Below are 114,248 nucleotides of genomic sequence, written 5' to 3'. Positions count from 1 at the left end.
GCCATCCGGCATGGCGTGGCGCCATCGGGCCGGCCGCTGCTGGTGATGCCCAGCGAGGATTACAACCGGCTGTCCAACGAAGACTTCGGCGCGCTGGTGGCCTATGTCCAGAGCCTGCCGCCCGGCCCGGGCCGGCCCGGCGAGGTGCACTTGCCATGGTTCATCCGGGGCATGTATGGCGCCGGCGTGATCAAGGACGCCGCCGAGAAGATCGACCACAGCCTGCCGCCCGCCGCGCCGGTGGTGGCCGCCGTGAACGCGCAGTACGGCGCGTACGTGGCCAATTCGTGCAAGGGCTGCCACGGGGCGGAACTGCGCGGCGGCCATATCCCCGGCGCGCCGCCCGACTGGCCGCCCGCCGCCAACCTGCAGCCGGGCGGGGCGATCAAGCACTACCCCGCGGCCGAGCAGTTCGTGGCGATGATGCGCACCGGCAAGCGGCCCGACGGCACCGACGTCAGCCGCGTGATGCCGTTCACCGCCTTCGCCAAAATGAACGACACCGACCTGCAGGCGCTATATCTGTTCCTGAGCCAGAAATAATCCCGGTTATGGTGCTCACAGCATGATGTGAGCGGGACTGCGCAAGCTTTTCATATTTCTACTATGCTCCACGGGTTCGCCGGGTGGCCAGGGATCGTTTTTGCCATTGGCCTGGCGTGACGCGCGAATAACCGACTGGGCCAAGCACCCAAGGAGCATCCCCAAATGACGACCCTCACCCTCAACGGCAAGACCGTGGAGGTGGACGCCGATCCGTCCACGCCACTGTTGTGGGCCCTGCGCGACAACCTCGGCATGACCGGCACCAAGTTCGGTTGTGGCATGGCCGCGTGCGGCGCCTGCACCGTCCATATCAACGGCCAGGCCACGCGCAGCTGCGTGATGCCGATCTCGGCCACGGCCGGCAGCAAGATCAGCACGATTGAAAGCATGGGCGACGACCCGGTCGGCAAGGCCGTGCTGGCGGCATGGCTCAAGCACGACGTGGCCCAGTGCGGCTACTGCCAGAACGGCCAGGTGATGAGCGCCGTGGGTCTGCTGCGCAGCAAGCCGAGGCCCACCGATGCCGACATCGATCAGGCCATGGCCGGCAACGTCTGCCGCTGCGGCACCTATCAACGGATTCGCGCGGCGATCAAGGACGCCTCGCGCGCCATCGCCGTCAAGGCATAAGGGGCTGCCATGCGTATTCGAGGTATCGAGGCCCTGGCGGGCGGCAGCGGCGCGCCCGCTGCGCAACCGGAAGCGGCAGCCACGCTGTCGCGGCGCAGCTTTCTGAAGATGTCGGGCCTGGCGGGCAGCGGGTTTGCGCTCGGCATCGTCGGCGTGGATGCCGCGCTGGCCCAGCAGGCGCCGGCCAAGCCGGTGGCGCCGCCGCAGGCATTCCTGACGATCGCGCCGGACAACACGGTGACCATCGCCGTGAACCGGCTGGAATTCGGCCAGGGCGTGCATACGGCGCTGCCGATGGCGCTGGCCGAGGAACTGGACGTCGACTGGAAGAACGTGCGTGCCATCCTGGCCCCGGCCGGCGATGCGTACAAGGATCCGATGTTCGGTATCCAGATGACCGGCGGCTCGACGGCGCTGAACCACTCGTTCGAGCAGTACCGCGAACTGGGCGCGCGGGCACGGGCCATGCTGATCGGCGCCGCCGCGCAGAAGTGGGAGGTCGATCCGGCCAGCTGCACCGCGTCGATGGGCGTGGTCACGTCGGGCAACAACCGCGCCACTTACGGCGAACTGGCGCAGGCGGCCATGGGCCTGCCGGTGCCGGCCCAGGTCAGGCTCAAGGACCCGGCGCAGTTCCGCATCGTCGGCAAGCCCACGCCGCGCCTGGACGCCGCATCTAAGCTGCACGGCGACCCGGTGTTCGGCATGGACGTCCGGCTCAAGGACATGATGGTGGCCGTGGTGGCTCACCCGCCGCGCTTTGGCGGCAAGGTCAAGTCGTTCAACGCAGACCGCGCACGCAAGATCAAGGGCGTGGCCGATGTGATGCTGGTGAACACCGATCGCGGCGGTTCGGGCGTGGCGGTGGTGGCCGACGGCTACTGGCCGGCCAAGACCGCGCGCGACGCGCTGGACATCGTCTGGGAAGACGCCGGATCGACGGTCAGCACCGCCGCGCTTTTCGACCAGTTCAGCAAGCTGGCCGCGCAGCCGGGCATCGTGGCCAGGCCGCTCGAAGGCGGCAATATCGACACGGCGCTGTCGGGCGCGGCCAAGGTCATCGACGCCGAGTATCGCGTGCCTTACCTGGCCCACGCGCCGATGGAGCCGCTGAACTGCACGCTGCAGCCCGAGGTGGCCGGCAACAAGGTGACCGCCGTGAAGGTGTGGGTGGGCTCGCAGTTCCAGACCATCGACCAGGGCGCCATCGCGCGCACGCTGCAACTGTCGCCGGAAAAGGTCACGCTGAACACGATGATGGCCGGCGGTGGCTTCGGCCGCCGCGCCGTGCCGACGTCGGATTACCTCGTGGAATCGGCCAACGTGCTGCGCGCCTGGGTGGCCAATGGCCATACCGAGCCCATCAAGGTGATGTGGAGCCGCGAGGACGACATCAAGGGCGGCTACTACCGTCCGCTGCACGTCCATCGCGCCCGTATCGGCGTGGACGCCCAGGGCAAGGTCGTTGGCTGGCAGCACACCATCGTCGGCCAGTCGATCATCACGGGCACGCCGTTCGAGCCGATGATGGTCAAGAACGGCGTCGACGCCACGATGACCGAAGGCATCGTCGAGAACGACTACGACCTGCCGCTGCAGGTGCACGTGCATCATCCGAAGGTGGATGTGCCGGTGCTGTGGTGGCGCTCGGTGGGCAACACCCATACGGCATTCGTCAAGGAAACGCTGGCCGACGAAATGGCCACGGCCGCGAAGCAGGACCCCGTGGCCTGGCGCCTGGCGCGTCTGGACGAAAAGAAGCACGCGCGCCATCGCGCCGCGCTGCAGCTGGCCGTGGACAAGTCCGGCTACGGCAAGAAAAAGCTGCCGAAGGGACATGCCTGGGGCGTGTCCGTGCACGAGTCGTTCGGCTCGGTGGTGGCGTATATCGTCGACGTATCGGTGGTGAAGGGCGAGCCGCGCGTGCATCGCGTGACGGCCGGCGTGCATGCGAACCGCGTGGTCAATCCGCTGACCGCCGAGGCGCAGGTCCAGGGCGGCTGCGTGTTCGGGCTGTCGATGATCAAGCCGGGCTTTGCCATCGAGATGGAAAACGGCATGGTCAAGAACAGCAACTTCCCCGACTATCCGCCGCCGCGCATGCCTGACGCGCCGGTGGTGGACGTGTTCTTCGTGCCGTCGAACGACAACCCGACCGGCCTCGGCGAACCGGGCACGCCCGGCATTGCCCCTGCCGTGGCCAACGCGCTGTTCCGCCTCACGGGCAAGCGCCAGCGTCAGTTGCCGTTCGTGACGGCCTGATGGCGGTTGGCTGCTGAAGGCCCGCTTCCCTCTCCCGCGACGCGGGAGAGGGAGCAAAACCGGCGCTGCTCACCGCCTCACCGCCTCACCGCCGCTCCCCATCCTCCGCATTGCGCCACGCCTGCACGAACTTGCGCAGGTCGCCGGCCGACGCGTCGGTGATCGCCACGTAGCGCATGCCGCCGGCCGTCCAGCTTTCCAGCTGGTATCCCTGCCGGACCCGTTCTCCCACCCCGGCGCCTGTGCCCGGCAGCACGAAGACGTCCACCGGATGCTGGCGGCGCTGATAGACCAGCACGGCCACGCGCTGCCCGTCGACAAAGTCCACCCGGCCACCGACCAGCGGAAAACCGGCCGAAGCCAGGTCGCGTACATCGGGCGCGTAGTCGATGCGGCCGTTGAACCACGGCTTGACCGTGTGCTGGTCGGTCGAGACCACGTCGCTGGCCCGGTTCGAGATCAGTCCGCGCACATGGCTGGCGACGATGCTGCTGGCCAGCAGGTCGTCCGGCGACGGCCCGGTGTTGTACTGAAACAGGCTCAGGCCCACGGCGGCTGCCGTCACGGCGGCCAGCGCGGCATTGACGGGGGGCGACCATGCGAACCAGCGGCGCCAGCCGGCCGGTGCGTCGGATGAAGGATCGGCGAGCGCGCTCTCGGCGGGTTCGGGCAGGGCGTCGAGAATGCGGGCGCGCAGTTCGGCCGGGGCGCGGTGATAGGTGGCACCGCGCCGCGTGGCACGATGCAGCGCCTGCAGGTGGCTCAGCGCCTCCACGCAGCCGTCGCAGTCTTCGAGATGCCGTTCCAGTCGGACGCTGTCGGCCGCGCCCACCTCGCCGTCGGCGGTGGCCTGCAGCAGGTGGCGGGCTTCATTGCAATCCATGGCGCCGGTCTCCTGCGGGGGGAATGGGGTCGTCGGGGTTCAGGCCGGTGGCGGCCGGCAAGCCGGTGGCCGCCTGCTGCGGCGTGCCGTCGCGCAGCGCCACCACGGCGGCGGCGAGCATGCGGCGGCCGCGCGCCAGCCGTGACATCACGGTGCCTACCGGAATGTCGGCAATGCGCGCGATGTCGCGATAGTGCAGTTCCTCCAGTTCGCGTAACACCAGCACCTCCCGAAACGCCACCGGCAGCCGCTCCAGCGCCGCGTGGACCAGCCGCACGTCTTCGTCGCGCAGCAGCCACTGCTCCGGATCGCCGGGCGCGCCGTGCCAGTCGGGCAGGTCGGCATCGAGCAGCGATTCGTCGTAGCCCGTTTCCGCAGCCGCGCGCCGCTTCTGCCAGGTGGTGAACCACGTGTTGCGCACGATGGCCAGCAGCCAGGGCCGGGCCTGGTCGCCCCGGAAGCCGCCGAACAGCCGGAACGCGCGCAGGAAGGCCTCCTGCACCACGTCGTCGGCATCGCCCGCATTGCCACACAGCCAGCGGGCGAGGTTGTACGCGGCATCCAGGTGCGGCAGCACCAGCGTGTCGAATCTGCGGCGCGTGTTGGCGGCGTCCAAGTCAGTCCTCAAGGGGCGGATCGGCAGGGCACTGCGGCATGGGGCGTCTCCCGTGTATTACCGGCGCTGGGCCGATTCTATTCCCGCCGGCCGACGCGCGCCAACGGGGTAGACCCGCAGGGAATAATCGCCGGGCCGCCCCGGTATGACAGTCACCATCCACCCAAACGGAGACGGTCATGAATGGAAACTGGAGCCGGCGCGACATCCTGCGCCTGGCAGGTGCGGCCGGCGGCGCCGTGTTCGCATCGGCCCTGCCGGGCTGGGCAGCCGGGCGCGATGACGACTTCGTGTTCGTCCAGCTGTCCGATGCGCACTGGGGGTTCGAGGGGCCGCCCAATCCCGATGCGCGCGGCACGTTGCCCAAGGCCGTGGCGGCGGTCAACGCATTGCCGCAGCCGCCCGATTTCGTGATGTTCACGGGCGACCTGACCCACACGACCGACGATCCGTCCGAGCGCCGCCGCCGCATGCGCGAATTCCGCGACATCATCGCCCCGCTGCGCGCCGGGGCCGTCTACCTGATGCCGGGCGAGCACGATGCCAGCCTGGACAACGGCGCGGCCTACCAGGAGCTGTTCGGGCCCACGCACTACACGTTCGACCACAAGGGCCTGCACGCGATCGTGCTGGACAACGTGTCAGACCCGGCCGGGCAGGTGGGCGAGGCCCAGCTTGCGTGGCTGGCCGCCGACCTCGCGAAGCAGCCGCGCGACGCGCGTATCGTGCTCTTCACGCACCGGCCGCTGTTCGACCTCTATCCGCAATGGGACTGGGCCACGCGCGACGGCGCCAAGGTAATCGACCAGCTGATGCCGTACCGGAACGTGACGGTGTTTTACGGGCACATCCACCAGGAACATCACCGCATGACCGGGCATATCGCGCACCATGCGGCGCGCTCGCTGATGTTCCCGCTGCCGGTGGCGGGATCGCAGCCACGCCGCCTGCCGGTGCCTTGGGACGCCGCGCATCCGTACCAGGGTCTTGGCTGGCGCGAGGTGAACGCCACGGCGTCGCCGGGCAAGGATGCATTCAAGCTGGCCGAGCAGCCGGTGATCGGGAGGGCGTGATGACGAACCATCCGACCGATCCGGCCGATCGCCCCGTGGTCGCGGGCCGGCGCCGGATGCTGGCACAGGTCATGGGCCTGATGCTGGCCGCCGCCGTCGTGCCGGTGATGGGCGGGGCCGCCGCGCCGCGCGTGATTCCGATGCGCGCGCGGCGCTTCGTGTTCATCCCCGACAAGTTGACGCTCAAGCCCGGCGAGACCGTGGTGCTGGCGGTGACCGCCGAGGACGTCGTCATGGGCTTCTCTGCACCGGATTTCTCGGTCCGTGCCGACCTGCCGCCGGGCAAAGCGGTGGAGGTCAGGCTGACCGCACCGAAGGCGCGCGGCACCTACACCTTCCTGTGCGACATCTTCTGCGGCTCGGGCCACGAGACCATGAGCGGCACGATCAGCGTGGCGTAGCGCAGCCATACACGCGAAGGGGAAGGGAAGCCATCCGGGGCGGCGCCGCCCAGGCCGATATCCACCGCCCGATGCCTGCCGTAGCCGTGCCGACCACCACCCCCGGCGGCACGGGCGGGATGGCGCGGGCGCGGGAGCCGGTACAGCCCCCGGGCGGCCACCAGCACGACGACGATGGCCAGCGCCACGGCCGGCGGCGAGGCTAGACAATCGCGGACATGGGTTCGACATCCATCACTTGACTCGACAAGGATAGTTCGCGCACCTTACCGGCGACATGCGGGGATACGCCGGGCCTATTCCTGTTTATTTCAGCGTACGATGCCAGCGCAGTCGTGCATCATCGGGCTTGCGGCCAACTTCTCTCAGGCAGACCACCATGGAAACCCAGGAAAGCACCCTGACCCTCGCATTGCTGACGGTGCCGGCCCGCGCGGCCATCTGCCGTGCCTTGCTGGAAGCCGACGAAGATTGCCTGCCCGCCATTGCGCTGGCCGAGGTGTCCGGCGTGACACTGCGCCGCGCCGCCCACCATTTCCAGGAGATGGTCCAGGCCGAGGTGCTGGCCCTGGTCATCCGCGACCACCAGGTCTGCTATTCGCTCAAGGCCCGCCGCGCGGTGCGTGAGGCGCTGGAATTCGTCGATCGCAGCGGCCTGAACTGACTGTGCCGTTTCAGGCGCTTTTTTAAGGCGCCGGTCAACTGGCCGGCGTGGTTCGCCGTTCATTCAGGGCGACCGGCCTTTGCCGGGTGCGCCTTGCATCAGGAATCCACCGTGAAATTCTCGAACCGGATCGTGACGCTGCCGCTGTGGGCGATCCTGTATTTCGTCTTTGGCTACGCGTCGCACAAGATCAACGGGCCGTTCTCGGCCACCGGCTATATCTGGCTGCCGGCCGGCGTGACCGTGGCCGCCTTCATGCTGGCGCCCGCCCGCCGCTGGGTGGAACTGGGGCTGGCGTTCCTGGCCGCGCAGATGCTGCTGGGCGTGGTGGAAGGACGCGAGGCGTTCCGCATGCTGCTGTTCTCGCTGGACGAGATCGGCTTTGCGGCGCTGGCCGTGGCACTGGTCCACATGATGCGGTTCTCGCTCGAAGGACTGGCCTTCCTGCGCGGCGTGCTGGTGGCCGCGGTGGTCAGCAGCGTGGGCGGCGCGGTGTTCGGGGCGGGCTGGTTCTGGCTGTTCCTGGACGTGCCGTTCTGGGCTACGGCCAAGGTCTGGGCCGCCGCCGACTTCGTGGGTGTGCTGATCGTCACGCCGGTGTTCGCGGGCTGGGCGCGCTTCAGCGCGGCCCGTTCCGGCGGCCGGCGCCGGGGCGAATTCCTGGCCGGCATCGCCGCGCTGCTGGCCGTGCTGGTGACCGCCGCAGTCGTGTTCGACGGCACCCGCATCGTGCAGCTGTCGTTGGACGTGGCCTATGCGCTGACCTATATCCCGCTGTTCTTCGTGGCGATCGCGGCGCTGCTGCTGGGCGGGCGGGGCGGATCGGTGGCGGTGGCGCTGCTGTCGGCGCTGGTACTGGTCAACACCGCCCAGGGAGATGGCCCGTTCGCCGACACGGCGGTCTACCACGGCAATTCGCTGCTGGTGGCCCAGCTCTACCTGGCCGTGGCCGCGCTGCTCACGCTGCTGATCAGCACGCTGCGCACCGCCCGCGAGCAGCTGCACGAGGCCGCGGCGAGCCGCCAGAACGACGTGGAGCTGGCCCTGGCCGCCAGCGGGCAACTGGTCTACAACCTCGACCCGCATAGCGGCCGGCTGCGCTGGAGCGGCAGTGTCGAACAGGCGTTTGGCGTGGTCGAGCCGGCCTTCTCCACGCTGGACGACGTGCTGGCCTGCGTGCATCCCGACGACCGTGCCGAGGTGCGCCGGCGCTGGCTGCGCGAAAGCGATGGCGAGGTGCGCGGCGATCTGACGTTCCGGCTGCTGCTGCCGGTGGGCGCCACCACCACGGTGGTGGACATGAGCGGCCCGCTGCTGGACGGCGACGACTCCGTGGCGCTGATCGCCGGAGCCTGGCGCATCGTCGCCAGCCACGATACCGAGGGGCGGCGGGCGGCATGACGACCGAACAGGCGCCGCGCGTCGGGGCCTTGCTGATCCACGGCCTGGGCGGCACCCAGTACGACCTCGGACCGATGCACAAGGTGCTGCGGCGCGGCGGCATGGAAACCCACGCCGTCACGCTGCCCGGCCACGGCGGTACGCCCGAGGACCTGCTGCACGTGCGGGCCGAGCAGTGGATCGAGTCGGTCACGCAGGCTTACGACACGCTGGTGGACCAGTACGACACGTTCCACGTGATCGGCATGTGCATGGGCGCGCTGCTGGCGGTGGCGCTGGCCGAACGGCGCCAGCACAGCAAGGGCAAGCTCGTGGCGCTGTCCGCGCCGGTCTATATCGACGGCTGGTCAACCCCGCCGTACCGCTGGCTGCGGCACGTGGTCTACCACCTGCCCGTGCTGCCGGGCCGCATCAAGGTCGAGGAAAACGAGCCGTTCGGCATCAAGAACGATCTGGTGCGCGCCATCGTCAAGGCCAAGTTCGAGCGCGGCGACAACTTCCACTATCGCTGGGTGCCGCTGACCTGCATCCGCCAGGTGGATCGCCTGCGGCGCTGGGTGCTCGATGGCGCACGGCGCGTGCGCTGTCCGACGCTGGTGGTGCATGCGCGCGAGGACGAACTGACGTCGGTGCGCTCGGCCGACTTCCTGCTGGCGAACGTGCCGCAGGTGCAAGGTGTGGTGGTCGAGAACAGCTACCACATGATCTGCGTGGACAACGACCGCGAGCAGGTGATGGCCAGCGTGGCCGGATTCCTCGGGCTGGATGCCGCCGCGGGGCGCGTGCGGACGCGCCGCGCCGTGGAGGCGCCGATGGCCGTAGAGGCCGTGCAGGCGCTGGTGCAGGATTACCTGGCCGCGCTGACCTCGCGCCATTTCGAGGCGATCTATCCGCAGCTCGATCCGGCCATCGTCTGGCGGCATGTGGGCGATCACCCGCTGGCGGGCGAGTATGGCGACCGCGATGCCGTGATCGGCCTGTTCCAGCGTCTGGCGCAACTGGCCGGCGACACGATCCGCATCGACGTGGCGGGCGCGCCGCGCATCGACGGGCAGACCGTGGAGGTGGATATCGGCGTGTCCTATCTGTTCGACGGCACGCCGATGCAGGGCCATGGCACCCAGACGCTGCAGCTGCGCAATGGCCGCATCGCCGCCGTCGAATACCGCTCGGCGATGGCGGTCGTCGGCCCGGCGGCGCTGGCCGGCCAGGGGGTCTGAACCCGCCGGCCGGCGCCCGTCAGAACACGCGGCCCAGCTGCAGGTAGATGTTCCAGACGCCCGCCGGGGCCGCCGCGAAGCCGAAGTAGAGCGGCCCGATCACACTGTTTCCCCCGATGAACGCGCTGGCGCTGGACTTGTACGGGCCGCTGCCGAAGTTGCGTCGTCGTAGCCAGACATCGCCGATTTCGAGGCTGGTGCCGAAGACCGTGCTGCGCAGCCCGGGCAGCGTGAACTCACGCAGTTCGTTCAGATAGGTCAGCCGCCCATACAGCAGGTAGTTGCCCGAGAACTGGTCCGGCGCATAGGCGGACAGCCGCTGGAAGCCGCCCAGCGTGAAGCCCAGGCCGCCGCTGACGCTGTTGTTCGAGCGGTGGTCGTTGTACGTCATGGCACCTTCGGCGGCGAGGTTCAGCGTGTGGCGGCCGTAGCTGCCGGCCCACAGCGCCTTGGCGTGGACGTCGTCGAAGCTGTTGTCGGCGCCGCCGAACGACAGCTGGTTGACCGCGTACAGGTAATAGCCCTTGCGCGGGAAGAGCGGGTCGTCGAGCTGGTCGATGGTCAACTGGGCGCGCACCACCGGCTGGCGCACCCGGGCACTGAACCGGCCGTTGGGCGCGCCGGCCAGCAGGTAGTCGGAGTCATAGCGCACCTGCTGATAGTTCGCGCCGAGGCGGAACTCGCCCAGGCGGCCAATCGGCAGGCCGAAGTCGATGCCGGCCTGGGCGGTGTCCACGCGCACGGCGGTCAGCGGCGTGGCATTGCGCTTGTCGCCGTTGTCCGGATAGATGTCCACGTGCTTGCGGGCATATTCCAGATAGGGCGCGATATAGAAGCCCAGCCGGTCGAATACGGGCTGGCGCAGTTCGGTATGCCATTTCGCCTGGTTGCTGCCCAGCACGATGTCGTTGCGCCATTCGAGCCCGCCCTGCGTGAGCCACGGGTAGCGGTGGCCGAGCTGCAGGTTGAAGGCGCCCTTGCCGTCGAACGTGGTGGACAGGCCGAAGCCGAACAGCAGGAACTGCGGGCCCCATGACTTTTCGTGCGCATCGACCTTGAGCACCGAGCGGCCATTCTCGGTCACCAGTTCCTGCGTCACGCTCTCGAAATCGCCACTGGTCGACAACTGGGTCAGGTCGTGGTTGACGGCGGCCGTGTCGTAGCGGTCGCCCTCGCGCACACGCAGGTACCGGCGCACGTACGACGCTGGAATGCGGCCCGAGGTGTGGACCTCGATCGCGTCGACACGGCGGAGTTCCGCGGTGGCAACGTGCGTGGCTCGCGACGCGATGTACTGGTCCCAGGCCTCGCGCGGCAGGGCCAGCCCGGCCAGCCGGGGCGCAATGGCGCCGGCTGCGGCATAGCCCAGCCCGATACCGTCGCCGGCGTGCGAGAAATCGGTGAAGGACAGCTTGCCCAGATCGGGCTCCAGGAGCACGTCGCGCGGGCCCAGCAGCGCCTTTTGCGCTGCCACGTTCTGGTTGGTCAGGATCGTCACCATCTGCTGGGTGACGGCCGCGGGGGAGTCCAGCGTGGCCGGATCGTCCAGCGGCGTGGCCACGTTGACGGCGATCACGATGTCGGCGCCCATGTCGCGCGCCATCTGTACCGGCAGGTTGCTGACCAGCCCGCCATCGACCAGCGTGCGCCCGTCCACCGCGAACGGCGCGAACAGGCCGGGCACGGCGGCGCTGGCGCGGATCGCGCGGGGCAGTGAGCCGTGGTCCAGCACCACGGGCGCGCCGGTGCCAAGATCGGTGGCGATCGTGCGGAACGGCACGGGCAGGGTATTGAAGTCGATGTCGCCGGGCCAGGCCGACGTCCAGTCCTGCAGCAGCGTCAGCAGCTTGTTGCCCTGCACCAGGCCAATCGGCAGCTTGACGCCATCCTTGCCAAGCCCCGCCGAAATGCCGATCGGATACTGGAAGCTGTCCTCCCGGAGCGTCTGCGGCAGTTGCGCGCGCTCGTTGCGGTCGAACACGATGTCGCTGAGGTTGACCCGGGACAGCCGGGTTTCCAGCTCGTCGGCGCCGATGCCGCTCGCGTACAGCCCGCCGACCACGGCCCCCATGCTGGTCGCGGCAATGCAATCCACGGGAACATGCATCCGCTCCAGCGCCTTGAGCACCCCGATATGGGCGTAGCCGCGCGCGCCGCCGCCGGACAGCACCAGGCCGATGCGCGGCCGGGCCGCCGGGACGCCATTGGCGCCATCGAGCCCATTGGCCGGGTCGGCGCCGCATGCCGCATGGACGTGCTGCCAGGACAACAAACCGACCAGGAACAGACCGAACAGGACAGCCCACCCCGGCGGGGCGCGGTGCGGCGCAATGGGTTGGCGAAACATGACGGTCAATTCGGTAAGGGCGGACAACGGTGGAGAACCCGTCTGCCAACGTCGCAGCGGGACTTTTCGTGGACATTGTCAGGGGATGCGGCCAGAAAGTGGCGATCTGGCGCCGAGAGAGGAAAAAAACCACCGGGTACGGGAAAACCCCCATTCAGCCCGCGTCTTGAAAACGAAATACCCCGTCCCTATAATTAGCACTCGCTGGGGGAGAGTGCTAACAGCCAGTTGGCGCCCGCCCCTGCGGTATACCCAAAAACCTGATGGCCGTTGCCAACCCGGTGCCGTGCACCCCTGATAACGGCTGTTTTGTGAATTAAAACTCACTTTTTTTGTATTTAGGAGTCCGTATGAACCTGCGTCCTCTGCACGACCGTGTGATCGTGAAGCGTCTGGACAATGAAACGAAGACCGCTTCCGGCATCGTGATTCCCGACAATGCAGCCGAAAAGCCGGATCAAGGCGAAGTGCTCGCCATTGGCCCGGGCAAGAAGGATGACAAGGGCAACAACATTGCCCTCGACGTGAAGGTGGGCGACCGCGTGCTGTTCGGCAAGTATGCCGGCCAGGGCGTGAAGGTGGATGGCCAGGAGCTGCTGGTCATGCGCGAAGAAGACATCATGGCTGTCGTCAACAAGTAATCGACGCCCGTCCTTCCAGACACACCCAGATTCCTGACCGCTCAGCCCGATGCGCGGGGCGGTCTTCCCAGATTCGGAGATTCAGAACATGGCAGCAAAAGACGTAGTGTTCGGCGACGCCGCACGTGCCAAGATGGTTGAAGGCGTGAACATTCTCGCCAACGCAGTGAAGGTGACGCTCGGCCCGAAGGGCCGTAACGTGGTGCTGGAGCGCAGCTTCGGCGGCCCGACGGTGACCAAGGACGGCGTGTCCGTGGCCAAGGAAATCGAGCTGAAGGACAAGCTGCAGAACATGGGCGCCCAGATGGTCAAGGAAGTGGCTTCCAAGACCAGCGACAACGCCGGTGACGGTACCACCACCGCTACGGTTCTGGCCCAGTCGATCGTCCGCGAAGGCATGAAGTTCGTCGCCGCCGGCATGAACCCGATGGACCTGAAGCGCGGCATCGACAAGGCCGTCGGTTCGGCCGTGGAAGAGCTGAAGAAGCTGAGCAAGCCGACCACGACCAGCAAGGAAATCGCCCAGGTTGGCGCGATCTCGGCCAACAGCGACGCCTCGATCGGCGAGCGCATCGCCGAAGCCATGGACAAGGTCGGCAAGGAAGGCGTGATCACGGTTGAAGACGGCAAGTCGCTGGCCGACGAGCTGGAAGTCGTGGAAGGCATGCAGTTCGACCGCGGCTACCTGTCGCCGTACTTCATCAACAACCCGGAAAAGCAGGTTGTTCAGCTGGACAACCCGTTCGTTCTGCTGTTCGACAAGAAGGTTTCGAACATCCGTGACCTGCTGCCGGTGCTGGAGCAAGTGGCCAAGGCTGGCCGCCCGCTGCTGATCATCGCCGAAGACGTGGAAGGCGAAGCCCTGGCCACGCTGGTGGTGAACAACATCCGTGGCATCCTGAAGACCGCCGCCGTGAAGGCTCCGGGCTTCGGCGACCGCCGCAAGGCCATGCTGGAAGACATCGCCATCCTGACGGGCGGCACGGTGATCGCCGAGGAAATCGGTCTGACGCTGGAAAAGGCCACGCTGCAGGACCTGGGCCAGGCCAAGCGCATCGAGATCGGCAAGGAAAACACCATCATCATCGACGGCGCCGGTGACGCAGCTGCGATCGAAGGCCGCGTGAAGCAGATCCGCGCCCAGATCGAAGAAGCGACTTCGGACTACGACCGCGAGAAGCTGCAAGAGCGCGTGGCCAAGCTGGCCGGCGGTGTTGCCGTGATCAAGGTTGGCGCTGCCACCGAAGTCGAAATGAAGGAAAAGAAGGCCCGCGTGGAAGATGCACTGCACGCTACCCGCGCTGCCGTGGAAGAAGGTATCGTCCCCGGCGGTGGTGTGGCCCTGCTGCGCGCCCGGGCTGCCATCTCGGCTCTGCAAGGCGACAACCCCGACCAGAACGCCGGTATCAAGATCGTGCTGCGCGCCATGGAAGAGCCGCTGCGCCAGATCGTGCTGAACGCTGGTGAAGAAGCTTCGGTCGTGGTGGCCAAGGTTATCGAAGGCAAGGGTAACTACGGTTACAACGCCGCTTCGGGCGAGTACGGCGACCTGGTGGAAATGGGCGTGCTGGACCCGACCAAGGTGACCCGCACCGCGCTGCAGAACGCTGCTTCGGTGGCTTCGCTGATGCTGACGACCGACTGCGCTGTTGCCGAAACGCCGAAGGAAGAGTCGGCTCCGGCAATGCCGGGCGGCATGGGCGGCATGGGCGGCATGGACGGCATGATGTAAATCACGCCGGACTGCCGGGCCAGACGGCCTGACTGTCAAAAAAAACCCCCGAGGGCTCGCGCCCTCGGGGGTTTTTGTTTGTGGAGCCGTCAGTGAGCGCGGGCTGCAATCGCGTGCGCAGCGTCTTGCCGCTGACGTAAGGACGAAAGCAATTCCGCCTTCAGCCATTGCATTGCTGTGCCGGTCGATACGGCAGCGTGCCGTTGCCACACGCCGGCGCGCGCAATGCCGGCGTTGGGAAGTAGGGGAGCCGCGGCAAGTGCGAGCAGCACCCGCCGGCGTGAGCGGTTCGCTTTTGTCGTGGGTGTCACGGGCTGGGCTGTATCCATGATCAGACGGCTCCGGGTCGCAGGCGGATGGAATCGATCAGCCTGTCCCATAACTCCAGGGCTTCCTCGTCGCTGGAGAATGATTCGTTATTGGTTTTGTAGACGCTTTCGATGACGTCGAGCTCGGCATTCAGCTGCGGCTCCGCGAGCGAATGCGCTTTGCCGGAGGCTTCCCATTTGAAGGCGTAGAGCCGCTTTCCCTTCTCCGTCCCCGCGATGAGGATCTCGTCGGCCTCGATGGGGCCAACGGGCCGCCCACGGTTGCGCAGTTGATGCATCCCGGCAATGGACCCTAGCAAGCTGGTCAGCAAGCCGCCGGCCCGCTTGCGCAGGCTGGGCTCTACGCGATATTGAGCGAAGGCCGACACCTGGATCCATGCGTCGGGCTTGTTGGGGAGCTTGATGGTCAGGGACCAGCTTTCGCGGTTGAATCGGGTGTCTTCCAATATGATGCTGCTCGCCACGAAGCCTTTTCGCCGGGGCACCGATGCGCCATCCACCGGCCGCAATTTGTCGGCAATCTCCGCGCAAAGCTTCAGTTGCGAGTCGCGACGGTCGTTCGACACTTTCCTGAGATAGGCTACTGTCCGGCCGCCAATGCGGAAGTATGAGTCGAATTGGTACATGATCGTGCCGCCCGGCCGATTCCATGACACCAGTGTGACGCCCCGATTGGTTATATGGTCCACTCGCTGAACGAACAGACTGCCGTATTGCTCGTGTGGAGCAGCACGCAGGGCCTGCTCACGCTGGTTGATCATGGCGTCATACGCCATGTCTGTGCGGATGTCGTTGCGGAAAACTAGAGGGTCGGTGTTGTACCTCCATTGAGGCACGAGGGTTGCATCTTCCGGCACGTCCACGAGGTGTCGGCCGATGGGCACGGTTCTCCAGCTTGGGGTCATGCGGACTCCTGTTCGAGCAACGGATACCATTGGGCGTCCTGAGAGATCTTGATGATTGCGTAGAGGGTGGCGTATAACGCTCGTTCATCCTTATAGCTATCCTGGTGGTCATAGCCGAACGCGCGATTCTTTTTGCCGGGATTGCCGTGCCGGTCGATACGGCAGCGTGCCGTTGCCACACGCCGGCCTGCGCAATGCCGGCGTTGGGAAGCAGGGGAGCCGAGGCAAGTGCGAGCAGCACCCGCCGGCGTGAGCGGTTCGCTTTTGTCGTGGGTGTCACGGGCTGGGCTGTATCCATGATCAGACGGCTCCGGGTCGCAGGCGGATGGAATCGATCAGCCTGTCCCATAACTCCAGGGCTTCCTCGTCGCTGGAGAATGATTCGTTATTGGTTTTGTAGACGCTCTCGATGACGTCGAGCTCGGCATTCAGCTGTGGCTCCGCGAGCGAATGCGCTTTGCCGGAGGCTTCCCATTTGAAGGCGTATAGCCGCTTTCCCTTCTCCGTCCCCGCGATGAGGATCTCGTCGGCCTCGATGGGGCCAACGGGCCGCGCACGGTTGCGCAGTTGATGCATCCCGGCAATGGAGCCTAGCAAGCTGGTCAGCAAGCCGCCGGCCCGCTTGCGCAGGCTGGGCTCTACGCGATATTGAGCGAAGGCCGACACCTGGATCCATGCGTCGGGCTTGTTGGGGAGCTTGATGGTCAGGGACCAGCTTTCGCGGTTGAATCGGGTGTCTTCCAATATGACGCTGCCCGCCACGAAGCCTTTTCGCCGGGGCACCGACGCGCCATCCACCGGCCGCAACCTATCGGCAATCTCCGCGCAAAGCTTCAGCTGAGAGTCGCGACGGTCGTTCGACACTCTCATCAGATACGACAATGTCCGGCCCCCAATGCGGAAGTATGAGTCGAACTGGTACATGATCGTGCCGCCCGGACGATTCCAGGAAACCAATGTCACGCCGCGATGGGCCGAGTGGTCCACTCGTTGAACGAACAGACTGCCGTATTGCTCGTGTGGGGCAGCACGCAGGGCCTGCTCACGTTGGTGGATCATGGCGTCATACGCCACATCTGTACGAATGTCGTCGCGAAATGCGAGTGGGTTGTTATTGAATCTCCACTGAGGAACAATCACGGCATTGTCGGGCACATCTACCAAATGACGGCCGATGGCCATAGTCGTCGAGCTGCTCATGCGGACTCCTGTTCAAACGTCGGATACGAGTCGGCACAATGAGTCGAGATCGAAGTGGACGGTGTAGTGCCCGTCCTGCGTCAGGTAGGCATACTTGTATTGGCCCGGCGTGGTAACGCGACCGCTCAGCGTGCCGGCGATGCGCGGCCATTTGGCTTCGTCGACCGGCAGGCGGAAGCGCCGGTCCGACGGAATCGCCTGATAGGTATTCCGATAAGCCTGATCGCGGGTGCCCGTGTGGATGACTTCGGTGATGACCTGGCCGTTCGGCGCATCCGGCAGGGTCGTATCCATGCGCAGGATGCGCGCCGGGCGCAACGCCAGCACGTTGCTTTCGCCCTGATAGACGACCTGCCCGGCGATGGCCGCCTCGTGGCGCAGCAACGCCTCCCACTTCGCGCCGGCCATATCCAGATGATGCGTGCCATGGATGTATGGCTCGCCATAAGTCGTCCGATCCTTGTATGCGATGTTGGCGTCGGCCATGAGCCGCTCGTAGGCGTGGGCCGGGTTGTAGTCCGATGCCAGGACCGATCTGGCGACGGTTTTCGTATTGGTACGCATCGAAAAGACGGCTTCGGTGCCTGACTCCAGCCCTGCCGTCTCGCGATAGGGCACCCGCAGTTCGGGCTGATAGATGTAATGGTCGATGTCGTCACCGAACACCACAATTTCGCCAAATTTCCCCGGCGCGAAGTAGCAATACATGCCTTCCTGCTCCATCAGCAGGCGCACGTAATCCCAGTCGGACATCTGGTACTGCAGGCGGAACTTGTGCTCGGGATACTCGCGCCGTAGCCGAAAAGCGAACTGATGGCCTTCGAGTTCGTGGCTGCGCAGGATCGCCTCGATGATCTGCGGCGCGGTCTTGTGCTGATAGACGCGGCTGCGTGGTGTCAGCCGCAGGCGTGTCACCGGCGGTTCCACGACCATCTCGTAGCCATGGAAGTCGCGCGTCTGGCGAGTCTTCGAGAACGCCGGAATCCAGCCGGCAAAACGGCGCGGCTCGCTGCCATCGCAGGGGTCGATGACGAAGGTCGCCGGACGATTCAGGTAGTCGGCACGGTCGAGTTCCAGCGGATGGGTCAGCTGGACGGTGACCCGGTAAGGCTTGCCGAGTGTCTCGACGGCCTTGAACGAGACCACCGACAGTGCGATGGCGGTGGGGGCGGCGGGGACTTCGAGGCGGTAGGTGGGCCGCCCTGCATTCTGGAGAAACCACTGCCCGCCGGATACCAGAGCGTCTTTGTCGATCATCGGTTTACGCCACGCGCTGTTTGCTGTGCGTGGCACGCTACACCGACTTATTGCCGAGCGCGTCAACGAATCGGCAGCGAACTAATCCGACGCAACCTGTCGTCACAATCGCCGCGTTGCGATTGACAATTGTGCGTGCTGAACGAGACCTGTGATCGGGCCGCCGTATAGGCAGGGCCGGCGAATTTGTCGCTCAGAAAAGCCCGGAGCCGCCTCAGACTTCGACGACCTTGGCCCAGTCGAACATGGCGTTCTCGGGTACGCCGGTTCTGCGCGAGATATAGCCGCGCGGGTTGCAGACCACGCGCGTGTCGTCGATCCAGTAATCGAAGCTGGTGTGCGTGTGGCCGTGGATCCAGAGATCGGCCTGGGCCACGAGGTCGGGACGCCGTGAGATAAAGCCGGCGGAGACGATGTCGTGGGCGTAGCGCGCATCGAGGCTGCCGAGGTCGGGGCCGTGGTGGGTGACCACGACGGTCTTCCCGTCGAAGGGCTGCGCCAGCGTGTCGGCCAGCCAGGCCGTGGCCGCCTGGTGGCGCGCCAGGGCGTCGGCCGGCGTGTACGGGCGGAGCAGGCCGTCGTCGCCAGCGGTGGCGATCAGCCGGTGGTCGACCATCACCTTGGCGCAGGCGGCCATGGCCTCGTCGATGCGGTTCTCGCCGTACAGCGCATAGTCGGTCCACCACGTGGTGCCGATTATCCTCACCGGGCCGCCCGGGGCGTCCGAAAATTCCGCCACCGCGCCATTGAGCAGCGTTACATTGCCGGACGCGGCGGCGCCTTCGGCCATCTGTCGGTCCACGGGATCGAACGCGCTTTCGTAGTATTCGTGGTTGCCGGGGACATACAGCACGGGGCCCGCGAACGTACGGGCGGCCCAGTCGATACCGTCGCGGCCGTTGGCGATGTCGCCGGCCAGGATCGTCAGATCCGCACTGCAGCCGGGGACATCCTCCGGCATGTGGTGTTCGATGTGGAGATCACTCAGGATGCGGATTTTCATGGGGCTGCCCCCCGTATCTGCATACGGGCGCGAATTGGTCTGCAAGCATTCTTAAGAAGACTTGCGCATCGGTCAAGCTGCGCGGTTGCCTTGGCGGCGCGTTGGCGGCGCGCCAAGCAGAAAAGCCCGGACTCGTCCGGGCAAGACTGTCTTCCTGGTATTGCACCAGGGGAGGACAGCCGGGGGAACCGCTATGACAATGCGCCGCTTGATGTGGCGTTAGTTGCCGCCCGCCATGGTGGGCAGCAGAACCCGGTAGATCTGGATGAACGCCGGCCCCAGCAGGACCAGCAGCAGCGTGGGGAAAATCGTGAAGATCAGCGGGAACAGCAGCTTCAGCGCGATCTTCGCGGCCTGTTCCTCGGCACGCATGCGGCGCTTGGTCCGCAGCATGTCGGACAGCACCCGCAGGGACTCGCCCAGGCTGGTGCCGAAGCGGTCGGCCTGGATCAGCATCGATGCGAACTTGTCGACATCTTCCACGCCGGTGCGCAGCGACAGATTGCCGAGCGCCTTCTCCTTCGAGAATCCGGAGCGCAGTTCCAGCAGCATCAGCTGCAGCTCATCGGCAAGCACGGGGCAACGCAGCGCCAGTTCGTCGGCCACGCGCATCAGCGCGGCGTCGAGCCCCAGGCCGGCTTCCACGCAGACGGTCAGCAGGTCGATGACGTCCGGGAATTCCTCGAACACCGTCCGCTGGCGCGTGGCGACCTTGCGCGACAGCAGGATGTTCGGAATGTAGTAGCCGATGGCCGCCAGCACCGCGAGCATCGCGAACATTGCGCTTTCCTGCTGGAATGCCGGGGTGCTGGCCGTTGCCACCAGTCCAAGCATCGGCAGCGCCACCGCCAGCAGCGTCTTGGCCGCGAAGTACAGCGGGGCGGCATTCGCGTTGCGCCAGCCGGCGTTCATGAACCGGACGCGCAGCTGCGAACTTTCCCAGCCCTCCTTGGGCAGCGACAGCCGCGAGACAGGCTGGGCCCATCGGACGATGGTCTCGATCAGGGCCTGATGTTGCCCGGCGTCGCCGGTGAAGCCGCCGGTCTCGCTGGCAATCTGCTCCATCCGGCCGCGCACCCGGTCGGGCGAAAACGCGTAGAGCACGCCGAATACGGTGCCGAACGCTGCGACGAAGATCAGCGCCAGCACGATCCACTGATCTATCCGAAACCCCTGCATGATGTCTTGCATGACCAAACTCCCCCTCAGGTTGACCGTCGAAGCCTGCCTGTTGTTATCCGACTCATACCCGGATGCGGATGATCTTGCGCATCCACACCACACCGAAGATCATCGACGTGATGGCGCCGCCAATCATTCGCCATCCAAGCGGGTCTTCCCAGAGCACCTTCATGAAGTCGGGGTTGACGACGAGGATCATGCCGGCCGTGCCGAACGGCAGCAGGCCAAGAATCCAGGCGGAGAGCCGGCCCTCCGCCGACAACACCCGAATCTTGTCGAAGAGCTTGAGCCGCTCGCGCACCATCGTCGCGATGGTGTCGAGGATCTCCGCCAGGTTGCCGCCGCTCTCGCGCTGGATCAGCACGGCGATGACAAAGTAGCGGAGGTCGGCCACCGGCACCCGGATGGCGAGGTTCGTCATGGCCTCGTCAAGCGCAACACCGTAGTTGATCTCTTCGAACGTGGTGCGGAACTCGGGGCCCAGCGGCGCCTTGATTTCCTGTCCGACCATGCCCAGCGCACCGGAAAACGAGTGGCCGGCGCGCAGCGCCCGACTGATCATGTCCACCGCGTCGGGCAGCTGCAGTTCCAGCTGCTTGAGTCGCCTGGCGCGTTGCCGCATGACATGCAGGAAGGGCAGGATCCACGCGAACGCCGCGCCGCCGAGCATGACGGACATTGGCACCGGCACGACGGGAATCAGGGCCACCGTGCAGAGCACCACCAGTCCGCAGTAGCCGAGCAACTGCGCCACCGACCATGAACTGCCGGACTGTTCCAGCCAGCGGTCCAGCGCGCCGATGCGCGGCACGTTCATCAGCCAGCGTTGCATGCGCGGCGAATCGCTGAGCAGCCGCTTCTTGAGAATCGACAGGCGCTCGGCGCTGACATGGCCGCCGGCCGACAGCGCCCGCAGGCGCGCCTCGATGCGCCTGGCCGCGGGGCCGTGGGCGTTGTTCCACCATAGATAGATGGCTTCGACACCGAGCACCACGGCGACGAACAGCAGGATGCCGAAGGCATAGAAGATCGTGCTCATGTGTTACCCCCCGGGGATGTTGACGTTGGCGCGTGCGCGGGCTCAGACCTCGAAGCGGCGCGCGGGATCGTAGATTTCGTCCGGCAGGCCGACGCCGAATACACGCAGCCGCTCGGCGAACTTCGGATACACGCCGGTGGCCTTGAAGTGGCCCCGGACCGTGCCATCCTCGGCCACGCCGGTGCGCTGGAAGTTGAAGATCTCCTGCGTGTTGATGATGTCGCCTTCCATGCCGGTGATTTCCTGGATGCTGATGATCTTGCGCCTGCCGTCTGTCATGCGCGCGGCCTGGACGACGACGGTAATCGCGGAGGCGATCTGTTGCCGCATGGCCTTGGCGGGCATCGTCAGGCCGGCCATGCTGACCATGTTCTCGAGCCGGGTCAGTGCGTCGCGCGGCGTATTGGCGTGGATGGTGGTCAGCGAACCCTCGTGGCCGGTGTTCATCGCGTTGAGCATGTCCAGCGCCTCGCCGCCACGGATTTCGCCGAGGATGATGCGGTCGGGCCGCATCCGCAGCGCGTTGCGCACCAGGGCGCGCTGCGTGATCTCGCCCTTGCCCTCGATGTTGGGCGGCCGGGTTTCCAGCCGCAGCACATGGGGCTGGCGCAGCTGCAGCTCGGCGGCATCCTCGATGGTCACCACGCGCTCGTCTTCGGGGATGAAGCCGGACAGGATGTTCAGCAGCGTGGTCTTGCCGCTGCCCGTGCCGCCCGAGACCAGCACGTTCACCTTCGCGTGCGCCAGCGCCTGCAGCAACTGGGCCATCGGTTGCGTCAGGCTTTTCAGCGCCACCAGGTCAGCCACCTGCAGCGGATTCACCGAGAACCGGCGAATCGACAGCAGCGGCCCGTCGATGGCGGAGGGCGGGATGATGGCGTTGACGCGGGAGCCGTCCGGCAGCCGGGCATCCACCATGGGGCTGGTCTCGTCGATCCGGCGGCCCACGCGCGACACGATCTTCTCGATCACTTTCATCAGATGGGCGTCGTCATAGAACACCACGTTCGTCAGTTCGAGCTTGCCGCGCCGCTCCACATACGTCTGCCGCGCGGTATTGACCAGGATGTCGGACACGGTGGGGTCGTTCAGCAGCGGCTCCAGCGGGCCGAAGCCGAACATTTCGTCGTAGATCTCCACGGTCAGCTGGCGACGCTCGTTGTCGTTGAGCAGCACCTTCTGTTCCTCGATGATGAGGTTCACCAGTGTGGAAATCTCCTGACGCACCTGCTCCTGCGGAAAGTGCGCCAGGCGCTCCAGTTCCACGCGGTCGAGCACGGTCTCGTGGACATCGCGCTTGAGCGCGTGGTATCCGGGTGAGTTCGTGTTGGCGGCGACGCCGAAATGGATCGCGGCATGGCCGTTGGCCGTGAAGGGCGTCCCGGCATTGGCGAGCTGTTCGCGGATTGACATGATGGGCTCCTGGCTTGGCGGGTTCGGTTCCGGGGGATCGGCGGATCAGTCTGACTGGGGCCGGCGGCTTCAGGTGCTGCGGGCGCGCAGCATCAGCTTGCGCAGGGGCGACACGCTTTCCTGCCGGCTGCGGCGCTCGGCCTCCTGGCTGGGAGCCAGCTGCATGGCCATCGACTGCAGTGCGCGCGCAATGCTGCTGCGCTTGCTCAGCTTGGCCACCGGCTCGCCGTGGCTGACGGCCTCGTCCACGGTCGCGGGGTCGTCCGGCAGGGTGAACGCTACCTTCATGCCGAAGATCTCTTCCATCGTGGCGCGCGGCACTTCGTTCTTGCGGCCCGTGCGGTTCAGTACCACCCGGATCTTGTCGTCGGGGTAGTGCAGCGCGCGCAGGATGTCGAGCAGCCGCCGGCTGGGGCGGCCGAAAGCGATGCTGGGTTCGGTCACCACGCAGATCCGGTCGCTGTGGTCCAGCATGCTGATCGACAGCGGATCGATGCTCTGGCCCACGTCGAAGATCACATAGTCGTAGTTTGGCTGCATGACCGACAGGATCCACTCCAGCTTTTCCTTCTGGATCTGGCTGGCCCGCACCGGGTCCGCGGCGCCCGCGAGCATGTCGAAGCCGTCGCCGACGCGCACGAGGCAGGCCTCCAGGAACGCCGCGTCCATGCGGTCGATCTGGCTGCAGATTTCCGACAGCGTGCTAGGCGGCGCCTTGTCGGTCACGATGTAGGTGAGATCGCCGAAGTGCCGGTTCAGGTCCACCACCAGCACGCGCTTGCCAAAGTGGCGGGACAGCGCATCGCCCAGGTTCGCGGCGATGAAGCTGGTGCCTGCGCCGCCCTTGCAGGAGATCATCGACACCACCTGGGCCACTTCCTGCGACCGCGGCACGTGCGTGGCTTCGACGCGTTTCAGGGCTTCGGCCAGCTGGCTCTTGTCCAGCGGCCAGGAAAGCACATCGCGCACGCCGGCGCGCATGGCCTGGATCAGCACGCTGGAATCGTGCGATTGCGTGATCAGGATGCACGGCAGGTCGGGATGCTGCTGGCGCAGGGTCTCCACCGCGAACATCTGGGCGGGCCCGATATCGGGCAGCTCCAGGATCAGCAGGTCCGCCATGCGCAGCCGGCTCGCCTGCAGCGGCAGGCGGGCCAACCCTTCCTGCATCGACATGGTCTGGAAGTTGCCGGCGTTGGCCGTGAGCCGGTTGACCTCAGCCAGCCGTTCGGCGTCGTCGGATGCGATCAGGATCTTGAGCATGGTGTCCTCGCGATGTTCGGGTCGGATGGAGCGAATGGGTGTCTGGGCGTCAGCTGCAAACCGACCCGCCGGTCGATGTCTGCATGCTTTCGCGTGTCATGGTCGTGGTGAACGCCGGCATGCCGATACGCAGGCGCATCACCGGGATCACCGTGGCAATCGTCACGTTGGTCACGCTGACGGTCACGGACTGGCAGCTGGCGCGCGCGGTGGCCGGATCGCTGTCGCAGCCCGTGGGCGAGTAGGCCACGCTGATGTTCGAGTTCTGCAGCAATGGCAGCATGTTCTCCATCTTTGTCTTGATGATGCCGGCGTTCGAGTCGCAGACCACGGCCGACCGGGCGGCCAGGCGCGTGACCTCGGCGGCGGTGTTCCAGTAGAAGAGCACACGCGAGAATTCGATGATGCCGATCAGCAGCGTGAAGAACACGCCCGCGATCAGCGCGAACTCCACCGCGGCAACGCCGCGCTGCCGGGCAAACCTGAGGGGGTGGGCACGATGTTTCATAGCACTTGCCTCATGACGGTGGTGATGTCGCCGAACTTCATCCCGGAAAGGTTGATGAACGACTGCAGCGGCGAGTAGGCGAAGCCGCTGATCCGGACGGCCACCAGGTTCACGGTGCCGGCCTGCGTGCCGGTGCCCGCAGGGTTGTCGTACGTAGCGACGTTGCTGAAGGCTTGTCCCGGGCACCCGGTGCCATCGACGCGGTCGCAGATGACGACCATCGCCGTGGTCAGCCCCGGCGCCAGCGGCTGGCCGGAGCAGCCGGTGTTCCCATAGGCGGCCAGGCACTTGGTCGCCGCCGTGGGGTACGTGACGTCGTCCGGCGAGAATTGCGACAGATACCGGGCCGCCGAGCGCGTGGCCTTGGTCAGCGTGTCGTACTGATAGACCGCGCGTCCGAATTCGGCGACGCCGCAGGCCATCAGCACCATCGGCACGAGCAGGATGCCGAACTCGACGGCGGCCACGCCGCGCTGGCGCCTGCGGGTGTGGGGTCGGGAGTGTGTCAGCCGTTTCATGATCGGCTCCTATTGCACCAGCACGGGAACGAGCGGACCGACGCCGGTACTGGCGCCTGGCATGCCCTGCGTGGCACAGGGACTGCCCGGCAAGCTAGAGTCGCCGCGATACTCCAGGTGTACCGTGTCGTTGGCGCCGCCCTTTTGCATCGGGTCGAGCATCAGCAGGCAGGCCCAGCCCGTCACCGGAACCTGATGCGTGCCCGGCGTGCTGAGCGAAGAGCAGTCGACGACCGGGGCCAGCACCAGGCGCCGGTCGGCACCGCTCTGATAGGTGGCGGCGCTTGCCGTGTTGCCTTGCGTGGTCAGCCCTGCGGCCGAGTCGCCCTGGTACGGCTTGTACGCCCTGCGGGCGGTCAGGAAGTTCGACTGCGGGACACCTGTGGTGTTGGACGACGCGCCGTTGTAGGCATTGCTTTTTGCCGTCCACGACGTCGGCGTATAGGCGAAGCCCGTGAAGTCCGTCACGCCCACGGTGCTGCCCTTGACGATGCCGAAGCGGCTGTTCCATTCGTCGGCGATCGACGCCTTGTTGCCGGTCGTGCCGATCATGGCACCCGTCGCCGGCAGGTTGCATTGCCCGGCCCCTTTGAGCTGGTTGGCCAGGTCCTTGGCGTTGCTGCCGCCGCTCAGATCCGCCCAGCCGAAGTTACCGCCTCCGTAGGACAGGTCCTGCACATCCGATGTGCCGGCCTTGGTTGTCAGCCATTGCCCGATCGTGTATCCGCCGGGCACCGGCGGCGTAGCCGTGTCGGCCCGGCAGACGAACACCGGAATCGCGCAGGTGGTCTGCGCCGAGGTGGTGGTGGCCACGGCAAACGCGGCGACCGTGCTCGGACCGATGTTCGTGCCGGGCAGGGCGTTGAGCACCTGCGCGAACCAGTTGGCGATGCCGGCGCGCGAGACTTCGCACTTCACGTACTTGATGGTGTTGAGCGGGTACGTGACCGAGTTCTTGTCGAGGAAGGGGTTCGCCAGCGAATCGGTAAAGGTCACCGCCTCGGTCGACGTGATGCCCGGCTGCTGTTCCAGCTTGCCCTGGAACAGCACCAGGTTGCGGGCCCCGGCCGTGAAGCCCGCGGCCTCCGACACCGTGAGCGGGGTGGCGCCGGTCAGGTCGCGCGCCGCGGCCAGCGCGCACGAGTCTGCCCGGTTCTGCAGTTCGCTCTTGCTCACGTACAGCTTGCCCAGATCGAGTGCCAGGCCGATGAAGCCGACCAGCACCGCGATCATGAGGCCGACGATGATGGCAACGGCGCCGCGCTGCCGCGCATGGATGCGAGGCAGAGACTTGCCGCGAGGCCTGGTTCTGGACATGATGGCACCCTCCCGGAAAGCGTTGCGTTTGCCTCAGCGTTGGCCGCCGCCCATGCCGACGCCGCCGTAGCCGCCGCCCGAGCCGAAGTCGATGCCGAACACGCTGGGCGAGCTGCCGGCGCCCTGCTGCGTCCGCATCAGCGAGCGGTCGAAATTGCGCATGGCGGCCACGGCCGTCTTGCCGTCCGTGCCTTCGACGGTGGGCAGTCCGGCCGGTGCATCGGGGTTGATGATCTGCTGCTGCTTGATGGCGGCCAGCGCCTCGCCCCGGTGATGGTCCCAAACGGGGGTCGAAGTCATGCAGGCCGACAGCCCGATGCAGGTGAGGGTGCCGAGCACCAGCGTGGCGGCGCTGCGTGAAAGCTTGCGTGTCTTGTTCATGATCGTTCTCCTGGTGGCGCGGCGGATCAGTTGCTGCCCGTGGTGCCGGGGCCGGTGGCCGTCGCAGCCCGGGCCTGGGCCAGGCGCTGCGCGGTGGCTTCGATGCGCGCGACGCGCGCGCTGTGGTCCTCGACCGTGACGGTCGGTGCGGTGCCGGTCGCGGGCGCCCGGGGTGGCCGTGATCCGGCTGCAGCCACGGGTGCGACCGGGGACGCGCGGCCCGACGGCGCCGGTTCGTCCAGCACCTTGCCGACCGGGACCGTCGGGACCGACGTGCCCGGGGTGGTCTCGGTGCGCGGTGCCGAAGGGGCGGGTGCCGGGGCCGTGGCCGGTGCGGCGGGTTGCGAAGGGGCCGGGGCGGGCTGCTGCGGCGGCTTGCCACGGCCTTCCATGTTGCCCATGAAGTAGAGCGACAGCGGGTCGGGCGTGGTGAAGCCGTCGGTCGGCAGCGGGTAGTTCTGGTTCGCCATCGGCTTGACCAGGCGCGGCGTGATGATGAACACCAGCTCGGTCAGGTCCTGCTGGAACTGCGTGCTGCGGAACAGCGTGCCAAGCACCGGCACTTCGCCCGCGCCGGGCAGGGCCTTCAACGCGCCACGCGCGCTGTCCTGCAGCAGGCCGCCGATCGCGAAGCTCTCGCCATCGCGCATCTGCACGGTGGTGGATGCGCGCCGCGTCGTGATGAGCGGCAGGATGGTCTGGCCGGTCAGGGTGCTGCCGCTGACCGTGGCGCCCGTGGGCGACAGTTCCGACACTTCCGGCGACACCTTCAGGTGGATCCGGCCGTTGGCCAGTACCGTGGGCGTGAACTTGAGCCCGACGCCGTATTCCTCTTCCTGCAGCGTGATGGTCGATGCGCCGCCCAGCGCGTTGCTCTGCGCCACGGGGATGTAGATCTTGCCGCCCGCCAGGAAGCTGGCTTCCTGGCCGCTGATGGTGACCAGGTTCGGCTCGGCCAGCACCTTCACGAGGCTGTCGTTCTTCTGCGCGTCGATGGCCAGGTCGAACGGCCTGTTGTTGGCCTTGCTGCCGAAGAAGCCGGCCGCAGCGCCCGTGAGCAGGTTGGTGAGCACGCCGCCGGTCCACGATCCGAAGCCGCCCTGGATGTTGACGGCCGATCCCAGCTGGTTCAGCAGCGTCTTGGAGACCTCGGCAACCTTCACTTCAAGCATCACCTGCTGCGGGGTATCCACCGACATCATGTTGAGCACGCCGCCCTTTTTGGTATTGGCGCCGTCGCCCTGGGCCGCGTTGGCATAGGCCTGGGCGATGTCCATGGCCTGCAGGGCCGCCTGCGAGCTGGACACGCTGCCGGTCAGCACCAGGTTGTCGGCGGCGGTCATGACGCGGATGCCCGATTCACCGGGCAGCAGCTGCGCCAGCGATGTCTGCAGACCGTTCGAGTCCGCGTTGACCACCACGTTGATGATGCTGCAGGCGCCGCTGCGGCCCTGCACGATCATGTTGGTGGTGCCCACGGTGCGACCCAGCACATAGAGCGTTTGCGGAGACACCATCGTGGCCTGCACGACGTTCGGGTTGCCCAGCGTGCGGTTGCGAACCGGCTCGGGCAGCGGAATCAGCTGCGACTTGCCCACCGGCACGATCACGCTCGATTCATTGCGGATCGCGCCGGAGCAGTTCGGCCCCCGGGCGTCGGCCGCGACCGACGGCGCGGCCGGAACCGGCGTCATGCTGATGGTCATCTGCACGGGGCCGCCCGTTGCCGGTACCTTGACCCCGGGTGCCGCGGCTGCCGCCGGCGTGGTGGCCTTGGCGACGTTGCCGGCATCGACGGCGACCTGGGCCGCGGAGGCCAGCGGTGTGCAGAGGATGGCTGCCAGCACGACCAGGCGTGTGCCGCGTGCTGCTTCGGATGTCTTCTCGTTCATTTTGGGTCTCCCCCCGGAGATGGATTCGGATGGATGCGTTGAGCGTCTCGTTAGTCACCGTTCATGTTCAGAAGCACTCAAGGCTGCCCTGGACACCTGCCAGCACCCCGACGCAGTTGCCCGGGCGTGCCGGCGCGGCCACGATGGTGCGGGTCTTGACCACGGTGCGCGGTGCGGCGGCCGGCGCGGCGGCCGGAGCCGGCGCGGGCGGATCGGTCCGGCCCAGCAGCGTGTGCTTGGTGGCGCCGCCGGTGTTGATGTCGGCCACGTCCATCTGGTTGCGCAGCACCAGCGACAGCGTGCCCACGCTGCGTGCCACGTCGAGCTTTTCGGCCTGGTCGGGGGTGACCTCCAGCGTCACGGCGTTGACCACCTTCGGCTGCGTGTCGTCGCGGCTCACCTGCTGGGCCACGGCCAGCACCAGGATCTTCTCGAGCACGATCTTCGAGATATTGCCGTTCTGGGCGCTCTTGGCTTCCTCGTTCGTGTTGACGATCACGTCGACGTAGTTGCCGGGCAGCGCGAAGCCGGCCACGCCCACCACGTCGTTGACCCGAACCGTGATGGCGCGCTTGCCGTCGTTGATGACCGCCGACAGGCCGCCCTTGGTGCCGATCGGCGCGAGCTTGGCGTCGAGGATGGGCTCGCCGCGCTGCAGGCTGGTACGTACCACGCGCCCATCGAGGGCCTTGAGGTCCTCGAATGCGCCCGGCGGCACGCTGGCAGCCGGCCAGCTCACGAGCTTGAGCTGGCTGCCATTGAGCGGCTGCCCAAGGTCCAGGTCGTTGGCAGCCACCACCACCTGCCTGATCGAACTCGACGACTGCTGGAGCAGCCATCGGGATGCGGATACCACCGCTGCCGCGCCGGCGACCAGCGCAACCAGCAGCATCAGGATTGCTCGCGTGTTCTTCATGATGACTCTCCCCTACGTATGGACGTGCTTCCTGGTTGGGCTGGTTCAGCCCGCCGCACGATGGCCGACTGGCCAGCGGTGTTCGCTGGTGACGGGTGACGACACTTCCGGCCTGGCACGCAGGCCGTAGTAGCTCTGCCAGGCCCGGCAAAGCCCCTCCGCGGTTACGTGCGGGGCATCGTCGTGGTAGCGCAAATGCGACGCCACGAGCCGCAGCAGGTCGCGCGGAATGCAGGCCAGCAACGGGATGTCGCTGGAGAAGTGCAGGCTCTCCAGCAGGAAATCGAAGGCCGGTTCGGGCCAGGCGAGGCCCAGGTCGGCGGCCGTGCGCAGGCAGACCTCGCGATAGTCGTCGACCGACAGCGGCCCGACGTAGAGCTTGCTGCCCAGCCGGCGCAGGAACGCGTCGTCGCTGAGCTGGCTCGGTTCCAGGTTCGTGGAAAACACCGGCCATACGTCGAAGGGCACCGAGAACCGCACGCCGCTGTGCAGCGTGAACATGTCGATGCCGCGATCGAGCGGCACGATCCAGCGGTTCAGCAGCTGTTCCACACCCACCATCTGGCGGCCCAGGTCGTCCACGATGTAGATGCCGTTGTTGGCCTTCATGTGCGGCGGCGCCTGGTAGAAGCCCGAGGCGCTGTCGTAGCGCAGGTCCAGCATCGACAGCGTCAGCTCGCCGCCGGTCAGCACCACGGGCCGATGGCAGACCACCCAGCGGCGGTCCATGGCGCGGTGGGAACCCGGTGTGTCGCCGGCGGCAACCGGCGTATGCACCAGCGGGTCCAGCACCTGGATGATCTCGCCCGCCACCGTGATCGCGTGGGGCACGGGCACGGCGCCGGGCAGCAGCGCGCCAAGGCGCTGCGCCAGGTAGGTCTTGCCGCTGCCCGGCGGGCCGTAGATCATCAGCGCCCGTGCGGTGTTCAGGGCCATGCCGATCGATTCGAGCAGCGCGCCCGGCACCACCAGGTCCTGGAAGGCGCGGGCCACGTCGGTCCTGGTCACCGACGTATGGTGGATCGAGTGCAGGGCGATGGCATCGATGTAGGCCTGCAGCGTGACCGGCGCGGCGCCCGTGTAGCTGCAGCGCGCGGTGGTCTCGGCGGCGCGGGCGTAGCCGGCGTCTGTGAGGCGGAATCGCACGTCGATGTCGCTGGCGCCACGATGCGCCACCTCGAGCAGCCGTTCGCGCACGCCCAGCGCCGCGACCTCGTTCACCACCGAAGCGGGCAGCCTGAGCGTATCCATCAGGATGGCCAGCGAGACGCTGCGGTGCAGGTAGGCAGCCTTCAGCAGCAGGCCCAGCAGCAGCGACACCTCCAGCCCGGTATCTGCGATGGTACGCGGCGGCACGGCCCAGGCGGGTGGCGGCGCCTGATCGATCTGGGCGTGCCGGACCACCGAGGCGAGTGCCTCGGGGAGTTGTGTCGCCTGGTCTTCGTGGTGTTCTGACATTGCCATTCCCCTTGAGTGTTGGTCTGCAATTCCGTTGCGTTGCGTGGCGCCGCCCGGTGGCATCGATTGGCCCGTCATGTCCGGGCGAACAGCATGGTCAGCGTGCCGGCGGCGATTGCCACGCCGTAGGGCAGCGAGCCCACCGACGGGCCCGCCTGGCCGGTGAGCGCGATGCCGCCGAGGTTGCGCAGCAACTGCCGGCCCTTGCCGGTCGCGAGCACCAGCATCAGCGCCCAGGCGCCGCCGATCACGAAACAGGCCAGCGCGATCCATGCGGCAAGACTGGCGCCCAGCCAGGCGCCCACGGCGGCCATCAGCTTGACGTCGCCCGCAGCCATGCCGCGGAGCAGATATACGGGCAGGAAGATGCCGAATCCGGTCAGCCAGCCGAGCGCCCATGCGGAGATTCCCGCAGCCGGCCCGTGCACCATCATCTGGACGGGCAGCGCCAACAGCCATGCGCCGAACGTCAGCCAGTTCGGGATGCGGCGGCGCTGCAGGTCCGTGGCGGCGGCAGTCAGTACCACCGCGATGGCGATGGGGCCGACAAAGGGCGAGAGCGATGGGATCGTGGACATGGCGGACTCGGTTCGTCTGGGTTGGCGTGGCCGTTTCAGGGCATCTCCGCTGCAATGAATTCGTAGAGCGTCTTGACGTTGCCGCCCAGGACGCTCACGGCACCTATGATCACCATCGCGATCAATGCGCCCAGCAATGCGTATTCGATTGCCGTCACACCGCGTGTATCGCGCCGGAAGGTCCGGGTCCGGCAGAAGATTCGAATGCCGCGCATGGTGGTCTCCTCACAGGGGCCGTTGTCCGTTGACGGTTCGGTCAGGTCAGCTCCGAGCCGATGAAGCTGAAGACGGCGCTCAGGTTCGTGCCGACGATCTGCACGGTGGCGATGATCACCACAGCGATGAGCGCGGCGATCAGGCCGTACTCGATGGCGGTGACACCGTCGTCGTTGCGAACAAAGGCATTCAGGCTGGCGATGGGGTTGCGCATGGTCTCTCCTGGATGGGGGGCGGTGATCTCTGGCGTCGCAGGTTCCGCAGCGTGGGGCACGCACGCGCCACGCCGCGGAACCTGCGGTCCGTCAGGCCAGCTCGGCGCCGATGTAGCTGAACACGCCGGACAGGTTGGTGCCGACGGTCTTCACCGTGGCGATGATCACCACCGCGATGAGTGCGGCAATCAGCCCATATTCGATGGCGGTCACGCCGTCGTCGTCACGGACAAAACGCTTCAGGTTTTGGGTCAGTCGTTGCATGGCAAGCTCCTTCTGTTGTGGAACAAACGCTTCGGTGGGAATTACGTAAGGACAATCGGAAACTCAGATACCGACACGGCAACAGCGCGGCGGCGCGCAGATGGCGCAGCAGTGGAATGGCCACCGGCCGGCGCCTGTGCCGGGGCCCTGCGGGCTGCGTGCCTGCAGACGGCGTTCGGCGGAGGCATGGATACACCGTGCCGCATGTTGTGCGTGGCTGGCGCGTGCCATGCAGCGGAAGGGCACGCTGCCGCCGCCGCGGGCGGAGACGGTGCGACCCTGTGCCCGGTGCAATCTCACGAGCGGACCGATAGCTGGCATGGTGTGGCTCCCCGAATCGTTGTTGTCGTCTGCCTGCAATCACAGTCCTCGCGGGCAGTGCGGCAGTCCGGTGAATCGGTGCCGCATGCCAGGCATAGGCAAACCGCAGGCCAGCCTCGGCCAGATCCTTATGCCGCAAGGCTTTGCGGGCAGGTGTGTCCGTCGGCGGGCGAGGCGATGCGCGCTGCAGCGCCGTTTCGGGCCTTCGTCGTTGCCGGCCGGAAACGCTGGCAGGCGATTTTTTTTGGATGAGGCCGCGCAGGGTTGAGTGCGGTCCGACCGGCTTTCCGGTGTCACGTGGTTGCGGGGCGGCCGCGTTCATCCGAAAGCATGAGGCGGACGAGGCCGATGGCCGGCCCTGGTCACGCAGTTGGATGACAACCGCCGGGGTGGATCCATGCGGCGCATGGCATGGCCCGTCTGATGGATGAACCGCCCGGCGCCGGGGGCGACGTTTCCGAATGGAATCATCCACGGCGCCGTCGTGTGCCGGCCAACGCGCGCGCCGGCTGTTCGCGTGGGCCGCAAACGCTTGCGCGGCGCCATTTCCGGTCAGGAACCCAGCCGTGATTCAGAACGGAAACGTTGTCGGCGGCCAGCGGGTTTCACGCGGCCTCCAGGCCGTTTTTGCCGCCTGGCGCGGCTTGCGCAAACGTCCTCGCATGACAAGACTTAGGCAACGCCAGGCATTGCCGAGGTTCATGGAACGGCGACAAACGGCCTGCAGGACAACAACGGAACGGGGCAAGTCATGAATCAGGAAGCGGTCCGGACAGACACCGGGAAGCATGGCCAGCACGCCGGGCGCGCATGGCTGGATCTGGACCGGGCGCGCGCCTACAGCGCGGCGGTGCTGGTCCTGTTCGTCCTGCTGATGGTGACCTGGGCCTGGTACAGCCGTGGCTTCACCGACAGCCATGTCAGCCGGCCCGGCATCGACTTTGCCGTGTTCTGGAGCGCGTCGTACCTGGCACTGAGCGAAGGCGCGGTGCATGCCTACGACGTGGCCAGGCACCTCGATGTGATGGCGGCCTACGGGCCGCTCGGCGCCGACAGCACGGCCGTGCTGCCCTGGCTGTATCCGCCCACGTTCCTGCTCGTCGTGCTGCCGCTGGCGGCACTGCCACTGGCGTTCAGCTATGTGCTGTTCGTGCTGGCAGGCGCCTGCGCCTACCTGCGGGCGATCGCGGGGCTGGTGGGCGCCGGATCACTGCTGCGGCGCGGCCTGTGGCTGCCGGTGCTGGCGTCGCCGGCCGTCCTGATTTCCGTCATCCTGGGCCAGAACTCGCTGCTGACGGCGTCGCTGATCGGCGGGGCGGTGTGCCTGGTGGGCAGGCGTCCGGTGCTTGCCGGCGTGCTGATCGGGCTGCTGGCCATCAAGCCCCAGCTGGCGCTGCTGGTGCCGGTGGCGCTGATCGCGGGGCGCCATTTCCGGACGCTGGCGAGCGCAGCGGCCACGGCCGCGATCTTCGCGGCTGTCAGCGTGGCCATATGCGGCTGGGAAACCATCCCGGCCTTCCTGCGCAGCATCGCGTGGGCCCGCGCCAATCTCGTGGAAGGCACGCCCGAGGGCTGGTACGGCATGCCGTCCGTTCTGGCGGCCGCGCAGCTGGCCGGATTGGGCACTTCAGCGGCCTATGCGGTGCAGGGTCTGGCTGCCGCGGCGGCGGCGGCATCCGTGGCCTATGTCTGGTCCCGCACGCGGGAGGTGCCGCTCTGCGTGGCGGTACTGGCCGCCGGCGCGTTGCTGGCCACGCCGTACGTTCGCCACTACGAACTGACATGGATGGGGCTTGCCGCGGCGGGTCTGGTCGGTGACGGCATCCGCCACGGGCTGGGCGGCCGCGAGCGCGCGCTGCTGCTGGTGGTGTGGTGGCTGCCTGTCTTCGAAAATCTGAATCCCAAGCTCGGCATGCCGCAGATCGGCCCGGTCGTATCGGCATTGCTGGTGCTGGTGGCGGTGCGCCGGGTCATGGCTCGCACCGCTTCCGCGCCGGTTCCGGCGCCTGTGGGGACCTGACATGGCCACGGTACACGCCGCCGCCCACCGCAGCGGGGCCGCTGCGTCGCCGGCGCATTGGCTCGACCAGCGGCGCCTGCGCCTCTACGCAAGCGTGGCGCTGGGGTGCTACGCGCTGTATTTCGGCATCTGGCTGCTTCGCGCCTGCGTGCTGAAGCGCCCTGGCGTGTTTGCGCCGGGCGGCGACTTCGTGGTGTTCTGGAGTGCGGCAAAGCTGGCACTGTCCAGCGGGGCGGCCGCACCGTACGACTTCGGCGCGCTGCGGCAGATGGAGCTGTCCGCCGTGCCCGGCCTTGCCATTGGCGACGGGGTGCTGCCGTGGCTGTATCCGCCCGCATCGCTGTGGTTCGTGCTGCCGTTCGGGCTGCTGCCCTATGGGCTGGCCACCTTTGTCTTTCTGGCGGGGGGCGTGGCCTGGTACGCATGGGCCATGCACCGCACGCTGCCCTGGCGTGATGCGCGTCTGGCGGCGGTGGCGTTTCCGGGCATCGTCGTCGTGCTGGCTACCGGACAGAACGCACTGTGGCTGGCAGGCTGCACTGGACTCGCGCTGACCTGCCTGCAACGGCGTCCGGTGCTCGCGGGCGTGCTGCTGGGCGTGGTGGCGATGAAGCCGCAGCTTGCGCTGATGTTTCCGGTAGCGCTGCTTTGTGCGCGCGCCTGGCGTGCGCTGGGCGCCATGGTTGCCACGACGCTGGTGCTGACGCTGATGTCGCTGCTCGCGTTCGGCACCGAGCCGTTCGCCGCGTTCCTGCGCAACGCCGCCATGGCGCGCGCATCGGTGGAGCAGGGCGCCGCGCTGTTGGCCCGCATGCCCACGGTGTTTGCGGCGGTGAAGCTGATCAGTGGCGGCGTGCTGCTGCCCTATGCCGTCCACGGCGTGGTGGCGGCGGCTGCGCTGGCATCGGTCATGTACGCGTGGACCGGGACCTGCAGCTTTGCACTGCGCGCGGCGGTGCTTGTCGCCGGCGGGCTGCTGCTGCCTGCCTACCTGTACGACTACGACCTGGTGTTTCTCGGGCTGGCCATTGCGTGGCTTGGCGTGCATGGACATCGGGCGGGCTGGCTGCGTGGCGAGCGGGAACTGCTGGCCGTGCTGTGGCTGATGCCACTGTGGACCCGCGTGACCGATGCGGAGATCGGATTCCAGCCGCTGCCGCTTGGGCTGATGCTTGCCCTGGGCCTCGGCGTGTGGCGAATCCGGATGGAAAGGATGGGGGGCATCGCCTGATGCCGGGAGACGTGGCGCGCGACCAGACGCGCCGGGAGGAAAGAGATCATGGCTGACTATGACGAAAACCAGCTCTTGTCGCTGGTGGTGCCGTTCTACAACGAGGGTGACGCCTTGCAGGCATTCTTCGCGCGCGTGGTGCCGGTGCTGGAATCGGTGCCGCGGACGCGCTTCGAGATTGTCTGCGTCAACGACGGGAGCAGCGACGACACGCTGGCGCGGCTGATCGCGGTATCGCGACGCGATGCACGTGTCCGCGTGATCGATCTGACGCGCAACTTCGGCAAGGAGGCGGCGCTGACCGCCGGCATCGACGAGGCGTTTGGCGACGCGGTGATCCCGATCGACGCCGACCTGCAGGACCCGCCCGAGCTGATTCCCGCGCTGGTCGAGAAATGGCGCGACGGTGCCGAGGTGGTGCTGGCGCAACGCGCCAGCCGCGCCAGCGATACCTTCCTGAAGCGCGTGACCGCCACCGCCTACTACCGCGTGCACAACTGGCTGTCGGACCTCAAGATTCCCGAGAACGTCGGCGACTTCAGGCTGATGGACCGCTCGGTGGTCAACGCGCTGAAGCAGCTGCCCGAGCGGCACCGGTTCATGAAGGGCCTGTTCGCCTGGGTGGGCTTCACCACGGCGATCGTGCAGTACGAGCGGGCCCCGCGCAGCGCTGGCGAGTCCAAGTTTTCCGGCTGGCGGCTCTGGAACCTGGCGCTGGAAGGGATCACCAGTTTCAGCACGCTGCCGCTGCGCAGCTGGACCTACGTCGGCTCGTTCGTCGCCATGATCGCGTTCTGCTACGGCTCGTTCATCGTGGCCCGGACGATTGTCCTCGGTGTCGATGTGCCCGGCTATGCGTCGGTGCTCTCGCTGCTGCTGTTCTTCGGCGGGCTGCAGCTGATCGGGCTGGGCGTGCTGGGCGAGTACATCGGCCGCATCTACGATGAATCGAAGGCGCGCCCGATCTACCTGGTCAAGCGCCGCTATCAGGACCGCCGGCCGCAAGGGCGCTTCGGCAGCGGCGGCCGGGTGATCTCGATCGCGGCGGGCGGCAAGCGGCAGTAGGTTTTCCGGGGTTTTTTCCGGGGGGGCGCCGCCCGGTCCGCTCAGGATCGGGCGGCGTTGCTTTGATGCCGCGCCACGATCAGCGCAAGCAGGCCGGCCAGCACGAAGGGAGTGAACTGCGGCATGACATCGATCACCAGCGGGCTCATCGCCTGCGCCGGGACCAGCCACGTGATCGCCAGCAGCAGGCGCTCCCACGCACGGCTGCCATGCCGGACCATGTCCACGCACAGGAGCGCCAGCGGTATCGCCAGCCAGGCCAGATCGTAGTGGATCAGATAGGGCTGGACGATCAGGGTGCCCACCACCAATGCCGACGCCCCCAGCGCAGGCCGCGCCCGGCCACACCACATCCACACGCATGCGGCCACCGCGCACAGCGCCACGGTGGCATGTACGGCGTAGGCCAGCGGCACGTCGATGCCGGCCACACGCAACATGCCGAAGATCGTCGGCGCGAGACGCAGGATGCCGCTGTTGACCGCCACCGCCTCGCGGAACATCGCCATGCTGCGGAAGAACGCCGGATAGACGTCCACGCCGAAGGCAGCGATAGTCAGGCCGACGAACAGCGCCGTACAGCCCGCCGCCGCCGCAAACGCCACCCAGCGCCGCTCGCAAAGCAGCATCAGCGGAAACAGCACGCCGAGTTGCGGCTTGGCGCACAGCAGCGCGATGCAGGCGCCAGCGGCAATGGGGTGGCGGCGCAGCAGCCAGAGCGCCCCGCCGGCGGCCACGGCGGTGAACAGCGAGTTCTGGCCCGGGATCAGCGCCCCCCACACGCCGGGGAAGGCCAGTGCCGGCACGAACCAGTAGCGGTGTATCCCGCCAATCACGGTACGCAGGTAGCCGAGGTACACCGCGATGCCGGCCAGCGAGAACAGCACCAGCGCCAGCCCGAACGGCAGCAGGGCCAGCGGATAGATCAGCAGCAGGAACGTCGGCGGATAGGCAAACGGGCCGAAGGTGTTCGGCAGCAGCGAGCGCTCGGCGGCGCGCAGCAGCTCCCAGTCATAGGCTGCCGGTGCGCCATGCAGGTGCCCGAGCGAAGCCGCGCACCAGTACACCACGAAGTCCCATCCCATCCCCGGCACGGTCGGGTTGGCGATGATCGCGTGGCTGTACCACCATGCGCCGGTCACGATGCACTCCAGGACCAGCAAGGTGGCTGCATAGAGGCAGATCCGTCCGGGCGTCAGCCAGCGGGCGGGTTGCGCGCCGTCGTGTGTCGCGGGCGTGGGAATGTCGGTGGCCGCTGGCATGGGGGCTCCTCTTGATGGGCCGGTCCGGCCGGATGGAAGTGAGGGCCGGCCCGGCTAGCGATACGTCCAGGCCCGGTGCAATACGAAGGTGACGGCCGGGACCACCGACAGGATCATGGCGAGGCCGGCCCAGTAGCCGAGCCCCAGCGCCTGCGCGCCGGCCGATATGGCAAGCGTCAGGCCCAGGCCCAGCAGCGATACGATCAGAAAGCGCGCGTAGCTGTCGCGCGAGGGCGTGGCGCCGAAGCTCCACAGCGTGTTGAGCAGGTACGACGCGATATTGGCAACCACGAATGCCACGCCGTTGGCGCTGACCTGCGATGCATGCAGCAGGTAGATCAGCGGCGTAGCCACCGCCACGTGAATGCCCGTGGCGATGACGCCGGACACGCCGAAGCGAACCAGCCGCGCGAAGGTGTCCCGCGACGGCATGCGCTGCCAGATCGTCGGTCTGACCGTCGTCTGGCCTGGCGCACCGCCGTCGCGGAGGCGCGATGGAGACTGGGCGTGCTGCATGGTCGAACTCCGTATCGGCTGCCGGCTACCGAATGCCGGCTGATCCGCTGATCTGTTCAGTTCTGGACGCAGACCAGTCCCACGTTGCCCTTGCGCACCTGCAGCTTGTAGTCGCGCATGAGCCGGAACAGCGTGACGCGCGAGATGCCAAGCTCGGCCGCCACGTCGATCAGGCGCTCGTGGTGCCGCTGCAGGGCTTCGATGATCGCGTTCTGCTCGGCTGTTTCCCGAATCGCCGCCAGCGTGGGCGGTTTGGTCTCCACGGGTGCGCCCAGTTCGAGATCCGACGGCTGGATCACGCCGTTCTCGCACATGGCGGCGGCCAGACGAATGCGGTTCAGCAGTTCGCGCACATTGCCGGGCCAGGAGTGGGCTGTGATGGCGCGCAATGCCAGCGGCGAAAAGCCGCGGATATGCTCGGGCGAATCCTTGCGCACGGCCTCCAAGATGTGCTCGGCCAGCAGCAGCACATCGGATCCGCGTTCGCGCAGCGGCGGTTGCTTGACGCGCAGCACGCACAGGCGGTGATACAGGTCGCCACGGAACCGCTCGGCCGCCACGGCCGCTTCAAGGTCGACGTGCGTGGCCGAGATGACCCGGACATCGACCGCCACCGATTCCGTGCCGCCCAGCCGTTCGATGCGCCCGGTTTCCAGGAAGCGCAGCAGGCTGGTCTGGCTTTCGAGTGGCATGTCGCCGATTTCGTCCAGGAACAGCGTGCCGCCTTGCGCCATCTCGATCCGGCCCGGCTTGCGCTTGGTGGCGCCGGTGAAGGCGCCGCGCTCGTAGCCGAACAGTTCGGACATCAGCAGGGTGGGCGGGATGGCCGCGCAGTTGACCGCCACGAACGGCTGGCTGGCACGGCGCGACGCACGGTGGATGGCCTGTGCCGCGAGTTCCTTGCCGGTGCCGGACTCGCCCGAGATCAGCACCGGCGTGTCCCACCTGGACACCTTATCGATGCTGCGGTACAGCGCCTGCATGGCGTTGCATTCGCCGATGATGCCGTGCGGACGCGCCTCGGGCACTGCCGGCTGCTCGCGCCCCGGCCGCAGGGCCGCCATGCCGACCGCGTGACCGAGCGCGCGGCTCAGATCGGCCGTGTTGAACGGTGCCGTGTAGTAGTCGATGAAGTACAGCGTCAGCAGCTTGCGCGTGGTGTCGGTCAGTGCGTCAGCGCTGCTGATCGCGCCGATCCAGCCGATGTGGCGCGCGGCCAGCCACGGCTCCATCAACTCGATTTCGGCGTCGCCGAAGCCGCTGTGGAAATCGAACAGCCCCGCCGAGAACGGTCCGTCAAGCGGCAGACCGGCCAGATCCTCGAGGCTGTTGGCAAATACCAGCTTCCATCCCTGTCCGGACAGAAAGCGGCACAACGACGCATCGTGATGCCTGGACAGATACAGCAACGGGCGGTTGACGTAATAGCTCATGATTTCCCCCAGCATTTTTTGTTTTTTCCAACTGCCGTGGCGACGAGTCAAATACGGACTCCACCACCTGGCTTGCGGGAGAAAAGGAAACGTTGAATCGCTGGAGGCACGCCCATCCGGCGCGGTGGCGCCTGATCGAGCATAGCGGCGGTAATGCGTGACCCATGCCGCTGCTTCGTGATGAGTATCCCCCGGTTCCGGCTATGAATTCGCCGATTCCCGTTTTCCCGCAAACTTCCCGGCCGGCCCGCCGGATACACTGCTCACCCCATTCGGCCGCATGCAACAGAAGAAAAAACCCTGGGCATATATGTCGTGGCGGCAATCCGGCTCGTTGCCCCGGATGCCGCCACGCGGATTGGATCTGCACATTGCTGCATCAGTCCATCACTGGTTGCGGGTTTGGCTCGCCTGGGAACGCTCCAACTCCGCAAGACCGACCCGTCCCTGGAATCAGCCCTTTGATGGCAATATAGTCACCCATCGTCATCATGTGTTAAGTCTTTGATTTATATCGTGTTTTTTTCTTGACTGAAATTTCCGGACGCGTGAGGAAGCAAAAGTGTTCCATTTATGAAACTCGGCCCCCGGCTGGCCGGGGTGGAAGGGCCCTCATTTTCCGGGGGCACCCCTCATGAGTGACAAAATCGCCCTCTCGCTATTGCATCATTCGCCCCACCGAAGTTGGGGTGTGGAATGTTTTCGGCACTTCCCGAGAGGCGGATCGTGGATGACATTTCTGTGGAAGGATGTCTCTCCTTTGATACTTTGACTGGGCGGCACCCGTGCGGCGCGTTTTAGACCTGTGCGGTTGCCTTAATGAAGGCTAAAGAAACCGCGCGGGGGTTGAAAATCATTATCGATATCAAGCCTCCGCAGGAGAGGACGCCGCGGTTCCCGTCGGTCATTTGGTCGATTTTCGGCGTTCGGCCTCGCCTGTACGGATGAGTTTGGATGGGATTTGCACTCGCCTTCCAACCTTTGCGCCAAATGGTTGCAAACGTGAAACAAGCGGTCAGGCGTTATGCGCAGTCTGTTTCACTGCTGTAGTTCCTCAGCAGGCGCAATCCCCGCAATCTGCTCCTTGAGCCACGCGTGAAAGCGATGGATGGCCTTTTCGCGCGGATTGCCTTCGCGCCAGGTCACCCAGTAATGCAGGCTGGACGGAATACGCGTGGTGCCGATCTGCACCAGTTGGCCGCTCGCCAGGTAGTCGTGCGCCAGTTGCGCGCGGGCCGTGGCCACGCCCAGGCCGGCCACGGCCGATTGCAGCATCAGCCCGGCGTCCTGAAAGATCGGGCCGCGCTCGGGTTCCTCGGGTGGCAGCCCGGCCATCAGCAGCCAGTCGCGCCACGGCCGCAGCGCAAATCGCAGCATCGGCAACCGGGGCAGGTCGGCCACGGTAAAGCCGGGATACCTGGCCAGCAAGGCCGGGCTGGCCACGGCAATCACATGGTCTTCAATGAGGTTGTGGCACTCGAAGCCGGGCAGGTCCACGCGCTGGTGCCAGATGCCGACATCCACCGAATACGGGTCGGGTGGGGAAATTTCCGCATGCAGGCGCAGGTGCAGATCCAGTTCTGGCGCCTGCGCATGGAGGCTGGGCAACCGCCGGATCAGCCACGCGTTGGCGAGGTCGGCCATGACGCTGACCTGCAGCCGGACCACGGGCGGGGCCGCCACGTCGCTGGCTTCGCGCAGCGCCACTTCCAGCTGGTCCAGTGCGCCGCGCACCTGTTCGGCCAGCCGGGCGCCGGCGCTGGTCGGCGTCATTGTCAGCCCGGTGCGCCGGAACAGCTTGGTGCCAAGGTTGTTTTCCAGGGCGCGGATGTGATGGCTGATGGCACTGTGCGTCAGCGCCAGTTCTTCGGCGGCACGCGAGAAGCTGCGGTGCCGGGCGGCGGCTTCCAGCGCGCGCAGCGCCTGGAGCGGGGGCAGGTGAGGGGGGCGACTGTTGACCATGGCAGGGCGGGATGTCGTCAAATTCTACTCACAATTGCCGCGGGTATCTTTCGCTGGTCTTGCACCACGCTGGTGATCACAATGCAGGGCATGAACACTTCCACCGCCCATTCCACGCAACCGGCTGCCGCGGCGGCGCAGCCGAAACATGCCTCGCCGGCGCGCTGGCGTGTCATGGCGTTCTTTTCGCTCGGATTTCTGGTGTCGTACATCTTCCGTGGCGTGAACCTCGGTTTCGCGCCGTTCCTGACGCGCGAGCTGGGACTGACCGCCGGCGACCTGGGTTTGCTGACCAGTTTCTACTTCCTTGGCTTCGCCTGCGCGCAATTGCCCGCCGGCATCCTGCTGGACCGTTTCGGCCCGCGCCGCACCGAGGCCGCGCTGCTGATGCTGGCGGTGGCCGGATCGCTGGTGTTTGCCTGGGCGCCGGGCATGGTCGGCCTGGCCGTGGGCCGCGCGATGATCGGCGTAGGGGTGTCGGTGTGCCTGGGCGCCGCCATCCAGGCGCTGTCGATGTGGTTTCCGCTCTCGCGCATGCCGCTGCTGAACGGGCTGGTGATGGCCATTGGCGGCCTGGGCGCCGTGGTGGTGGGCGCCCCGCTGTCGTGGCTGCTGTCATGGACGGACTGGCGCACGCTCAGTGCCGGCCTGGCGGCGATTTCGTTCGGCATGGCCGTCGTGCTCTGGTTCGGCGTGCCCGACGTCAAGCGCGTGGGCAAGGAGAGCTTTGCCGAGCAGCTGCGCGGTACACGGACGATCCTGAGCAGCGAACGTTTCTGGCGCGTGGTGCCGCTGACCCTGCTGAACCAGGGCATCTTCCTGGCCGTGCAGACGTTGTGGGTCAGCGCCTATATGCGCGATGTGCAGGGCCTGACCGCGGGCGCGGGCGCGCGGCTGGTGTCCGTGATCGGTATCGCGATGATGGCCGGCTGCGTGGGCGCGGGCTGGGCGGCCCGCCATCTGGAACGGCGCGGCATCAGCCTCTATGCCTTCGCCGGTTTCGGCATGATCGGATTTATCGTGATCCAGCTGCTGCTGATGGCCCGCCTGCCGTTCATCCCGCTTGCCGTGCTGTGGGGCGCCTATGGCGTGTTCGGCTCCAGCGGCATCCTGACCTATGCGTTGCTGGCCAGGCGCTTCCCCGATGCGCTGATCGGCCGCGCCACCACGGCCATGACGCTGACCGTGTTCCTGGCCACGTTCGTGTTCCAGGTGGGCATCGGCTTCGTGCTCGATTTCTTCCCGGCCACGGGCGGCCACTATCCGGCAGCGGCCCATTTGTGGGTCTGGGCCGGGCTGGTGGCGGTCCAGGTGCTGGCGGCGATCTGGTATCTGATGGAGACGCAGCCCTAGGGCGCGGCCCGGCACTGGCGGCGCGCGGTCACAGAACGATGGGCCGGTCGTCGAGTTCGTTGGGGTTGCGCCCGCCGTGGGTGGGAAAATGCGTGGTCAGCAGCGCGTGGATCTGCGCGATGGCGTCGAGCACGGGCTTGACCGACAGGTCGCTGGCCAGCCCCTGCGCCAGCTGCGCGCAGATCTGTTGCCATTGCCTGGACGTGACGCAGGCGTCGATGCCGCGATCGGCGAGCAGTTCCACGGCATGATCGGCCAGATTGATATACAGCAGCACCCCCGTATGGTCCTCGGTATTCCAGACCTCCAGCGCGCCGAATAGCGCCCGCGCGCGTTCGCGTGCCGAGGTGCCGCGCCACGCCAGTGCCAGCGGCAGACTGGCTTCGATCACGACGCGCACCTCGCCACGATGATGCTGCTCGCCCTTGTGTACGGCCACCTGGAGCTGATGGCGCGCTTCGTCGGGAAAGGCCTTGCGGGCCGTGCCGGGGCCGGTGCCCAGATGGCGCAGCGCGCGCCTGAGCGACCGCCTGGAGGCGGGGTGCGACGCCTGGGGTTTGTGCATCGGATCTTCGTTACCCACGATTAGCCACCGTTATCCGCCGTTACCAGTTGCCGGACGCGCCGCCGCCATCGAAGCCGCCGCCACCGCCGCCGCCAAAGCCACCGCCCCCGCCGCCCCCGCCGCCAAAGCCGCCGCCGCCGCTACCCCAGTGGCGTCCGATCTCGTAGCCGGTCATGCCGCCCAGCCCGCCAGCCGTGCCGGTTGGCCAGCCGCGGCGGCCCGTCACCACATATGGGCTGCCGCCGCGCCGCAGCATGGCCGACAGGAAGAAGAACACGATGATCGCCAGCGGAAACAGCACCGGCAGCCAGTCGCCGATATCGACATTGCCCTGCGGCTTGCGGCGGTCCGGCGCGGCCAGGCCTTCCTTGTCGATGGCGGCCTGGATGGCCGAGATGCCGGCGGCCAGCCCGCCATAAAAATCGTTCTGGCGGAAATGCGGCGCCATCACGTCGCGCAGGATGCGCCCGGACATGGCATCGGTCAGCGACCCCTGCACGCCGCGCCCTGCCTCGATGCGCATCTTGCGCAGGCCGGGCGGATTGTCCTTGGCGACGATCACGATCACGCCGTCGTCGATTCCCTTGCGGCCCGCGCGCCACGCTTCCGCCACGCGGATGCTGTAGGCGTCGATCGTCTCGGGGTCGGTGGTGGGCAGCATCAGCACGAAGATCTGGCTGCCGCGCTGCTGCTCGTACTCGGCCAGCACGTTTTCCAGCGCGTTGCGCTGGTCGGCGCTCAGGGTGCCGGTCAGGTCGGTCACGCGCGCGTTCAGCGGCGGAACGGCCACGAAGCCGTCGGCGGCCCGGGCCGGTGCCGCCAGCACGATGGCCAGCATCCATGCCAGGAACGAGAGCGTGACCAGTCTTCGCATGATGCCCTTCCGGGTTTCGCGTTTCAGTGCCGGGCGCTCAGAACTTCACGGCCGGCGGGGTGGAAATGGCTTTCTCGTTTTCCACGGTGAACGATGGCTTGACCGGGTACTTGAAGATCATCGCCGTCACGTTGGTCGGAAAGCTGCGCGCCAGCACGTTGTAGTCCTGCACGGCGGCGATATATCGCTGCCGGGCCACGGTGATGCGGTTCTCGGTACCTTCCAGTTGGCTCTGCAGGTCGCGGAACGACGCGTCGGCCTTCAGGTTCGGATAGTTCTCGGACACCGCCAGCAGCCGTGACAGCGCGTTGGTCAGCTGGCCCTGCGCCTGCTGGAAGCGGGCAAACGCTTCGGGGTCGTTCAGCGTTTCGGGCGTGACCTGGATGCTGGTGGCCTGCGCGCGGGCCTTGGTCACGGCCTCGAGCGTCTCGCGCTCGTGGCTGGCGTAGCCCTTCACGGTGGCCACCAGATTCGGAATCAGGTCGGCGCGCCGCTGGTACTGGTTGACCACTTCGCCCCAGGCGGCCTTGACGGCCTCGTCCTTCTTCTGGAAATCGTTGTAGCCGCAGGCGGAAAGCAGGCTGGCCAGCAGGCCGAGCAGCAGCCAGCGGAACAGGGCGGGGGTGGTGGCAGGGGCGGTGGCGGTGCGCATCAAGGGACTCCTCGATCTCCGGAATGGCAATTCTGCAGTGTAGCGCAGCGTTGTCATGCCGCCGGGCAAAGTACGTGCCGCTTGACGACGGTCGATGCCGGCCGGTAGATTGCATGCCCATGCCGCGCGCCAACCGCCTTTCCTTTGTCCTGTCCGTACCCGTCCTGGGCGCGATGGGCCAGGCCGCGCGCGCCAAAGCCAAAAAACAGTCGCTCGTCTGACCGGAGCGCGCTGTTCCGTCAGATGGGCGACGGAACAGCACCCACCGGCTGAGAGGGCGGACCCGCCTGGTTTTCATCCCCTTGCCGCAAGTCCTGCCTCGTCGCGCATCGACGGTTTCCTGAACCGGTCGATCCGGAGTGTATGGATGCAAGCCACGCAAACTTCCTTCCAGGGCATCTGGCTGCCGCTGGTGACCCCCTTTATCGACCATGCCGTCGATCATGCCGCACTGCGCCGCCTGGTGATGCACTACCGTGCCACCGGGCTGGCCGGGTTCGTGGTCTGCGGCAGCACGGGCGAGGCAGCCGCGCTCGACGCGTCCGAGCAACTGGCCGTGCTCGATACCGTGCTGGAAGCGGCCGCCGGCCTGCCGGTGGTGATGGGGCTGGCCGGCAACCACATGGGGCATGCCATGGCGCGGCTGGAGCGGCTCAATAGCTGTCCGCTGGCCGGGGTGCTGGCGCCCGCGCCTTACTACATCCGCCCGTCCCAGGCGGGGTTGCGCGACTGGTTCATTCGGCTGGCCGATGCCGCCCGGGCACCGCTGGTGCTCTATGACATTCCCTATCGCACTGGCGCCACGCTGACGCTGGATACCCTGCTGGCACTGGCTGACCACGACAATATCGTCGCCATCAAGGATTGCGGCGGCAATGCGCAGACCACCCAGGCGCTGATCGCGGACGGCAGGCTGTCGGTGCTGGCGGGGGAGGATCACCAGCTGCTGGGCACGCTGGCGTTGGGCGGGAGCGGGGCGATCATCGCCTCGGCGCATTTCCGGCCCGAACTGTTCGTGGAGATCTGGCGCGCGGTGCAAGCAGGACGTCTTGCCGACGCGCGCCGCCTGTTCCATGCACTGATGCCGCTGGTGCAGGCGCTGTTCACCGAGCCTAATCCGGGACCGGCCAAGGCGCTGCTGGCCCGGCTTGGATGGATGCGCGACGAACTGCGCGCGCCGATGACCGGGGCATCGCCAGAACTGGCGAACCAGCTCGCGGCGCTGCACGGCAGGATTTCTGGTTGACGGTCTGCTCCCCGCTTCCGCGAGGCGGGAGCGGGGCTGTGGGAGAAGGCGGGCGTATCAAGCCCCGCCGCGCCGGATCCAACCGGCAGCCCCTTTCCGGTCGGGGTTGTCAGCCCGCCTTGAACGCCTTTTCGGCGGCCTTGATCGTTGCGTCGAGGATGGCGTCGTCGTGCTTTGCCGAGACAAAGCCGGCCTCGAAGGCCGACGGCGCGAGGTACACGCCTTCGGCCAGCATGGCGTGGAAGAAGCGGTTGAAGCGGCCCACGTCGGCCTGGGTGACCTCCGCGAAGCTGGCCGGTACGGCGTTGGTGAAGTAAAGGCCGAACATGCCGCCGATGGCATCGGACGAGAACGGCACGCCGGCCGCGCGGGCGGCGGCGGTCAGGCCGTCGGTCAGCTTGCGCGTCTGCGCGGCCAGGCGGTCGTAGAAGCCCGGTGCCTGGATCAGCTTCAGCGTGGCCAGGCCCGCGGCCACGGCCAGCGGGTTGCCCGACAGCGTGCCGGCCTGGTAGACGCCGCCCAGCGGGGCCAGCCTGGCCATGATGTCGCGCCGGCCGCCAAACGCCGCTGCCGGCATGCCGCCGCCGATGACCTTGCCCAGGCAGGTCATGTCCGGGGTGATGCCGTAGTGCGACTGCGCGCCGCCCAGCGCCACACGGAAGCCAGTCATCACTTCGTCAAAGATCAGCACGCTGCCGTGTTCGCTGCACAGGTTGCGCATCGAATTCAGGAAGGCCTCGCTGGCGCGCACCAGGTTCATGTTGCCGGCCACGGGCTCGACGATGACCGCCGCAATCTCGCCCTTGTGGCGCGCGAACGCTTCTTCGAGCTGGGTCACGTTGTTGTACTCGAGCACCATCGTATGGCGCGTCACGTCGGCGGGCACGCCGGCCGACGACGGCGCGTTCTGCGTGGTATCGGCAAACGTGAGCAGGCCCGAACCGGCCTTGACCAGCAGGCTGTCGGCGTGACCGTGGTAGCAGCCCTCGAACTTGATGATCAGGTCGCGGCCCGTGAAGCCGCGCGCCAGGCGCAGCGCGCTCATGGTGGCCTCGGTGCCCGACGACACCAGCCGCACCTGCTCGATCGACGGCACGAGCTTGCAGATTTCCTCGGCCATCACGATCTCGGCCTCGGTGGGGGCGCCGAACGAGAAGCTCTGCACGGCGGTTTCCTGCACGGCGCGCACCACGTCCGGGTGCGCGTGACCGACGATCATCGGACCCCAGGAGCCGATGTAGTCGATGTACTGCTGGCCGTCGGCATCCCACATGTACGCGCCCTCGGCACGGGTGATGAAGCGCGGCGTGCCGCCGACGGAACGGAAGGCGCGCACGGGCGAGTTGACGCCGCCGGGAATGGTCTGCTGGGCGCGGTCGAAGAGCTGCTGGTTACGGGACATGGGAATCTGGCCAAAAGAGAAGACTCGGGTAAGACAGGCGTCCGGCCGGGGGGCGGCTTGCTCGTGCCTGCGGCGGTCTGCCCGAAATGCGGGCAATCCTGGCCGAAAGGGTGCCGTTCAGGCGGCATCTGCACGTCAAATTGCACGAACGCAGCGATATTGGGCCGATTGCGCCGGCCCATGGGTGGCGTCATCGGCGCCGATTGGGTACCATCATGCGCTGGATTTTAATGGAGAGTGGCAAGAGCCTGCATATGGAATACAAGACTTGGATGTGCCTGATTTGTGGCTGGATCTATGACGAGGCCACCGGCGCGCCGGAAGACGGCATCGCCCCGGGTACCAAATGGGAGGACGTGCCCATCAACTGGACCTGCCCGGAATGCGGAGCACGCAAGGAAGATTTCGAGATGGTGGCCATCTGAGGCCTGTCGTCCGGAAATGGCCGTGCGTCGCGCCAAAGCGACAGAACGGCCCGTGACGCCGGGGTGTCCGGATTGACGGCCCCCCCACGAGTTGTCACACTCTGCGGCAAAACTGAACATCCGTCCGGCCGCGCCGCCACTGGCAGGCTGAAGACGGGGTGCCGCGGCACAAGAGCATTGCAGTAACGGGCAGGCGCGGACAAGAAGCGCGCCGCCACCGGCCGGGTTGCCGGGTATTTTTTTGACTGGGAATTGGAAAATCGGGGGCCGCCGGCCAGCCATTCATGGCGCCGTGCGGAAGTTCTCAAGTGAATGCCTACGCCTGTTGTGTCATGCAGGACGTGGGTCGCGGGAACAAGATGCGGGTCACTCAAACAGAACAAGACACGTCTGTCGATGGGGTCAACGCCGGCGGCACCGCCGGTGCCAGCGAGGCATCCACAGCGCGCAAGGCCGCTGTGAAAGTGCTCGTGATCGACGACTCCAGCACCATCCGCCGGACGGCGGAGATCTTTCTGACGCAGGCAGGCTTCCAGGTCATGCTGGCCGAGGACGGCTTCGAGGCGCTCGCCAAGGTGGGCGACCTGCATCCGGACGTCATCTTCTGCGACATCCTCATGCCGCGGCTCGACGGCTACCAGACCTGCTCCCTGATCAAGAAAAGCCCACGCTTCCACGCCATCCCCGTGATCATGCTGTCGTCCCGCGACGGCGTGTTCGACCGCTCGCGCGGCAAGCTCGTCGGCGCGCACAACCATCTGGCCAAGCCGTTTTCCCGCGAAGCCCTGCTGCAGGCAGTGCAGGCCTGCCTGGCGGGCTGCGTGCCGGAAGAGGGTGCGGCCGTGGCGGCATGACGCATGCCGCCCGAAGTATCCAGGAATGAAACAATGACCATCAGCAAAATCCTTATCGTCGACGATTCGCCCACCGAAGCCCTGTTCATGTCCGACCTGCTCGGCAAGAAGGGTTTCAAGGTCTCAGTGGCCGGCAACAGCGAACAGGCCATGACGCGCCTCGAGGCGGAAACCTTCGACCTGATCCTGATGGATGTGGTGATGCCTGGCCAGAACGGCTACCAGGCCACCCGCGCGATCAAGCGCGACGACCGTTTCAAGGACATCCCCGTCATCATGTGCACCAGCAAGGGCCTGGAGACGGACCGCATCTGGGGCATTCGCCAGGGCGCGTCCGACTACATCGTCAAGCCGGTGGACGGCGAGGAACTGCTTTCGAAGATCGCCGCGCTGGCGCACTGAGCGCCGCGGCAGCCTAGGGGCCGGAGTGGGCGCGGGTGTCCTGTCAGGGACGCCGGCGGCGCCCGCGCACGGCCATGACAACCGGTCTCACCACTGGTTTCCAGGATTCACTGGTATCCGATCATGAACGCGCCGCGCCAAGACATCCGAACCCGCCAGACTCGCCAGACCCGCCTGCATGACTATCAGGCCATGCTGGCGCGGCGCCTGCGCGAGGCGCGCAACCTGCCCGCCGTCGACAGCTACCTGGGCGTGCTGGTGGGCCAGCGCAACTGGCTGCTGCCGCTGATGGACACCGGCGAGGTGCTGGAAATGCGCGCGCCGGCCGCCGTGCCGCTGACGCAGCCGTGGTATCGCGGCCTGGTCAACGCGCGGGGCAACCTGCTGGGCGTGATCGATTTCGGCATGTTCTGCGGCGACGGTCCGACCCCGGTGCAGCCGGGCAGCAAGATCGTGGTGCTGTCGCGCCACGTCGAACGTGCCTGCGGCATCATCGCCACGCGCGTGGTTGGGCTGCGGCACGCGGTGGACCTGACACCGGCCGGTGGCGCCGAGCCCGAGGCCTGGCGCGGTGCCGCCTTCGCGGACCGGGACGGGCGCGACTGGCAGGTGCTGGACATCCGCCAGTTGCTGGATGCCCCGGCATTCCTGCAGGCTGGCCGCGATGCGGCCTGAAGCCTGACGTCTGAGCACAAGAACCAAACAGAAAACGAACGAACAGAGGGGTTGCCATGGGAATCAAGAAGATCAGCCTGGGCCGTCGCACCGCTACCGCCGGTGCCGCTGCCGACGCGGCGGCGCCGCGCGCATCGGTATTCGCCAAGGCCGGCACGGGCAAGGGTGGCGCGGGCCGGACGCCGGTGGAAATGATGTCGGGCTGGCTGACGCGCATGCCGTTCTCTTCCCAGCAACGGTTGCTGACCGGCGGCGTGGTGGCGTCGCTGCTGGCGCTGCTGGCATCGGTCTATCTTGATAACCGCCAGGCCAACAACGGCGCGGCGCAGATCGAGATCGCCGGTAACATGCTGATGCACTCGCAGCGTCTGGGTAAAGCGGTGCCGGTGGCGCTGCTCGGTAACGCGCAGGCGTTCACGCAGCTGCGCCAGTCCAAGGAGCAGCTGACCGCCGACTTGCTGGCGCTGCAGAACGGCAGCGACGAAAAGCACGTGCGCGCCACGTCCGGCCCGGCCGAGCCGCTGCTCGAAAAGGCATTCGGATCATGGAAGCGATCGGAAAAGAGCGCGGCCGACGTGCTGGCCCAGCAGCCCATCCTGACGACGATCGGTCAGACGCTGCAGATCTTCAACGCGTCGAACCCGGAACTGCTCGAAGCGGCCGAACAGGTGGCCGCCATCAAGCTGCAGGCTGGATCGAACACGCGCGAGGTGGCCGCTTCCGCGCAGCTGGTGATGCTGACGCAGCGCCTGGGTAAGAACCTGAACGAATTCCTCTCGGGCGAAGGCGTCAACCCCGAAACCGCGTTCCTGCTGGGCAAGGACACCAACACCTTCCGCGAAACGCTGGACGGCCTGACCAACGGCTCCGAAGCCCTGCGCCTGGCGCCGGCCACCGACGCCGAGACGCGCAACTACCTGCAGCAGCTGTCGCAGCGTTTCGAGGCGGTGCAGAAGACCACCCAGACCATCCTGCAGAACCTGCCGGGCCTGATCGCCGCCAAGCGCGCGCAGCAGCAGATCTTCAACGACAACGAGGCGCTGCGCGGCGAGCTGGCCGAACTGCAGACGGCATACGCCGAAGGGGCGCGGTTCCGCCCGTGGACGTTTGGCGCGATGGTGATATCGGCCGTGGCCACGCTGCTGTGCCTGGCCGGGCTGGCGGCGCTGTACCTGCGCGATTCGCGCGTGCGTGCGCTGGAAGCCGAAGCGCGCGAGCGCGAGGCCGAAGCGCGCCGCCTGGAGGAAAAGCGCAACAACGACGCCACCCAGAAGGCCATTCTGCAGTTGATGAACGAGCTGCAGGACATCGCTGACGGCGACCTGACGCGCCAGGCCACCGTGACCGAGGACATCACCGGCGCCATCGCCGACTCGGTGAACTATACGGTGGAAGAACTGAAAGAGTTGGTGGGCCGCGTGCAGCAGACCGCCGGGCAGGTGCAGCACGCTTCGTCGCAGGTGCAGGACACCTCCGTACAGCTGGCGGCCACCACCGAAGAGCAGTCGCGCCAGATCCGCCAGACCGGCGAGTCGGTGGTGGAGATGGCGGACCGCATCACGCAGGTATCGCGCGGCGCGGCCGAATCCGCCAACGTGGCGCGTGCGTCGCTGTCGGCTGCCGAACAGGGCCAGCAGGCGGTGCAGAACGCCATCGCGGGCATGAACGACATTCGCGACCAGATTCAGGAAACCTCGAAGCGGATCAAGCGCCTGGGCGAATCGTCGCAGGAGATCGGTGAAATCGTCGAGCTGATCTCGGACATTACCGAACAGACCAACGTGCTGGCACTGAACGCCGCCATCCAGGCGGCTTCGGCAGGTGAAGCCGGGCGCGGCTTCTCGGTGGTGGCGGAAGAAGTGCAGCGCCTGGCCGAACGCTCGGGCGAGGCAACCAAGCAGATTGGCGCGCTGATCCGCACGATTCAGACCGACACGCAGGACGCCGTGCACGCCATGGAGCAGAGCACGGCGGGCGTGGTGGAAGGGGCGCGGCTGTCGGACAATGCCGGCGCCGCCCTGGTGGAGATCGGCCGCGTGTCGCGCCAGCTGGCCGAGCTGATCGAGCAGATCGCGCAGACCACGTCGCACGAGGCGGGCCTGGCCACCAACGTGGCCCATCACATCGAAGGCATCCTGCAGGTCACCGCGCAAACGACGGCGGGCACGCGCCACACCGCCGCGTCGGTGCGTCAGCTGACCGCGCTGACCGAAGAGCTGCGTAACTCGGTGTCGCGATTCAAGATCGCCTGACGCCCGCCCGTACGTTGACGGCCGCACCGGAACTGGTCATGTCCCTGAATTCCATCCTCACCAGCGACGAGGCCGCCACGGCCGCGCCGCAATCGCATGCCACGCCGGATACGGCCGCAGCCGGGGTTCCGGCTGCCCCGCAGCGCGACCTCTCGGTGCTGGCCTGGCTCGCGCCAAGCCTGCGTACCGCGCTGGACGACGCCGCGACCGAGCTGGGCCACTATGTCGACGAAATCCGGCAAACGCCGGAAGCACTGGGCGCCCGGGACACCACATCGCTGCGCCTGGCCGGACAGCACCTGCACCAGGCTGCCGGCGCCGTGCATATCGTTGGCCTGCGCGGGGTGGATGCCTATTGCCAGGCGCTGCGCCGCCTGCTGGAAGCGGTCGATGCCGGCACGGTGGCCGCCGACGCCGCCATGCTGGCGGTGTTCCGCACCGGCGTGCAGGCACTGGCCGAATACGTCGACGACCTGATGGCGGGCGACGCGGAAGACCCGCTGCGCCTGTTCCAGCCCTATGCCGCCGCGCTCTCGATGATGAAGGACGAGCGCGTGCATCCGGCCGACCTGTGGCTGGACGAGCTGCAGATGCTGCCCGGCATCGTGCTGCCCACCCGCTCGGCGTCCGCCGTGACCCGCGCGCGCCAGCGTTTCGAGGCCGCGTTGCTGAAGGCGCTGCGCCTGCCCACGCCGTGCACCGAAACGTCGCTGCTGCGCGAGGCCTGGCTGCCGCTGCAGTCGGCGCTGGACGACGTGCGCAACCACGAGCAGGACGCGCGCCGCACCACCGACACGCCCGATCGCGGCATCTGGCACACGCTGGCCATGGTGTTCCGCGCGCTGGCCCACGGCCTGCTGCCGACCGATCTGCTGGCCAAGCGTTTTGCCGCCCGTACCCACCTGCTGGTGCGCCAGTACCTGCAGGGCCAGGTGCGCGTGCCGCAGGCGCTGCTTAACGACGCCGTCTTCCTGCTCGTCAGCACCGGCCTGACCCCGGACGGCCCCGAGGACACCACGCCGCCCGTGGTGCAGGCCGCCGTGCAGGTGCTGCGCGTCGATATCGCGCGCAGCCTGCAGGCGTACCGGGTAGACCCGGCGCACGTGGTGGCGCGGGCCGATTACCGGCAACGCTACTACGGCTGGCTCGATCCGATCGATACGCGCAACCTGCAGCACGCGGCCACCGCGATCGAGCGGGCCGCCGCCGACGACCAGTCGGGATGGGAGCTTGCGCTGGCGTCGCTGGCCGAGGCCGCCATGCCCCTGGCACAGCCGGCGCTGCAGCAGTGCCTGACCGCAGCCGCCGCCTACGCGGGCCAACGGCCGGCGGGCGATGCGCTGGGCCGGGGCGGCGTGGCGCTGTTCCTGTCGCGGGCGCTGGCCATGCCCTGGCGCGTCCACGGCAAATCCGGCCACGCATCGGCCGCCGAGTTCGCCATGCGCTGCGAGACGCTGACCGCCTGCCTGGCCGATGCCGATGCGGCAGCGCCCGCGTGGCTGGCCGAACTGGTGCAGTCCGCTGGTGCCCAGGCGCAGCGCACCGAAGCCGTGGCGCAGGTGCGTGCCCAGCTGGACAGCGGCGAATCGTGGCTCGATACCTATGACCGCAATGCGGCGCGCGCCGATGGGGGCAATGCCCTGGACGACGCCGCGCACGCCTTTGGCGCGCTGCTGGCCTCGATCGAACGCATCCACGGCAGTGCCGCGCTGCCCGAGGGCATCAACGACGAGACCGAAGCCGCGCTGGCGTCGGTGCGCTCGGTGCTGCAGCGCCTAGGCGTGCTGCGTGAAACCACCGACCACGCCGCGCGTATCGATCAGTTGTCGGATATCGCCGCCGAACTGGGCACGGTCCATGCGTTTGCCGACCTGCTCGAATTCGGCCGCAAACAGAACGATGCCGCCAGCGACGATCCGTTCGCGCTGCGCACGCAACGCCAGGACGCCGCCCCGCAAGGCGCGCTGGGCGCGGCGCGCAGTGCAGCGATGGATGCCATTCGGGTGGCCGCCACCGCCGATTCTCCCGAGATCCAGCGGCTGCGTGCCGCGCTGCAGGCGGTAGCCGATCAGGCTGCCATCGACGACGACGCCGCGCTGCGCCGCCAGGCCAGCGAGGCCACGACGCAGCTGCACGCCTGGCTGGCCGGCAGCGAATCGGCGGCCGAGCGCATGGTGGTGGCTCTGGCCGACCCATTGCCAGCCGCCGTCGCGCCGGTGACGGCTGCGCCCGCCGCCGCGTCGATGCCGTCCGATGCGGCCGCGATCGACGCCGAACTGCTGGAAATCTTCCTGTCCGAAGCCGAAGAGGTGCTGGGCAATATCGCCACCGACCTGGCTGGCGGCCTGGACGCCCTGCGCGATACCGACGTGCTGAGCCGTCTGCGCCGCGCCTTCCATACGCTCAAGGGATCGAGCCGCATGGTTGGCCTGAACCGCTATGGCGAAGCGGCCTGGGCCGTCGAACAGGTGATGAACCTGTGGATCGCCGAGGCGCGCGAGCCGGTGCCCGAACTGCCTGCCTTGCTGCAACAGGCGCAAGACCTGCTGCGCGAATGGGCGCTGGCCCTGCTTGAGGATCCGTCGACGCTGCGCGAGATCGATCCGCTGGTGGATGCCGCGCAGGCGCTGCGCGAGCCGGGCGGCATGGCATCGGGCGAGGCCGATGGCGGCCAGATCGATTCGCTCGATGCGCTGCTGGCGCAGGCGTCCGCGCCGCTGGTACCGGTGAACAGCCGGTTGTCTTCCGCCGAACCGGCAGACCTGCCGGCCCCCGTCGATCTTGCCGGGTCCGCTGCCGCCGACCCGCTAGATGCCGCCGACCCGCTGGATGCCGCCGGGGCCGCGCCGGCCGACGACAACGTGCTGCCGTTCCGGCTGTCCGGCGGGCTGGCCGACGAGGACGAGGGCTACAAGGTCATTGGTCCGGTTCGCATCGGCCTGGCGCTGTACAACGTCTACCTGCAGGAGGCCGACGACCTGCTGCGCCAGTTCGCCACGGACCTGTCCGAGTGGCGGCACGAAAATCATCCGTGTCCGAGCGAGCTGGCCATGCGCGTGGCGCACACGCTGCAGGGCAGCGCGTCGACGGTCGGCCTGGAGCCGGTGCGCGAGATTGCCGAGGCGCTCGAACATCTGCTGTTGCTGCTGGGCCGTCATCCGGTGGTCATGCACCCGGCGGACTTCCGCCTGCTGGACATGGCCGTGGAGCGCCTGCGCGCGATGCTGCACCAGTTTGCCGCCGGCATCTGGCCCGATGCCGATGCCTCGCTGTGCCGCGACCTGAACGATTTTGGCGAGCGCGCGCTGGTACGTCCGCGCGCCGCGCTGCCGGCCGCCCAGTCCACCGGACAGGAAGGCTCGGTGTCGCAACTGTTCGGTCAGAATTCGACGACGTCCCAGCCGCTGCCCGAGATCGACGCCGACGCAAAGGCGCCCGTGGCGGAACTGCCGCCCGTGAAGCTGACGCCGATCACGTCGCTGCCGCCGGTGTCGGTGCCGACGGGCCCGGTGCTGACACCCGTCACCCCGGTGCAGGACGCCGTGGTGATTTCGCTGCCGACCGCGCCGCGTCATGATTCGATCGCCGTGGCGCACGTCACGCCGCATTCGCCCGACGCGCCCGATACGCCCGATACGCTGCCCGAGGACACCTCGACCGATGCCTCGGCGCTGGACCCGGCCCTGGTCGAGATCTTCCTGGAAGAAGCCCATGGCGCGCTGCCCGATCTCGGTAAGCTGGTGCGCACGTGGGAAGCCTCGCCCGACGATGCGCAGCACGGCGGCCTGATCCTGCGCGGCCTGCACACGCTGAAGGGCAGTGCGCGGATGGCCGGGGCCATGGCGCTGGGCCAGGCGGCGCACGAAATGGAAACGCTGCTCGAAGCCAGCGTGCGCGGCCAGCGCGTGTCGCCGGACCTGTTCGGCAAGCTGTACGCGTGGTACGACCGCATCCTGGCGCACGTGGACGCGCTGCAGAACGGCCGCCTGCTGCCGTTGGACGATGCCGACGTCGTCAACGGGCTGGTTGCCGCGCCTGCTGGCGCCGCCGCGCTGGCGACATCGGCCGAGGCGATGGACGCGTCCGCTCCGGCAGCGCCGCAGCACGCGGCAGTCCCGGTGGCGCCGCTGATGCCCGCTGCGCCGGCCGCCTTGCCGACCGACGCCGACCGCCAGCGCGCACTGGTGCGCGTGCAGGCCCGCGCGCTGGACACGCTGATCAACGACGCCGGCGAAGTGAGCGCGACGCGCGCCCGCCTGGACAGCGAACTGGAAGCATTGCGCAGCTATCTGGGCGAACTGAACGACAACGTCGCCCGTCTGCGCATGCAGCTGCGCGAGATCGAAATCCAGGCCGAAACGCAGATGGCATCGCGGATCGCCGACCAGCAGCACAACCAGGAATTCGATCCGCTGGAATTCGACCGCTTCACGCGCTTCCAGGAGCTGACGCGGATGATGGCGGAGTCGGTCAACGACGTGGCCACCGTGGAGCAGAACCTGCAGCGCGGCTTCGACCGCGCGTCGGGTGACCTGGCGGCGCAGGCGCGGCTGACACGTGGGCTGCAGCGCGGCCTGATGCAGGCGCGCATGGTGCAGTTCGATGCGCTGGCCGAACGTCTGTACCGCGTGGCACGCCAGTCGGCCACCGAAACCGGCAAGGAAGTGCGCCTGCTGATCAAGGGCGGTACCGTGGAGATCGACCGCTCGGTGCTGGACCGCATGGCCGGGCCGATCGAGCACCTGATCCGCAACGCCGTGGTGCATGGCATCGAGCCGGCCGATGTGCGACGTGCGGCGGGCAAGTCCGCCACCGGCGCGCTGACGCTGGAAGTGCAGCAGGAAGGCAACGAAGTGGTGCTGACGTTCTTCGACGACGGCAGCGGCCTGAACCTGCCGCGCATTCGCGAGCGTGCCGTCGCGCGCCAGCTGATGGCCCCCGACGAAGACGCCAGCGAGGCCCGCCTGACCGAAATGATCTTCGCGCCGGGGTTTTCGACCGCCGACGCGGTGTCGGAACTGGCGGGCCGTGGCGTCGGGATGGACGTGGTGCGTGCGGAAACGGTGGCGCTGGGCGGCCGTATCACGCTGTCGACCGAGGCCGGCCGTGGCACCAGCTTCACCGTGCACCTGCCGCTGACCACGGCGATCACGCAGGTGCTGCTGGTGTCGCTGGGCGGACGCCTGTTCGCCATGCCGAGCGGCATGATCGACCAGGTCCACCAGTTGCGCGAGAAGCCGCTGCTGGAGGCCTATAACGCCGGGCGCTTCAGCGCAGCCGGCATCGAGGTGCCGTTCTTCTATTTTGGCGCGCTGCTGGAGGAAGCCGCCGGCATGGCGTCGGGGCGCAAGTATTCGCCGGTGGTGGTGGTGCGCTCGGGTGCCGAGCGCGTGGCCGTGCATGTGGACGACGTGCTGGGCAACCGCGAAGTGGTGGTGAAGCACATCGGCCCGCATCTGGCACGTATGGAAGGCATTGCCGGCGCGACCACGCTGGGCGATGGCGAGATCGTGCTGATCTACAACCCGGTGGTGCTGGCCCAGCGTTGGGAGCGCGAGCGCGGCGCCACGGCGCCGGCCAGGCCGGTGCTGGCCGCGCTGCAACACAGCGGCCAGACCGGCGCAGTTGCAGAGTTCGTCGACGCCGGCGCGGCAGTGCCCGTGCCGGGGCTGATGACGCAGCCGACCGTGATGGTGGTGGATGATTCACTCACCGTGCGCAAGGCCAGCCAGCGACTGCTGACGCGTGCCGGCTACCAGGTGGTACTGGCCCGCGACGGCGTGGACGCGCTGCGTCAGCTCCAGGAAGTGATGCCCGACGCGATGCTGGTCGATATCGAGATGCCGAACATGGACGGCTTCGACCTGACGCGCAACGTGCGGGCCGATGCCCGCACCAGCCGCATGCCGCTGGTCATGATCACGTCGCGTACGGCGGAGAAGCATCGCCGTTATGCGGCGGAGATTGGCGTGAACGTCTATCTGGGCAAGCCGTTCAACGAGGACGAACTGCTGCGCACGCTGCAGCAGTTGATCGGCGAGAAAGCCGCCGCCACCGCATCGTCAGTGGCGCAGATGCTGGGCGAGGCGTAAGCCGGCATTACCCGGTTTATTGGCCCCTCTCCCACTTGTGGGAGAGGGGGCGCTCCAACTTTCGCGCTCCAACTTTCGATCAACCAGCCTTCTTTCCCACCATCCTGGCCGGCACCGACAGCGTCAGGGCCGCGCCCACCACCATGCAGGCGGCCAGCAGGTACATGCCCGAGTCCGTGCTGTGCGTCATGTCCTTGAGCCAGCCGACCGCATAAGGGCTGATAAAGCCCGCCAGGTTGCCCAGCGAATTGATCAGTGCAATGCCGGCGGCGGCGCCGGTGCCGGCAAGGAAGGCCGTCGGCAGGCTCCAGAACAGCGGCAGCGTGGTCAGGATGCCGATGGTGGCCAGCGTCAGCGCCACCATGGCCATCGTCGTATCGCCATGCCACTGCACCGACAGCACCAGCCCCAGCGCGCCCAGCAGCGCCGGCACGGCGATATGCCAGCGGCGCTCGCCCCGGCGGTCGGCGCTGTGGGCGAACAGGATCATGCCCACCACGGCGCAGCCGTACGGAATGGCGGTGAGCAGGCCTACATCGAGTGCGCCCTTGACGCCGGTCTGCTTGATGATCGTCGGCAGCCAGAAGCTCACGCCGTACAGGCCCATCACGAAGCTGAAGTAGATCGCGCTCATCAGCCAGACGCGCGGGCTCGACAGCACCTGCATGACGGGCGGATCTTCCTTGTGCTGGTCCTCGGTCGCGATATTGCGCTGGAGCAGCGCCTTTTCGTCGTCGCTCAGCCACCTGGCGTGGGCGATGCGGTCGTCCAGGTACAGCAGCACCCAGATGCCGACCAGGATAGACGGGATGCCTTCCACCAGGAACATCCACTGCCAGCCGGCCCAGCCATTGTGGCCGTCGAACGACTGCATGATCCAGCCCGACAGCGGGCCGCCGATCACCCCCGAGAGCGCGATGGCCGTCATGAAGAACGTGGTGGTGCGCCCGCGCCGGCTGGCCGGATACCAGTAGGTCAGGTACAGGATGATGCCGGGGAAGAAGCCGGCTTCGGCGATACCCAGCAGGAAGCGCAGTACGTAGAACATCGTCGGCGTGGTGACGAACATCATCGCCGCCGAGATCAGGCCCCACGTGATCATGATCCGGGCGATCCAGATGCGTGCGCCCACCTTGTGCAGGATCACGTTGCTCGGCACTTCGAACAGGAAATAGCCGATGAAGAAGATGCCGGCGCCCAGCCCGTAGATGGTTTCGCTGAACTGGAGGTCGTTGAGCATCTGCAGCTTGGCAAAGCCCACGTTGACGCGGTCCAGGTAGGCCACGACGTAGCAGAGCAGCAGAAACGGCACCAGGCGCCACGTCACCTTGCGGTAAGTGGCGTCCTCGAAGCCGGCGTCGTGCGCGCCGGCGTTGACTGCGGTGGTTGTCATCGGTGTCTCCTCATTGGGATGTGGTTCTAGTTGTGTTGCGGATGCCCGCGGATGGTCAGACGCAGCGGCCGCCATCCACCTCGATGCAGGTGCCGGTGATGAAGCTGGCGTCGTCCGACGCCAGGTACAGGCAGGCATTGGCCACGTCCTGCGGCGTCGACATGCGTCCCATGGGGATGGTCGCCAGGAACCGCGCGCGGTTCTCGGGGGTGTCGGGCACGCCCATGAACTGCTCCAGCAGGCCCGTGGCGCCGATCACCGGGTTCACGCAGTTGACGCGGATGTTGTCGGGGCCCAGTTCGGCCGCCATGGCCTTGCTGGCCACGATCACGGCGCCCTTGCTGCCGTTGTACCAGACCAGGCCGGGGCGCGGCCGGATGCCGGCCGTCGAGGCCACGTTGACGAAGTTGCCGCCGCCCCGCTGGCGGAAGTGCGGGATGAAATGGTGCGCCGACCAGTAGATGCTTTTCACGTTGACCGCGTAGACGCGGTCGAACTCATCCTCGGTGACTTCCAGGATCGGCTTGTTGCGATGGGTGGTGCCGGCGTTGTTGACCACGCAGTGGACGTCGCCAAAGGCGGCCAGCGTGGCATCGCGCATGGCGGCCACGTCGTCTCCCCGCGATACATCGGCGCGCACCGCGTCGGCCTTGCCGCCCGCATCGCGGATGGCCGCGGCCACGCGATGGGCGGCGTCGAGGTTCAGGTCGGCCACCATCACGCTGGCGCCTTCGCGCGCAAACGTATGCGCGATGCCTTCGCCAAATCCCGAGCCGCCGCCCGTCACTACCGCTACCTTGCCAGCCAGTCTGGTCATTGCCTTGTCTCCAGTTGCGTGAAGCCCGGCGCGGTCTGTTGCCGCGCTACGGGCGGAACATCGGAATTATCGGATCAGTGGAAGGGGCCTTTGTTCTGCAGGGCGTTGGCCACCATCATGATGCCGAGCAGGAAGGGCAGGGCCACGTAGAGGCACCAGTGGACGCGGTCGCCCACGGTGTCGCCCCACTTGCGCTTGAACACCTGCAGGCGGGGCATGCCGGACGGATTGGTGGCGCGCTTGTTTCGCACATGCCACGCCATCCAGAAAAAGAAGATGGCGAACGTGACCGATAGAAAGTTGATGCTACCCATGTTGAATGGCGATGGTTTTCAGAGTGGTGAATCCGTACAGGGCCTCGAAGCCCTTCTCGCGGCCATAGCCCGACTGGCCGGTGCCGCCGAACGGCAGCTCGACGCCGCCACCGGCGCCATAGTTGTTGATGAAGACCTGGCCGGCCCGCAGCTTGCGCGCCAGCCGCATCTGGCGGCCGCCGTCGCGCGTCCAGACCCCGGCCACCAGGCCATACGCGGTGCCGTTGGCCAGGCGGATGGCCTCGTCCTCGGTATCGAACGGCATGGCAGCCAGCAGCGGGCCGAACACTTCTTCCTGGGCCAGCCGGTGCGTGGCGGGCACGTCGCGGAACAGCATCGGCACCTGGTAGTAGCCGGACTCCGGCGCCTCGCCCACGATCTGGCCCTGGGCCACCACGGCGATGCCGGCGTGCTGGGCATCGGACACGAAATCCCACACGCGCTGCTGCTGCTTGCGACTGATCAGCGGGCCGCATTCCAGGTCGAGTGCCGACGGACCCACACGCAGCGACTCGAACACGCCTGACAGGCGGTCGAGCAGGGCCTCGTAGACGGGCCGCTCCACCAGCAGGCGGCTGCCGGCCGAGCAGGTCTGGCCCGCATTCTGCACGATGCCGTTGACCACCACGGGCAGCACCGCGTCGAGGTCGGCATCGGCAAACACCACCTGGGGCGACTTGCCGCCCAGTTCCAGCGTCACCGGCACGTGGTTCTCGGATGCCAGTTGCGATACGAGCTTGCCCGTGTCCGGCGACCCCGTGAACGAAATATGGTTGATGCCCGGATGGCGGGCCAGCGCGGCGCCGGCCTCGTGGCCATAGCCCGTGACGATGTTCAGCGCGCCTTCGGGCAGCCCGGCCTCGGCGGCCAGTTCGGCCACGCGCAGGATCGACAGGCAGGCGTCCTCGGCCGGCTTGACCACGCAGGCGTTGCCGGTGGCCAGTGCCGCGCCCACGCTGCGGCCGAAGATCTGCAGCGGGTAGTTCCACGGGATGATGTGGCCGGTCACGCCGTGCGGTTCACGCACGGTGAGTACCGTGTAGCCGGTGGTGTAGGGAATGGTCTCGCCGTGCAGCTTGTCGGCCGCGCCCGCGTAGAACTCGAAATAGCGGGCCACGGCGCGGGCGTCGGCGCGGGCCTGGCGCAGCGGCTTGCCGGTGTCGCGCGCTTCCAGCGCGGCCAGTTCGTCCTCGTGCTCGATCAGCTTGAGCGCCACGCGGTTCAGCAGGCGCACGCGGTCGGCCGGGTTCATCGCGCCCCATTCGCCTTCGAAGGCCTGGCGGGCGGCGCGGACGGCCACGCTGATATCGGTGGCATTGCCGCGGGCGATCTCGGCGAACGGCTCGCCGTTGGAGGGATCGAACACCTTGATGCGCAGGCCGGAATCGGCGGCGATCAGGCGGTTGGCGACGAAATGCTGGGCATGCATGCAGGTCTCCATGGCTCCGGTTATGGAGCAAATGCTGAAATCGGGAATGCCGCATTATCGCGCACCGCGCCCGGCGCGCAAGGCATTAACCGCCACTCGGCGCAGCGACGGTTGTCAGGCTGCGGTCAGGGCCGACCCGCTATAATGCCGCCCATCCCATTCCACAGGTATTCGGAGAACTCGCATGAGCTTCAACCTCGTCTCCCCGGGCAAGGACCTTCCCAACGATTTCAACGTCATCATCGAGATCTCCGCGCAAAGCGATCCGGTGAAGTACGAGGCCGACAAGGAAACCGGCCTGCTGTTCGTGGACCGCTTCATCGGCACGGGCATGCGCTACCCGGCCAACTACGGCTTCATCCCGCAGACGCTGTCGGGCGATGGCGACCCCGTGGACGTGCTGGTGCTGACCCCGTTCCCGATCCTGGCCGGTGCCGTCGTGCGCTGCCGCGCCCTGGGCATGCTGAAGATGACCGACGAGTCGGGCGTGGACGCCAAGCTGGTGGCCGTGCCCGTGGACAAGCTGAGCCCCGCCACCGCCCACATCAAGGGCCTGTCCGATGTGGCGCAAAATACGCTCGACCAGATCAAGCACTTCTTTGAGAACTACAAGGCACTCGAAGCAGGCAAGTGGGTGAAGGTCGAAGGCTGGGCCGGCATCGAGGAAGCCCACAAGGAAATCACCGACGGCGTGGCGAACTTCAAGAAGTAATCGCGTCGCTGCCGATGGTCCGAGGAAAACCCCGCCCGATGGCGGGGTTTTTTGTTGGGGCGATGACCGGCCGCAAGGCGAGGCACCGGACCAGGCCCTAAGCTTCCGGCGGATCCCCACAACCAAATGGAGTACCGATGCCTGTTCTCAAAGGCACCGCGGCCGCGCCCGACGCGGCCGCGTTCGCCCGCTATGACGCGGTGGCCATTGCGTTCCACTGGCTGATGTTCGTGCTGGTGGCCGTGGCGTACGCCGCAATCGAACTGCGCGGCTTTACCGACAAGGGAACCGCCGCCCGCATGGTGGCCATGGAAGTCCACAAGTGGTCGGGCGCGCTGGTGCTGGCCTTGATCGTGCCGCGCCTGCTCTGGCGTGCGGTGCGCGGTGCGCCGGCGCCCGAATCGTATCCGCGCCTGGGCCAGCTGGCCGGCGCGGCCGTGCATGGCCTGCTGTACCTGTTCCTGGTGGCGCAGCCTATCCTGGGCATCCTGATGATGAACGCCGCCGGACGCGAATTGATGCTGCCGGGCACGGGCATCGGACTGCCGCCGCTGATCGCGCCCGACGCCGGGCTCAAGGACTTGCTGGGTGAGATCCACGAGATAATCGGCAAGGCCTTCTATCTGGTGATCGGCCTGCACGCGATGGCCGCGCTGTTCCACCACTACATGCTGGGCGACAACACGATGCGGCGGATGCTGCCGCGCCGATAGGACGCCTTGCTGGCCCGGTGTGCCTCAGTCGCCGCCGGGCGGCCGCGCAAACGGGTTGCGGTCGTTCAGCTCGTCCAGGTAGGCATCCATGCCCTGGCGCTCGCGCGCCAGGAAGCGTTCCACGGCGTCGGCAAAGGACGGATGGGCCAGCCAGTGCGCCGAACGGGTGGCCACGGGCAGGAAGCCGCGCGCCATCTTGTGCTCGCCCTGCGCCCCGCCTTCGAACGTGCCGATGCCCTCGGCGATGCAGAATTCCAGCGGCTGGTAGTAGGCCGTCTCGAAGTGCAGGCAGGGGTGGTGTTCCAGCGCGCCCCAGTAGCGGCCGTACAGCGTGCTGACAGCCGGATCGGCATCGTAGACCAGCAGGGAGCTGGCGATGTCCGCGCCGTCGCGCGTGGCGACGACGAGCAGCAGGTTCTCCGGCATCGCCTGGCCAATGCGCCGGAAGAAATCCAGGTTCAGGTAAGGCGTGGAATGGTGCTCGCGGTACGTCTGCCGGTAGCAGCGGTTGAAGAACTTCCAGGCCGCGTCGTCGATCGCGGCGCCGCGCAGCTGGCGGAACGTGATGCCGGCCTCGGCTACCCGGCGCCGTTCGGCGCGGATGTTCTTGCGCTTCTTCTGCGACAGCGTGGCCAGGAAGGCGTCGAAATCGGCGTAGCCCGGGTTGGTCCAGTGGAACTGCACGCCGTGGCGCATCATCATGCCGGCCTCCTGCATCAGGTCGGCCTCGTGGTCGGACGGAAACAAGATGTGCAGCGACGACAGCTGGCTTTCCTCGGCCAGCGCCAGCGCGAACCGCAGCAGCACCGTGCGCGCCAGATCGTCCTCGGCCAGCAGCCGGGCGCCGCGCACCGGCGTGAACGGCACCGCCGCCAGCCACTTCGGGTAGTAATCGAGCCCGTGCTGGCGATAGGCGTCGGCCCAGGCCCAGTCGAAGACGTATTCGCCATACGAGTGGGACTTGGCATAGAGCGGCATGGCTGCCGCCAGACGGTCGCGGCCCGGCTCGTTGCCGTCGGGGACCCAGAGCGTCAGGAAGCGGGGCGACCAGCCGGTGTCGTCGGTGGCGCTGCCGCTGGCGTGCATGGCGTGCAGGAAGGCGTGGCGCAGGAACGGCGTGGGTTCGGCCTGTGCGGCCAGCAGCGCGTCCCAGGCCGCGGCATCGATGTCGGCAAGGTCCAGCACGATTTCCGTGCGGTAGTTGGGGCGCGAATCACTCATGGACGGGTTGGCGTAGGTGCCGGGCGAGTCTACCGGAATTGAAATTGTGCTGCAGGCGTCGTCAGCGTGACGCTGACGCCGGGCTGCCGCAGGGCGTCGTAGAATGCGCATATCCGTTTTCCGATGTCCACTCCCCCGACGTGCCTTTCCGGTACGGGTCCAGACATGACGAACCCCTCGCACCCCTTCTTCAACCTCTATTCCCACGGCTTTGCGCGCGTGGCCGTCGGCGTGCCCGAGTGCCGCGTGGCCGATCCCGCCTACAACGCCGAACAGACCATTGCCCTGGCGCGCCAGGCGGCCGACGGCGGCGCCGTGCTGGTGGCGTTTCCCGAGCTTGGCCTGCCGGCCTACACCTGTGACGATCTGTTCCACCAGCGGGCGCTGCTGCGCGAATGCGAACTGGCGCTGCAGGCCATCGTCGAAGCCTCGGCCGGCATCGGCGCCGCCATGATCGTCGGCATGCCCGTGCTGGTGGAGCACCAGCTGTTCAATTGCGCCGTGGTGGTGGCCAACGGCGCGGTGCAGGGCGTGGTGCCGAAGACCTACCTGCCGAACTACTGGGAATTCTACGAGGCGCGCCAGTTCAGCAGTGCCGACTGTGCGGCCGTCGACACGGTGTCGCTGCTGGGCGCCGAAGTGCCGTTCGGGGCGAACCTGCTGTTCGACATCGAGAACATCCCGTTCTTCCGCTTCCATGCCGAAATCTGCGAGGACGTCTGGGTGCCGATTCCGCCGTCGTCGTTCGCGGCGCTGGCCGGCGCCACGGTGCTGGTGAACCTGTCGGCGTCGAATATCGTGGTCGGCAAGTCGGGCTACCGCCACCAGCTGGTGTCGCAGCAATCGGCGCGCTGCCTGGCGGCCTACCTCTACACGTCGGCCGGCAAGGGCGAATCGACCACCGACCTGGCCTGGGACGGCCAGGCGCTGATTTACGAAAACGGCGAGCTGCTGGGCGAATCCGAGCGCTTTGCCGACACCTCGCACCTGCTGTTCGCCGATATCGACCTGGAGCGGCTGTCGCGCGAACGCATGCACCAGACGTCGTTCGGCCAGTCGGTGCGCCGGCACAAGGAAGAGGTCGAGAAGTTCGACGTGGTGGCTTTCCAGATGGAACTGCCGACGGTCCAGGCGCTGCCGCTGGAGCGCAAGGTCGAGCGGTTCCCGTATGTGCCGGCCGACCCGCGCCGCCGCGATGAACGCTGCATGGAGGTCTACAACATCCAGGTGCAGGCGCTGGTGCAGCGGCTGTCGTCAAGCCGGATCCAGAAGGTGGTGATAGGCGTGTCGGGCGGGCTCGATTCCACGCATGCGCTGCTGGTCTGCGCCAAGGCAATGGACCGCCTGGGCCTGCCGCGCGCCAATATCCTGGCCTATACGATGCCGGGCTTCGCCACCAGCGACCGCACGCTGAAGCAGGCGCGCGAACTGATGCAGGCGGTGGGCTGCACGGCGCGCGAGATCGACATCCGGCCAAGCTGCCTGGCCATGCTGAAGGATCTGGATCACCCCTATGCACGCGGCGAGCCGGTCTATGACGTCACGTTCGAGAACGTGCAGGCCGGGGAGCGTACCAATCACCTGTTCCGGCTGGCCAACCACAATGGCGCCATTGTGATCGGCACCGGCGATCTCAGCGAACTGGCGCTGGGCTGGTGCACCTATGGCGTGGGCGATCACATGTCGCACTACAACGTCAACGCCAGCGTGCCCAAGACGCTGATCAGCCACCTGGTGCGCTGGGTGGCCGAAACCAGCCAGATTGGCGAAGGCGGCGAGGACGTGCTGCTGGCGGTGCTGGATACCGATATCAGCCCTGAACTGGTGCCGAGCGCCCCCGCCGCCAGCGGGCAGGACGAGGCGCCCGGGCAGAAGACCGAGCAGATCATCGGGCCGTACGAGCTGCAGGATTTCAACCTGTACTACACGCTGCGCTATGGCTATGCGCCGTCCAAGGTCGCGTTCCTGGCGCTGCACGCCTGGGGCGACGTGGAGCGCGGCACGTGGCCGAACGGCCCGCATGTCGCCCGGAACAGCTATCAACTGCCGGAAATCAAGCGCATCCTCGGGATTTTCGTTGACAGGTTCTTCCGGACCAGCCAGTTCAAGCGGTCGTGCATCCCGAACGCGCCCAAGGTGGGGTCGGGTGGCTCCCTGTCGCCGCGCGGCGACTGGCGGGCGCCGAGCGACGGCGAGTCGGTCGTGTGGGTGCGCGATCTGGCCCGGATTCCGGACCAGGCGGGCTGATTGTCACGGCGTCTGGCACGCCGATTGCGGACAATGTGGGTCTTCCCGCAATCGGCGTGTGGTGTTTCGGGCTAGAATCTGACATCTTCCGACACCTTTAGAGACAGAGGCCAGCCATGAAGCAGATTACCGCCATCATCAAACCGTTCAAGCTTGACGAAGTGCGCGAAGCACTGGCCGACGTGGGCGTGACCGGTCTGACGGTGACCGAGGTAAAGGGGTTTGGCCGCCAGAAAGGTCATACCGAGCTGTACCGCGGCGCCGAGTATGTGGTCGACTTCCTGCCGAAGATCAAGATCGAAGTGGTGGTGGCTGAGAACCAGCTGGACACCGTGCTCGATGCCATCGTCAAGGCCGCCCACACGGGCAAGATTGGCGACGGCAAGATCTTCGTGACCGAAATCGAGCGCGTGATCCGCATCCGTACCGGCGAACAGGACGAAGCGGCGGTCTGAGCCCCACCATGTTCGAAGAAAAGCCGGCCTCTGGGCCGGTTTTTTTATGCCTGTGCGTGGCTAACTCGGCAGCTTCCACCCGAACTGGACCGACAGCAGCCGCATTCCCATCGTCACCAGCGCGCCGGACAGCAGCGCCACCTCCTGGTCGGCGCGCAGCCACGTCAGCCCCACGTAGACCCAGCAGCCCACGAACGAACAGGTGGCATAGGGCGAGCGGTCGCGCAGGATCATCGGCACTTCGTTGCAGAGCACGTCGCGCAGCACGCCGCCGAACACGGCGGAGATGATGCCCATCATGACGGCCACGGTCGGGGTCATCTGCGCCACCAGCGCCAGCGACGTGCCCGTGACCGAGAACAGTCCCAGGCCGACGGCATCCGCCACCAGCATCGCGCGGTCGGACGCCACGGTGCTGACCACCCGGAACACCATCGCCGCGCCAATCGACATCGCAAAGATCAGCAGCACGTAGTATTCGTGCTCGACCCAGTAGAACGGCCGCCGGTCCAGCAGCACGTCACGTACGGTGCCGCCGCCAAAGGCCGTGGCGAAGGCGACGATGAACGTGCCCACCGCGTCCAGCCTTTGCTTGCGGGCGTCCACCACGCCCGACACGGCAAACGCCAGTACCCCGGTGATCTCCATGACATGGAGGATCAGGGGCAGCCGCCCCATCAGCAGATCGAACGGCAGGTGAAGGTGCATAGGGGGGCGTCAGGGTTTCGGCTGGCGCAGCAGGACCATCAGGGCGCCCGCGCCGCCTTGCGACTCGCGGGCCTGGACGAATGCGATCACTTCTTCCTTCTGCACCAGCCAGCTGCGGACCTTGCCCTTGAGCACGGGCAGCTTGTCCGGCGAGCCGATGCCCTTGCCGTGGATCACCCGCACACAACGCACGCCGTTGCGCACCGAGCGGCGCAGGAAATTGGCCAGCGCCTCGCGGGCTTCGTCGCTGCGCAGGCCGTGCAGGTCCACCTTGTCCTGCGGCACCCACTCGCCACGGCGCAGCTTCTTGATCACATCCTCGCCGATGCCGGGCCGGCGGAACGACATGGTCTCGTCGATATCGAGCAGGTTCTCGACGTCGAATTCGTCCGACAGCGATGCTTCGAGCACGGCCTTGTCGTTGAGCTGGGTCTGTACCGGAATAGGGGCGGGTGCCTTGGCGGCGTGCTGCACGCGGTTGCGGTCGCGCAGGGAACTGACCGAGCCGATACTGGACCGGAAGACATTGGCTTCTTCCTCGGCCCGCTTCGCAGCAGCCTCGGCCGCCTTGCGTTCGGCTTCGCGGCGCTCGGCATCGGCCTTGAGGCCGTCACGCACCGCGGCCAGATCGTGCAGGCCGAATCGCTTGGGAGGGGTTTTGGCGCCTTGCGACATAGCAGAAATCTCTGAAAGCTCGGCACCGATTATAAGGAAAACGAGGACGGCCGCTGCAAGGCGGGCGTCCCCGTGGGCTTTGCGCCAGGGCCGGCCAGCGGCCGGCCTGCTGGAAGTTACTTCAGTGCTTCCACATAACGCTGGGCGTCCAGCGCGGCCATGCAGCCCGTGCCGGCGCTGGTGATGGCCTGGCGGTAGACGTGGTCCTGCACGTCACCGGCGGCGAACACGCCCGGGATGCTGGTGGCCGTCGCATCGCCCGACAGGCCGCTCTTGGTCACGATGTAGCCGTTCTTCATTTCCAGCTGGCCCACGAACAGGTCGGTGTTCGGCTTGTGGCCGATGGCCACGAACAGGCCCGAAAGCTTCAGATCCTCGGTCTTCGTCGTGTCCTTGGTGCTGCGGATACGCAGGCCGGTCACGCCGGACTGGTCACCCAGCACTTCGTCCAGCGTATGGTCGTAGCGCAGTTCCACGCGGCCTTCCTTGACGCGCTGGAGCAGGCGGTCCACCAGGATCGGCTCGGCGCGGAACTTGTCGCGGCGGTGGATCACGGTAACCTTGCTGGCGATATGCGACAGGTAGAGCGCCTCTTCCACGGCCGTATTGCCGCCGCCGATCACTGCCACCTCCTGGTTCTTGTAGAAGAAACCGTCGCAGGTGGCGCAGGCGGACACGCCGCGGCCCATGAAGCTTTCTTCCGACGGCAGGCCGAGGTACTGTGCCGAGGCGCCGGTGGCGATGATCAGCGCGTCGCAGGTGTACTCGCCGGCGTCGCCGACGAGCCGGATCGGCTTTTCGGTCAGGTTGGCCGTATGAATGTGATCGAAAATGATTTCGGTGTTGAAACGCTCCGCATGCGCCAGGAACCGCTGCATCAAGTCCGGGCCCTGGACGCCGTTAGCGTCAGCGGGCCAGTTTTCCACGTCGGTCGTGGTCATCAGCTGGCCGCCCTGGGCCAGGCCGGTGATCAGCACCGGGTTCAGATTGGCGCGGGCCGCGTAGACGGCGGCGGTATAGCCGGCCGGGCCGGACCCGAGAATCAGCACTTTTGCGTGTTTTGCGGACATGATGCGTTCCTGTAGACAGCAAGTGAGCCGGTGCGGCATTCGCCCCGGTGTCACTCGAAACCGCCATTATATGTGGCGCGGCGTTTGCCGACTGTTGCAAATTCCAATGAAGGCGATAGGGGCAGGCGAGGTTAAAATGGCCGCCATCGTCCACTTCGCACGATCGAACAGACCCTGACGCATGGCTCGCGCAACCACGACTACCCGGACCGACCCGTCGGCACTTCCATCGCGCATCGGCAAGCTGCTTGGCGAGGTGCGCTGGTTCCTGCTGCTTGCCGTGACGCTCGGCTTCCTGTGCGTGCTGGCCAGCTACAGCAAGGCCGATCCAGGCTGGTCGCATGCCAGCCAGGTGTCCGATATCCGCAACCTTGGCGGCCGCGTGGGCGCCTGGGTGGCCGACATCCTCTTCTTCATCTTCGGCTTTTCGGCCTACTGGTGGAGTGTGCTGCTGATCCGCCGCTGCTGGCGCGGCTGGCGCGTGCTGACCGCCGAACTGCCCGAGCGCGTGCCGGATCCCCAGCACAGCACCGCCATCAGCTGGATCGGCTTTGCGCTGACGCTGGTGTCCAGCATGGGCCTGGAAGCCATCCGCATGTACCCGCTGCGCGCGGCCCTGCCGCGCGCGCCCGGCGGGGTACTGGGCGACCTGCTCGGCGGCTGGCTGCAGCTGGCGCTGGGGTTCTCGGGCGCCACGCTGTTGCTGCTGCTGATGTTTGCCATCGGCCTGTCGTTGTTCTTCCATTTCTCGTGGCTGTCGGTGGCCGAGCACGTGGGCGGCTTTGTCGAGACGATGTTCATGGGCTTCAAGGCCCGCCGCGAGAAGAAGCAGGACCGCATCATCGGCGCGGCCGCCAAGGTGGAACGCACCGAAACCGTTGAAGTGCAGCGCGTGAAGCAGGAAGAAGCCGCGCCAGTGCAGATCGTTCGCCCGCAGGCCGTGCCCAAGCACGAGCGCGTGGAGCGCGAAAAACAGCAGCCGCTGTTTGCCGATATCCAGGATACGGACCTGCCGCCGCTGTCGCTGCTGGACGCCGTGCCGGCCCATCAGGAAACGGTGAGCGCCGAGACGCTGGAATACACGTCGCGCCTGATCGAGAAGAAGCTCAAGGACTTTGGCGTCGAGGTCAAGGTCGTGGCCGCCTATCCGGGCCCGGTGATCACGCGCTACGAGATCGAACCGGCCACGGGCGTGAAGGGCAGCCAGGTGGTGAACCTGGCGCGCGACCTGGCGCGCAGCCTGTCGCTGGTGTCGATCCGCGTGGTCGAGACGATCCCGGGCAAGAACTACATGGGCCTGGAACTGCCGAATCCGAAGCGCCAGACCGTGCGGCTGGCGGAGATTCTGGGCTCGCAGGTCTACAACGAGAGCGTGTCGAACCTGACCATGGCGCTGGGCAAGGACATTGCCGGCAAGCCCATGGTGGCCGACCTGGCCAAGATGCCGCACTGCATGGTGGCCGGTACCACGGGCTCGGGCAAGTCGGTGGGCATCAACGCGATGATCCTGTCGTTGCTCTACAAGGCTCGCGCCGACCAGGTGCGCCTGATCCTGATCGACCCGAAGATGCTCGAAATGAGCGTCTACGAGGGTATTCCGCACCTGCTGTGCCCGGTGGTGACCGACATGCGCCAGGCCGGCAACGCGCTGAACTGGGCGGTGGGCGAGATGGAGCGCCGCTACAAGCTCATGAGCAAGCTGGGCGTGCGCAACCTGGCCGGCTACAACAAGAAGATCGACGAGGCCGCGGCAAAGGAAGAGAAGATTCCGAACCCGTTCAGCCTGACGCCGGACGCCCCGGAGCCGCTGGACAAGCTGCCGACGATCGTCATCGTGATCGACGAACTGGCCGACCTGATGATGGTGGTGGGCAAGAAGGTCGAGGAGCTGATCGCCCGCATCGCGCAGAAAGCCCGTGCCGCCGGCCTGCACCTGGTGCTGGCGACGCAGCGGCCGTCGGTGGACGTGATTACCGGCCTGATCAAGGCTAACGTGCCGACGCGTATCGCGTTCCAGGTCAGCAGCAAGATCGATTCGCGCACGATCCTGGACCAGCAGGGTGCCGAGGCGCTGCTGGGCATGGGCGACATGCTCTACCTGGCGCCGGGTACCGGCATGCCGGTGCGGGTGCACGGCGCGTTCGTGTCCGACGATGAAGTTCACCGCGTGGTCGAGAAGCTCAAGGAAGGCGGCGAGGCCAACTATATCGAGGGCATCCTCGAAGGCGGGCTGGTCGATGGCGAAGGCGCCGGCGACAGCCTGGGCGGTGGCGCCGGCATCGGCGGTTCGGGCGGGGGCGAGGCCGATCCGCTCTACGACCAGGCCGTGGAAGTGGTGATCAAGAACCGCCGGGCATCGATTTCGCTGGTGCAGCGGCATCTGCGCATCGGCTACAACCGCGCCGCACGGCTGCTGGAAGACATGGAAAAGGCCGGCCTGGTCTCGGCCATGTCGGGCAACGGCAACCGCGACATCCTGGTGCCTGCCGGCAGCAGCGCCACGGCCGAAGACTGACGCCCGAGCCTTCCGCACAGGCTGAAGTGACGGGTAATATACCGTTACGCCCGTCACAGCCTGTCGCGGAATTGCCGATCCGCGGCGTGTTCTAATCGGACATCAGCCGAATCATAAGGGAAGGATCCATGCGACATCGCATTCTTGCGCCGCTTTGCGCGTCGTTGGCGTTGCTGGCCGCCGTGCCTGCCGCGCACGCTGCCGCCACCGACCAGCTTCAGACCTTTGTGACCAGCGTGAAGAGCGCGCGTGGCGAATTCACGCAGAAGCAGATCAAGGGGCAGGGGGGCGATGCCAAGGTGGCCGGCACGTCGAGCGGCACCTTCGCGTTCTCGCGTCCCGGCAAGTTCACGTGGCGCTATATCAAGCCCTATGACCAGCTGCTGCAGGCCGATGGCCAGACGCTCTATATCTACGACAAGGACCTGAACCAGGTCACCGAGCGCAAGCTGGACAACGCGCTGGGCTCCAGCCCGGCCGCCATCCTGTTCGGCAGCAACGACCTGTCGAAGAACTTCGACGTGAAGAACGGCGCCACGCGCGATGGCGTGGAATGGCTGGAACTGACGCCGAAGTCGAAGGACACGCAGTTCGAGCGCATCGGCATCGGCTTCAAGAGCGGCAACCTCGAAGCGATGGAGCTGCGCGACGCGTTCGGCAATACCACGTTGCTGACGTTCACGGCCATCCAGAAGAATCCGTCGCTGCCGGCGGACACCTTCCGCTTCACGGTGCCCAAGGGCGCCGACGTGATGAAGCAGTAAGGCGCGAGCCCGAGAAGCCAGACAGCGCGAAACAGAGCCAGAACGACGCCAGAGGACAGCCATGAAAGACGCCCCCGCCTTCCCCCGACTGCCGAGCCTGCGCCCGGTATCCCGCCTGGCCGCCCCTGGTGGCGCGCTGGCCGCCGCGCTGGTCCTGTCCGCCTGCGCGCACAGCCAGGCCAGCAAGTTCGACGTCGATGCGTTTCTGCGCGGCTCGGACACTGCGCTGCCCGAAGTGCTGGGCAATACCGACTTTCTGAAGGCCACGCGCATCGCGCAGAGCGAGTGTGCCTCGCTGCTGCAGTCTCCGCACAACGGTGTGCTGGAAGACCTGCCGGCCAGCAACACGGCGCGCGGCCCGGCGTGGGTGCTGCACCCTGCAGGCTCACCGGAGAAGGTCTGGCTGATCGTTGGGCAGGCCAATGGCGAGCGCAGCTGCCACGGGCCGCTGCCCGCGGATGCGATGAAGACCCTGACCGACCGGGCCAGGGGCTGACTGCTCCTCTCGCCGCGGCGTCGTCAGGACACAGCGCGCGAGGCTGGCGCCCTACGCCGCCAATGACTCGCGGGCGTAACGCTGGCGCGGCTTCGGCAGCGCCTGCAATTGTTCGCGCCGGATGCGGATCGCCTCTTCATTGCCTCGCTTGATGGCGGCGCGCAACTTGAGCACTGCTTTCTTGTATTGCTTCTTCTTGCGCATGCGGGTGGTGATGGCCATGGCAGTGGTGTCCTCGTGATCCTGTCAGGCCGGTGCGGTCGCGCCGGCTGCCAGCCATGGTACGGCGACCCCATCCCGGCGCGCCCCATTTCAAAAGAATTCAGATCGGACCACGAGCGCGCTCATTGCTGCGCCGCGCAATGACTCCCGCCTGGCGTGCCCGTCAGAGCAGGAAGCGCCGGTTGTCGTTTTCGTCGTAACGCGGTTCCACCTTGCGGAACTTGAGCCTGGTGCTGCTCTTGAGCTTGCGGCCCGCCAGCTTGCGTTGCAACTGGCGGTGGACGGCGCGGATATGACCGACCGAATCCTGAGCGTATGGCTTGCCATCGGTGGCGCCGGCAAGCCCGCCCCCGGCGGCCAGCGCCTCGTTGTGAGCGGCCGCGGAGCGCGCGATCAGCACATCCAGATACTGGCGGGCGCGCACGGCCGCATGCAGCATGCCGTCGGCGGGATTCTGCTTGGCGCGCACGGCGTCCTGCGGCAGCTTGACATTGGCCGCGATGCGGCGCAGCGAGGCGCGCACTTCGGCGCCGTCCATGTCGGCTTCCTGAACAATCCAGACCGCGTCATGGCGGATCCAGCCTTCCACGTCGATCATGCGGCGCAGCAGCGCCGCCTGCAGCAGGCGGCCGCCGTAGCGCCGGGAGCGGCGGATGGCGGCAAGGCCGATGCGGCGCACGTGGGCGTTTTCATGCTCGAACAGGTCGGTGATGACCTGATCTGCCTCTTCCTGCGATTCGATCAGTTCGGCAAACTGCCCGGCCAGCGAGATTTCTTCCACGCCGTTGAGCTTGTTCTTGCTCGCCAGCCGGTTCAGCTTGAACATCAGCATGCGGTATCGCAGCATACAAATCCCCGAATTTCGCAAACAGTGAGTGGTTCTGAAGTGAGCCGCCGGTCGTTGTGCCGGCGTCGACCTTCCCGCGCGCGTGAAACGCGGGCCATTGGACGTTATCGGCAGATCCGGAGCAGACTTTAGGGGCGGGCGCAAAATTATCGGGCCGGCCCCGATCGTCTACACTGTGGCGTTCCGTGCCGCCTGTGGCGGCGCTACCACACGACAAAGGCTACCGTACCGTGGCGGATTCGCTGTTCTCCGACCCTCCTGAACGTTCCCGACAGCCGCTGGCCGAGCGCCTGCGCCCGCGCAATATCGACGAGGTCATCGGCCAGCAGCACCTGCTGGGCGCCGGCCGCCCGCTGCGCGTGGCCTTTGCCTCTGGCGAACCGCATTCGATGATCCTGTGGGGCCCGCCCGGGGTGGGCAAGACCACGCTGGCGCGGCTGATGGCCAATGCGTTCGACGCGGAATTCATCGCGCTGTCGGCGGTGCTGTCAGGGGTCAAGGACATCCGCGAGGCGGTGGAGCGCGCCGAACAGTACCGCGCCCATGGCCGCCGCACGCTGGTGTTCGTGGACGAAGTGCACCGCTTCAACAAGAGCCAGCAGGACGCGTTCCTGCCGCATGTGGAAAGCGGGCTGTTCGTGTTCATTGGCGCCACCACCGAGAACCCGTCGTTCGAGGTCAACGGCGCCTTGCTGTCGCGGGCCGCGGTCTACGTGCTCAAGACCCTGGACGAGGCCGAACTGAAGCAGCTGGTGCAGCGCGCCAGCGAGGAGCTGGGCGGCGTGCAGTGGGACGACGAGGCGATGGGCCTGATCGTCGCATCGGCCGACGGCGACGGGCGCAAGCTGCTCAACAACGTGGAAATCGTGGTGCGCGCCGCGCGTAATGCCGGCGTGCAGACCATCGACACGGCCCTGCTGGGCAGCGCGCTGTCCGAGAACCTGCGGCGCTTCGACAAGGGCGGCGACGCGTTCTACGACCAGATCAGCGCGTTGCACAAGTCGGTGCGCGGCTCCGACCCCGATGGCGCACTGTACTGGTTCTGCCGCATGCTCGATGGCGGCGCCGACCCGCGCTACCTGGCGCGCCGCATCGTGCGGATGGCGTGGGAAGACATCGGCCTGGCCGATCCGCGCGCCGCCCGCATCACGCTTGACGCGTCCGAAACCTACGAGCGGCTGGGATCGCCCGAAGGCGAACTGGCCCTGGCCCAGGCATTGATCTATCTGGCCGTGGCGCCCAAGTCGAATGCCGGATACAACGCCTACAACGCGGCGCGGGCCTTTGTCTCGAAGGACAAGTCGCGCCCGGTGCCGGTGCATCTGCGCAACGCGCCGACCAAGCTGATGAAGGAACTGGGCTACGGCCACGCCTACCGCTACGCGCACGACGAGCCCGAAGCCTATGCGGCCGGCGAGCACTACCTGCCGGACGACCTGCGCCGCCAGGACTGGTACCAGCCCACGCCGCGCGGGCTGGAGGGCAAGATTGCCGACAAGCTGCGTCATCTGCGCGACCTGGACGCCGCCTGGCATCGGGACAACCGGGGCAAGCCGGAAGACGGCAACAAGGGCTGAGCGGCCCTTTACGGGCAGGATCCGGCGCCGAATGCCCGAAAAGCATAGGAAATCCGGCCAGATTCGGTGCTGTGCGGCCATGCCGGTGCAGTAAAATGTCGCGTTCGCCGGCATGTCGCCGGCACTGCACACCGATTGCAACATGCTCGACATCCAGCTTTTCCGCAAAGACATCGACGCCGTGGCCCAGCGCCTGGCCACGCGCGGCTTTCAACTCGACGTGGCCACGTTCCAGGCCCTGGAGGCCGAACGCAAGCAGCTGCAGACCCAGACCGAGGACCTGCAGGCGCGCCGCAACACGCTGTCCAAGCAAATCGGCATGCTCAAGGGCAAGGGCGAGGACGCCTCGGCCCCGATGGCCGAAGTGGCCGGCATCGGCGACACGCTGAAGGCGTCGGCCGAGCGTCTGGCCCAGATCCAGAGCCAGCTCAACGACGCGATGATGTCGATCCCGAACCTGCCGCACGAGAGCGTGCCGGTGGGCAAGGACGAAACCCAGAACGTGGAAGTGCGCCGGGCCGGCACGCCGCGCACGTTCGATTTCGAGGTGAAGGACCACGTCGACGTTGGCGCCCGGCTGGGTCTCGACTTCGAGACGGCCTCGAAGGTGACCGGCTCGCGCTTCTCGTTCCTGCGCGGCGGCGTGGCGCGCATGCATCGCGCGCTGGTGCAGTTGATGGTGGATACCCACACGCTGGAGCACGGCTACACCGAGATGTACGTGCCGTACATCGTCAATGCCGCGTCGATGCGTGGCACGGGCCAGCTGCCGAAATTCGAGGACGACCTGTTCAAGGTGCCGCGCAAGGTGGGCGGCGAGGACGGCCAGGACACGATCGAGAACTTCTATCTGATCCCGACCGCCGAAGTGCCGCTGACCAACATCGTGCGCGATGCGATCGTCGCGGCCGAAAAGCTGCCGATGCGCTTCGTGGCCCATACCCCGTGCTTCCGCTCGGAAGCCGGTTCGTATGGCAAGGACACGCGCGGCATGATCCGCCAGCACCAGTTCGACAAGGTGGAGATGGTGCAGGTGGTGCCGGCGGACCAGTCGATGGATGCGCTGGAGCAGATGACCGGCCACGCCGAGGCGATCCTGAAGAAGCTTGAACTGCCGTTCCGCACTGTGGTGCTGTGTACCGGCGACATGGGCTTCGGCAGCACCAAGACCTATGACATCGAGGTGTGGATCCCGGCGCAGAACACCTACCGTGAGATCAGCTCGTGCTCGAGCATGGGCGATTTCCAGGCTCGCCGTATGCAGGCGCGTGCGCGGGCCGGCCAGGGCAAGCCGGAACTGGTACATACGCTGAACGGTTCCGGCCTGGCCGTGGGCCGCACGCTGGTGGCCATTCTGGAGAACTACCAGAACGCCGACGGTTCGCTCACCGTGCCCAAGGCACTGCAGCCCTACATGGGCGGCATCGAGCGCCTGGAACCGGAAGCATAAAAATTTCTGCGAAAGGGGCTTGCGCAGCGGGTAGCAATGTCCCTATAATCTTGGTTTCGCTGCTAACGCAACGACCAAGTTACCGGAGAGGTGGCAGAGTGGTCGAATGTACCTGACTCGAAATCAGGCGTACCGGCAACGGTACCGTGGGTTCGAATCCCACCCTCTCCGCCAAACAAGAAGCTGCCGACTGATTCGACCACCGGCAGACAAAAACAGCGTAGTAAAACTCAAGCCGACGTACTGTGAAAACAGACGTCGGTTTTGTTTTTGTGCGTTCGAATCCGGCGTGTTACCTTGCGTGCAAACAACAAGAGGGATAACGACATGCGCGCGGTGCGGGGATTTTCCGTGATGGTCATCGCCATGCTGGCCGCCCTTGCCAGCGGCGGGGCGCTTGCCATGACCAAATGCCAGAAGGGCGCCAGCACGCTCTATACCGAGTCGGCGACCTGCCCGACCGGCTATGCCAACGTTACCAACTCGATGGGTGGCAATTTCTCCACGATTGGCAAGGACGATTCGGTGCTTCAGCAGGAGCAGTCGATCCTCGACAGCGGCGCGAAGGCACGGGCCGCAACCAAGGCCAGCGCCGCGCAGGCCGAACAGGCCGCTGCGCAACAGCAGCCAGCATCGAGGGCGTTGATGTGCGGCGCGATTGCCGACCAGATGCGCGCGCTGGAGACCGACATGCAGCAGCGCCACACCCGGCAATCGATCGAGCAGGCCAGCGATCAGTACCAGCGGCTGCGCGAGCAGCAGTTGCGCGGCCAGTGCTGAGCCTGGCACGGGGAGCGGCAGGCTGCGCGGTCAGGCAATGCCGCGCGGCGGTTCTCCGGTTTGGCCCTGCTGTGCACCCAGCCGCGATACCAGCAACTGGTCGATCTTGTGATGGTCGATGTCGAGCACTTCGAAGCGGAAGCCCGCCACGCTGATCGACTCCGATTTCTTCGGAATCCGCTTCAGCGAATAGATGACCAGCCCGGCCGCGGTGTCGACATAGTCCTCGCCGGGCAGCGTATCGAGTTCCAGCGCCTTCTTCAGGTCCACCAGCGGCGTCAGGCCGTCCACCAGCCACGACGTGGCATCGCGCCGCACGATCTGTTCGTCTTCGGCCGAGTAGAGGATGTCGCCCATCACCGCGCCGACGATGTCGTCCAGCGTGACGATACCCACCACCAGCCCGTATTCGTTCATCACCACGGCAAAGCTCTCGTGCATCTCGCGAAAGCGCGTCAGCGACTCGGACAGCGTCAGGGTGTCCGGGATCACCAGCACGTTCTTGTCATAGTGCTTGCCGATGTCGTCCAGCACCGACGCGTTCTCGTTGGCCAGCAGCAATTGCAGGATGTCCTTGGAATCCATGCAGCCAAGCACGTCGTCGATGGTCTTGCCGCAGACCGGGTACTGCGCGTGCGGCTGCTTGACCAGCTTGCGCCGCACGCTGTCGGCCGATTCGTCGAGCGTCAGGAACACCACGTCGTCGCGCGGGGTCATGATCGCGGTGATCGGTTTCGAGTCCAGTTCGAACACATTTTCGATCAGGTGCAACTCGTGCTTGTGCAGCACGCCGGCCTCGGCCCCGGCATCGACCATGGCCGCGATGTCTTCGGTCGTGATCTGGTCCACCGGCTTGGTCGGGATGCCCAGCAGCTTCAGCATTGCGTCGGCGGCCGCATTGAACACCCACACCACGGGCTTGAACAGCCTCAGCATCGTCAGCATCGGACCAATCACGTTGACCGCGCAGGTCTCGGGAAAGGTCATGGCCACGCGCTTGGGAATCAGGTCGGCAAACTGGATGAACAGCAGCGTCACCACCAGGAACGATCCGATATTGGCCACGCGCTGCGCGATGTCGGGGCTGAGCCAGGGCAGCAGCGCGTCGAAGAGCAGGTCGGAGACGTGTTTCTCCCCCAGGATACCGGCCAGGATCGCCACGCTGTTCACGCCGATCTGCACGACGGTGAAGAAGTTGCCGGGCTCTTCCTTGAGCAGCAATACCTTGGTGGCGCGGCGGTCGCCGCGATCGGAGAGGACTTGGAGCTTGGTGCGCCGGGCCGCGGTCAGGGCGATCTCCGAGATCGAGAAGAACGCGCTCACCAGCACCAGCAGGACTAGGGTCAGGACGAACATAGGAAGGTCACGCGCCCGTCGGGGCGCATTGATGATGGTGTACGCCGTGGTGCGCTGTCAATTGACTGCGCAATGTCCGTTCCGCGTTTGTTCGATGTCATGGCGCCTGCCGGACCGTCGCGTCGAACTGCGCGGCCCGGGCTTCCAGCCGGTGGTCCAGCGTTGCATCCAGGGCCTGGGCCGCCGCGGCGAACTGGGCGTGCATATCGTCCACCAGACTCGACGCACCCCGATGGCTGGCGCGCAGCATCTGGATCTCGAAACCCAGCTCGGGCTGGACATCGTGCAGCGCCACATTGGCCGGATTGGCACTCAGCGCCGTGTACTGATCCAGCAGCGTGAGGCCGAGGCCGGCGTCTACCAGGGCCAGCGCCAGCGAATAGGTTTGCACCTCCAGCGTCGAATGCGGTTCCAGCGCGTGGCGGGCCAATGTCTGGCGCACCAGCAGGCCCAGCGAACTGTCGTCGTCATAGCCGATGAACGGCCGCTCCAGCACCTTTCGGATGGGCACCACGCCGCGTTTGCCGCCGGCCGGCAGTGGCTGGGCCCGCGGAACGGCCAGCAGCATGCGGCCGGTGGCCACGGGCACGCTGGATATCGCCTCATGCCGGGGCGGCGAGAACGCGAAACCCACGTCGATCTGGTTGGCCAGCAGCGCCGCCACGATTTCATTGGTGTGGTGGGTCAGCACCTGCACCTGGGTATCGGGGTGCCGCGCGCAGAAGCGCCGCACGGCGGGCACCAGCAGCGGGTTGGCCAGACTGGGCGTGGCGGCCACGCGCAGGCGTCCCGCGCCCTTGTGGCGCAGGCTTTCCGATACACGGCGCACCCGTTCGATCTCGCCATATAGCCTTTCGACATCCCCATACAGGGCCTGGGCTTCCGGGGTGGGCTGCAGACGGCCGCGCTGCCGATCGAACAGCCGGAAGCCTAAAGAGGCCTCGGCATGCTGCAGGACGCGCGTCACCACGGGCTGGGAGACATGGAGCAGGCGCGCGGCCTCGCTGACAGTGCCGGTCAGCATGACGGCACGAAAAACCTCGATCTGACGCAGACGCATCGTTGTGGTGCCCGAAAAAGGCCGGTTTGGTGCGAAAAATGGTGCTTTGCACTACGGGTAGACCCGGGTGGCGCGACCTATAGCCTGGGGACATATTCTGGCACGTATTGGCATTGGGCAAGCCGTGCACAGTGTTCTACGCTCTGTCCCATCGTTTGAAATGGGAAGGCAAGGGCGAAGTCAGATGCGCGTAGCGATCGTGGGTGCCGGTGTGGTCGGCATGACTACCGCGTGGCGGTTGGCCAATGACGGTCATGAGGTGACGGTGGTCGAGCGCCACGACGGTCCCGGCGAGGAAACCAGCTTTGCCAACGGTGGCCAGCTCAGCTACAGCTATGTGGCGCCGCTGGCCGGGCCGGGCGTACTGTCGAAGGTGCCGGGCTGGCTGCTCGACCGCGATTCGCCGATGCGCTTCCGGCCGTCGATGGACCCCGACCAATGGCGCTGGCTGATGGCCTTCGTGCAGGCGTGCAATGCCACGACCAGCGAGGCCACCACGCGCAAGCTGTTGCGACTGGCCTTTTATTCGCGCGACCTGATGCAGGCCTTCGTGAACCGGCCCGAGGCGCGCGAGGAAGGTGGCGGATTCGATTTTGCGCGGCGCGGCAAGCTGGTGGTGCATCGCGACGCATCGGCGTACGCGTCGGCATGCCGCTTGCTGGACTATCAGGCCAGCCTGGGCTGCGAGCAGCAGGCGCTGGACCGCGACGCCACCGTGGCGCTGGAGCCGGCGCTGGGGGGCATCCGCCAGGACATCGCCGGGGCCATCTATACGCCGAGCGAGGAAGTGGGCGATTGCCACCTGTTCTGCGTGTCGCTGGCCCATCTGTTGCAAGGCAACCCGGCCGTGACGCTGAAGTTCGGCACGCGGGTGACCGAACTGGTGCGCAGCGGCGACCGGGTGACCGGGCTGCGCACCGACCATGGCGATATCGTCGCCGATGTGGTGATCGTGTCTGGCGGTATCGGCAGCGTGCCGCTGCTGAGGCCGACGGGCATCCGGCCGATGTTGTGGCCGCTCAAGGGGTACAGCATCACGGTGCCGATTGCCGATGGCGCGCGGGCCCCGCACATCAGCGTGACGGACTTCGCCAACAAGATCGTCTACGCGCGCATCGGCAATACGCTGCGTGTGGCGGGGATGGCCGATATCGTGCGCGGTGGGGCGGTCATCGACCGCGAGCGGGCCCAGACGCTGGTCACGCAGACGCGCTCGGTGTTCGGCAACGTGATGAACGGCGCCGACCTCGATGGGCTGCAGCCCTGGGCGGGTTTGCGCCCCGCCACGCCGACCGGGCTCCCGATGATCGGCGAGTCGCGGCTGCGCGGCCTGTGGCTGAACCTTGGCCATGGCGCGCTCGGCTTCACGCTGGCCATGGGCAGCGCGGGCCTGCTGGCCGACCGGCTGGCCGGTCGCACGCCGGCGATCGACGCGGAAGATTTCAGTGCAGCGTCGGCCTGAGGCCCTCGGGACAGGCTGCCGCAACACGGGTTGCGCTGGAAGTTGAGTAGTACGTTGGGTAGTGAGATTGCCTCAAGTTCGAAGTCTATTAAACCAAGCCCCTTGAAGGAGCGAACCATGAAGTCACTGTCTGTCCGTTCGACCCCCATCCACCGCCTGGTGGCTGCCGCCGTGCTGGCCGGTGCCGCCGCCGGCGCCCACGCCGCCGATGGCGACACGCTCAAGAAGATCAAGGACAGCGGTGTGATTTCGCTGGGCTATCGTGAATCGTCCATTCCGTTCTCGTATTCGGACGGCAGCCAGGTGATGGGCTATTCGCACGACTACCTGCTGGCCATCGTCGACAAGGTGAAGTCGACGCTGAACATGCCGAACCTGCAGGTCAAGATGACGCCGATCACGTCGCAGAACCGCATTCCGCTGGTGCAGAACGGCACGATCGACATCGAGTGCGGCAGCACCACCAACAACACCGAGCGTCAGAAGCAGGTGGCCTTCTCGAACAGCCTGTTCATCTACGGCATCCGCATGCTGACGAAGAAGGACTCGGGCGTGACCGACTTCCCGCAGCTCAAGGGCAAGAACGTGGTGACCACGGCCGGCACCACCGGCGAGCGCCTGCTGGTGAAGATGAATGGCGAAGGCATGAACATGAACCTGACCAGCGCCAAGGACCATGGCCAGGCCTTCCTGATCCTGGAATCGGGCCGCGCGGTGGCCTTCGTGATGGACGAACCGCTGCTGTATGGCGAACGCACCAAGGCCAAGAACGCCGCCGACTGGGTCGTGGCCGGTACGCCGCTGCAAACCGAGAACTATGCCTGCATGTTCCGCAAGGACGATCCGTCGTTCAAGAAGCTCGTGGACGGCGTGGTGACCGATATCCAGAAGAGCGGCCGTGCCGAAAAGCTCTACACCAAGTGGTTCCTGCAACCGATCCCGCCGCGCAACATCAATATGAACTACGCGCTGTCGCCGGAGATGAAGCAGCTGTTCGCGGAGCCGAACGACAAGGCATTCCAGTAAGTCGCCAGCCGGCCGGTGGCCCGCCCCCCGCCTTCGGCATGAGGGGCGGGCGGCCCGCTGTGCAGAATCGGTTATATAGCCATATCGAATCGTTATTTCGCCATCGATAGTATTTGCGGTACCTTGGAGCCCGTTATAGGCTCATAGAACCGTCGGATTTCCCTCAAAAGGGGCACCGGCACGCAAACCGCATCCACTGGAGAAGATATGCGAACGATTCGATCGGGTTGGTTCAAATCCCTGCTGGCTACTGCCCTGGTAGCTGGCGCCACTGGCCTTGCCGCGACGGCTGCGCAAGCCGCCGACCTGCTGGACACGGTCAAACAGGCTGGCGTGCTCAAGGTCGGCCTGGAAGGAACCTATCCCCCGTTCGGATATCGCGGCGCCAACAATGAACTGGACGGCTTCGACGTCGAAGTCGCGCGCGCCGTGGCCGGCAAGCTCGGCGTCAAGCCCGAATTCGTGACGACCGAATGGAGCGCGATCATCGCGGGCCTGCAAGCCGGCAAGTTTGACATCATCGTCAACCAGGTCTCGGTCACACCCCAGCGCAAGCAGGTGCTGGATTTCTCGACGCCGTACGTTTATTCGGCCGCCCAACTGATCCAGCGCAAGGACGACAAGCGCGAGTTTGCATCGCTCGACGCGCTGAAGGGCCACAAGCTGGGCGTGAGCCTGGGCAGCAACTACAACGACCTGGCCAAGTCGGTGCCGGGCATCGACGTCAAGACCTATCCGGGCGCCCCCGAATACCTGCGCGATCTGGCCGCCCAGCGCGTGGACGCTGCGCTCAATGACCGCCTGATGGTCAACTACCTGATCAAGCAGGCCAACCTGCCGCTGCGCCCCGGTGCCGTTCTGCCGGGCGCAAACAGCGAAGTGGCCATCCCGTTCCGCAAGGACAACCCGAAGTTCGCCGCAGCCATCGACAAGGCGCTGGACGACCTCCGCAAGGATGGCACGCTGGCCAAGCTGTCGAACAAGTGGTTCGGCTCGGACGTGACCAAGCCGCTCAAGTAAATAGCAGCCGAAACCGCCGGAAGTCGTAGGCCCGCTTGCGGAGCTTCCGGCTCCGGATCCACTTCCCGTCAGCGTGATACGGGCGGATGAGGATGTTGCATTCCTCTGGCGCGATCATCGACGGCACGCCCCGGATTGCCGAGCGAGCCTCGGCAGTCCATGGTTCGCCAGAGTCGTGGCGGGTCTTGCCCGGCGGCACGGCGTCCCGCTGCGGTCCGAATCTTCCCCAAGCCGGCTGCACCGTCTCTGCTGACGTCGTCCGCGAGGTGCGACGTCGCTGCCGTGGCAGCTCCATACGGTGATCCTGGGCACATCATGTCGAGCATGTGCCCCGAACGGTTCGTTCTGCCGCCCGGCGCCGCGTTTCACGTATGATCGCGGCATTCCAGCCCCAGATTGACCGATCCCAGCCCCGCCATGTCCGCGCTCCAGCTCGTCATTGATTCGCTTCCCGTATTGCTGCAGGGCACGCTGCTCACGCTGAAGTTCGCCGTGTTGTCGATGGCTTTCGGCCTGGTAATCGGGATTTTGGTGGCGCTGATGGGGATCGGTAATCAGCGGATTCTCAAAGTGATGGCGCGCGTGTACGTCAGCATCATGCGCGGCACGCCGCTGCTGGTGCAGATCTTCGTCGTCTATTACGGCTTGCCGGGCATCGGCATTGCGCTGGAGCCCACGCCGGCCGGCGTGCTGACGCTGAGCCTCAACGTGGGCGCCTACCTGTCGGAGAGCATGCGCGGGGCCATCCTCGGCGTGCCGCGCGGGCAGTGGCTGGCGGCCTACAGCCTGGGCATGACACCGGTGCAGACGCTGCGCCATGTGGTGGGGCCGCAGGCATTGCGGCTGGCCGTGCCGAGCCTGTCGAACAGCCTGATCAGCCTGATCAAGGATACGTCGCTCGTGTCGGTGATCACCGTGACGGAACTGCTGCGCACTTCGCAGGAAATCATCGCGGCCACCTACCAGCCCTTGCCGCTGTATCTGGCGGCCGCCGCGATCTACTGGATCCTCAGTACGGCCCTATCGGCGTTCCAGCACGTGCTCGAACGGCGCCTGTCGCTGCCGACGCGTCACTGATCCTGCATCGCCGGCGACTGCGCCGAGGGGGCTGGCGGCGGCTTGGGCGCCTCGACATTGAGCTGGCGCCCCGTTTCCAGCAGCGTCTTCAGGCCGGCCAGGATCAGCGGCCAGCCGTTGCGCCCGCCCTGCAGGATCTGTTCGTCCAGCGGTTCCTGATGCAGTTCGCTGACCGTCAGCCGCACGGCCTCGTCGCCCAGCGCGTCGATCTGCCAGGTGACGACCACCTCGGGCAACAGGCGGAACGCTTCCAGCCATTCCACGCGCCACGTGACCGACAGCCGGTAGGGTGGCTCGGCGGCCAGTACAACGCCCTGCGAATCGACCTTGCCGTCGTCCATCCGCAGCACGAAGGGGCTGCCTACCTGCCAGTCGGATTCGACGCGGCGCCCGAAAAAGTACTTCACGCTTAGCACGGGATCGGTCAGGGCCTGCCACACCTGTTCCGCGGTCGCGGCGATATAGGTGACGACAACGGTTTGCGGTGTAGACATATGCGGTCTCCTCGTCGACGGACGGGGCGGCGGCCGTTGGCGTGGCGATGGGAGTCGGTACGGGATACTGTCGCACCGAATGACGGTGGACGGCAAGGGGTGGGGCAGGGGAGAAAACCCCCTCCCGGCGGGTGGGAGAGGGCAGCGGAGCGGGCTGGATTACTGCCCGGCGACGCGTTTGGCGATGTGGTCCAGCGCTTCCTCGACCTGGTCGATCAGGATCAGGCACAGGTCGCCCGGCTGCAGGCGCGCCAGCCCCGTGTCGATGGCCAGGAATTCGCCGCGGATTTCCTCGGTATGGCTGGTGCGTTGCGCACCGACCAGGCCTTCGCGCAGCAGCGCCAGCACTTCGCCGTCTTCACGGCCGCGCTGGCATTGGTCCTGATACAGCAGCACGTCGTCGAACACGCCGCCCAGGATCTGGGTTTGCTTGCGGATGTCCTCGTCGCGACGGTCGCCCGCCCCGCTGATGACCACCACGCGCTTCTTCGACGGCATGGTCTCCACGGCGTTGCACAGCGCCTGGATGGCATCGGGATTGTGGCCGTAGTCGGCAATCAGCGTGGCGCCCTTGTAGTCGAACACGTTGAAGCGGCCCGGCGCGGTGGCGGCGTCGTTGACGAACGTGGTCAGCGCGCGGCGGATCACGTTCCAGTCGATGCCCAGCGCCCAGGCGGCGGCAATCGACGACATGGCGTTTTCCACCTGGAAGCCGATCGAGCCGTTGCGCGTCAGCGGGATGTCGGCCAGCGCAAAACGCACGCTGGTGTCCCCCTCGGTGGCCACGATCTCGCCGCCCTCGACAAACACCACGCGCTTGCCCTGGGCGCGGTGCAGCGCCATGGTCGGCAGCCCCGCATCATGCGCGAAGAACGTGATCGAACCGGGGCAGGCATCGGCCATGCGCGCCACCATCGGGTCGGCCGCGTTCAGCACGGCCATGCCATGCGGTGCGACGTTCTGGACGATCACGCTCTTGAGCACGGCCAGGTCTTCCACGGTGCTGATGTACGACAGCCCGAGGTGGTCGCCTTCGCCCACGTTGGTCACCACGGCCACGTCGCAGCGGTCGAACGCCAGGCCTTCGCGCAGCAGGCCGCCGCGGGCCGTTTCAAACACGGCGGCGTCCACGTCGGGATGCAGCAGCACGTTGCGCGCGCTGCGCGGGCCGCTGCAGTCGCCGGTGTCGATGCGCTGGCCCTGGATATACACGCCATCGGTGCCGGTCATGCCCATGCGCAGGCCGTTGGAGGCCAGGATATGGGTGATCAGGCGCACCGTGGTCGTCTTGCCGTTGGTGCCCGATACGGCTACCACGGGAATGCGGCCATCGTCGCCGTCGGCGAACATGGTCGAGATGATGGCTTCGCCGACCGCGCGGCCCTTGCCATACGACGGCTGCAGGTGCATGCGCAGGCCAGGCGCGGCGTTCACTTCCACAATGCCGCCGGCCTGTTCCTCGAACGGCTTGAGCATCGTCTCGCACACGGCGTCCACGCCGCAGATATCGAGGCCCACCATCTGGGCGGCCGCCACGGCCCGTGCGGCGATGTCCGGGTGGACGTCGTCGGTCACATCGGTGGCACTGCCGCCGGTGGACAGGTTCGCGTTGTTGCGCAGTACCACGCGCGCGCCCTTGGCCGGCACGGCGTCGGCGCTCAGGCCCTGCTTGGCCAGCGTGGCCAGCGCGATGTCATCGAAGCGGATCTTGGTCAGCGACGTGGCGTGGCCCTCGCCGCGGCGCGGGTCACGGTTCACTTCCTCCACGAGCTGGCGCACCGTATGCGTGCCATCGCCAATGACCTGGGGCGGATCGCGGCGCGCCGCGGCCACCAGATGCTTGCCAACCACCAGCAGACGGAAGTCGTGGCCCGGGATATAGCGTTCGACCAGCACGTCCGACGAAATGTCGGCGGCCACTTCGTAGGCCGTCATTACTTCCTCGCGCGTGCGGATGCGCACGGCCACGCCCTTGCCCTGGTTGCCGTCGCGCGGCTTCACCACCACCGGACCGTTGATCTCCTGCGCGGCAGCCCAGGCTTCCTCGGCGCTCCGCACCGAACGGCCCAGCGGCACGGGCACGCCTGCCGCATGCAGCAGCGCCTTGGTCAGTTCCTTGTCCTGGGCGATCGATTCGGACACCGCGCTCGTCATGTCGGTCTCGGCGGCCTGGATGCGGCGTTGCTTGCTGCCCCAGCCGAACTGCACCATCGAGCCCTGCGTCAGGCGGCGATACGGAATGCCGCGCGCCACGGCGGCGTAGACGATCGAGCCCGTGCTGGGCCCCAGGCGCACGTCTTCGTCGAGTTCGCGCAGCCGATGCAGCGCGTCTTCCAGGTCGAAGGGCTTGTCGTCGCGCGCGGCCAGGCACAGCTGCTCCGCCAGTTCGAAGGCCAGGCGGCCCACTTCTTCCTCGCTGTACTGCACCACCACCTGGTAGGTGCCCGGTTCCAGCGTCGGCGCGGCGTGGCTGAACGTTACCGGGCAGCCTGCGGCGGCCTGCAGGCCCAGTGCGGCAGCCTCCAGCGCGTGGGCCATCGAGGGCGAGCCGGCCTCGTCGTCGGGGCGCATCGGGGGGATGGCCGGAAAGCGGGCGCGCAGGCGGTCTTCGAAGCCCGGCAGTTCGGCCAGCAGATGCGATTGGTCCGAGCACGCCACGATGGCTTCGATGGCGGTATGCCGGCACCAGAGATTCGGGCCACGCAGAGCCCGGATACGAGAGACTTCCATAGAATCGTTTGTCCGTTGTTCTTCCGGGCGGGATTACGCGCGGCGTCCGCTGCGGCCCATCCACTGGTGTACCTGCTCGACGGTGCTCTCGGTCGAGGTCTCGTCGCACTGCAGCACCAGCAGGTCACCGGCCACCAGTTGCGACAGCGCGGCTTCCACCGCTTCGCGCCGACCGGCTTCGTCGATGATCTTCGTCACGCGGCGGCCTTCGTACAGGCCCTTCTTCAGCAGCGCGCGGGCTTCGGCATCGGGCAGGTCGCGGCGCACGCTGCGGTCTTCGCACAGGAACACGCGGTCGAACGTCTTGCCGATGACCTTGCCCTGCTGCACCAGGTCTTCGTCGCGGCGCTGCACGCCGGCACCGAACACCAGCATGCGGCGCTCGGCCGGGAAGCGGTCCAGCGCGGCGGCCACGGCTTCCAGCGCCGGCGCATTGTGCGCGTCGTCGACGATCACCGTGGCGCCCTGGCGCTCGAACATCGTGAAGCGGCCCGGCACATCCACCTGGCCCACGTCGAAGGTGACGATGCCGGCGCGGATCAGGTCGTTCGAAATGCCCAGCGCCCAGCCGGTAGCCACGGCGGCCAGCACGTTCTCGATCTGGAAGGCGACCCGGCCGGCATAGGTCAGCGGAATGGCCGACACGTCGGTCAGCGCGCTTTCGCTGGCGCCTGTGGCCATCACCACCTTGCCGTCGCGCACGAACACGGCACGGCGGCCCGCGGCGCGATGCTCGACGATGGCGGGCAGGTCGGCGGACAGGCCGAAGAAGATCACGTCGCCATCGCACAGTTCGGCCATTTCGACCAGGCGCGGATCGGCGGCGTTGAGCACGGCCGCGCCGGTCTTGAGCACAACGTCGATCTGCGTGCGCAGCACGTTGTACATGCGGTCTTCATCCTCGACGTAGTAGTCGCCGAGGTGATCGGGCTGGCCGAAGTTCGTGACCACGCCCACCTGGCAGCGGTCGTACGGCAGGCCCTGCGACAGGATCATGCCGCTGTCGTTCTCGAACACGGCGGCTTCCACCGCGCGGTTCATCAGGATGCGGTGGCCGGCGTCCCAGGTAGCCTTTTCGCCACGGTCGCCCTTTTCCACCTGGCGGCGGTCCAGGAACAGGCCATCGCTGCACGACAGGCCCGTATGCTTGCCCGACAGCTGCAGCAGGCGCGCCACGAGCTTGGCCACCACGGTCTTGCCGTTGGTGCCGGTGATGCCCACCACGGGAATGCGGCCGTCGTCGGCCACGCCGTTGCGGGTCGGGAACAGATGCTCGACGATGGCGGGGCCCACCGGGCGCGGTTCGCCGTCGGCGGGCTTGATGTGCATCAGCAGGCCGGGACCGGCGTTGACCTCGACGATGGCACCGCGCTGGTCGGCCAGCGGGCGCGAGATGTCCTCGGCCACCAGGTCCACGCCGGCGATGTCCAGCCCGACGATGCGCGCGGCCAGCGCGGCATGCGCGGCCACGCTCGGGTGCACGCGGTCGGTCACGTCGAAGGCCACGTTGCCGTTGCGCTGGATCAGCACGGTGCGGCCCTCGGGCGGTACGGCGCTGCCATCGGCATAGCCCTGGCGCTTCAGTTCCAGGCGGGCGGCCGAATCCAGCCGCACGCGGTTCAGCGGATGATCCTCGGTGCTGCCACGGCGCGGATCGGAATTGATCTGCGATTCGATCAGTTCGTCGATGGTCTGCTTGCCGTCACCCACCACGGAGGCGGTCTCGCCCATCGCGCAGGCCACCATGCGGCCGCCCACGATCAGCAGGCGGTGCTCGTTGCCGGGCACGAAGCGTTCGACGATGACACCGTTGCCTTCCTCGATGGCCACGGCGTAGGCGGTCTGCACTTCGTCGCGCGTCATCAGGTTGGTGAACACGCCACGGCCATGGTTGCCGTCGTACGGCTTGACCACCACCGGCAGGCCGATGCTTTCGGCGGCGTCCCAGGCGTCTTCGGCGCTATCGGCCATGCGGCCTTCCGGCACGGGCACGCCGCACGATTCCAGCAGCGACTTGGTCAGGTCCTTGTCGCGCGAGATCGATTCGGCGATGGCGCTGGTGCGGTCTGTCTCGGCCGTCCAGATGCGGCGCTGGCGCGCGCCGTAGCCCAGCTGCACCAGGTTGCCGTCGGACAGGCGGATCGACGGGATGTCGCGGTCGTCGGCGGCATCGACGATGCAGGCGGTGCTGGGTCCCAGGCAGTGTTCGTCGACGAGGTCGCGCAACGTTTCCACGGCCGCGTCCACGTCGAACGGGCGGTCCTCGATGGCGGCCATGACCAGGTCGCGCGCGGCAAACAGCGCGGCGCGTGTCACCTGCTCGTGCCAGGCCCGCACGATGACCTTGTAGACGCCGCGGACCGGGGTCTCGCGCGCCTTGCCGAAACCGCCGGGCATCCCGGCCAGGTTCTGCAGCTCAAGCGTGACGTGTTCCAGGATATGGCCGGGCCAGGTGCCTTCCTTCAACCGCATCAGGAAGCCGCCTCGCACGCCCGGGCTGCAGCGGTGCTCGATCAGCGTGGGCAGCCACGCCGACAGGCGCTCGTAGAACCCCGGAATCTTGTTGGAGGGGAAATCCTCCAGTTCGCCGATATCGACCCATGCCTCCAGCACTGGCCGATATGTCCACATATTCGGGCCGCGCAGCGACATGACATCGAAAATCTCAATGTCCTTCTTTTTCATTGAATTTGCTTGAGGCAGTGGGCGAGTGCCCGGGAAATGGAAAGCTAATCTTTCGTTAACGTTACTGTAGCCTCAGGGTTGACCCTTCGTTACCCTTTGAGACCGGCAACGCATTGTGCAGCGCACCAAGATGCCCGCTTGTTTGCGTTATGTATACTTGCGGGCAAAATTGCGGGCCGCCAGCCTGGCGAACCGCTTAAATTGTTTCAAGTTATGTCCGTTTTTGATCCATTTTTGGGTCTGCGGACGCGCTTTTATCGCTTTTTGCGCCAACAATGACCCAGTCCTCCCCGTCTGCTTCCAACCACCCCGGCCCGCAAGGTCCCTGGGCTGCCGAACTCGGCGCCGGCCTGCTGCCCGGGGAAACCGTCCTGGCCGGGCTGACGCTGGACCTGGACGCAAGGCTGCATTTTACCCAAGGGTGGCTGGTTGTGACGGATCGTCGTCTGATCTCTCGCGCCCCCGGCGAAACCGCGCTGCAAAGCTGGGACATCGCGCCTGACCTGACGCTTGCCCACGGCGATCATGCCGGCGTGGGCACGCTGGAACTGGGCGATGGCCGGGAGCGCCTGGCCACCTGGCGCTACACGCTTGGTTACAATCCTGACGCATTGCGGCTGGCCGACCAGTTCGATGCGCGCCGCAACCTGCTGGCCACCGGGCACGCCGCCGAGCCGGATGCCGAAATCTGCCCGACCTGCAAGGCGCCCATCCCGCCGGGCGAAGAGCAGTGCCCGCAATGCAGCCGCGAGCTGGAGACGCCGCCTTCCACCTGGGCGCTGCTGCGCCTTTGGCGATTTGCACGGCCCTATCGCTGGGAACTGCTGGGCGGCTTCGCGCTGCTGCTGCTGGGTACGGCCGCCACGCTGGTGCCGCCTTACCTGACCATGCCGCTGATGGACAAGGTGCTGATCCCGTATCAGAACGGCGTGCCGATCGACTACGACCTCGTCAAGCTCTACCTGGCCGGCCTGCTGGGCGCCGCGCTGGTGGCCTGGGCGCTGGGCTGGGCCCGTACCTACCTGCTGGCACGCGTGTCGGAGCGCATCAGCGCGGACCTGCGCACCACCACTTACGAACACCTGCTCAAGCTGTCGCTCGAATACTTCGGCGGCAAGCGCACCGGCGACCTGATGGCCCGCATCGGGTCCGAGAGCGACCGCATCAGCGTGTTCCTGTCGCTGCATCTGCTCGACTTCGCCACCGATGTGCTGATGATCGCCATGACGTCGATCATCCTGATTTCCATCAATCCGTGGCTGGCGCTGGTCACGCTGGTGCCGCTGCCGTTCATCGCGTGGATGATCCACATGGTGCGTGACCGCCTGCGTCACGGCTTCGAGAAGATCGACCGCATCTGGTCCGAAATCACGAACGTGCTGGCCGATACGATTCCGGGCATCCGCGTCGTCAAGGCGTTTGCGCAGGAAAAGCGCGAGGTGGTGCGCTTCCGCGAGGCCAATCGTCACAATCTTGCGATCAATGACCGGGTGAACGCCGTGTGGTCGCTGTTCACGCCGACCGTGACGCTGCTGACCGAAGTGGGCCTGCTGGTGGTCTGGATCTTCGGTATCTGGCAGGTCAGCCACAACGCGATTACCGTCGGCGTGCTGGTGGCCTTCCTGACCTATATCAGCCGCTTCTATACGCGCCTGGATTCGATGAGCCGGATCGTGTCGGTGACCCAGAAGGCCGCGGCCGGTGCCAAGCGGATCTTCGATATCCTCGATCACGTGTCGAGCGTGCCCGAGCCGCAGAAGCCCGTGCGTCTGGAAAACGTGCGCGGCGCCATCGAGATGCGCGACCTGGGATTCCGCTATGGCAATCGCGCGGTGATTCGCGGCCTGAACCTGAGCATCGAACCGGGCGAGATGATCGGCCTGGTGGGTCACAGTGGATCGGGCAAGAGCACGCTGGTGAACCTGATTTGCCGTTTCTACGATGTCTCGGAAGGCGCGATCCGGGTGGACGGTGTCGATATCCGTTCGCTGCCGGTATCGGATTTCCGCCAGAACATTGGCCTGGTGCTGCAGGAGCCGTTCCTGTTCTTCGGCACGATTGCGGACAACATCGCCTATGGCAAGCCCGAAGCCACGCGCGAGGAGATCATCGCCGCGGCACGCGCCGCGCACGCGCACGAGTTCATCCTGCGGCTGCCGCACGGCTATGACTCGCTCGTGGGCGAGCGCGGCCAGGCGCTGTCGGGCGGCGAACGGCAGCGTATTTCGATTGCCCGCGCGCTGCTGATCGATCCGCGCATCCTGATCATGGACGAGGCCACGTCGTCGGTGGATACGTCTACGGAAAAGGAAATCCAGAAGGCGCTGGACAACCTCGTGCAGGGTCGCACCACCATCGCCATCGCGCACCGGCTGTCCACGTTGCGCAAGGCCGATCGACTCGTGGTAATGGACCGCGGCCAGATCGTCGAGGTGGGCAGCCACGACGAACTGCTGGCGCGCGAAGGCGCGTACTACAGGCTGTACCAGGCGCAGGCGCGCAATGTCGATACCGACCCGGATGACACGAGCGCCGGTAATCGTGCCGAAGTTGCGGAGGCCGTCAGTGCCCAGTAATCCATCAGTTCAAGAAACGGCTATGCAAACGCCCGAATTCCACCTGTCCCGCAACAGCTTCGGCAAGCTCGTGCTGATATCTGCCGACGGGGCGCAGCACGAGGGCGTGGTGCCCGTGCGCGCGTTTCCGATTTCCGCCGCCGACGATGGGGTAGGGATGATGAGCACCGATGGCAAGGAGCTGGCGTGGATTCCTCGTCTGGACACACTGCCGGCGCAGACCCGTGAACTGATCGAGGCGGAGCTGGCATCGCGCGAGTTCATGCCGGAGATTCGGAAGATTCTGGGTGTATCGACCTACGCCACGCCCAGCGTGTGGACCGTGCAGACGGACCGCGGCCAGACCGACCTGGTATTGCGCGGCGAAGAGAACATCCGGCGGCTGACCGGTACTACGTTGCTGATTTCGGACAGCCACGGCATCCATTACCTGATCCGCGACCAGTTCGCGCTGGACAAGCACAGCCGCAAGATTCTGGATCGCTTCCTCTGATCGGACGTCCGGACACATGCAAAACGGCACGCCTGGGCGTGCCGTTCTTGTTTGAGGGTGCGGTCAGTGCAGGACGGTGGGCGCGTCGTCGTCTTCCTCGTCGTCCCAGTCCTCGTATTCGAGCGGCGCATCGGGTGCCATGTCCCAGACCATCGAATGAAAGCGGACAGTGAACCAGTTGCGGAACATGGCCAGCGACAGGGTTTCGGGCCAGACCGAATCGTCGAACCACTCGCCCAGCATGAATTCGAAAAACGGGCGCCACCGCTTTTCCACCCAGCGCAGCGCGTTCTCGGGCGTGTCGGCCACCTCTGCGGGCAACAGGAAAACGCTCGCGTCGTCGCGCACGTCACTGAGTGACAGCGTGGGGACGGGGTCGGGGTCCACTGCCTGGATCCAGTCAAGAAAGGGTTGCTCGGGCAGGAGCATGACCATGGATCGGCTGACAGTGAAACGCGGGTGATCGGACATGAGGGCAGGGCGTAAGACATCGACGGCCTATTGTAGCGTTCAAGCCAGCGGTAGCCGCATGGATTCGTTTTTACCGATGGATTGATCGCCGGCATGGCAACGACCAGTTTAGGACGATTCCGATTTCCAACGTGTTTTGGCGCGCGTCAAATCGCGCAGCCGTTCTCGACCCACGGCGAGGACCCTGAACCACGTTTTCAAGGAAGATCGCGATGTCCCATAAAGCAATCGGAATCACCTGCCTGGCGCTTGCCGCCGCCGCGCCGCTATCCGCGCACGCACACGGCACGATGGAGCTGCCCGCGAGCCGGGTGCTGACCTGTTACAACGAAGGCGCCGAGCAGCCGAAATCGGGAGCCTGCCAGGCCGCCCGCATGGTAGGCGGCGCGCAGCAGTTCTACGACTGGAACGGTGTGCGCCAGGGCAATGCCGCCGGCAATCACCGCGCATTGATCGCCGACGGGGAGCTTTGCTCGGGCGGATCGGCAAGCTTCCGGGGGCTGGACCTTGCGCGACTCGACTGGCCGCAGACGTCGATCGTGCCCACCGCCAGTGGTGACTACACATTCGTCTGGCGAGCTTCCGCACCGCATGCCACGCAGTATTTCAAGTACTACATCACCCGCGACGACTGGGACCCTGGCATGCCGCTGCGCTGGAGCGATCTTGAAGAATTTGCGACGGTTTCTGGCGCGCAGGCGGTGCAGATAAACGGCAAATACCGCATGAAAGTACAACTGCCGCACGGCAAGAGGGGCAGCCACATCCTCTACAGCATCTGGCAGCGCGGCGACAGCCCCGAGGCGTTCTACGCATGTGCCGACGTCAAGTTCCCCGGGGACGGTCTGGCGGTGCGCGAGATTGGCTGGGAGGATCAAGGTGCGCTGGCGGCCAAGGGCGACCTGGTGGTAGGCACGAAGCTGACGTTCCGTGCCATGGACGGCATGGGACGCGATGCAGGCAAGCATGTGCTGACGATCACCGCCGCCAATGCCAGGGCCCGGACGTGGGCGTATCAGCTGGCGCAGAAGGTCAACGTCGAGTCCCAGATCTTCCGCATCGGCGAGTTGCAGGCGCGCAATGGCGCATCGAGTATCGTGCCGCTGAGTTCTGCCACGGCCAACCGCGTCTATCTGAGCAAGTCGTATCCCGGATATCGCTTCGAGATCGACAAGGAAGCGCCTAGCGCAAGCGGCCGTTCGGGCAGCGGCGGCGGTGGCGCCGCTTCAACGGGGCAGCCGGACGGGAGCACGCTCAATACGTGGCGCGAAGGACCTGCCTATGAGATCGGTCAGGCCGTCACGTACCAAGGCAAACGCTACGTCTGCCTGCAACGTCATACCGCCTGGCGCGGTGCAGGATGGGCCCCTGCCGTGACGCCGGCCCTGTGGCGTTTGATCCGCTAAGTGTTGTTTTTTCGCCGGAACTGTTCGAATCTGTTCCGATTGCTTCAGTTTTCGGCGAAATTGGCCGTCATTGTTGGCATACGGGGTTAGGAGCCGTCTGATGAGTTTTACCTTTCTCCCGCCCGGCGACGCGTTCATGCCGACCATGACGGAACGGTTTGCCGAGGCGGAAAAAATTGAAGATCGCGCCGAGCGTTGGACTGCCCAGGCAGAAATCGCGCTGGATACGGGCGACATGTACCTGGTTGGGCTGGTGCTGTTCAAGGCCATCCAGGAATTCGGGGTCGATGCCTTCGCGGCACACTCGGGCGAGTCGCACGCGCGACTGCAGCGGCTATGGATGCCGGGCATGGTCGGCTCGGTGGATCACGCGAAAAGCCTGTACGCGCACCTGGGCGTCCGCCTGCCGGTGGACCGCTACTACGCCGCCCGGCTCGAAAGCATGCCGGTCGACGGCGTGGTGGTGCATTGAACGGAGCAGCGAAGCATAAAAAAACGGGCCCCAAGGCCCGTTTTTCATTGCCCCGGACGTGCAGCGTGTCCGGAGTGCTGCGGTGTACTGGTGGAGCCGGCGGGAATCGAACCCGCGTCCGCAAGCCCTCCACAGAGAGTTCTACATACTTAGTTCTGTCATTTGATTTAACCGGCGCATCGCGGACGAACACGCTCTACGACGGCGAGTCACTAGGTTTTCGTCCTCGGGCCCGTGACACTCCCGAGGCTTATCTGACGTAAATGACCTCGCTGGTTCTTGCGAACCCTAGCCCGTCAGCGAGCCAGTGCGAGGACGGCGGCCCTTAGGCTGCCAGTGCGTAACGTTCGTCGTTAGCAGTTATTGCATTCCCATTGATTAACGAGGTGACGGGTCCTCGGTATGCCCTCACTGCTTCGTAACCCACGTCGAAACCAGGTCGGCCCCAATGTGCGCTGTGAAACGCGAAGAAAACGGATTGTACCCGGTTTCGACGCCTGTGGCGTGCCTCCGGTTCCGTAGTCCAAGCTGGGGGCTTAGCCCAGCAATTCAAGCAGTTCGGCCGGGTGATGGATCAGGTAATCCGCGCCCCAGGTATCGGGCGGCTCACCTTCGCCGCAGTAGCCATAGGCGGCGGAGACCGTCGCCATGCCTGCGGCCTTGCCGGCCTGGATGTCGCGCAGGTCGTCGCCGACATAGAGGCAGCGCGCCGCAGCCACGCCGCTCAGTTCGGCGGCGTGCAGGAGCGGGGCAGGGTGAGGCTTGGCGTGGGGCGTGGTATCGCCGCTGACCACCGCCGAGGCGCGTGGTGCGAGACCGATGGCGCGGACCAGCGGCACCGTGAAACGCGCGATCTTGTTCGTGACGATGCCCCAGGGCACGCCATCGGCCTCGAGCTTGGCCAGCACCGCATCCATGCCGTCGAACAGCCGCGTATGCACGGCGATGTCGGCCTCGTAGTAATCGAGGAAGGTATCGCGCAGCGCGGGGAATTCGGGGTCTTCCGGCCGTTTGCCAAAGGCCGCGCCGATCAGCCCGCGCGCGCCGTGCGAGGCCACGGGACGAAGCTTCTCGTAGGCGACGGGTGCCATGCCGTGGTCCATGACCAGCCGGTTGGCCGCTGCCGCAAGGTCGGGCGCCGTATCGGCCAGCGTACCGTCTAGATCAAAGAAAACTGCGTCAAACTTCGCCATCGTCATGCCACCTTCCGGAACGCCATCATGTAGTTCACGTCGGTATCGCGACCCAGCGAATAGACCTGCGTCAACGGATTGTAGGTCATGCCGCGCATCTCGACCATCTCCAGGCCGACGTTGCGCGCGAAGCGTGCCATCTCGGAGGGCGTGATGAATTTCTGATAGTCGTGCGTGCCGCGCGGCAGCATGTTCAGCACGTATTCCGCGCCGACGATAGCCAGCAGATAGGCCTTCAGGTTGCGGTTGATCGTCGAGAAGAACACGTGCCCACCGGGTTTGACCAGTGTCATGCAGGCGCGAACGATCGATTGCGGATCGGGCACATGTTCGAGCATTTCCATGCAGGTCACCACGTCGACGCTGGCTGGCGCGCGGGCTGCCAGGTCTTCCACGGCGATTTCCTCGTAGGTAACTGGCACGCCCGATTCCAGGCTGTGCAGGTCGGCCACTTTCAGCGCCTTGCTGGACAGGTCGATGCCCCTGACCGTGGCGCCGATGCGCGCCATGCTTTCCGACAGGATGCCGCCGCCGCAACCCACATCGATGACCTGTTTGCCCGACAGGTGCGCGATGCCGTCGATCCAGCCCAGGCGGAGCGGATTCAGATCATGCAGCGGCTTGAATTCACTGTTCGGGTCCCACCAGCGGTGGGCAAGCTCGCTGAACTTGTCGATCTCTTTTAAATCGGCATTGCGGCCGGTTTGGGACGAGGCGTTGAGGGTGGTCGAATGCGACATCGTTGGCGCCGCGCGGGCGGCAGTCTGATGAGAAGGCTGCGGCAACTTTACCAAAAAAACAGTGCCGCGCCGAATATGGCGGGTCTGACGCGCTGCCGGCAAAACCTTCGGGGGCAGGACGAAAAAAAAGCCCAGCATACGCTGGGCTTTTCTTCATCGGAGAGGATCCGATTAACGTGCGCTGCGGGTGCCGACCACTTCGACTTCCACGCGACGGTTCGGCTGCTGGCAGGCGATCTGAGCGGTGCGGTTGCCCTTGCACGACTTCGGATCAACCTTCAGCTGACGCTTGCCCTTGCCTTCGGTGTACACGCGGTTGGCTTCGACGCCCTTGCTCACCAGGTAAGCCTTGACCGATTCAGCACGACGGATCGACAGGCGATCGTTGTACTTGTCCGAACCGAACGAGTCGGTGTGACCCACGGCGATGATGACTTCCAGCGTGATGCCTTGCAGCTTCGAGACCAGGTCGTCCAGCTTGGCCTTGCCTTCGGGCTTCAGAACAGCCTTGTCGAAATCGAACAGGGTGTCAGCAGCAAAAGTGACCTTCTCGCTGGACACAACCGGCGGAGCGACCGGGGTCGGTGCCGGAGCCGGAGCAGCAGCCGGAGCCAGTGCGCCATCGCACAGGGCATTGGCCGTTGCCGGGGTCCAGGAGCTGTCGCGCCAGCAGAGCTCGTTCGTGCCATTCTTCCACACGTACTCGCTCGTACCGTTGCCCCAGTTATCGTTCACTGCCTTCTTTTCGTAGGGGACGGACTGGGCTTGAGCGGATGCAGCCATTACTGCGGTAGCTGCAACGAGCGCGAGCTTGGCAAATTTTTTCATATTTCTCCTCTCAGGATGAGATCACCGCAGGGTTACTGCGAGCAAATGGACGAAAACAAGTCATACATTCTTCGGAGTATAACATTCTCGATGTGGTGGATGCTCCACTTCGAACAATGTCTGGCTCTTCGCTGGGGAATTGTGCCACAAGGCTCGTTTCCTAAGAAGTAAATATATTCGATTCAACCACGTGGTTTTAGGCCTGTGGTGTTTGTGCAACATCGGTCTTGCGGCGCCTGCAAACCCTTGTCCTGTATGGGTTGCAGGGCATCGGGGGTGAGCGCGTGGTGCGCCGGCGGGGGCCGTGGAGGGGTGGTTCCGGCGGGGGCGGGAAGGGGTTCCGCGCGTGATAGAATGCCATGTTCGCCCGTCGCCGGCATGGCCACTTCATGCCGGCAGATTCACGGGCTTCATTTGCTTAAACCCGCCGCATAAACCACGCCGCAATGGATCAATTCGCCAAAGAAACCCTTCCGGTCTCGCTGGAAGAGGAAATGCGCCGCTCATACCTCGATTACGCAATGAGCGTTATCGTGGGGCGCGCGCTTCCCGACGTCCGGGACGGCCTGAAGCCGGTACACCGGCGCGTGCTCTTTGCGATGCATGAGCTGAATAACGACTGGAACCGGGCCTATAAGAAGTCGGCGCGTATCGTCGGCGATGTGATTGGTAAGTATCACCCGCACGGAGATACTGCCGTCTATGACACGATCGTCCGCATGGCGCAGAATTTTTCGCTGCGCTATATGCTGGTCGACGGCCAGGGTAACTTCGGTTCGGTGGATGGAGATAACGCGGCGGCGATGCGTTATACCGAAATCCGCCTGGCGAAGATCGCCCATGAAATGCTTCACGATATCGACAAGGAAACTGTCGATTTCGAACCGAACTATGACGGTTCGGAGAAAGAGCCCGGTATTTTGCCGGCGCGAATCCCGAATTTGCTGATCAATGGTTCGTCGGGTATTGCCGTGGGTATGGCAACGAATATCCCGCCGCATAACCTCAATGAGGTTGTCGACGCCTGTCTGCATCTGCTCCGTAATCCCGATACCACGATCGATGAACTGATCGAACTGGTACCGGCGCCTGATTTTCCGACCGCCGGGATTATTTATGGCATCCAGGGTGTACGCGAGGGTTACCGCACGGGTCGGGGCCGCGTCGTCATGCGCGCGCGCACGCACTTTGAGGATATCGACCGTGGCGCGCGCCAGGCGATCATCGTCGATGAACTGCCGTACCAGGTGAACAAGCGGACACTGCTCGAGCGCATCGCCGAGCTGGTGACCGAGAAGAAGATCGAGGGCATCTCCGACATCCGCGACGAATCTGACAAGTCAGGCATGCGCGTGGTGATCGAGCTCAAGCGCAACGAGGTGCCCGAGGTTGTGCTGAACAACCTATATAAGAACACCCAGCTGCAGGACACGTTCGGCATGAACATGGTGGCGCTGGTCGATGGCCAGCCGCGCCTGCTGAACCTGAAGCAGATGCTGGATGCCTTCCTGTCGCATCGCCGCGAAGTGGTGACGCGCCGCACGGTGTTCGAGCTGCGCAAGGCGCGCGAGCGCGGGCACGTGCTGGAAGGCCTGGCCGTCGCGCTGGCCAACATCGACGAGTTCATCGCGATCATCAAGGCTGCACCGACGCCGCCGCTGGCCAAGCAGGAACTGATGGCCAAGCCCTGGGATTCGGGCCTGGTGCGTGAAATGCTCTCGCGTGCCGAAAGCGACACGGCCGGTGGCCGCGCCTCGTATCGCCCGGATGGCCTGCCGGCCGTGTTCGGCATGCAGCCCGATGGGCTGTATCGCCTGTCCGACGGCCAGGCGCAGGAAATCCTGCAAATGCGCCTGCAACGCCTCACGGGCCTGGAGCAGGACAAGATCGTCCAGGAATACCGCGAAGTGATGGGCCTGATTGCCGATCTGCTCGACATCCTGGCCCGCCCGGAGCGCATCACCACGATCATCACGGAGGAACTGGGCGCCATCCGTGCCGAGTTCGGCGATGAGCGCCGTTCGCAGATCGAGCACAACGCGACCGAACTCGATACCGAGGACCTGATCACCCCGCAGGACATGGTGGTCACGCTGTCGCACTCGGGCTACATGAAGAGCCAGCCGATTTCCGAATATCGCGCGCAGAAGCGCGGGGGTCGTGGCAAGCTGGCCACGGCGACCAAGGAAGACGACTGGATCGACACGCTGTTCGTGGCCAACACGCACGACTACATCCTGTGCTTCTCGAATCGCGGCCGTCTCTACTGGCTCAAGGTCTACGAAGTGCCGCAAGGCTCGCGCAACTCGCGCGGCCGTCCGATCGTGAACATGTTCCCGCTGGCCGACGGCGAGAAGATCAACGTGATCCTGCCGGTGCGCCAGTTCGACGCCGAGCACTTCATCTTCATGGCCACCGCGCGCGGCACGGTCAAGAAGACGGTGCTGACGGATTTCTCGAACCCGCGCAAGGCCGGCATCATTGCGGTCGACCTCGACGAGGGAGACTTCCTGATCGGCGCCGCCATCACCGATGGCCAGCATGACGTGATGCTGTTCTCCGATGCCGGCAAGGCCGTGCGTTTCGACGAGAACGACGTGCGTCCGATGGGCCGTCAGGCGCGTGGCGTGCGTGGCATGAACCTCGACGAGGGACAGGCCGTGATCGCCATGCTGGTGGCCCCGGCGGAAACGCCCGAGGGCGAGGGTGAGGCGGCCGAGGGCGTCTCGATCAGCGCGGTGGGCAGCGTGCTGACCGCCACCGAGAACGGCTACGGCAAGCGTACCCCGATCTCCGAGTACACTCGACACGGCCGTGGCACCAAGGGCATGATTGCGATCCAGACGAGCGAGCGCAATGGCCGGGTGGTGGCCGCGGCGCTGGTTTCGCCCGAGGACGAGATCATGCTGATCACCACGGGCGGCGTGCTCATCCGCACCCGCGTGGCCGAGATTCGCGAGATGGGTCGCGCCACGCAAGGCGTGACGCTGATCAACGTGGACGAGGGCACCAAGCTGTCGGGTCTGCAGCGCATCGTCGAGTCGGACGCCGATAACAGCGGCAACGGCGAAGATGAAGACGTGGCGGACGAAGCCGGCGGTGCGACCAATGCCGATGGCGATACCGGAGCGGGCGCCGCCGACGCGGACGCGAATTCGTAATTTGTTGCAACAACGGGACGACGGCCGGAACTCGCCAGACGGCCGTTCGGACTAATCCGGACGTATTTACCAGGGAGTCATAATGCTCAAAACCTATCGACGTATCGCTGTTCTGGCTGCTTTCGCTCCGATGATGATGCTGGCGCAGGGTGCGCACGCTCAGGAAGACAAGGACAAGACCGCGGCCATCAAGGAACTGCTGACCGTCATGCAGGCTGACCAGGCTGTGAAGGGTCAGGCCGACAACTGGCAACAGGGCGCCAAGCAGGAAGCGCCGCTGGTGCTGGAGCAGGTTCTCGTGGAGAACAAGACGCTGAACGACAAGCAGAAGCAGGCCGCTGTCGACAAGCTCAAGAAGAACGGCGCCGTGCAGCGCATGGTCGACGGCGCCGGTACGGCGTTCAACACCGACGGCTTCCGTCAGGACGCCATCAAGGCGCACTACGATGCCTTCGGCAAGTACTACTCGACCCAGGAAATCAAGGATCTGACCACGTTCCTGAAGTCGCCGACGGGCCAGAAGTTCATGGCCAACCAGGGCAAGGCCACCCAGGAAATCTGGGGTTCGATGATGCAGAAGTACGGCCCGCAGGTTGGCAAGTCGATGCGCGACGCCGCCGAGAAGGAAATCGCCGCCGCTTCGAAGTGATCGACGGCTGACCTCTCCGGGCCTTCGGGCTGGGGAGGTCGCGTGTCCGGGCCCGCTCCGGATGCCCCTGGTGTCCAAGGGGCGCGGGTTTTGGGCGATAATGGCTGCCTGGTTCCATCCGGCAGCCATTTTTCTTTTCTCCCTCCATGAACGATCCCCAGAACCCCGCCCTCGCCGGCCTGCAACGTTCCCTGGCCGAGCGCGTCTTCAATTTCTCGCCTGGCCCGGCCGCGCTGCCGACCGAAGTCCTGCAGCAGGCCGCCGAGGAAATGCTGTCATGGCGCGGAACTGGCGTTTCGGTGATGGAAATGAGCCACCGCAGCAAGGAATTCGACAGCATCCACCAGCAGGCGCTGACGGATCTGCGCGAACTGCTGCATGTGCCGAAGAACTTCAAGATCCTGTTCATGCAGGGTGGCGCCATTGGCCAGAACGGCATCGTGCCGCTGAACCTGGCCAATCGTGTCAATGCCGCCAAGCCGAAGATGGACTTCGTGGTGACCGGCACGTGGTCGGTCAAGACGGAGCAGGAAGCGCGCCGCTATGGCGAGGTGAATATCGCCGCGTCCAGCAAGGATCAGAAGTGGCACAAGATTCCCGACGTGAAAACCTGGAATCTGTCGGACGATGCCGCCTACGTGCACCTGTGCACGAACGAGACCATCGTCGGCGTGGAGTTCCAGGACATTCCTGACATCGGCCAGACCGGCACGCATGACAAGGGCCGCATCGTCGTGGCCGACGCGTCGAGCCATATCCTGTCGCGCCCCATCGACTGGTCGCGCGTGCAGGTGGTGTATGGCGGCGCGCAGAAGAACATCGGCCCGGCCGGTGTGACGATCGTCATCGTGCGCGAAGACCTGATCGGTTTCGCGCACCCGCTGTGCCCTTCGGCGTTCAACTGGCGCCTGGTGGCCGAGCACGACTCGATGTACAACACGCCGCCCACCTATGCGATCTACATCGCCGGGCTGGTGTTCCGGTGGCTCAAGGCCCAGGGCGGCGTGGCCGGGATCGAACAGCGCAATATTGCCAAGGCGCGCGCGCTGTACAGCTTCCTGGACCAAAGCGACTACTACCGTAACGAAATCGATCCCGGCAGCCGCTCGCGCATGAACGTACCGTTCTTCCTGCGCGATGAATCGCGCAATGAGGCGTTCCTGACCCAGGCGCGCGCGAACGGCCTGGTACAGCTCAAGGGCCACAAGTCCGTGGGCGGCATGCGCGCCAGCATCTATAACGCGATGCCACTCGAAGGTGTGACCGCGCTGGTGGAATTCATGCGCGAGTTCGAGCGCACCGCCGCCTGACGGCGGTGCTTTCTGTCGCGGTCCTTGCAGCGCGAGGGCCCGGCATCAGCCCAGACTTTTCGCGGCTGCGCGATGCGCGGCCCACAGGCCTATGACACAGCAAGACAAGCCGGAGGTGGCAGCCTCCGGCAATGACAATGGCGCACCAAGCCCACAGGAGCAGGCGCTGTCCGCCGACCTGGCGCCGCTGCGCGACCAGATCGATGCCGTCGACCGCGAACTGCTGGCCCTGCTGAACCGTCGCGCGCAGCTGGCGCTCGACGTGGGCGAGGTCAAGAAGAAGTACGGCGCGCCGGTGTTCCGCCCCGAACGTGAGCTGCAGGTGATCCGCAAGGTGCAGGGCGCCAATCCGGGCCCGCTGCTTGGCGAAAGCGTGGCGTCGATCTGGCGCGAGGTGATGTCCGCCTGTCGCGGGCTGGAAAAGCCGCTGGAGATTGCCTTCCTGGGCCCGGCCGGCACGTTTTCCGAGCAGGCGCTGTACGCGCACTTCGGCCACGAGGTCTCAGGCGTGCCCTGCCCGAGCATCGACGAGGTGTTCCGGTCGGTGGAATCCGGGACGGTGGAATATGGCGTGGTGCCGGTCGAGAATTCGACCGAAGGCGCCGTGTCGCGCACGCTGGACCTGTTCCTGCAGACGTCGCTGAAGATCAGCGGCGAGATCGCGCTGAAGGTCCATCACAACCTGATGGCATCGTCGCCCGACATGAAGGGCGTGACCGTGGTGCGCGCGCATGCGCAGGCGCTGGCGCAGTGCCAGCACTGGCTGACCGCCAACTACCCGCATCTGGAGCGGCAGGCCGTGTCGAGCAATGCCGAGGCGGCGCGCATGGCCAGCGAAGACCCCACGGTGGCGGCGATTGCCGGCGAAACGGCTGCCAACCGGTATCACCTGCATATCGTGCGCGCCAACATCCAGGACGACCCGCACAACCGCACGCGCTTTGCCGTGATCGGCCGCTACGAGACCGAGCCGTCGGGCAGCGACCAGACGTCGATGATCCTCTCGGTGCCGAACAAGGCCGGCGCCGTGTACCAGCTGCTGGCGCCGCTGGCTGACAACGGCGTGTCGATGTGCCGTTTCGAGTCCCGGCCCGCCCGCAGCGGCGCGTGGGAGTACTACTTCTATGTCGATGTGGAAGGCCATCAGCACGATCCGTCCGTGGCACGCGCAATCCAGTCGCTGCGCGCCAACGCCGCGTACCTGAAGGTGCTCGGGTCCTATCCGTCGAGCAAATAACGCAGGCAGGAGACACGCATGGCACAGCAGGGAAGCGGGGCGGCGAGCGTAGCGGCGAATGCGGCTGCGAATGTGGCCGATTATTTCGGCCCGACCTACGTCCGCAAGATTTCTCCGTACATCGCAGGAAAGCCAATTTCAGAAGTCGCACGCGAGTTCGGGCTCGACGAAGCACGCATCGTCAAGCTGGCCTCGAATGAGAATCCGCTCGGCATGCCGGCATCGGCCAGGACCGCCATCGCGGCGGCCACGGCAGACCTGGGGCGCTATCCGGACAGCAACGGCTTCGAACTGAAGGCCAAGCTTTCGGAAAAATTCGATGTCCCGGCCGAATGGCTGACACTGGGCAACGGCAGCAACGACATCCTGGAGCTGGCCGCGCATGCGCTGGTGCGCGCCGGCGAGTCGATCGTCTACGCCGAATACTCGTTCGCGGTGTACGCGCTGGCCACGCAGGAAGTGGGCGCGCGGGCGATCGAGGTGAAGTCGCGCCAGTACGGCCATGACCTGGAGGCGATGGCCGCCGCGATAGCGCCGGATACGAAGCTCGTCTTTATCGCCAATCCGAACAACCCGACCGGCACCTTCGTGTCGGCCGCCGAGATCGAGGCGTTCCTGGCCAAGGTGCCGCCGCACGTGGTGGTGGTGCTGGACGAGGCGTACAACGAGTATCTGGACGCCGACCAGCAGTACGAATCGATTGCGTGGGTGCGCAAGTATCCGAACCTGATGGTGTCGCGCACGTTCTCGAAGGCCTACGGCCTGGCAGGGCTGCGCGTCGGGTATGGCGTGGCACAGCCGCCGCTGACGGACCTGCTCAACCGCGTGCGGCAGCCGTTCAACGTCAACAGCCTGGCGCAGGCCGCAGCCGTGGCGGCGCTGGGCGACGCGGCATTCCTGCAGCGCAGCGCCGAGCTCAATCGTGCCGGCAAGGCCCAGCTGGTAGCGGCCTTCGAGCGCATGGGCCTGGAGTACGTGAAGTCGTCGGGCAACTTCGTCATGGTCCGCGTGGGCACGGACGACGGTGCCGGCGCCCGTGTGAACCTGGCCATGCTCAAGCAGGGCGTGATCGTCCGCCCGGTGGCCAACTATGGTCTGCCGCAGTGGCTGCGTATCACGATTGGTCTGCCTGACGAGAACGCCACCTGCATCGCGGCGCTCGAACAGGCATTGAAGTGAACCCGAATCGATCTGAAGCCGTGAGTGCTCTGCATTTTTCCCGTGTTGTGATTGTCGGCGTCGGCCTGATTGGCGGATCGCTGGCGTTGTCGCTCAAGCGTGCCGGCGTGGTAGGCACCGTGGTGGGGGTGGGCCGGTCGGCGGCGTCGCTGGAAAAGGCGAAGATGCTGGGTGTCATCGACGAGGCCGCCGAGTCGTTGGCGGAGGCCGCGCGCGGCGCCAGCCTGATCGTGCTCTGCGCGCCGGTGGCACAGAACTTCGCGCTGCTCCATGCGCTGGAGCCGCATCTGCAGCCCGGCACCATCGTGACGGACGCCGGCAGCACCAAGTCCGACGTGATCATGGCCGCCAAGACCGCGCTCGGTGACAAGGTGGCGCAGTTCGTGCCGGCTCACCCGATTGCCGGCCGCGAGCTGCATGGCGTGGAGGCCGCGCTGAACGACCTGTACCTGGGCAAGAAGGTGGTGATGTGCCCGCTGCAGGAAAACAGCCGCGTCGATGTGGCGGCGGTGCGCGCCATGTGGGAGTCCACGGGTGCCGATGTCCACGTGATGTCGGCCGTGCAGCATGACGCCGTGTTCGCATCGGTCAGCCATCTGCCGCACGTGCTGTCGTATGCGCTGGTGGCGCAGGTGGCCAATGCCGAGGACGCGGCACTGAAGCTCGATTTCGCGGGCGGTGGCTTCCGCGATTTCACGCGAATCGCGGCGTCGTCGCCCGAGATGTGGCGCGACATCTGCATCGCCAACAAGGAGGCGCTGCTGCGCGAGATCAACACGTACGAAGCCGTGCTTGGTCACCTGAAGGCCCAGATCAAGGCGGGCGACGGTGCCGCGCTGGAGCGGATCTTCGCGCGCGCCAGCGACACGCGCCTGAAGTGGGGCGCGGCGCGTGCCGCCACCCATAACGTAGAACCCTGAAGCCGTGGCGCCTTTCCCGGGCGCCACGCCGACGTTGCAAAGACCATGGAACATCTGACCCTCGGCCCTCTGACCCGCGCATCGGGCACCGTGCGCCTGCCTGGCTCGAAAAGCATCTCCAACCGCGTGCTGCTGCTGTCCGCACTGGCCACCGGCGAGACACGCGTGCGCGATCTGCTCGATTCCGACGACACCCAAGTCATGCTAGAAGCGCTGAAGGTGCTGGGCGTGACTTGGCGCCGTGAAGGCGGCGACTGCATCGTGACCGGCGTGGGTGGCAATTTTCCGAACAAGGCCGCCGACCTGTTCATGGGTAACGCCGGTACGGCGATTCGTCCGCTGACGGCGGCGCTGGCGCTGCAGGGCGGCACCTACAGGCTCAGCGGCGTGCCGCGCATGCACGAGCGGCCGATCGGCGATCTGGTGGACGGCCTGCAGCAGGTTGGCGCCGCCGTCGAATACCTGGGCACACCGGGCTATCCGCCGCTGGAAATCAAGCCCGCGCAGATCCGCATCGATACGCCGATCCGCGTGCGTGGCGACGTGTCGAGCCAGTTCCTGACCGCGCTGCTGATGACGCTACCGATGGCGTCGGCGCCGTCGGGCCGGATCGAGATCGAAGTGGTGGGCGAGCTGATCTCGAAGCCGTATATCGAGATCACGCTGAACCTGCTGGCGCGCTTTGGCATCGAGGTCGAGCGTCAGGGCTGGGAGCGCTTCATCCTGCCGGCCGGCGCCCGGTACCGTTCCCCGGGCGAGATCTATGTCGAGGGCGATGCCTCGACGGCATCGTATTTCCTGGCCGCCGGCGCGATTGGCGGCGGTCCGGTGCGGGTCGAAGGCGTGGGTTTGTCGAGCATCCAGGGCGATGTGCGCTTTGCCGATGCGCTGAACCGGATGGGCGCCAATGTGATGGCCGGCGACAACTGGATCGAGGTGCGCGGCACCGAGCGCGACGACGGCCGGCTCAATGGCATCGAACTCGACTGCAACCACATCCCGGACGCCGCGATGACGCTTGCCGTGGCGGCACTGTTCGCCGAAGGCACGACCAAGCTGACCAATATCGCCAGCTGGCGCGTCAAGGAAACGGATCGTATTACCGCCATGGCGACGGAGCTGCGCAAACTGGGCGCCACGGTGGAAGAGGGCGCCGACTACCTCAAAGTGACGCCTCCGGCATCGAGCGCCTGGCAGACGCCGGCCGACGGCATTGGCACCTATGATGATCACCGGATGGCCATGTGTTTCTCGTTGGCCGCTTTCGGGCCGCTGCCGGTGCGGATCAACGATCCCGGCTGCGTGGCGAAGACGTTCCCGGAGTATTTCTCGGTGTTTGCCGGGGTAGCGCGGTAAGCGGCCACTCCGGTTCAATGGCAGTTTTCAGGCGGCGGCCAGGTGGGGCGCCGCCGGCGCTTCGGGGCTGACTTCGCCCCTCGCGGGATTTCCACGACGTTCACGGCGCTCCCAGTACTTGTCGAAGAAATAGTGGGCTACCGTGTTGACGGCCGGTTCGATGAAGGTGATGGCGCCGCTGATGGCCAGGCTGCCGGTCAGCGCGTAGGTCACGCTGAAGGCGATGCCCAGGTGCATGATGCCGAAGGTCAGGGTTTTGGCCATGGTGAATTGCTCGCGTCGAAAAATGTCGGGATGGTCGCGCAGCGCCTTTTGTGGGGAGCGGGAACGCTGCAGCCGCGCAACCATGGATCAAATGATAACGACTCTCAATCAAAGTCGAAAATCAATAGTTTCAAGCTACTCAATTAAGAATGACTATCATTGACGTCATCACCATAGATGGGCCAACCGCTTCCGGCAAGGGGACGGTGGCGCACAAGGTGGCAGATGCTCTGGGCTTCCATCTGCTGGACAGCGGCGCGCTGTATCGGCTGGTGGCGCTGGCCAGCGACCGTGCCGACGTGGACATCGGCGACGTCGATACCCTTGCAAAGATCGCCCTGCGCCTCGATGTGAAGTTCGGCCCGGACCGGGTCTGGCTCGAAGGCGAAGAGGTCAGCCAGCTGATTCGCCAGGAGGCGATCGGCAACCGGGCGTCGGCGCTGGCCGTCCATCAGCCCGTGCGTGATGCGCTGACGGCACTTCAGCGCGGCTTTCGCAAGCTGCCTGGCCTCGTGGCGGACGGCCGCGACATGGGCACGGTGATCTTCCCGGAGGCCCGCCTCAAGGTGTTCCTGACCGCGAGTGTGGAGGCGCGCGCCCGCAGGCGCTATAAACAATTGATTGATAAGGGAATTTCTGCTAATATCGAAGACCTTTTGCGTGACCTCGAGGCGCGCGACGCGCGGGACCGTTCCCGTGCCGCCGCACCGTTGCGTCCCGCGGAAGACGCGCATCGCCTGGACACCTCCGAAATGACGGTGGACGAGGCGGTGGCGCAGGTGCTGGAGTGGTTCGCCGCGGTGCGGTGAGTAAAACCATGAGGCACCGAACCGGACCTGTATCGGAACCCAACCCGTCCGGTACAAGTTGTTCAACCTGACCCCGCTGCGTGAGGCAGACTGTGCACGATAAGCGTGCCGGCCCACGTACTGCGGATTGCTACTTTACGTTTATGTCCGACCTGCAAACTAACGAATCCTTTGCCGCACTGTTCGAGGAATCGATCGCCCGCTCCAATATGAAGGCTGGCGAAGTGATTTCCGCTGAAGTCGTGCGCATCGACCACAATTTCGTGGTCGTCAACGCCGGCCTCAAGTCCGAAGCATTTGTGCCGGTGGAGGAGTTCCTGAACGACCAGGGCGAACTCGAAGTGCAGGCCGGCGACTACGTCTCCGTGGCCATCGATGCACTCGAGAACGGCTATGGCGACACCATCCTGTCCCGCGACAAGGCCAAGCGCCTGGCATCGTGGCTGAACCTCGAGAAGGCGCTGGAAGACGGCGAGATCATCTCGGGTACCGTGACCGGCAAGGTCAAGGGCGGCCTGACCGTCATGGTCAACGGCATCCGTGCCTTCCTGCCCGGTTCGCTCGTCGACGTGCGTCCGATCAAGGACACCACGCCGTACGAAGGCAAGACCCTGGAATTCAAGGTCATCAAGCTCGACCGCAAGCGTAACAACGTCGTGCTGTCGCGCCGCGCCGTGGTGGAAGCCACGCTGGGCGAAGAGCGCCAGAAGCTGATGGAAACGCTGAAGGAAGGCGCGATCGTCAACGGTATCGTCAAGAACATCACCGACTACGGCGCGTTCGTGGACCTGGGCGGTATCGACGGCCTGCTGCACATCACCGACCTGGCATGGCGTCGTGTGCGTCACCCGAGCGAAGTGCTGTCGGTTGGCCAGGAAATCACCGCCAAGATCCTCAAGTTCGACCAGGAAAAGAACCGCGTCTCGCTGGGCGTGAAGCAACTGGGCGAAGATCCGTGGGTGGGCATCTCGCGCCGCTACCCGCAAGGCACGCGTCTGTTCGGCAAGGTGACGAACCTGACCGACTACGGCGCATTCGTGGAAATCGAAGCCGGTATCGAAGGCCTGGTCCACGTGTCGGAAATGGACTGGACCAACAAGAACGTGGCCCCGTCGAAGGTTGTCCAGCTGGGCGACGAAGTCGAAGTCATGGTTCTGGATATCGACGAAGACAAGCGTCGTATCAGCCTGGGCATGAAGCAGTGCAAGGCCAATCCGTGGGACGATTTCAGCCGCAACCACAAGAAGGGCGACAAGCTGACGGGCCAGATCAAGTCGATCACCGACTTCGGCGTGTTCATCGGTCTGCCGGGCGGCATCGACGGCCTGGTTCACCTGTCGGACCTGTCGTGGCAAGAGTCGGGCGAAGAAGCCGTGCGCAAGTACAAGAAGGGCGACGAAGTGGAAGCTGTCGTTCTGGGCATCGACGTCGACAAGGAACGCATCTCGCTGGGTATCAAGCAGCTGTCGGGCGATCCGTTCAACAACTTCATCTCGGCCAACGACAAGGGTTCGCTCGTCAACGGCACGATCAAGGCTGTTGATGCCAAGGGCGCCGTGGTGCAACTGGCTGACGACGTGGAAGGCTACCTGCGCGCATCGGAAATCTCCGCTGACCGCGTGGAAGATGCCCGCAACGTGCTGAAGGAAGGCGAGCAGATCACCGCCCTGGTGGTGAACGTCGACCGCAAGTCGCGCAACATCAACCTGTCGATCAAGGCCAAGGACAGCGCAGAGCAGCAGGAAGCGATGCAGAAGTTCCAGGCTGACACCGGCACGGCTGGCACGACCAACCTGGGCGCGCTGCTGAAGGCCAAGCTGGGCCAGGAAAACCAGTAATTTAGAGCGCCGCGCGAAGCGAGACCGCCCATGACCAAGTCCGAGCTCGTCGAAAAACTGGCTGCCCGTTTTCCGCAGTTGCTGCTGCGGGATGCGGACATCTCGGTGAAAACGATTCTCGACGCAATGTCCGAAGCCCTGGCCGATGGCCATCGCATCGAGATCCGCGGCTTCGGCAGCTTTGGTCTGAACCGGCGGCCGCCTCGCGTGGGCCGCAACCCCAAGTCCGGCGAACGCGTGCTGGTGCCCGAAAAGCGGGTGCCGCATTTCAAGGCGGGCAAGGAGTTGCGGGAGCGGGTAGACCGCCCTGTATCGCCACAAGGTGGCGTCGCGACCGTCAACGGTCAGGCGCCGCACGGCAAGGCAGGGCAGTCGCTGGCCCCGTCGCAACCGGCTCCGGCCGGCCTGCACGAGGACAATCAGCTCAATCTGGTCCGTTCCTGATGCATGCTCGCCATACTGGCAAGTCTGTTGAAAAACGCCCCTTCGGGGGCGTTTTTTGTTTGCGCGCGGATGACGGCCGCTCACTGCGTTGGGCGGCGCGCGTGGCGACCAATCGTTACGGTCTGCGAGAAGTGATTCCGCTACAATGCCGGGAATCCTTGGCCGGGCGCGCCGGAGCGCTGTCGCGTGACCGGTTGTGCACCCCTGATCCGATCGCATTCACCGCATGAAACTCATCACCTGGATCTTTCGCATCGTCCTGTTCGTGCTCCTGTTCGTGCTGGCACTGCGCAATACCGGCGATGCCGACCTGCAGCTTTTCTTCGGTGCAGTCTGGCACGCCCCGCTGATCCTGATCCTGCTGGCTGCGTTCGGGCTGGGCATCGTGGCCGCTTTGGCAGCCGTGGCGCCGGGGCTGATGCGCCAGCGCATGGAAGCATCGCGCCTGCGTCGTGCCCTGGGCGCGGCGCGTGCCACGCCGGCGGTGGATGTCGTGCCGCCCGAGGCCAAGCCGGGCGTACCTTATAACGTAGTCGGTCCGAAAGTCTGACCCATGATGTTTGAAACCTGGTGGCTGCTGGCGCTGCCACTTGTATTTGGCCTTGGCTGGATGGCGGCGCGCTTCGACCTGCGCCAGCTGATGAGCGAACAGGGCGCATTGCCGCGTTCGTATTTCAAAGGCCTCAATTTCCTGCTCAACGAGCAACCCGACAAG

Annotated in this window: 101 protein-coding genes, 1 tRNA gene, 1 other RNA gene and 1 pseudogene (2 of these 104 cut by a window edge); 53 read left to right on the top strand and 51 right to left on the bottom strand. The window is 66.1% G+C overall.

The features are described from left to right. The 3 genes from BLQ58_RS04655 to BLQ58_RS04645 form a co-directional block, all read left to right on the top strand. Positions 1-543 carry the 3' portion of a c-type cytochrome gene (locus tag BLQ58_RS04655; protein WP_092595029.1) on the top strand. It extends 336 nt beyond the left edge of the window, so only the last 543 of its 879 coding nucleotides appear in the window; its start codon lies off the left edge, out of view; its stop codon occupies positions 541-543. Positions 544-708: 165 nt separating this feature from the next. Continuing rightward, complete coding sequence (locus BLQ58_RS04650; RefSeq protein ID WP_092595028.1) at positions 709-1,176, top strand: (2Fe-2S)-binding protein; 468 nt, start codon at positions 709-711, stop codon at positions 1,174-1,176. 9 nt (positions 1,177-1,185) lie between these two features. After that, a complete protein-coding gene (locus BLQ58_RS04645) occupies positions 1,186-3,438 on the top strand; it encodes a xanthine dehydrogenase family protein molybdopterin-binding subunit (RefSeq protein WP_092595027.1) in 2,253 nt (750 codons plus the stop codon). An 85-nt stretch (positions 3,439-3,523) separates the two neighbouring features. Here the strand turns inward: BLQ58_RS04645 and BLQ58_RS04640 are convergent, their stop codons facing one another. After that, complete coding sequence (locus tag BLQ58_RS04640; RefSeq protein ID WP_092595025.1) at positions 3,524-4,321, bottom strand: anti-sigma factor family protein; 798 nt, start codon at positions 4,319-4,321, stop codon at positions 3,524-3,526. Further along, on the bottom strand, positions 4,308-4,937 hold the full coding sequence (locus tag BLQ58_RS04635; RefSeq protein ID WP_092595023.1) for an RNA polymerase sigma factor: 630 nt from the start codon (positions 4,935-4,937) through the stop codon (positions 4,308-4,310). The genes BLQ58_RS04640 and BLQ58_RS04635 overlap by 14 nt, the downstream gene beginning before the upstream one ends. A gap of 179 nt (positions 4,938-5,116) precedes the next feature. Here BLQ58_RS04635 and BLQ58_RS04630 point away from each other — a divergent pair, with 179 nt between their 5' ends. The 6 genes from BLQ58_RS04630 (at position 5,117) to BLQ58_RS04610 (ending at position 9,696) form a co-directional block, all read left to right on the top strand. Then, the gene (locus tag BLQ58_RS04630; protein WP_092595021.1) at positions 5,117-6,010 is read left to right on the top strand and encodes a metallophosphoesterase family protein; all 894 of its coding nucleotides are present in this window, start codon (positions 5,117-5,119) and stop codon (positions 6,008-6,010) included. Positions 6,011-6,081: 71 nt separating this feature from the next. Then, positions 6,082-6,411 carry a cupredoxin domain-containing protein gene (locus BLQ58_RS04625; protein WP_254775819.1) on the top strand — a complete coding sequence of 110 codons (330 nt, stop codon included), beginning with the start codon at positions 6,082-6,084 and terminating at the stop codon, positions 6,409-6,411. 71 nt (positions 6,412-6,482) lie between these two features. Next, positions 6,483-6,617 (top strand): hypothetical protein, encoded by a 135-nt coding sequence (locus BLQ58_RS29655; RefSeq protein WP_302847626.1) that lies wholly within the window; start codon positions 6,483-6,485, stop codon positions 6,615-6,617. A 173-nt stretch (positions 6,618-6,790) separates the two neighbouring features. After that, positions 6,791-7,075 (top strand): transcriptional regulator, encoded by a 285-nt coding sequence (locus BLQ58_RS04620; protein ID WP_092595019.1) that lies wholly within the window; start codon positions 6,791-6,793, stop codon positions 7,073-7,075. A gap of 111 nt (positions 7,076-7,186) precedes the next feature. Beyond that, entirely contained in the window at positions 7,187-8,476 is a 1,290-nt protein-coding gene (locus BLQ58_RS04615; protein ID WP_092595017.1) for an MASE1 domain-containing protein, read from the top strand. Then, entirely contained in the window at positions 8,473-9,696 is a 1,224-nt protein-coding gene (locus BLQ58_RS04610) for an alpha/beta fold hydrolase (protein WP_092595015.1), read from the top strand. Before BLQ58_RS04615 ends, BLQ58_RS04610 begins: the two co-directional genes overlap by 4 nt. A 19-nt stretch (positions 9,697-9,715) precedes the next feature. On the opposite strand, the gene BLQ58_RS04605 is transcribed toward BLQ58_RS04610, so the two are convergent. After that, positions 9,716-12,043, bottom strand: a complete 2,328-nt coding sequence (locus tag BLQ58_RS04605) for a patatin-like phospholipase family protein (RefSeq protein WP_092595014.1) — start codon at positions 12,041-12,043, stop codon at positions 9,716-9,718. A 350-nt stretch (positions 12,044-12,393) separates the two neighbouring features. On the opposite strand from BLQ58_RS04605, the gene groES reads away from it, so the two are divergent. Further along, a complete protein-coding gene (gene groES, locus BLQ58_RS04600) occupies positions 12,394-12,684 on the top strand; it encodes a co-chaperone GroES (RefSeq protein ID WP_008644494.1) in 291 nt (96 codons plus the stop codon). A gap of 88 nt (positions 12,685-12,772) precedes the next feature. Next, a complete protein-coding gene (groL, locus tag BLQ58_RS04595) occupies positions 12,773-14,416 on the top strand; it encodes a chaperonin GroEL (protein WP_092595012.1) in 1,644 nt (547 codons plus the stop codon). Between the two features lie 331 nt (positions 14,417-14,747). On the opposite strand, the gene BLQ58_RS04590 is transcribed toward groL, so the two are convergent. The 19 genes and pseudogenes from BLQ58_RS04590 to BLQ58_RS04495 form a co-directional block, all read right to left on the bottom strand. After that, the gene (locus BLQ58_RS04590) at positions 14,748-15,650 is read right to left on the bottom strand and encodes a T6SS immunity protein Tli4 family protein (RefSeq protein WP_092595010.1); all 903 of its coding nucleotides are present in this window, start codon (positions 15,648-15,650) and stop codon (positions 14,748-14,750) included. Between the two features lie 300 nt (positions 15,651-15,950). Next, a complete protein-coding gene (locus tag BLQ58_RS04580; protein ID WP_092595006.1) occupies positions 15,951-16,850 on the bottom strand; it encodes a T6SS immunity protein Tli4 family protein in 900 nt (299 codons plus the stop codon). Positions 16,851-16,892: 42 nt separating this feature from the next. Continuing rightward, positions 16,893-18,107: pseudogene (locus BLQ58_RS04575) on the bottom strand (type VI secretion system Vgr family protein); the annotation flags it as partial. 214 nt (positions 18,108-18,321) lie between these two features. After that, a complete protein-coding gene (locus BLQ58_RS04570; RefSeq protein ID WP_092595002.1) occupies positions 18,322-19,110 on the bottom strand; it encodes a metallophosphoesterase in 789 nt (262 codons plus the stop codon). Between the two features lie 219 nt (positions 19,111-19,329). Continuing rightward, a complete protein-coding gene (locus BLQ58_RS04565) occupies positions 19,330-20,301 on the bottom strand; it encodes a type II secretion system F family protein (RefSeq protein WP_092595000.1) in 972 nt (323 codons plus the stop codon). 52 nt (positions 20,302-20,353) lie between these two features. Continuing rightward, positions 20,354-21,331, bottom strand: coding sequence for a type II secretion system F family protein (locus tag BLQ58_RS04560; protein WP_092594998.1), 978 nt, complete (start codon positions 21,329-21,331; stop codon positions 20,354-20,356). Positions 21,332-21,373: 42 nt separating this feature from the next. Next, complete coding sequence (locus BLQ58_RS04555) at positions 21,374-22,744, bottom strand: TadA family conjugal transfer-associated ATPase (protein ID WP_092594996.1); 1,371 nt, start codon at positions 22,742-22,744, stop codon at positions 21,374-21,376. Positions 22,745-22,813: 69 nt separating this feature from the next. After that, positions 22,814-24,007, bottom strand: coding sequence for a CpaE/TadZ family protein (locus tag BLQ58_RS04550; RefSeq protein ID WP_092594994.1), 1,194 nt, complete (start codon positions 24,005-24,007; stop codon positions 22,814-22,816). 49 nt (positions 24,008-24,056) lie between these two features. Then, positions 24,057-24,515, bottom strand: a complete 459-nt coding sequence (locus BLQ58_RS04545) for a TadE/TadG family type IV pilus assembly protein (RefSeq protein WP_092594992.1) — start codon at positions 24,513-24,515, stop codon at positions 24,057-24,059. Beyond that, entirely contained in the window at positions 24,512-25,033 is a 522-nt protein-coding gene (locus BLQ58_RS04540) for a TadE/TadG family type IV pilus assembly protein (protein WP_092594990.1), read from the bottom strand. Before BLQ58_RS04540 ends, BLQ58_RS04545 begins: the two co-directional genes overlap by 4 nt. A gap of 9 nt (positions 25,034-25,042) precedes the next feature. Continuing rightward, positions 25,043-26,350, bottom strand: a complete 1,308-nt coding sequence (locus tag BLQ58_RS04535; RefSeq protein WP_092594988.1) for a pilus assembly protein TadG-related protein — start codon at positions 26,348-26,350, stop codon at positions 25,043-25,045. Between the two features lie 33 nt (positions 26,351-26,383). Then, on the bottom strand, positions 26,384-26,731 hold the full coding sequence (locus BLQ58_RS04530) for a hypothetical protein (protein WP_092594986.1): 348 nt from the start codon (positions 26,729-26,731) through the stop codon (positions 26,384-26,386). A 26-nt stretch (positions 26,732-26,757) separates the two neighbouring features. Then, positions 26,758-28,623 (bottom strand): type II and III secretion system protein family protein, encoded by a 1,866-nt coding sequence (locus BLQ58_RS04525; RefSeq protein WP_092594984.1) that lies wholly within the window; start codon positions 28,621-28,623, stop codon positions 26,758-26,760. 67 nt (positions 28,624-28,690) lie between these two features. Further along, positions 28,691-29,539, bottom strand: coding sequence for a Flp pilus assembly protein CpaB (cpaB, locus tag BLQ58_RS04520; RefSeq protein ID WP_092594982.1), 849 nt, complete (start codon positions 29,537-29,539; stop codon positions 28,691-28,693). Positions 29,540-29,584: 45 nt separating this feature from the next. Further along, on the bottom strand, positions 29,585-30,997 hold the full coding sequence (locus tag BLQ58_RS04515) for an ATP-binding protein (protein ID WP_175459835.1): 1,413 nt from the start codon (positions 30,995-30,997) through the stop codon (positions 29,585-29,587). Between the two features lie 74 nt (positions 30,998-31,071). Beyond that, positions 31,072-31,575 carry an A24 family peptidase gene (locus BLQ58_RS04510; RefSeq protein WP_092594980.1) on the bottom strand — a complete coding sequence of 168 codons (504 nt, stop codon included), beginning with the start codon at positions 31,573-31,575 and terminating at the stop codon, positions 31,072-31,074. 35 nt (positions 31,576-31,610) lie between these two features. Beyond that, on the bottom strand, positions 31,611-31,790 hold the full coding sequence (locus BLQ58_RS04505; protein ID WP_092594978.1) for a Flp family type IVb pilin: 180 nt from the start codon (positions 31,788-31,790) through the stop codon (positions 31,611-31,613). Between the two features lie 41 nt (positions 31,791-31,831). Further along, positions 31,832-32,005 (bottom strand): Flp family type IVb pilin, encoded by a 174-nt coding sequence (locus BLQ58_RS04500; protein ID WP_092594976.1) that lies wholly within the window; start codon positions 32,003-32,005, stop codon positions 31,832-31,834. A 91-nt stretch (positions 32,006-32,096) separates the two neighbouring features. Further along, positions 32,097-32,270, bottom strand: a complete 174-nt coding sequence (locus tag BLQ58_RS04495) for a Flp family type IVb pilin (protein ID WP_092594974.1) — start codon at positions 32,268-32,270, stop codon at positions 32,097-32,099. A gap of 1,072 nt (positions 32,271-33,342) precedes the next feature. Here BLQ58_RS04495 and BLQ58_RS04490 point away from each other — a divergent pair. From BLQ58_RS04490 to BLQ58_RS04480, 3 genes are read left to right on the top strand one after another with little or no spacing between them, the layout of a single operon-like run. Further along, positions 33,343-34,611 (top strand): glycosyltransferase family 87 protein, encoded by a 1,269-nt coding sequence (locus BLQ58_RS04490; protein ID WP_092594972.1) that lies wholly within the window; start codon positions 33,343-33,345, stop codon positions 34,609-34,611. A 1-nt stretch (position 34,612) separates the two neighbouring features. After that, on the top strand, positions 34,613-35,842 hold the full coding sequence (locus BLQ58_RS04485; RefSeq protein WP_092594970.1) for a glycosyltransferase family 87 protein: 1,230 nt from the start codon (positions 34,613-34,615) through the stop codon (positions 35,840-35,842). Between the two features lie 48 nt (positions 35,843-35,890). Further along, the gene (locus tag BLQ58_RS04480; protein ID WP_092594968.1) at positions 35,891-36,907 is read left to right on the top strand and encodes a glycosyltransferase family 2 protein; all 1,017 of its coding nucleotides are present in this window, start codon (positions 35,891-35,893) and stop codon (positions 36,905-36,907) included. A gap of 41 nt (positions 36,908-36,948) precedes the next feature. Here the strand turns inward: BLQ58_RS04480 and BLQ58_RS04475 are convergent, their stop codons facing one another. From BLQ58_RS04475 to BLQ58_RS04460, 4 genes are all read right to left on the bottom strand, one after another. Further along, positions 36,949-38,169, bottom strand: coding sequence for a glycosyltransferase family 87 protein (locus tag BLQ58_RS04475; RefSeq protein WP_092594966.1), 1,221 nt, complete (start codon positions 38,167-38,169; stop codon positions 36,949-36,951). A gap of 54 nt (positions 38,170-38,223) precedes the next feature. Further along, positions 38,224-38,601, bottom strand: a complete 378-nt coding sequence (locus tag BLQ58_RS04470; protein WP_254775818.1) for a GtrA family protein — start codon at positions 38,599-38,601, stop codon at positions 38,224-38,226. Positions 38,602-38,741: 140 nt separating this feature from the next. Further along, the gene (locus BLQ58_RS04465) at positions 38,742-40,118 is read right to left on the bottom strand and encodes a sigma-54 dependent transcriptional regulator (protein WP_092595525.1); all 1,377 of its coding nucleotides are present in this window, start codon (positions 40,116-40,118) and stop codon (positions 38,742-38,744) included. Between the two features lie 1,038 nt (positions 40,119-41,156). Next, on the bottom strand, positions 41,157-42,080 hold the full coding sequence (locus tag BLQ58_RS04460; RefSeq protein ID WP_092594964.1) for a LysR substrate-binding domain-containing protein: 924 nt from the start codon (positions 42,078-42,080) through the stop codon (positions 41,157-41,159). Positions 42,081-42,170: 90 nt separating this feature from the next. Here BLQ58_RS04460 and BLQ58_RS04455 point away from each other — a divergent pair, with 90 nt between their 5' ends. Beyond that, positions 42,171-43,433, top strand: coding sequence for an MFS transporter (locus BLQ58_RS04455; RefSeq protein WP_092595523.1), 1,263 nt, complete (start codon positions 42,171-42,173; stop codon positions 43,431-43,433). A 28-nt stretch (positions 43,434-43,461) separates the two neighbouring features. On the opposite strand, the gene BLQ58_RS04450 is transcribed toward BLQ58_RS04455, so the two are convergent. From BLQ58_RS04450 to BLQ58_RS04440, 3 genes are read right to left on the bottom strand one after another with little or no spacing between them, the layout of a single operon-like run. After that, positions 43,462-43,998, bottom strand: coding sequence for a TPM domain-containing protein (locus tag BLQ58_RS04450; protein ID WP_092594962.1), 537 nt, complete (start codon positions 43,996-43,998; stop codon positions 43,462-43,464). A 40-nt stretch (positions 43,999-44,038) separates the two neighbouring features. Next, on the bottom strand, positions 44,039-44,872 hold the full coding sequence (locus BLQ58_RS04445; protein WP_092594961.1) for a TPM domain-containing protein: 834 nt from the start codon (positions 44,870-44,872) through the stop codon (positions 44,039-44,041). A 37-nt stretch (positions 44,873-44,909) separates the two neighbouring features. Continuing rightward, a complete protein-coding gene (locus BLQ58_RS04440) occupies positions 44,910-45,524 on the bottom strand; it encodes a LemA family protein (protein WP_092594960.1) in 615 nt (204 codons plus the stop codon). A 367-nt stretch (positions 45,525-45,891) separates the two neighbouring features. Here BLQ58_RS04440 and dapA point away from each other — a divergent pair, with 367 nt between their 5' ends. Next, complete coding sequence (dapA, locus tag BLQ58_RS04435; protein ID WP_092594958.1) at positions 45,892-46,770, top strand: 4-hydroxy-tetrahydrodipicolinate synthase; 879 nt, start codon at positions 45,892-45,894, stop codon at positions 46,768-46,770. Positions 46,771-46,879: 109 nt separating this feature from the next. Here the strand turns inward: dapA and hemL are convergent, their stop codons facing one another. Further along, positions 46,880-48,172, bottom strand: a complete 1,293-nt coding sequence (gene hemL / locus BLQ58_RS04430; protein WP_092594956.1) for a glutamate-1-semialdehyde 2,1-aminomutase — start codon at positions 48,170-48,172, stop codon at positions 46,880-46,882. Positions 48,173-48,426: 254 nt separating this feature from the next. Here hemL and BLQ58_RS04425 point away from each other — a divergent pair, with 254 nt between their 5' ends. The 6 genes from BLQ58_RS04425 (at position 48,427) to BLQ58_RS04400 (ending at position 58,872) form a co-directional block, all read left to right on the top strand. Continuing rightward, entirely contained in the window at positions 48,427-48,597 is a 171-nt protein-coding gene (locus BLQ58_RS04425) for a rubredoxin (protein WP_011298773.1), read from the top strand. Between the two features lie 359 nt (positions 48,598-48,956). Then, positions 48,957-49,451, top strand: a complete 495-nt coding sequence (locus tag BLQ58_RS04420; RefSeq protein ID WP_092595521.1) for a response regulator — start codon at positions 48,957-48,959, stop codon at positions 49,449-49,451. Between the two features lie 33 nt (positions 49,452-49,484). Further along, the gene (locus BLQ58_RS04415; protein WP_092594954.1) at positions 49,485-49,853 is read left to right on the top strand and encodes a response regulator; all 369 of its coding nucleotides are present in this window, start codon (positions 49,485-49,487) and stop codon (positions 49,851-49,853) included. Between the two features lie 123 nt (positions 49,854-49,976). Beyond that, positions 49,977-50,528, top strand: coding sequence for a chemotaxis protein CheW (locus BLQ58_RS04410; protein WP_092594952.1), 552 nt, complete (start codon positions 49,977-49,979; stop codon positions 50,526-50,528). A 56-nt stretch (positions 50,529-50,584) separates the two neighbouring features. Beyond that, entirely contained in the window at positions 50,585-52,780 is a 2,196-nt protein-coding gene (locus BLQ58_RS04405; RefSeq protein ID WP_092594950.1) for a methyl-accepting chemotaxis protein, read from the top strand. Positions 52,781-52,818: 38 nt separating this feature from the next. Beyond that, a complete protein-coding gene (locus BLQ58_RS04400; RefSeq protein ID WP_092594948.1) occupies positions 52,819-58,872 on the top strand; it encodes an Hpt domain-containing protein in 6,054 nt (2,017 codons plus the stop codon). Between the two features lie 79 nt (positions 58,873-58,951). On the opposite strand, the gene BLQ58_RS04395 is transcribed toward BLQ58_RS04400, so the two are convergent. The 4 genes from BLQ58_RS04395 to BLQ58_RS04380 form a co-directional block, all read right to left on the bottom strand. Further along, positions 58,952-60,265, bottom strand: a complete 1,314-nt coding sequence (locus BLQ58_RS04395; protein ID WP_092594946.1) for an MFS transporter — start codon at positions 60,263-60,265, stop codon at positions 58,952-58,954. Between the two features lie 55 nt (positions 60,266-60,320). Beyond that, positions 60,321-61,082, bottom strand: a complete 762-nt coding sequence (locus tag BLQ58_RS04390) for an SDR family oxidoreductase (protein ID WP_092594944.1) — start codon at positions 61,080-61,082, stop codon at positions 60,321-60,323. A 74-nt stretch (positions 61,083-61,156) separates the two neighbouring features. Continuing rightward, a complete protein-coding gene (locus tag BLQ58_RS04385) occupies positions 61,157-61,396 on the bottom strand; it encodes a hypothetical protein (protein WP_092594942.1) in 240 nt (79 codons plus the stop codon). Next, positions 61,389-62,825, bottom strand: coding sequence for an aldehyde dehydrogenase family protein (locus tag BLQ58_RS04380; RefSeq protein WP_092594940.1), 1,437 nt, complete (start codon positions 62,823-62,825; stop codon positions 61,389-61,391). Before BLQ58_RS04380 ends, BLQ58_RS04385 begins: the two co-directional genes overlap by 8 nt. A 184-nt stretch (positions 62,826-63,009) precedes the next feature. Between BLQ58_RS04380 and ppa the strand changes: the two genes are divergently transcribed. Further along, on the top strand, positions 63,010-63,537 hold the full coding sequence (gene ppa, locus BLQ58_RS04375) for an inorganic diphosphatase (protein ID WP_066739261.1): 528 nt from the start codon (positions 63,010-63,012) through the stop codon (positions 63,535-63,537). A gap of 137 nt (positions 63,538-63,674) precedes the next feature. Further along, on the top strand, positions 63,675-64,250 hold the full coding sequence (locus BLQ58_RS04370; protein ID WP_092594938.1) for a cytochrome b: 576 nt from the start codon (positions 63,675-63,677) through the stop codon (positions 64,248-64,250). Between the two features lie 24 nt (positions 64,251-64,274). Here BLQ58_RS04370 and BLQ58_RS04365 read toward each other — a convergent pair whose 3' ends face one another. Beyond that, a complete protein-coding gene (locus BLQ58_RS04365) occupies positions 64,275-65,471 on the bottom strand; it encodes a GNAT family N-acetyltransferase (RefSeq protein ID WP_092594936.1) in 1,197 nt (398 codons plus the stop codon). Positions 65,472-65,636: 165 nt separating this feature from the next. Here BLQ58_RS04365 and BLQ58_RS04360 point away from each other — a divergent pair, with 165 nt between their 5' ends. After that, positions 65,637-67,718: an NAD(+) synthase gene (locus BLQ58_RS04360; protein ID WP_092594933.1), complete on the top strand. Its 2,082-nt coding sequence runs from the start codon at positions 65,637-65,639 to the stop codon at positions 67,716-67,718. 116 nt (positions 67,719-67,834) lie between these two features. Beyond that, a complete protein-coding gene (glnK, locus tag BLQ58_RS04355; RefSeq protein ID WP_006162803.1) occupies positions 67,835-68,173 on the top strand; it encodes a P-II family nitrogen regulator in 339 nt (112 codons plus the stop codon). A gap of 60 nt (positions 68,174-68,233) precedes the next feature. Here the strand turns inward: glnK and BLQ58_RS04350 are convergent, their stop codons facing one another. The 3 genes from BLQ58_RS04350 to trxB all read right to left on the bottom strand — a co-directional run bounded on the left by BLQ58_RS04350 (position 68,234) and on the right by trxB (position 70,626). After that, a complete protein-coding gene (locus tag BLQ58_RS04350) occupies positions 68,234-68,881 on the bottom strand; it encodes a trimeric intracellular cation channel family protein (RefSeq protein ID WP_092594931.1) in 648 nt (215 codons plus the stop codon). Positions 68,882-68,890: 9 nt separating this feature from the next. Next, the gene (locus BLQ58_RS04345; RefSeq protein WP_092594929.1) at positions 68,891-69,556 is read right to left on the bottom strand and encodes a Smr/MutS family protein; all 666 of its coding nucleotides are present in this window, start codon (positions 69,554-69,556) and stop codon (positions 68,891-68,893) included. 116 nt (positions 69,557-69,672) lie between these two features. After that, positions 69,673-70,626 (bottom strand): thioredoxin-disulfide reductase, encoded by a 954-nt coding sequence (trxB, locus tag BLQ58_RS04340; RefSeq protein WP_092594927.1) that lies wholly within the window; start codon positions 70,624-70,626, stop codon positions 69,673-69,675. A gap of 181 nt (positions 70,627-70,807) precedes the next feature. Here trxB and BLQ58_RS04335 point away from each other — a divergent pair, with 181 nt between their 5' ends. From BLQ58_RS04335 to BLQ58_RS04325, 3 genes are all read left to right on the top strand, one after another. Further along, positions 70,808-73,141: a DNA translocase FtsK gene (locus tag BLQ58_RS04335; protein WP_092594925.1), complete on the top strand. Its 2,334-nt coding sequence runs from the start codon at positions 70,808-70,810 to the stop codon at positions 73,139-73,141. Between the two features lie 128 nt (positions 73,142-73,269). Beyond that, positions 73,270-73,905 carry an outer membrane lipoprotein chaperone LolA gene (gene lolA, locus BLQ58_RS04330; RefSeq protein WP_092594923.1) on the top strand — a complete coding sequence of 212 codons (636 nt, stop codon included), beginning with the start codon at positions 73,270-73,272 and terminating at the stop codon, positions 73,903-73,905. A gap of 61 nt (positions 73,906-73,966) precedes the next feature. Continuing rightward, entirely contained in the window at positions 73,967-74,401 is a 435-nt protein-coding gene (locus tag BLQ58_RS04325) for a hypothetical protein (RefSeq protein WP_092594921.1), read from the top strand. Between the two features lie 51 nt (positions 74,402-74,452). Here BLQ58_RS04325 and BLQ58_RS29045 read toward each other — a convergent pair whose 3' ends face one another. Then, a complete protein-coding gene (locus tag BLQ58_RS29045; RefSeq protein ID WP_175459834.1) occupies positions 74,453-74,623 on the bottom strand; it encodes a hypothetical protein in 171 nt (56 codons plus the stop codon). Positions 74,624-74,786: 163 nt separating this feature from the next. Then, positions 74,787-75,470, bottom strand: a complete 684-nt coding sequence (locus BLQ58_RS04320) for a hypothetical protein (RefSeq protein ID WP_092594919.1) — start codon at positions 75,468-75,470, stop codon at positions 74,787-74,789. A 230-nt stretch (positions 75,471-75,700) separates the two neighbouring features. Between BLQ58_RS04320 and BLQ58_RS04315 the strand changes: the two genes are divergently transcribed. From BLQ58_RS04315 to BLQ58_RS04300, 4 genes are all read left to right on the top strand, one after another. Beyond that, the gene (locus tag BLQ58_RS04315; RefSeq protein ID WP_092594917.1) at positions 75,701-77,047 is read left to right on the top strand and encodes a replication-associated recombination protein A; all 1,347 of its coding nucleotides are present in this window, start codon (positions 75,701-75,703) and stop codon (positions 77,045-77,047) included. A gap of 142 nt (positions 77,048-77,189) precedes the next feature. Next, positions 77,190-78,497, top strand: coding sequence for a serine--tRNA ligase (gene serS / locus BLQ58_RS04310; RefSeq protein ID WP_092595519.1), 1,308 nt, complete (start codon positions 77,190-77,192; stop codon positions 78,495-78,497). Between the two features lie 84 nt (positions 78,498-78,581). Next, positions 78,582-78,671 (top strand) — tRNA-Ser (locus BLQ58_RS04305). Positions 78,672-78,824: 153 nt separating this feature from the next. Then, positions 78,825-79,277: a hypothetical protein gene (locus BLQ58_RS04300; RefSeq protein ID WP_092594915.1), complete on the top strand. Its 453-nt coding sequence runs from the start codon at positions 78,825-78,827 to the stop codon at positions 79,275-79,277. A gap of 30 nt (positions 79,278-79,307) precedes the next feature. Here BLQ58_RS04300 and BLQ58_RS04295 read toward each other — a convergent pair whose 3' ends face one another. Beyond that, a complete protein-coding gene (locus BLQ58_RS04295) occupies positions 79,308-80,633 on the bottom strand; it encodes a polyamine export protein PaeA (RefSeq protein WP_092594913.1) in 1,326 nt (441 codons plus the stop codon). A gap of 97 nt (positions 80,634-80,730) precedes the next feature. Next, the gene (locus tag BLQ58_RS04290; RefSeq protein WP_092594911.1) at positions 80,731-81,693 is read right to left on the bottom strand and encodes a LysR family transcriptional regulator; all 963 of its coding nucleotides are present in this window, start codon (positions 81,691-81,693) and stop codon (positions 80,731-80,733) included. Between the two features lie 160 nt (positions 81,694-81,853). On the opposite strand from BLQ58_RS04290, the gene BLQ58_RS04285 reads away from it, so the two are divergent. The 4 genes from BLQ58_RS04285 to BLQ58_RS04270 all read left to right on the top strand — a co-directional run bounded on the left by BLQ58_RS04285 (position 81,854) and on the right by BLQ58_RS04270 (position 86,278). Continuing rightward, on the top strand, positions 81,854-83,155 hold the full coding sequence (locus tag BLQ58_RS04285; protein WP_254775803.1) for a D-amino acid dehydrogenase: 1,302 nt from the start codon (positions 81,854-81,856) through the stop codon (positions 83,153-83,155). A 117-nt stretch (positions 83,156-83,272) separates the two neighbouring features. Further along, positions 83,273-84,181: a glutamate/aspartate ABC transporter substrate-binding protein gene (locus BLQ58_RS04280; protein ID WP_092594906.1), complete on the top strand. Its 909-nt coding sequence runs from the start codon at positions 83,273-83,275 to the stop codon at positions 84,179-84,181. 207 nt (positions 84,182-84,388) lie between these two features. Next, positions 84,389-85,201, top strand: a complete 813-nt coding sequence (locus BLQ58_RS04275; RefSeq protein WP_092594904.1) for a transporter substrate-binding domain-containing protein — start codon at positions 84,389-84,391, stop codon at positions 85,199-85,201. 417 nt (positions 85,202-85,618) lie between these two features. Beyond that, positions 85,619-86,278: an amino acid ABC transporter permease gene (locus BLQ58_RS04270; RefSeq protein WP_092594902.1), complete on the top strand. Its 660-nt coding sequence runs from the start codon at positions 85,619-85,621 to the stop codon at positions 86,276-86,278. Here BLQ58_RS04270 and BLQ58_RS04265 read toward each other — a convergent pair. The 3 genes from BLQ58_RS04265 to cphA (BLQ58_RS04255) form a co-directional block, all read right to left on the bottom strand. Further along, the gene (locus BLQ58_RS04265) at positions 86,272-86,772 is read right to left on the bottom strand and encodes an SRPBCC family protein (protein ID WP_092594900.1); all 501 of its coding nucleotides are present in this window, start codon (positions 86,770-86,772) and stop codon (positions 86,272-86,274) included. The genes BLQ58_RS04270 and BLQ58_RS04265 overlap by 7 nt on opposite strands. A 159-nt stretch (positions 86,773-86,931) precedes the next feature. Next, the gene (gene cphA / locus BLQ58_RS04260) at positions 86,932-89,502 is read right to left on the bottom strand and encodes a cyanophycin synthetase (RefSeq protein ID WP_092594898.1); all 2,571 of its coding nucleotides are present in this window, start codon (positions 89,500-89,502) and stop codon (positions 86,932-86,934) included. A gap of 33 nt (positions 89,503-89,535) precedes the next feature. Then, complete coding sequence (cphA, locus tag BLQ58_RS04255; RefSeq protein WP_092594896.1) at positions 89,536-92,187, bottom strand: cyanophycin synthetase; 2,652 nt, start codon at positions 92,185-92,187, stop codon at positions 89,536-89,538. 275 nt (positions 92,188-92,462) lie between these two features. Between cphA (BLQ58_RS04255) and BLQ58_RS04250 the strand changes: the two genes are divergently transcribed. Both BLQ58_RS04250 and BLQ58_RS04245 read left to right on the top strand, forming a co-directional pair. Then, entirely contained in the window at positions 92,463-94,763 is a 2,301-nt protein-coding gene (locus BLQ58_RS04250) for a cyanophycin metabolism-associated ABC transporter (RefSeq protein WP_092594894.1), read from the top strand. 22 nt (positions 94,764-94,785) lie between these two features. Then, entirely contained in the window at positions 94,786-95,256 is a 471-nt protein-coding gene (locus BLQ58_RS04245; protein ID WP_092594892.1) for a cyanophycin metabolism-associated DUF1854 family protein, read from the top strand. Between the two features lie 63 nt (positions 95,257-95,319). Here BLQ58_RS04245 and BLQ58_RS04240 read toward each other — a convergent pair whose 3' ends face one another. Then, positions 95,320-95,727, bottom strand: coding sequence for a hypothetical protein (locus BLQ58_RS04240; RefSeq protein ID WP_092594890.1), 408 nt, complete (start codon positions 95,725-95,727; stop codon positions 95,320-95,322). Positions 95,728-96,017: 290 nt separating this feature from the next. Between BLQ58_RS04240 and BLQ58_RS04235 the strand changes: the two genes are divergently transcribed. Both BLQ58_RS04235 and BLQ58_RS04230 read left to right on the top strand, forming a co-directional pair. Beyond that, a complete protein-coding gene (locus BLQ58_RS04235; RefSeq protein ID WP_175459833.1) occupies positions 96,018-97,133 on the top strand; it encodes a lytic polysaccharide monooxygenase in 1,116 nt (371 codons plus the stop codon). A 100-nt stretch (positions 97,134-97,233) separates the two neighbouring features. After that, a complete protein-coding gene (locus tag BLQ58_RS04230) occupies positions 97,234-97,605 on the top strand; it encodes a hypothetical protein (protein ID WP_092594886.1) in 372 nt (123 codons plus the stop codon). 88 nt (positions 97,606-97,693) lie between these two features. On the opposite strand, the gene ssrA is transcribed toward BLQ58_RS04230, so the two are convergent. The 4 genes from ssrA to ompA form a co-directional block, all read right to left on the bottom strand. After that, positions 97,694-98,052, bottom strand: a transfer-messenger RNA (tmRNA) gene (ssrA, locus tag BLQ58_RS04225). An 89-nt stretch (positions 98,053-98,141) separates the two neighbouring features. After that, positions 98,142-98,798, bottom strand: coding sequence for a phosphoglycolate phosphatase (gene gph / locus BLQ58_RS04220; RefSeq protein ID WP_092595517.1), 657 nt, complete (start codon positions 98,796-98,798; stop codon positions 98,142-98,144). Between the two features lie 2 nt (positions 98,799-98,800). Next, the gene (gene ubiG / locus BLQ58_RS04215; protein ID WP_092594884.1) at positions 98,801-99,538 is read right to left on the bottom strand and encodes a bifunctional 2-polyprenyl-6-hydroxyphenol methylase/3-demethylubiquinol 3-O-methyltransferase UbiG; all 738 of its coding nucleotides are present in this window, start codon (positions 99,536-99,538) and stop codon (positions 98,801-98,803) included. Between the two features lie 171 nt (positions 99,539-99,709). Continuing rightward, positions 99,710-100,366 carry an outer membrane protein OmpA gene (gene ompA, locus BLQ58_RS04210; RefSeq protein ID WP_066739225.1) on the bottom strand — a complete coding sequence of 219 codons (657 nt, stop codon included), beginning with the start codon at positions 100,364-100,366 and terminating at the stop codon, positions 99,710-99,712. A gap of 446 nt (positions 100,367-100,812) precedes the next feature. Between ompA and gyrA the strand changes: the two genes are divergently transcribed. The 7 genes from gyrA (at position 100,813) to aroA (ending at position 110,178) form a co-directional block, all read left to right on the top strand. Then, complete coding sequence (gene gyrA / locus BLQ58_RS04205; protein WP_092594882.1) at positions 100,813-103,527, top strand: DNA gyrase subunit A; 2,715 nt, start codon at positions 100,813-100,815, stop codon at positions 103,525-103,527. An 82-nt stretch (positions 103,528-103,609) separates the two neighbouring features. Next, positions 103,610-104,176 (top strand): DUF2059 domain-containing protein, encoded by a 567-nt coding sequence (locus BLQ58_RS04200; protein ID WP_092594880.1) that lies wholly within the window; start codon positions 103,610-103,612, stop codon positions 104,174-104,176. A 146-nt stretch (positions 104,177-104,322) separates the two neighbouring features. Next, positions 104,323-105,486: a 3-phosphoserine/phosphohydroxythreonine transaminase gene (gene serC / locus BLQ58_RS04195; RefSeq protein WP_092594878.1), complete on the top strand. Its 1,164-nt coding sequence runs from the start codon at positions 104,323-104,325 to the stop codon at positions 105,484-105,486. 91 nt (positions 105,487-105,577) lie between these two features. Then, a complete protein-coding gene (pheA, locus tag BLQ58_RS04190) occupies positions 105,578-106,723 on the top strand; it encodes a prephenate dehydratase (RefSeq protein ID WP_092594875.1) in 1,146 nt (381 codons plus the stop codon). An 18-nt stretch (positions 106,724-106,741) separates the two neighbouring features. Further along, positions 106,742-107,902 carry a histidinol-phosphate transaminase gene (gene hisC / locus BLQ58_RS04185; RefSeq protein ID WP_254775802.1) on the top strand — a complete coding sequence of 387 codons (1,161 nt, stop codon included), beginning with the start codon at positions 106,742-106,744 and terminating at the stop codon, positions 107,900-107,902. Positions 107,903-107,922: 20 nt separating this feature from the next. Further along, positions 107,923-108,822 carry a prephenate dehydrogenase gene (locus BLQ58_RS04180; protein WP_092595513.1) on the top strand — a complete coding sequence of 300 codons (900 nt, stop codon included), beginning with the start codon at positions 107,923-107,925 and terminating at the stop codon, positions 108,820-108,822. Between the two features lie 45 nt (positions 108,823-108,867). Next, positions 108,868-110,178, top strand: coding sequence for a 3-phosphoshikimate 1-carboxyvinyltransferase (gene aroA / locus BLQ58_RS04175; protein WP_092594873.1), 1,311 nt, complete (start codon positions 108,868-108,870; stop codon positions 110,176-110,178). A 27-nt stretch (positions 110,179-110,205) separates the two neighbouring features. On the opposite strand, the gene BLQ58_RS04170 is transcribed toward aroA, so the two are convergent. After that, positions 110,206-110,442 carry a DUF2061 domain-containing protein gene (locus BLQ58_RS04170; protein WP_092595511.1) on the bottom strand — a complete coding sequence of 79 codons (237 nt, stop codon included), beginning with the start codon at positions 110,440-110,442 and terminating at the stop codon, positions 110,206-110,208. Positions 110,443-110,591: 149 nt separating this feature from the next. Here BLQ58_RS04170 and cmk point away from each other — a divergent pair, with 149 nt between their 5' ends. The 5 genes from cmk to lapB form a co-directional block, all read left to right on the top strand. Further along, a complete protein-coding gene (gene cmk / locus BLQ58_RS04165; protein WP_092594871.1) occupies positions 110,592-111,251 on the top strand; it encodes a (d)CMP kinase in 660 nt (219 codons plus the stop codon). Positions 111,252-111,343: 92 nt separating this feature from the next. Continuing rightward, positions 111,344-113,089: a 30S ribosomal protein S1 gene (rpsA, locus tag BLQ58_RS04160; protein ID WP_302847625.1), complete on the top strand. Its 1,746-nt coding sequence runs from the start codon at positions 111,344-111,346 to the stop codon at positions 113,087-113,089. Between the two features lie 30 nt (positions 113,090-113,119). Then, positions 113,120-113,533 (top strand): integration host factor subunit beta, encoded by a 414-nt coding sequence (locus tag BLQ58_RS04155; protein WP_092594867.1) that lies wholly within the window; start codon positions 113,120-113,122, stop codon positions 113,531-113,533. A 226-nt stretch (positions 113,534-113,759) separates the two neighbouring features. Continuing rightward, complete coding sequence (locus BLQ58_RS04150; protein ID WP_092594865.1) at positions 113,760-114,083, top strand: LapA family protein; 324 nt, start codon at positions 113,760-113,762, stop codon at positions 114,081-114,083. Positions 114,084-114,086: 3 nt separating this feature from the next. Further along, on the top strand, positions 114,087-114,248 hold the start of the coding sequence (gene lapB, locus BLQ58_RS04145) for a lipopolysaccharide assembly protein LapB (protein ID WP_092594863.1). The gene runs 1,071 nt beyond the window's last position; 162 of the gene's 1,233 nt are visible here — the first part of the coding sequence; the start codon lies at positions 114,087-114,089; its stop codon lies beyond the right edge, outside the window.

It is taken from the genome of Ralstonia sp. 25mfcol4.1 (genome assembly GCF_900104095.1).
In the GTDB taxonomy this organism is placed as follows: domain Bacteria; phylum Pseudomonadota; class Gammaproteobacteria; order Burkholderiales; family Burkholderiaceae; genus Cupriavidus.
This window is presented reverse-complemented; position numbering and strand designations above follow the sequence as displayed.

Coding starts and splice junctions, on each gene's coding strand:
- BLQ58_RS04650 (WP_092595028.1), top strand. CDS start 709: ATGACGACCCTCACCCTCAACGGCAAGACCGTGGAGGTGGACGCCGAT.
- BLQ58_RS04645 (WP_092595027.1), top strand. CDS start 1,186: ATGCGTATTCGAGGTATCGAGGCCCTGGCGGGCGGCAGCGGCGCGCCC.
- BLQ58_RS04640 (WP_092595025.1), bottom strand. CDS start 4,321: ATGGATTGCAATGAAGCCCGCCACCTGCTGCAGGCCACCGCCGACGGC.
- BLQ58_RS04630 (WP_092595021.1), top strand. CDS start 5,117: ATGAATGGAAACTGGAGCCGGCGCGACATCCTGCGCCTGGCAGGTGCG.
- BLQ58_RS04625 (WP_254775819.1), top strand. CDS start 6,082: ATGGGCCTGATGCTGGCCGCCGCCGTCGTGCCGGTGATGGGCGGGGCC.
- BLQ58_RS29655 (WP_302847626.1), top strand. CDS start 6,483: ATGCCTGCCGTAGCCGTGCCGACCACCACCCCCGGCGGCACGGGCGGG.
- BLQ58_RS04620 (WP_092595019.1), top strand. CDS start 6,791: ATGGAAACCCAGGAAAGCACCCTGACCCTCGCATTGCTGACGGTGCCG.
- BLQ58_RS04610 (WP_092595015.1), top strand. CDS start 8,473: ATGACGACCGAACAGGCGCCGCGCGTCGGGGCCTTGCTGATCCACGGC.
- BLQ58_RS04605 (WP_092595014.1), bottom strand. CDS start 12,043: ATGTTTCGCCAACCCATTGCGCCGCACCGCGCCCCGCCGGGGTGGGCT.
- groES (WP_008644494.1), top strand. CDS start 12,394: ATGAACCTGCGTCCTCTGCACGACCGTGTGATCGTGAAGCGTCTGGAC.
- groL (WP_092595012.1), top strand. CDS start 12,773: ATGGCAGCAAAAGACGTAGTGTTCGGCGACGCCGCACGTGCCAAGATG.
- BLQ58_RS04590 (WP_092595010.1), bottom strand. CDS start 15,650: ATGACCCCAAGCTGGAGAACCGTGCCCATCGGCCGACACCTCGTGGAC.
- BLQ58_RS04580 (WP_092595006.1), bottom strand. CDS start 16,850: ATGAGCAGCTCGACGACTATGGCCATCGGCCGTCATTTGGTAGATGTG.
- BLQ58_RS04570 (WP_092595002.1), bottom strand. CDS start 19,110: ATGAAAATCCGCATCCTGAGTGATCTCCACATCGAACACCACATGCCG.
- BLQ58_RS04565 (WP_092595000.1), bottom strand. CDS start 20,301: ATGCAAGACATCATGCAGGGGTTTCGGATAGATCAGTGGATCGTGCTG.
- BLQ58_RS04560 (WP_092594998.1), bottom strand. CDS start 21,331: ATGAGCACGATCTTCTATGCCTTCGGCATCCTGCTGTTCGTCGCCGTG.
- BLQ58_RS04555 (WP_092594996.1), bottom strand. CDS start 22,744: ATGTCAATCCGCGAACAGCTCGCCAATGCCGGGACGCCCTTCACGGCC.
- BLQ58_RS04550 (WP_092594994.1), bottom strand. CDS start 24,007: ATGCTCAAGATCCTGATCGCATCCGACGACGCCGAACGGCTGGCTGAG.
- BLQ58_RS04545 (WP_092594992.1), bottom strand. CDS start 24,515: ATGAAACATCGTGCCCACCCCCTCAGGTTTGCCCGGCAGCGCGGCGTT.
- BLQ58_RS04540 (WP_092594990.1), bottom strand. CDS start 25,033: ATGAAACGGCTGACACACTCCCGACCCCACACCCGCAGGCGCCAGCGC.
- BLQ58_RS04535 (WP_092594988.1), bottom strand. CDS start 26,350: ATGTCCAGAACCAGGCCTCGCGGCAAGTCTCTGCCTCGCATCCATGCG.
- BLQ58_RS04530 (WP_092594986.1), bottom strand. CDS start 26,731: ATGAACAAGACACGCAAGCTTTCACGCAGCGCCGCCACGCTGGTGCTC.
- BLQ58_RS04525 (WP_092594984.1), bottom strand. CDS start 28,623: ATGAACGAGAAGACATCCGAAGCAGCACGCGGCACACGCCTGGTCGTG.
- cpaB (WP_092594982.1), bottom strand. CDS start 29,539: ATGAAGAACACGCGAGCAATCCTGATGCTGCTGGTTGCGCTGGTCGCC.
- BLQ58_RS04515 (WP_175459835.1), bottom strand. CDS start 30,997: ATGTCAGAACACCACGAAGACCAGGCGACACAACTCCCCGAGGCACTC.
- BLQ58_RS04510 (WP_092594980.1), bottom strand. CDS start 31,575: ATGTCCACGATCCCATCGCTCTCGCCCTTTGTCGGCCCCATCGCCATC.
- BLQ58_RS04505 (WP_092594978.1), bottom strand. CDS start 31,790: ATGCGCGGCATTCGAATCTTCTGCCGGACCCGGACCTTCCGGCGCGAT.
- BLQ58_RS04500 (WP_092594976.1), bottom strand. CDS start 32,005: ATGCGCAACCCCATCGCCAGCCTGAATGCCTTTGTTCGCAACGACGAC.
- BLQ58_RS04495 (WP_092594974.1), bottom strand. CDS start 32,270: ATGCAACGACTGACCCAAAACCTGAAGCGTTTTGTCCGTGACGACGAC.
- BLQ58_RS04490 (WP_092594972.1), top strand. CDS start 33,343: ATGAATCAGGAAGCGGTCCGGACAGACACCGGGAAGCATGGCCAGCAC.
- BLQ58_RS04485 (WP_092594970.1), top strand. CDS start 34,613: ATGGCCACGGTACACGCCGCCGCCCACCGCAGCGGGGCCGCTGCGTCG.
- BLQ58_RS04480 (WP_092594968.1), top strand. CDS start 35,891: ATGGCTGACTATGACGAAAACCAGCTCTTGTCGCTGGTGGTGCCGTTC.
- BLQ58_RS04475 (WP_092594966.1), bottom strand. CDS start 38,169: ATGCCAGCGGCCACCGACATTCCCACGCCCGCGACACACGACGGCGCG.
- BLQ58_RS04470 (WP_254775818.1), bottom strand. CDS start 38,601: ATGCCGTCGCGGGACACCTTCGCGCGGCTGGTTCGCTTCGGCGTGTCC.
- BLQ58_RS04465 (WP_092595525.1), bottom strand. CDS start 40,118: ATGAGCTATTACGTCAACCGCCCGTTGCTGTATCTGTCCAGGCATCAC.
- BLQ58_RS04460 (WP_092594964.1), bottom strand. CDS start 42,080: ATGGTCAACAGTCGCCCCCCTCACCTGCCCCCGCTCCAGGCGCTGCGC.
- BLQ58_RS04455 (WP_092595523.1), top strand. CDS start 42,171: ATGAACACTTCCACCGCCCATTCCACGCAACCGGCTGCCGCGGCGGCG.
- BLQ58_RS04450 (WP_092594962.1), bottom strand. CDS start 43,998: ATGCACAAACCCCAGGCGTCGCACCCCGCCTCCAGGCGGTCGCTCAGG.
- BLQ58_RS04445 (WP_092594961.1), bottom strand. CDS start 44,872: ATGCGAAGACTGGTCACGCTCTCGTTCCTGGCATGGATGCTGGCCATC.
- BLQ58_RS04440 (WP_092594960.1), bottom strand. CDS start 45,524: ATGCGCACCGCCACCGCCCCTGCCACCACCCCCGCCCTGTTCCGCTGG.
- dapA (WP_092594958.1), top strand. CDS start 45,892: ATGCAAGCCACGCAAACTTCCTTCCAGGGCATCTGGCTGCCGCTGGTG.
- hemL (WP_092594956.1), bottom strand. CDS start 48,172: ATGTCCCGTAACCAGCAGCTCTTCGACCGCGCCCAGCAGACCATTCCC.
- BLQ58_RS04425 (WP_011298773.1), top strand. CDS start 48,427: ATGGAATACAAGACTTGGATGTGCCTGATTTGTGGCTGGATCTATGAC.
- BLQ58_RS04420 (WP_092595521.1), top strand. CDS start 48,957: ATGCGGGTCACTCAAACAGAACAAGACACGTCTGTCGATGGGGTCAAC.
- BLQ58_RS04415 (WP_092594954.1), top strand. CDS start 49,485: ATGACCATCAGCAAAATCCTTATCGTCGACGATTCGCCCACCGAAGCC.
- BLQ58_RS04410 (WP_092594952.1), top strand. CDS start 49,977: ATGAACGCGCCGCGCCAAGACATCCGAACCCGCCAGACTCGCCAGACC.
- BLQ58_RS04405 (WP_092594950.1), top strand. CDS start 50,585: ATGGGAATCAAGAAGATCAGCCTGGGCCGTCGCACCGCTACCGCCGGT.
- BLQ58_RS04400 (WP_092594948.1), top strand. CDS start 52,819: ATGTCCCTGAATTCCATCCTCACCAGCGACGAGGCCGCCACGGCCGCG.
- BLQ58_RS04395 (WP_092594946.1), bottom strand. CDS start 60,265: ATGACAACCACCGCAGTCAACGCCGGCGCGCACGACGCCGGCTTCGAG.
- BLQ58_RS04390 (WP_092594944.1), bottom strand. CDS start 61,082: ATGACCAGACTGGCTGGCAAGGTAGCGGTAGTGACGGGCGGCGGCTCG.
- BLQ58_RS04385 (WP_092594942.1), bottom strand. CDS start 61,396: ATGGGTAGCATCAACTTTCTATCGGTCACGTTCGCCATCTTCTTTTTC.
- BLQ58_RS04380 (WP_092594940.1), bottom strand. CDS start 62,825: ATGCATGCCCAGCATTTCGTCGCCAACCGCCTGATCGCCGCCGATTCC.
- ppa (WP_066739261.1), top strand. CDS start 63,010: ATGAGCTTCAACCTCGTCTCCCCGGGCAAGGACCTTCCCAACGATTTC.
- BLQ58_RS04370 (WP_092594938.1), top strand. CDS start 63,675: ATGCCTGTTCTCAAAGGCACCGCGGCCGCGCCCGACGCGGCCGCGTTC.
- BLQ58_RS04365 (WP_092594936.1), bottom strand. CDS start 65,471: ATGAGTGATTCGCGCCCCAACTACCGCACGGAAATCGTGCTGGACCTT.
- BLQ58_RS04360 (WP_092594933.1), top strand. CDS start 65,637: ATGACGAACCCCTCGCACCCCTTCTTCAACCTCTATTCCCACGGCTTT.
- glnK (WP_006162803.1), top strand. CDS start 67,835: ATGAAGCAGATTACCGCCATCATCAAACCGTTCAAGCTTGACGAAGTG.
- BLQ58_RS04350 (WP_092594931.1), bottom strand. CDS start 68,881: ATGCACCTTCACCTGCCGTTCGATCTGCTGATGGGGCGGCTGCCCCTG.
- BLQ58_RS04345 (WP_092594929.1), bottom strand. CDS start 69,556: ATGTCGCAAGGCGCCAAAACCCCTCCCAAGCGATTCGGCCTGCACGAT.
- trxB (WP_092594927.1), bottom strand. CDS start 70,626: ATGTCCGCAAAACACGCAAAAGTGCTGATTCTCGGGTCCGGCCCGGCC.
- BLQ58_RS04335 (WP_092594925.1), top strand. CDS start 70,808: ATGGCTCGCGCAACCACGACTACCCGGACCGACCCGTCGGCACTTCCA.
- lolA (WP_092594923.1), top strand. CDS start 73,270: ATGCGACATCGCATTCTTGCGCCGCTTTGCGCGTCGTTGGCGTTGCTG.
- BLQ58_RS04325 (WP_092594921.1), top strand. CDS start 73,967: ATGAAAGACGCCCCCGCCTTCCCCCGACTGCCGAGCCTGCGCCCGGTA.
- BLQ58_RS29045 (WP_175459834.1), bottom strand. CDS start 74,623: ATGGCCATCACCACCCGCATGCGCAAGAAGAAGCAATACAAGAAAGCA.
- BLQ58_RS04320 (WP_092594919.1), bottom strand. CDS start 75,470: ATGCTGCGATACCGCATGCTGATGTTCAAGCTGAACCGGCTGGCGAGC.
- serS (WP_092595519.1), top strand. CDS start 77,190: ATGCTCGACATCCAGCTTTTCCGCAAAGACATCGACGCCGTGGCCCAG.
- BLQ58_RS04300 (WP_092594915.1), top strand. CDS start 78,825: ATGCGCGCGGTGCGGGGATTTTCCGTGATGGTCATCGCCATGCTGGCC.
- BLQ58_RS04295 (WP_092594913.1), bottom strand. CDS start 80,633: ATGTTCGTCCTGACCCTAGTCCTGCTGGTGCTGGTGAGCGCGTTCTTC.
- BLQ58_RS04290 (WP_092594911.1), bottom strand. CDS start 81,693: ATGCGTCTGCGTCAGATCGAGGTTTTTCGTGCCGTCATGCTGACCGGC.
- BLQ58_RS04285 (WP_254775803.1), top strand. CDS start 81,854: ATGGGAAGGCAAGGGCGAAGTCAGATGCGCGTAGCGATCGTGGGTGCC.
- BLQ58_RS04280 (WP_092594906.1), top strand. CDS start 83,273: ATGAAGTCACTGTCTGTCCGTTCGACCCCCATCCACCGCCTGGTGGCT.
- BLQ58_RS04275 (WP_092594904.1), top strand. CDS start 84,389: ATGCGAACGATTCGATCGGGTTGGTTCAAATCCCTGCTGGCTACTGCC.
- BLQ58_RS04270 (WP_092594902.1), top strand. CDS start 85,619: ATGTCCGCGCTCCAGCTCGTCATTGATTCGCTTCCCGTATTGCTGCAG.
- BLQ58_RS04265 (WP_092594900.1), bottom strand. CDS start 86,772: ATGTCTACACCGCAAACCGTTGTCGTCACCTATATCGCCGCGACCGCG.
- cphA (WP_092594898.1), bottom strand. CDS start 89,502: ATGGAAGTCTCTCGTATCCGGGCTCTGCGTGGCCCGAATCTCTGGTGC.
- cphA (WP_092594896.1), bottom strand. CDS start 92,187: ATGAAAAAGAAGGACATTGAGATTTTCGATGTCATGTCGCTGCGCGGC.
- BLQ58_RS04250 (WP_092594894.1), top strand. CDS start 92,463: ATGACCCAGTCCTCCCCGTCTGCTTCCAACCACCCCGGCCCGCAAGGT.
- BLQ58_RS04245 (WP_092594892.1), top strand. CDS start 94,786: ATGCAAACGCCCGAATTCCACCTGTCCCGCAACAGCTTCGGCAAGCTC.
- BLQ58_RS04240 (WP_092594890.1), bottom strand. CDS start 95,727: ATGTCCGATCACCCGCGTTTCACTGTCAGCCGATCCATGGTCATGCTC.
- BLQ58_RS04235 (WP_175459833.1), top strand. CDS start 96,018: ATGGAGCTGCCCGCGAGCCGGGTGCTGACCTGTTACAACGAAGGCGCC.
- BLQ58_RS04230 (WP_092594886.1), top strand. CDS start 97,234: ATGAGTTTTACCTTTCTCCCGCCCGGCGACGCGTTCATGCCGACCATG.
- gph (WP_092595517.1), bottom strand. CDS start 98,798: ATGGCGAAGTTTGACGCAGTTTTCTTTGATCTAGACGGTACGCTGGCC.
- ubiG (WP_092594884.1), bottom strand. CDS start 99,538: ATGTCGCATTCGACCACCCTCAACGCCTCGTCCCAAACCGGCCGCAAT.
- ompA (WP_066739225.1), bottom strand. CDS start 100,366: ATGAAAAAATTTGCCAAGCTCGCGCTCGTTGCAGCTACCGCAGTAATG.
- gyrA (WP_092594882.1), top strand. CDS start 100,813: ATGGATCAATTCGCCAAAGAAACCCTTCCGGTCTCGCTGGAAGAGGAA.
- BLQ58_RS04200 (WP_092594880.1), top strand. CDS start 103,610: ATGCTCAAAACCTATCGACGTATCGCTGTTCTGGCTGCTTTCGCTCCG.
- serC (WP_092594878.1), top strand. CDS start 104,323: ATGAACGATCCCCAGAACCCCGCCCTCGCCGGCCTGCAACGTTCCCTG.
- pheA (WP_092594875.1), top strand. CDS start 105,578: ATGACACAGCAAGACAAGCCGGAGGTGGCAGCCTCCGGCAATGACAAT.
- hisC (WP_254775802.1), top strand. CDS start 106,742: ATGGCACAGCAGGGAAGCGGGGCGGCGAGCGTAGCGGCGAATGCGGCT.
- aroA (WP_092594873.1), top strand. CDS start 108,868: ATGGAACATCTGACCCTCGGCCCTCTGACCCGCGCATCGGGCACCGTG.
- BLQ58_RS04170 (WP_092595511.1), bottom strand. CDS start 110,442: ATGGCCAAAACCCTGACCTTCGGCATCATGCACCTGGGCATCGCCTTC.
- cmk (WP_092594871.1), top strand. CDS start 110,592: ATGACTATCATTGACGTCATCACCATAGATGGGCCAACCGCTTCCGGC.
- BLQ58_RS04155 (WP_092594867.1), top strand. CDS start 113,120: ATGACCAAGTCCGAGCTCGTCGAAAAACTGGCTGCCCGTTTTCCGCAG.
- BLQ58_RS04150 (WP_092594865.1), top strand. CDS start 113,760: ATGAAACTCATCACCTGGATCTTTCGCATCGTCCTGTTCGTGCTCCTG.